The following is a 111,320-nucleotide window of genomic DNA, read 5'->3' on the forward strand; positions in this document are numbered from 1 at the left end:
CGCCGATGGTACTGCAACCGAGAGGTTGTGGGAGAGTAGGACGCCGCCGGACAATTCTTCACAACGGGCCGACCCTTCTGGGTCGGCCCGTTGTTGTTTTGTCTGACCCTAGTGCGAGGGTAGGGCCATGGTTCGAGGTCACGCATGAGCGCCCCTACAGAGTTCGCGTTCGCTGCGCCGCGCCCTGTCGGGGCGCGGCCCGTCCTTGACGAGTTCCAGCAGCAGGTCGTCGACCATCCTGGTGGTCCGCTACTCGTGCTGGCCGGCCCCGGCACGGGAAAGACCACCACGCTGGTCGAGGCGATCGCGCACCGGATCGAGTCTGAGGGCGTCGACCCCGACTCGATCCTGGTCCTCACGTTCTCGCGGAAGGCTGCCCAGGAGCTCCGTGACCGGCTCAGCGCGCGCCTGGCCCGGACCACCGGCGCGGCGCTCTGTGCAACGTTCCACTCCTTCGCCTATGGGTTGATCCGGCAGTACCAGCCCGCCGAGCTCTTCGCGGAGCCGTTGCGACTGCTGACGGCCGCGGAGCAGGAGGTGGTGATCGCCGAGCTCCTCGCGGACACGCCTGAGGCCATCGCCTGGCCGGAGAATCTTCGTCTCGCCCGCGAGACCCGCGGATTCGCGCGCGAGGTTGGCGACCTCATCTCGCGCGCCCGCGAGAAGGGACTCGACGGTCTGCAGCTCGCGGAGCTCGGTGACGCCGAGGGTGTCGGTGCCTTCAGCGCTGGTGGTCGTTTCCTCGAGCAGTATCTCGAGATTCTGGACGCCGATGGCGCTATCGACTACTCCGATCTGCTGCGCCGTGCCACTCTCGTGGCCAGCCATCATCAGATTGAGCTCCGGAGCCGGTACCGCTACGTCTTCGTCGACGAATACCAGGACACCGACCCCGGACAGGTCGAGTTGTTGCAGACGCTGGCCGGTCAGGGTGGCAACCTGACGGCGGTAGGTGATCCGCATCAGTCCATCTATGCCTTCCGCGGTGCCGAGCTGCGCGGCATCCTCGATTTCCCTGACGAATTCCGGACCCTGACTGGTGAGCCGGCTGCCGTGGTGTCTCTGCGGCAGACGCGACGCTTCGGTTCGCGGCTGTTGCGCGCATCGCGGCGGCTTGCCGACAGGCTGAGCCTGGCCGGCAGCATTCCGGCCGCAGCCCGTGACGCCTTCCTGAACCCGATCGCAGCGGGTTCCGGCGGCCCCGGCAGAGTCGAGGCGTTCACCTTCGAGACCGAGCGGTCCGAAGCCGAGCATCTGGCCGACCTGCTCCGGCGCGCCCACCTCGAGGACGGTATCGGGTGGTCGGAGATGGCGATCCTGGTCCGGTCGGGTAGCGCCTCCATCCCACCGCTTCGGCGGGCGTTGGCCGGGCACGGCGTGCCGGTCGAGGTCGCCGCGGACGACACCCCACTGGTACGTGACCCTGCTGTGCGTCCACTGCTCAGCGCTCTGGACGCCGCGCTCCATCTGGACGTCACGGATCCCGAGTCTGTCGGCTACGTCGATGCGCAGCGCTTCGAGGCGTTGTTGGCGAGCCCGTTGAGTGGTCTCGACGTCTCTGATCTCCGTACCCTCTCCCGCACGCTGCGGAGCCGGGAGAAGGAGCAGGCCGCCGAACAGGGGCGCGCGGCGCGCTCCTCGCCCGAGTTGTTGCGGGCGTGTCTGGCGGAGCCGGACCTCCTCGATGGGGTGGGTCACCCGGCGGTGCAGCGCGTCCAGCACCTGGTGGCTCTCCTGCACCGGATCGCCGCTGCCGACCAGGGCCGTGCCAGCGCGCACGATCTGCTGTGGCAGCTCTGGGAAGGCACGAGCTGGCCGGAGCGGCTTCGCTATCAAGCGACCCAAGGGGGACCAGCGGCGCGGATGGCGCACCGCGACCTCGACGCGATCTGTGCGCTCTTCGAGACCGCCCAGACGATGGAGAGCAAGCGCAGCTACACCTCGGCCACCAACTTCCTCCGTACCCTCGGCGGGCAGCAGATCCCGGCGGACACGCTTGCGGAGCACGGCGTCCGCGGTGACGCGGTCCGGCTGTTGACCGCACACCGTTCCAAGGGGCTCGAGTGGCGGCTCGTCGTTGTCGCGCATGTCCAGGAAGGGGGCTGGCCCGATCTGCGGCGTCGCAGCGCCCTCCTCCACGCCGACCGGATCGGTCGCCAAGGCCTGGTGCCTGAGGTGACCACTCGTGATCTGATCGCCGAGGAGCGCCGACTCTTCTATGTGGCCTGTACCCGGGCACGGGACCGCTTGGTGGTGACGGCGGTCCAGTCGCCTGACGACGAGGGCGATCAGCCGTCGCGGTTCATCAGCGAGCTGACTGACGACGTCCGGCACCTCAGTGGCCGTCCGCGGCGCCCGCTCTCTCTGGCAGGCCTGGTAGCGGAGCTTCGCCGTACCGTCTCCGATCCCTCCTCTCCGGCTGCGCTCCGAGCCGCTGCAGCCCGGCGGCTGGCCGACCTTGCCGGCCGCTCTCAGGGGCGCCAGCAGCTGGCTCCGTCGGCTGATCCGGCGAATTGGTGGGGCACGCGGGCCCTCAGCTCGCCGTCCGAGCCGCTCCGCCCGGCAGGGGAGCCGGTGGTCCTGTCAGCGAGTGCGGTCAGCGCACTGCTGCAGTGCCCGGCCCGCTGGTTCTGGGAACGGGAGGCCGGTGGCGCTGCTGCGGCATCCTCGTCGCAAGGGTTCGGTCTCGTCGTCCACACCATTGCTGAACGGATCGGGCGTGGCGAGCTCACCGCTGATCCGGGCCAGGTCGACCAACTCATGGAGGTTGTCGACTCGGTCTGGGGGCAGATGCAGTTCCGCACGCCCTGGACAGCGGAGCGGGAGCGCGCCGAGGTGCGTGCCGCACTCGCCCGGTTCGTGGGCTGGCACTCGGCACCGGGCGCCCGGACCCTGGTCGCCACCGAGCAGGAACTCCGGGTGCAGGTCAGCCTCCCTGACGGCGAGCGGGTCAGCATCGTCGGCTTCGTCGACCGGCTCGAGATCGACGACCAGGGCCAGTTGGTGATCGTCGACCTCAAGACCGGCAAGTACAAGCCGACCGCGGAGGAGGTGCGCCAGCATCCGCAGCTCGCGCTCTACCAGTACGCAGCCGGCGAGGGTGGATTCGACCGCCCGGTCGCGGCCGGCGGGCACGCGGCCGAGGGAGTCGGCGGAGCCGAACTGGTGCATCTTCGTCTGGAGACCCGCGGCAAGCTGGCCGTCCAACGCCAGGAGCCCGCACTCGCCGACGACAACGGTGTGGTGCCCGTCGAACACCAGTTGATGGGAGCAGCCAGCGCGATCCGCGACGAGGTCTTCCCGGCCGTCAAGGGCAGCCACTGCGACGTCTGTACCTTTCATGCGATCTGTCCGGCACAACGTTCAGGGACGGTGTTGTCATGACCATCTCCAACCCCGCCGAGCTCCGCGAGGTGATGCAGGCGGAGTTCACCGTCAGCGACCAGCAGTGGCAGGCGATCAGCGCCCCGCTGGCCCCCGCCGTGGTGATAGCCGGCGCCGGTTCCGGCAAGACGGCGGTGATGGCGGCCCGGGTGGTCTACCTGGTGGTCAACCGCCTGGTCACTCCGGACCAGGTGCTCGGCCTGACCTTCACCACCAAGGCGGCCAGCGAGCTGTCCCAGCGGATCCGGGGCGCGCTCGAGAACGCCGGGGTGATGACTGCCATCGGTGCCGGACCAGCCGCCGACGACGCGGAGCTGGTCGAGCCGACCGTGGCCACCTACAACGCCTACGCCGCCTCGCTGCTCACCGACCACGGCCTGCTGATCGGGCATGAACCGGACACACGTGTGATGGCGGACGCATCGCGCTATCAACTGGCGGTCCGAGCGATCCAGCGTCACACCAAGCCGGTCCATGTGCTCAGCGACCACCCGGAGACGGTGGTCGCCAACATCCTGGCGTTGGAAGGCGCGATGAGCGAGCACCTGGTCGAGCTCTCCGAGCTCCGGGCGTTGCAGGCTCGCGAGCATGTCCAGTTCAGCGCCGCTTTGGCCGATGCCAAGGCGAAGGCCGACATCGAGAAGGCACTGCATGCGCTGCGTCGTCGCGACGACCTGATCGAGCTGGTGCTGAGCTATCGGCGGCTCAAGAGCGAACTCGGGCTGATGGACTTCTCCGACCAGATCGCGCTGGCAGCACGGTTGGCGGTCAGTCAACCCGAGGTGGGGCGCAGCGAGCGCGAGAAGTTCCGGATCGTGCTCCTCGACGAGTATCAGGACACGTCCGTCGCGCAGGCGATGATGCTCAGTCGGCTCTTCTCCGGGCCGGACGGCGAGGACGGCCGTGGCCATGCCGTGACGGCGGTGGGTGACCCGAACCAGGCCATCTACGGCTGGCGGGGCGCCTCGGTCTCCAACATCCTCGGCTTCGGCCACGATTTCCCGACCGCGGACGGCGACCCCGAGGTGCCGGTCTATCCGCTGACGGTGAACCGGCGATCCGACCGACGCATTCTTGAGGTCGCCAACCGGTTGGCGGCCCCGTTGCTGCGCCAGTTCGGCCAGGTCCGGCCGCTGGAGTCGCCGGCCGGCTCCCCGGAAGGAACAGTCCGGGTCGCCGTACACCCCACCTACGCCGACGAGCTGCAGTGGCTGGCGGAGCAGGTCCACGCGGCGCATCGGGTACTCGCCGCCGACCATCCTGCTCCGTGGCGAGAGATCGGTGTGCTGGTCCGCGACAACTCGCACGCTGCCGACGTCTTCGACGCGCTCTCGGCGGCCGAGATCCCGGTCGAGATCGTCGGCCTCTCCGGGCTGCTCCGGCTGCCCGAGGTCGCCGAGGTCGTGGCCACGCTGACGTTGCTCCACGATCTGACCGCCAACGACGCCCTGCTGACCCTGCTCACCGGTCCGCGGTGGGCGATCGGGCCGCGCGACCTGGCGCTGCTCGGCAAGCGTGCCAGGGAGATCGCCGGCGAGACCGCCCCGCGGCAGGGGGCGCAGAGCCTCGCCGAACAGTTGGACGAAGCGGTCAGCGGAGCCGACCCGAGCGAGGTCCGCTCGCTCTGCGACGCGCTCGACGACCCGGGGGAGCTGGCCTATTCGGATGCGGCTCGGGAGCGCTTCCGCCTGCTCTCGGATGAGCTACGGCGGCTGCGGTCGCACGCCGGCGAGCCGTTGCTGGACCTGGTCCGGCGGATCATCGACGTCACCGGAATCGACGTCGAGCTGGCCTCCTCGGTGAGCCCGGCGGCCGAGGCCCGCCGCGACAATCTCGACCTCTTCGTCAAGGCGGTCGCGGACTTCCGTGCCATCGACGGCGAGGTCAGTCTGACGGCGTTGCTCGCCTACCTGGAGGCTGAGGACGAGCTCGGCAACGGACTCGACGTCGCCACCCCCACCGAGGCGAACTCGGTGAAGCTGCTGACCGTGCACCGGGCCAAGGGGCTGGAGTGGGACGTCGCGTTCTGCGTCGGCGTCTGTGAGGAGAAGTTCCCCAACACCCGGAGCCGGAGCCTGTGGACCACAGCGCCGGCCGTACTCCCGACCCCGCTACGCGGCGATGCCCGGGACCTGCCCGTCCTGCGGGGGCACACCAAGGACGATCTTGTCGCCCTGCGCGACGAGTCCCGGGCCCATGAGAGCGCGGAGGAGCTCCGCTTGGGCTACGTCGCCTTCACCCGGGCACGGCACGAGCTGGTGGTCTCCTCCTACCTGTGGACCGAGGGGCGGAAGAAGCCGCTCGGGCCGTCGCCGTTCCAGCGTCAGGTCGCCGACCTGATGGGGGAATGGGGGGAGAAGCCTGAGAGCTGGCTGGAACGCCCAGAGGCGGACGAGGTCAACCCGCTGCAGTCGCTGAGCACCGCCGTCCCGTGGCCGGTCACCGAACACACCGCCGAGGCGCTGCGGCGGCTGGAGGCGGCGGAGTTGGTCCGTCAGGCGCAACAGGACCCGGGCTCCCTGCCGAGCGACGACGAGCTCGACATGGTCGAGGCCGCGCAGGTGATGGAGTGGGACACCGAGCTGGAGCAGTTGCTCCGCGAGGCGCAGCAGGAGAGCGCCGACCGGATCGAGGTACCGCTGCCCTCCAGCCTCTCGGCGACCGCGCTCACCCGTCTCCGCGACGACCCGACCGGCTTGGCGCGCGACCTGGCTCGACCGATGCCGCGGCCGCCGTCGCACGCCGCCTCCTTCGGTACCCGCTTCCACGCCTGGATCGAGACCAGGGTCGGCCAACAGGACCTCCTGGAGCCCGGCGACCTGCCCGGTCAGGGCGACGTCGGGATCGATGACGACGCCGACCTGGCCACGGTGATCGCAGCGTTCGAGGAAGGGCCCTTCGCGGACCGCGCGCCCACCGTGGTGGAGCAGCCGTTCGCGATGGTCCTGGCCGGTCAGGTGATCCGGGGCCGTGTCGATGCCGTCTACCCCGATGGCGACGGGTGGCTGGTTGTCGACTGGAAGACCAGCCGCCGTGAGGATGCCGACCCGTTGCAATTGGCGATCTACCGCGTCGCCTGGGCTGAGCTGATGGGCGTCGAGCCGAGCAGGGTCAGGGGAGCGTTCCACTACGTGCGCTCCGGACGCACGGTGATCCACGACGAGTTGCCCGGGCGCGCGGAGCTGGAGCAGCTGATCCTGGCAGCGCCCGGGAAGCGCGGAGCAGCGGAAGGAGCGGAGCCGCGGTGACGACCGGGCCGGCCGGTGGGGCGGGTCGGTAGCCTTCGACTGTGACCTCTGAGTTGATGCCCCTTGACCTTCCTGAAGCCGACTGGAGTTCCTGGTTGGCCGAGCGCACCGACGGTGCCCTGCAACGGGCCGCAGCGTTGCGCGACGAGTTGGCGGAGAGCACACCCGAGCAGGCGTTGGAGCTCTGGAACCGGGTCAACACCGAGCTGGCCGGCGTCTTCGCCGTCGCCTCGTTGCTGGCCCAGGTGCACCCGGAGCCGGCGTTGCGGGAGCAGGCCGAGGCGATCGAGGTGGCGGCGAACAAGTTCCGGTCCGAACTGATGCTGGACGCGCGCGCCCAAGCGGCCCTGGCTGCGGTCGATCCGGCGACCCCTGACGCCGGAGGCCGCCGTGTGCTGGCCCACGCTCTCCGTGACTTCCGGCGAGCCGGCGTCGACCGGGACGAGGCGACCCGGGAGCGGCTCCGCGAATTGGACGAGAAGCTGGTCGAACTGGGCCAGAGGTTCTCCCGGGGCATCCGGGAGGGCACCCGGACGATCGAGGTTCCGGAGTCGGCGGTGGCGGGCCTCCCCGCGGACTGGATCAGCGCGCATCCGGCCACGGACGGCAAGGTCGCGGTCAGCACCGAGTATCCGGACACGGTGCCGTTCCTCTCCTTCGCCCACGACGCCGACGCGCGGCGGGCGGTGACCGAGTCGTTCCTCAACGTGGGGTGGCCCGAGAACGACGCCGTGCTCGGCGAACTTCTGCAGGTTCGTCACGAGTATGCGCAGCTGCTGGGGTACGCCGACTGGCCCGCCTACGACGCCGAGGTCAAGATGATCGGCAGCGGTCCGGCGATCGGCGACTTCATCAACGACATCGCCGAGGCCGCCACGGTCGCCGGGGAACGAGACCTGGCCACCCTGTTGGCGCGGGCGCGCCGTGACGAGCCGGAACTGGCCGCGATCGACGTCTCGAACTGGCGGTACTGGACCGAGGTGGTGCGGCGCGAGGGGTTCGACGTCGACGCCCAACAGGTGCGCACCTACTTCGACTTCACCAAGGTCCGCCGGGGGCTTCTCGAGGTCACCGGTCGGCTCTTCGGTCTCACCTGGTCGCCGATCGAGGGCGCCACCACCTGGCACCCGGAGGTGACGGGTTACGACGTCCACCTCGGGTCCGAGTACCTGGGCCGGATCTACCTGGATCTGCATCCGCGCGACGGCAAGTACAACCACGCCGCACAGTTCGTCCTGGTGCCGGGGCTCGCCGGGGTCCAGCTCGCCGAAGGCGTGCTGGTCTGCAACTTCCCGCGCGGCCTCATGGAGCACGATGACGTGGTGACGCTCTTCCACGAGTTCGGGCACCTGATCCACCACATGCTCGCCGGGCGCCATGAGTGGATCGAGTTCTCCGGCGTCGCAACCGAGTGGGACTTCGTGGAGGCGCCGAGCCAGATGCTGGAGGAGTGGGCCTGGGACGCCGAGGTACTGGCGAGTTTCGCCACCGACGCCGACGGCACCCCGATTCCGGCAGACCTGGTGGCCCGGATGCGCGCCGCCGAGGGGTTCGGTAAGGGGTTCCTGGCTCGGACCCAGACCTTCTATGCCGCCGTTTCGTACCTCTTCCACCGCGAGCGGCCCGAAGATCTGACCGCTCGGCTGGCCGAGCTCTATGACGCCTATAGCCTGATCAAGCCGGTGCCGGGTACCCACTTCCATGCCGGGTTCGGGCACCTCGAGGGGTACAGCTCCGCGTACTACACCTACAAGTGGAGCCTGGTGATCGCGAAGGACCTCTTCTCCGCCTTCGATCCTGCGGACCTCTTCGCCCCCGAGGTGGCTCACCGCTACCGCGACCTGGTGCTGACCCCGGGCGGTAGCCGGGACGCCGCCGACCTGGTCACCGAGTTCCTCGGCCGGCCTTACACGAGCGGTGCGTTCCAGGCCTGGCTGGAGACCCCTGCGGAGCCCGTCCGATGAGCCGCTCGCTGCCGCACGTCGCGCTTTCGGCGCACCCGCACGACCGGCACGGCCTGCATCGCACCGACGACAGCTGGTTGGACCGGGTCTGGGCGGACGCCGCGACCCGGGTCCTCGTCGTTGCCGGTACCCGGGTCCGTCCCGTCGACGGCGCCCTGCGCTGGGTCGCACCCAGTGAGGCGCCGTCCGGCGTCCGGCTGCTGCTCGGCGAACGCGACGGCGTCACCTACTTCGCCCTCCTCGCTGCGCCGCCGGCCGACGAGGAGCGTGCTGAGTGGCTGCCGCTACGTGGCGTGTTGGGCCTGGTCCAGGAGAGCGACGCCGGCCCCCTGGTCCTGCATGCGATCGGACTCGCCGAGTGGCATTGGGCGACGCGGTTCTGCCCCCGTTGCGGGGGAGCATTGGAGTCCCGCCAGGAGGGGCACGTGCTCGCCTGCACGGCCTGCGGCAAGGAACAGTTCCCACGGACAGACGCCGCGGTGATCATGGTGGTCACCGACGGTGAACCGGGCACCGAGAGCGAGCGATGCCTGCTGGGGCGGAGCCCGCAGTGGCCCGAAGGCAGGTTCTCCACCCTGGCCGGCTTCGTGGAGCCGGGGGAGACCATCGAGGACGCCGTTCGCCGCGAGGTCTTCGAGGAGACCGGCGTCAAAGTCGGTGAGGTGACCTACTTCGACAGCCAGCCGTGGCCGCTGCCGGCCAGTCTGATGCTCGGCTTCACCGGGCGGGCGATCAGCACCGAGATCGACGTCGACGAGTCAGAGATCGCCGAAGCGCGGTGGTACACCCGCGCTCAGATGCGGGCGGAGGCGGAGGCGGGCACGCTGATGTTGCCCTCCGGTGTCTCGATCTCGCGTTCGCTGATCGAGACCTGGTACGGGGAGCCGCTGCCCGGCCAGTGGTGAGGCCGGGCAGTCTCGGCACCGGTTCGCTCAGACGAGGCTGGCGAGCTTCTCCTTGACGGCGGCCAGGCTCGGGTTGGTCTGCGCGGTGCCGTCGGAGTAGACCAGGGTCGGCACCGTCTGGTTGCCGTTGTTGGCCTGCTCGACGATCAGCGCTGCCTCGGGCACCTGCTCGATGTCGACCACCTCGTAGCTGATCCCCTCGCGGTCCATCTGCGACTTCAGTCGGTGGCAGTAGCCACACCAGGGGGTCGAGTACATGGTCACGGCGGCGGTCATCGGTGCCTCTTTCAGTCATCGCGCGACCCGTTGGTCGGGTCGTGTTGCGCTGATGACAACGCTAACCGGCGCCGCCAGATTCCCGAGGACCAGCGTGGTCAGTCGGGGGTCTCGACAGGCCCGACCTCCGGGGTGAGCGGTCAGCGACGGACCTTCTTGGCCGCGCTGGTCGCGGTGACGGTCGGCCAGCCGGTGCGTTTGGCGACGACGCGGACGGTGATCGCCTTGCCACGGTCCTTGGCGCGGAGCTTGTAGGTCCAGCTCGGCCCGGCGCTGATCGCCTTGCCGTTGCGGTACCAGAGCGCGGTGTAGGCGTACCGGTAGCCGGACCAGGAACCCTTGCCGGCGCGGAGCTTCCGGCCCACCTTCGGGGTGCCGCTGAGCTTCGGCTCGGCGGTGTTGATCGCGGGGATCCGGCGGGCCGTCGAGACTCCGTCGACGCTCTGATAGCCCGGGGTGCTGAAGCTCGCCCGCACCGTGACCGAGCGGCCGGCGTCGGCGGTACTGAGGCGATAGCCGGCAGTGGTAGCTCCGGGGATCGCGACGCCGTCGCGGAGCCACTGGTAGCCGACCGACGAGGCGGGCGTCGTCGCGCCGGTGGTGGCGCTGAGGGTTCCCGAGACCCGGACGGTGCCGGTGACCAGAGGCGCGGTGACCGCGCCGAGGGTGCCGGGGGAGACAGTTCCGAGCTCACTCTGCACCGAGGCGCCGACCAGGTTCGGGCCGGAACCGGTGACGAGCAGAATGAGTTGCTCCCCGGCCAGTTCGGCGCTGGGGGTGAAGCTCGGGGCGGTGGCGAGCAGGTTCGCCGCTCCGACCGATCCGCGGTACCACTGGGTGCTGACCGAGGCGCTGTTCGGCACCCATCCCGCGCTGCCGCTGATCAGCTCGACGCCGACGGCAGGCTGGGCGGCGGGCGTGATCGAGGAGGTGGCGACCACCGGTTGGTCGTTGAGCGGCACCAAAGTGCCCGAGTAGGAGCCGGCGACGTTGCTGAGCTGGACGAAGGTGTTCCGCCCCGCGCCCCACACCTCGCCCGATGACTGGCGGACGGTGAAGGTGGATTCGCTGCCGCCGAGCTCGACGGCGGCATCGGTCGCCGTGGTGGCGATCACGGTGAAGCTGGGGTTGGTGTCGGCGTAGCCCGACGGTTGCCGCCCGGCGACCTGGACGGTGCCGCTGGAGATGGCGATGGTGCAGTCACAGGTGCTGCCGGCGAGCGCCGTCCAAGTTCCGGGCGCGGCCACCGGGGTCGCGCTCGAACTGTCGCCCGGCCCGTCGCCGAACTGGCCGACGGCGTCGCTGCCGATGGAGTAGATGGTTCCCGAGAGGCTGAGCCAGGCGGTGTGGTTGGCACCGGCGATCGCGGTGCTGACGTCGGCAGTGGCGTCCAGCCGGTTCCAGACCCCGGCGGTGCCGTTCCCGATCCGGGCGTCAACGTTCGTGCTCAGTCCGTAGAGCCGGTGCGTGGCGGTGATGACCAGCACCAGGTTGGTGCCGACCACGACCTGGGCAGGCTTGCCGGAGCCGGCCGGGAGTTGGATCCCGAACGGCTGGAGCGCGGCGACCGTCGGGCCGCCCGGCAGCGGCGAGACGCCGGTGTAGAAGAGCGTGCCGTCCTGGCCGATCGCGTAGGTGGTCGGTGAGGGCCCCACGGTGGAGGTGCCGACATCCACCACCGTCTGTGGGGTCACCCCGGCCGCCCAGCTGAAGACGCCGAGCGCTGACCGGTCCCCTGCTCCGGTCAGCTGCCCGGCGTCGTTCTTCCCGGTGCCGTACACCTGGCCGTCGTTGCCGAGCACGACGGTGGTGTTGTCCCCGACATCGATCTTGGTGGCGGTGATGCCGGCTGGCAGCGGTGCCGGGACCGGTTCCAGCGCCGCACCCGAGGTGGCGCCGTCGCCGAGGGCGCCGTTCGACTGGCTGCCGCGTGCCCAGACCTTGCCGTTCGCGTCGAGGAAGGCGGCGTGGGTGAAGTCGACGTCGGTGGTCTGCGGTGCGACCCGGGGCACGGTGACGTCGATCGCCTGTGCGGGCGGCAGCGCGGCGGTCAACCCGAGGACCAGGACCGAGGCAGCGGGCAGGACCAGGCGCGACGCGTTCATGGGAACACGATCTGCCACCGCACCGGTGGCGCGGGTGGTCTCCGCGGTGGTTACTCCGCATCCCTACCGCGGGAACGCGAGTGCTGGAAAGGTCCCGAGGAACCCCTGTGCGCGGACTACTCTCGGACCATGGCTGGACCCGACGCGGCGCTCGCTCGCCTGATGTTGGAGCGCAGCGCCCGGGCCGTGCAGGTCACCGATGCGGCCTCCCCGGCCTGGGGGCACACCGTCACCGCGCTCGGCCACTTCTGGGTGGGTGACTTCCCGGCCTGTGCGGAGTTCGCCGAATGTGCGCGGGCCGTGGCTCGTGAACCGGTCGAGACGGTGCTGGCGATCGGCGCTATGGGGCTCGCCGAGGCGGGGGAGCGAGACGCCTGGGGCCGTGCCGACTGGGCGACGGGGTTGCAGCTGATCGCGGACCATGCCGACCAGGGCAGGCGCTGGGCATTCGCCCGGTATCTGCTGGCCGAGGCGGCGTTGGACAGCGCCCGTCTCGACGTCGCGGCCGCGGTGCTGACCGGGGGCGACTGGCACATCCCGTGGGTAGGTCACCCCTTCGAGGTGATGCAGCGAGCCACGCAGGTCCGGGTCGCGGCGTTCAACGGCCGGATCGACGAGGCGTTGACCCGCCTGGACGGCGTGGAGATGGCGGCGGCCCAGCACGGCGTCGCAGACGTGGTCGGGGCACTCAGGGTGCTTTTGACCGGCAACGCGGACCGTCCCGAGGAGACCCAGGACCAGATCGATGCGTTGATCGCGAGCGGCACCGAGCCGGCAGACTTCCTGGGCCGAGGCGTCTACCTGTTGGCCTCCTACGGCGCGGTCTCGCTCGGCGACATCGGGCAAGCGGCGGCGCTCTTCCTCCGGGCCGGTGACGCCGCCGGCCTGGACCGGTTGCCGATCATCGACCGGGCGATCGGGTTGGAGTTGCTCACCAACGCCGCGCTCGCCGCCGGTGACCTCGACGCCGCCCGCTCCTGGCACGAGGCGTCGATCCCGTTGCACGACCACCCGATCGGAGGTCCGCCCTGCGACCGGTTGCGGAGTCGGTTGGCGCTCGCCGAGGGAGAGCCGCAGGCAGCGATCCTGCACGCGGAGCGGGCGGTCTCGGCGGCCCGTGAGCAGGGCCGGGCGATCGAGGTCGCCGAGGGCACGATCGTGTTGGCACGTGCCAGGATCGCTGCCCAAGAGGTGGCCGAGGCCTCGCGGGAGCTGCGTCGGACGGTGGCGGAGTCCGACCTGACCGGGCACTTCGCGATGCGGCGCTCCGCGCGTCAGGTGTTACGGACGGCGGGCCGTCGCCTCCCGCCGATGAGCTCCGGTGGGTGGGCGGTGTTGTCGGAGCGGGAACGCGAGATCGCGGACCTGGTCCTGGCCGGCCACGAGCATGTGGCGATCGCGCGGGGGCTGGTGCTGTCGCCGGCCACCGTCCGGGTCCACCTCTCGCGCGTGCTGTGTGCCTTCGGGGTGAGTAGCCGGATCGGGCTGCTGGCCGCGCTCGGCCCGCGCGGGGGTTCGGACTGGACACCGCCGCAGCCGCTCACCCCGCGCCAGGCAGCGGTGGTCGAGCGGGTGGCCAGGGGCCACGACAACGCCGAGATCGCGGCCACCCTTGAGATCAGCGTCAAGGCGGTGGAGAAGCACGTCGGGGACGCGCTGCGCCGCTGGGAGGCGGCGAGCCGGTTCGATCTGGCCCGGCTCTGGCTGCTTCAGTACCGGTCCTGAGCGGGGAAGGGAGCCGGGCTGTGCGTGCTGTCGGGGGTGGGATCTAGGCTGGCGGGACCGCAACCGTTGCTAGTGCCTGAGGTGAAGAAGAACCGATGAGAGACCTGCTCGCGGCATTGGATCCTGAGCAGCGAGCCGTCGCCGAGACGCTGCGCGGTCCGGTCCGGGTGCTGGCTGGTGCCGGCACCGGTAAGACCCGTGCGATCACTCATCGGATCGCGCACGGCGTGGCCACCGGGGTCTACGCCCCGACGGAGGTCCTGGCGGTCACCTTCACCGCCCGCGCGGCTGGTGAGATGCGGACCCGGCTCCGTGAGCTCGGCGCTCCTGGGGTCCAGGCCCGCACCTTCCACTCGGCGGCGCTGCGTCAGCTGCGTTGGTTCTGGCCCAAGATCCACAACGCCGAGCTCCCGACGTTGACCGAGTCCAAGCTGCCGATCGTGGCGATCGCGGCCCGTCGTAACCGGGTTCAGGCCGACCAGGGCATCCTGCGCGACCTCGCCTCCGAGATCGAGTGGGCGAAGGTCAGCAACATCCGCCCGGAGCAGTACGCCGAGTTGGCACCGTCTCGAGGTCGTGAGGTGAACGGCGTCGACCCGGACACCACCGCCCGGGTTCTGGCCGGCTACGAGGAGGTCAAGCGCGGCCAGGGCCGGATGGACATGGAGGACGTCCTGCTGCTCACCGCCGCGATGCTCGACGGCGACGAGCGGGTGGCGGCCGAGGTGCGTCGGCAGTATCGGTTCTTCACCGTCGATGAGTATCAGGACGTCTCGCCGCTCCAGGCGGCGCTGCTCGACCTCTGGCTCGGCGGGCGTGACGAGATCTGTGTGGTCGGTGACCCGGCTCAGACCATCTACAGCTTCGCCGGAGCCGACGCCGACTACCTGCGTGAGTTCCCGCGTAAGTACGCCGGCACGACGTCGATCGAGCTGGTCCGTAACTACCGCTCCACCCCGGAAGTGGTCTCGGCCGCCAACCAGTTGCTCGACGGCACCGTCTCGCGCGGCGTCAATCTGATCGCGCAACGGCCGACCGGACCGACGGTCGCCTGGCGCGAGCATGACGACGAGGTCGAGGAGGCCGAGGCGACAGCGGCCGAGATCCTGCGACTCCGCGACTCCGGCACTCCGTTGAGCCAGATCGCCGTGCTGTTCCGGATCAACGCCCAGTCCGAGGCCTACGAGGACGCCCTCTCCGCCCGCCAGATCGCCTATGTGGTCCGAGGCGCGGCCAGGTTCTTCGACCGTCCCGAGGTGCGTCAGGCGATCACGCTGATCCGTGGCGCGGCCCGGAGCGGCGTGGAGAGCGACGTCGTCGAGGCGGTGCGTGGCACCCTCTCCGGGATGGGGTGGAGCGCGGAGCCGCCGACCTCACGTGGGGCGACCCGGGACCGGTGGGAGTCGCTGCAGGCGTTGCTCTCCCAGGCCGAGGCGTGGGCCGGTACGGGGGCTGATTTCGGAAGTTTCGTCGACGATCTCGACCGACGTGCGGCCGAACAGCATGCGCCGGTGGCGGAGGGGGTCACCCTGGCCACCTTGCACACTGCCAAGGGACTGGAGTGGGACGCGGTCTTCGTGACCGGGGCCCAGGAGGGCTCGATGCCGATCAGCTTCGCCACCACCCCGGCAGAGGTGGAGGAGGAGCGTCGGCTGCTCTACGTCGGGATCACCCGTGCCCGGGAGAACCTGGTGGTCTCCTGGAGCCTGGCCCGCAACCCCGGTGGCCGCCGGAGCCGGAAGCCGTCACGCTTCCTCGACGGGCTGCGCCCGGACTCCGGGTCGTCGGCACCCCAGCGCAAGCAGCGGATCAAGGCCGCGATGTGCCGCACCTGTGGTCAGCCACTGGCCAGTGCCGCGGAACGGAAGGTCGGCCGGTGCGCAGGGTGTCCGGCAGCCTACGACGAGGTGCTTTTCGACCGCCTCAAGGAATGGCGCCGTGAACGCGCCACCGATGACGGCGTTCCTGCCTACGTGGTCTTCACCGACAAGACGCTGGAAGCGATCGCCGAGGTGAAGCCCACCACGGAGGCGGCGCTGCTACGGATCAGCGGCGTCGGTGCGGCGAAGATCGAGCGTTACGGGACGGACGTTCTGTCGATCATCGGCTGAGCCGAAAGATTTCTCGAAAAAACTCGAAAAACAATTTGCTGCCCCTCAACCGGGCGCGATACGTTGCTTCAACCCGAACCCGCGCGCATCAGGTCTTGGCACGACCTGCGCCAGAACAGAGATAGGAGGTGGCACCCATGAGCACCATCAAGAACCTGTGGACGAACGAGCGTCTTGTCATGCCCATTTGCGCCGCTTCCTACGCGCGCACCACGCAGGCATCCGCTGTCGCCACCACGCAGGCTCCGGCTGGACGCGTTCGCGTTGCCGCAGCCCATGCAGCAGCCGGCGCCGATTTCGGCGCCACCCCGGGTACCCACCTCTGGAGACCACCGAGTCGTTGAGACCATCAACGCTGAGGCAGCCTCCAGGCCGCGGAACCCGAAACCCGGGATCCGCGGTCTTTTTGTTTCACCCGCCGCGATCACCACACCCGATCAGGTCACGAGGAGGTGACACACATGACCACCAGCGTTCTCCTGGAGCGTCCCGAGCCGACACTCGCCGACCTCCACCAAGCCGCTGACCGAGTCGACGAAGAACGGCTGCCTTGCCGGGGCAACGACCCTGAGCTCTTCTTCGCCGAGTCGCCCACCGACGTGGAGTCCGCTAAGGCCCTGTGCGAGGAGTGCCCAGTCCTCTCACTCTGTCTTGCCGGCGCCCTCGAGCGCCGCGAACCGTGGGGCGTCTGGGGAGGGCAACTCTTTCTGCAAGGAGTTGTGATTCCCCGCAAGCGTCCTCGCGGTCGGCCACGCAAGCACGCGGCTTGAGCGCAGTAGATCAACCCGAGAGAGCACGAACATGAAGACCTACCGAAACCGGAGCAATGAAATGGAACTAATGCATGAAGAACTGGCGCGCGCACAAATGTCCGCGCGCCTGGGAGAGGCGCAGCAGAGGCGCACTGTTCGCGAGGCCACCCTGGCCCGTCGAATGAGTAAGCGTGCCGAGCAGGCCGCGCAGCAAGCGCGTCTTGCCCTGGCCCGGCTGTAAGCCTCGCCGAGATTGCAGCACCACGCTCGGGGGTCGTCCGGATGGTCCGGCGGCCCCCGAGCCCGTACAGTGAAGAAGATGGCCCTGACCTGCAGTTTCTGTGGCACCAGTAGTGATCCCGCTGGTGCCGGCACTGACGCGGGCGCGGAGTCCACGCTGCCGCTCACCTGGTCGAGCGGGGTGGAGGGCGGCGTCGTCCGCTACTTCTGTGCGGACTGCACCCGCAAGAACCTGCGGGCGATGGAGGGAAAGCTCGACTCCGCCTGGTGGTAGCAGCTAGCCGGTGCCGACGGCTTGGTGCCAGCCGCAACCACAGCCGGGGTGGCGCTGCCAGGGCGTCGTCGGGAAGGTGAGCCCCGGATCCACCTCGACGGTGTGGTCCAGGGTGATCGGTACCTCGTCGGCTGACCAGGTGGTCAGCTCACGTACCGCCATCGCCACGCCGATCCCGACCAGGTCGTGTGCGATCGGTGCCGGAAGGGCAGTCGGGGTGGCTGCCGTGCTCCGCTGCTCGATGAGCAGGGGGAACGCGGGGTCCACGTCGGCCCGGTGGGCGTCGATGCAGCGCAGGCAGGTGCTTGCGCCGGGGACCACGAAGGGGCCGAGCCGGACCCGGGCACCGTCTGCTCCGACGAGCAGGTGGGGCAGGTCCTCCTGCATCCATGCATCGAGCTGGGGCCTAGGCACCGGCCCGGCACTGATCAGCAGGGCGACGTCGGCTGCGGACGATCCGTCGTCGGCGACAGCCAGTCCGGAGGCGGCCAGCAGTGTCCGCGTATGCCGAGCCCAGGTGGGCAGGCCGGGCGCGACCAGCCGGACCCGCAGAGTGGCCCGGTGCGCCGCCCGCGTGACGGCGTCAGGGTGCTCCAGGAGGGCTGCTGCGAGCTGTTCACGCTGCCAGGGCGTCTCGGTGGCGCCCAACTGCCGCAACACCGGCTCAGAGTCCACGACGAGGCCTCGGTCGAGCAGTGCGCAGAGCAGGCTGGCGGCCACGTGCGGTAGCTCGTTCAGCGGGCCGTTCGCGGCGCCGTCGCGGAGGCGGGCCAGGAGGGCGCGTACCGCGGGGAGGTCCGGGGCCGGCAACTGACGGTCTCCGACGCCGACCTGGAGGGTGTCATGGTCGCGGCGCAGGACCTGACAGCCGGGGACCAGGATCAGGTGGCGGGGGAGAGGGACAGGAGCGGCCATGCCTGGCACCTTGGCACAACCGGGTGCCGGCGTGCGTCCGTTCTCCACAGGCGTGATCGGCGGTGGTGCGCCGTTCGCGGCGGAAAATGAGACCGAGGGTAGGTCCTCTTCGGACCCACCCTCGGTTCTCGTTCGGTGTGAACCGCTCTCAGGCCTTGCCGAGGATGCGGTTCAGGTTGGTGCCACACTCGGGGCAGACGGCCTTGGCCATCCGGGTGCCCTTCTCGTTGACCTTGACCTCACCGGTGGCCTCGCGCTTGGCCTTGCACTTCACGCAGTAGAACTCACCGCTCCAGGTCTCCGCCATGACGGCCTCCTTCTTGTCTTTTTTGGTTCTCGGTCGTCGCGACGGGGGATTCGGGGAAGCCCGCCGGGGCTGGGCGTACAACCGCTCAGCCACCGAAACCCTACGGCACAGCGTGGCGCAGGCGTGTGCACCACCCCGCGCGGCGTTTTCGGCGTGGCGCAGGCGTGACCTGAGCGTGACCTGAGCGTGGGGGCCACTGAAATGAGAAGACGAGGCCCAGGTCGCATCACCAACACTTGCCTTCCCCTTGCGAGCGTGGTGACGCCGTGCGAACACGGGACGGCCGGGGCCTCGTCTGGCGCACACGCTAGGGCACGTCGAATCGGCGGTCAACGCGGGGGTCCACAGCCTGGGCGTCCCCATTGTGGAAAACTCTGTGGAGAACTTTCCTCCCGTTGTGGATATGGTGGCGTTTTTGTGGAGGAGTGAGAGGAGCGGCGTGGCTGAGAAGTCTGCGGACCAGCGACCTGTCACGTGGCATCCGGTGGCCGCTCTGCGGCGGATCGCCTTCCTCCTGGAACGAGGACGCGAGGACACCTACAAGGTGAAGGCCTTCCGCGCAGCCGCCGCCGCGATCCTGCCGCTCGGTGACGAGGAGATCCGCCAGCGCGCCACCGCCGGAACCCTGAGCGAGCTGACCGGGGTCGGTGCCTCCTCGGCCCGGGTGATCGAACAGGCAGTCGCCGGTGTGGTCCCTGATCGCCTTGCCACGTTGGAGAAACAGCACGAAGGGCCGCTCGTTCCTGGGGGACGAGCGCTCCGCGCAGCACTCCGTGGCGACCTGCATTCGCACTCCGACTGGTCGGACGGGGGATCGCCGATCGAAGAGATGGCGTTCACCGCACTCGAACTCGGCCACGAGTACCTGGTGCTGACCGACCACTCGCCGCGGCTCAAGGTGGCCCGGGGCCTCTCGGCTGAACGCCTGGCCCGCCAGCTCGGCGTGATCGATGCCGTCAACGAGCATTTCGACGGCAGCTTCCGGCTGCTCAAGGGGATCGAGGTCGACATCCTCGACGACGGTGCCCTGGACCAGAGCGACGAGATGCTGAGCCGCCTCGAACTACGGGTCGCCAGTGTGCACTCCAAACTGGCGATGGACCGCGAGGCGATGACGCGCCGGATGGTCGCCGCGGTGCGGGACCCTCGAAGCAACGTTCTCGGACACTGCACCGGACGGCTGGTCACCGGCAGCCGGGGGACCAGGGCGCAGTCAAGTTTCGACGCCGAGGCGGTCTTCACGGCGTGTCGCGAGGAGGGCGTGGCGGTCGAGATCAACTCCCGCCCGGAGCGCCGCGACCCGCCGACGGCACTGTTGGCGCTGGCTCGCGACCTCGGCTGTCTCTTCTCGATCGACAGTGACGCGCACGCTCCCGGACAGTTGGATTTCCTCGATCATGGGTGTGCGCGAGCCGAAGAAGCAGGGATCGAACCGGAACGGATCGTCAACACCTGGCCGATTGACCGCCTGCTGGCGTGGGCGAACCGATAGCGTTCAACTGTGGATCGTCCCGACATTGAGGTGCGCCGTTCACCGCGGCGACGTCGAACTGTGTCGGCCTATCGCGACGGCGACAAGGTCGTGGTGCTGATCCCTGCCACGATGTCGAAGAAGGCCGAGTCCGAATGGGTCGAGACGATGCTGGCCCGGGTGCTCCGCCAAGAGGCACGTCAGCGACCCGGTGACGACGAACTCGAGGTCCGCGCCGCCGAGCTCTCCGACCGGTACCTGGGCGGGCTCGCCGAGGCTTCCAGCGTGCGGTGGGTCGACAACCAGAACGCACGCTGGGGATCCTGCACCCCGGCCGACCGGTCGATCCGGATCTCGTCGCGACTCAAGGGCATGCCGCTCTGGGTGCTCGACTATGTGCTCCTGCACGAGATGACTCATCTCCTGGAGCCCAACCACGACGACAACTTCTGGGCGTGGGTCAACCTCTACCCCAAGGCAGAGCGGGCCAAGGGCTTCCTGCAGGGGTGGTCCGTGGCGGCCGACCAGGAGCCGGCCGACGACCACGTCGACTAGCCCTGCGCGGAGAGTGCCGGGTCGGCACCGATGACCCGGGCGCGGGCGACCCCGATCAGTTCGTGCATCTCCTCGCCGAGCGTCTCCGGAAGGGCGTCGATCGGCCACCACCGGACGTCGAGCGACTCCTCGCTGGCGGCGTGAGCGGTTGACCGCGGCACGGTTGCGACGAACCGGACGTCGAGGTGGCGGACGGCGCCGCGCGGGTCACAGAAGTCCACCTCGTGGACGTCGAGGTGGACCGGTACCGGGTCGAAGCCGAATGACGCCAACCCTGACTCCTCACGGGCCTCACGTGCCGCGACGCCCGCCAACGTCGTGTCGCCCTCCTCGCAGTGGCCGCCGAAGGCGAACCAGAGCTGGGCCTTACCGTGCAGATTGAGCAGCACGTGCTGGGCGTCCTCGGAGAGGACGAGGGTGCCGGCAGTGATGTGGTCGGGGAAGCAGGAGCGCCACGTCCCGTCCTCGTGCTCGGCGAGATGGGTCAACAACTCGTCGCGCAGGGCGATCTGACGCGGGTCCTCGCTCTGCCAGCCGTCGAGGGTGCTGATCGCGTCGGCGCGCAGGCTCACTTGCTGTCGCCGTCGGTGGAGCCGCCCTCGCCGCCGCCGTCGAGCAGGTCGCGCAGGGCGGCGTCGAAGTCGTCCTCGGAGAGCTCGACGGGAGAGACGCCGTCCTCCCGGAAACCGAGTGGGTCGTCGAGATCTGCCGCTGACGGCAGCAGGTCGGGGTGCAGCCAGACGCTGTCGCGGGCCTCCATGCCCTGACGCGAGCGCAGCGAGCCCCAGAGCGTTGCCGCGTCTCGCAGACGACGCGGGCGGAGCTCCAGGTTGACCAGCGCGGAGAAGGTCTCCTCGGCCGGGCCGCCGGCGGCCCGGCGGCGGCGCATCGTCTCCTGCAGTGCGCCGGAGCTGGGCATCCGTTCGCTGACGGCCTGACTGACCACCTCGTCGACCCAACCCTCGACCAGAGCGAGCACGGTCTCGAGACGCTTCAGGGCGGCGTCCTGGGCGGGGGAGCGCTTGAGCTCGAAGAGGCCGCCGTCCATCAGCTGCTCCATCGCGGCGGGGTCGGCCGGGTTGATCGAGCCGAACTGTTCCTCCAGCCCGCCGAGGTCGAACTCCATGCCGCTCGCGTAGTCGATCACCGCAGACCAGAGGTAGTCGCGCAGCCACGGCACGTGGGCGAAGAGGCGCAGGTGCGCCGCCTCACGGAGTGCCAGGTAGAGCAGCAGGTCGTCGTAGGAGACCTGGAGACCCTCGGCGAAGGCGCGGATGTTGGTCGGGATCAGCGCGGCCCGGCCCTTCGGGGCCAGCGGAAGGCCGATCTCGGTGCTGGAGAGCACACCGCTCGCCAACGCGCCGATCGCCTGGCCCACCTGGCTGCCGAAGAGAGCGCCGCCGATCTGGTTGACCATCGAGCCCAACGGCCCGGCCATCGCGCGCATCTCGTCGGGCAGGGTGCGGGTCAACGCTCCGGTCACCTGTCCGGCGACCGGGTTGACGAGCTCGGTCCAGACCGGGAGCGTCTCCTCGATCCAGGCGGCACGGCTCCAGGCAGCAGCGGTGGTCACTCCGGAGGGGAACTCGGTCGCGTCGTCGAGCCAGAGATCGGCAAGGCGCATCGCGGAGGCGACGGCGGCCTCGTCCGTCCCGGACGGCGTCGGGTCCGGGTTCTCGGCGACGGAACGCCGCGCGATGTCCTGGGCCATCTTCCAGTTGACCGGGCCGTCCTGCGGCGTCATCATCGCCTGCATCTGGCTCATGATCATGGACATGTCAGGCATGTTCGCGCCGCTGAAGAACTGCTCGAAGGGGGTGCCCTTGAAAGGGTTCTCCGGTTCGTTGCCTGACTCATCAACCATGGCACCAAGTTACTCGCCCTAGAGAAACGGATAGGTTCGCACCATGAATTCCCACTCCGTGGTGCGCCTGGTCGGGTTGCGCGAGGAGCCGCTCGACGTCGTCGAGGTGCTCGACTCGCTCGACGACCCGAGCTCGGGTGGGTTGGTGCTCTTCGTGGGACGAGTCCGCAACCACGACTCGGCGCGCGGCGTCGAGGCGCTGGAGTACTCCGCGCACCCCAGCGCGCTGGCCCAACTGGAGGAGGTCTGCGCGGAGGTCGCCGCGGAGTTCTCGGTCACCGCGTTGGCGGCGGTCCATCGGGTCGGGCGGTTGGAGATCGGGGATGTCGCCGTCGTGGTGGCGACCTGCTCCGCGCACCGGGACGAGTCGTTCGTGGCCTCCCGGGCCCTGATCGACCGGCTCAAACAGCGGGTCCCGATCTGGAAGCACCAACTCTTCGCCGACGGTGAGAGCGAGTGGGTCGGCACGCCCTAGGCGTGCGTGTCCGCCATCGGTTCCTCCACCGCGGATGGCAGAGTGGAGAGGTGGAGATCTTGTGGTGGTTGGCGCCGGCGGTCGTGGTGACCGTGCTGACCATGCTCTGGGTGGGTTGGCTCGGCCGGGCCAACCGCGGCCAGGTCGACCGCGACATCGCGGTCCAGCGGCTCGGCAAGGGGCTGCGGGCACCGCACCAGGGCCTCTCCCGGCCGACCCCGGCGGGGACCCGGCCCCCGGAACGGAGCACCGGTGTAGCGGTGCGCCCCTCCCGTTCGCGCCCGAACGAGCAGCCGCGGCGCAGCGCGTAGGCTGAGAATGGGCTGGTAGCCCGCTACTCGGGACTTGCCTCACAATGAGAGGCTTTCGCCCATGAGTCGGCGTTCCCTTGCGACCGTGATCGCGGTCCCCCTGATGGTGGGGCTGTGGCTGGCCGCTGCCCTGATCCCGGTCCCCTATGTGACCTCGCGTCCGGGGCTGACCGTCGACGTGCTGGCCGAGGCCCAGGGCCGCGAGATCATCGAGGTCGAGGGGCACCGGACCTACTACGACGGCGGCGAGCTGCGGATGACCACCGTCGCCTCAGACGGGGCCGAGGACAACGTCAGCCTCTTCTCGGCGATCCGGGCCTGGCTCTCCGACGACGAGGCGGTCCAGCCGTTCGACTCGGTCTACCAGCGGGGCGAGACGAACAAGCAGAACCGCGAGCAGGCGCACCAGGACATGGTGACCTCGCAGGACGTGGCTGTCGCGGTCGCGCTCAAGGAGCTCGGGTACAAGGTCCCGATCGGGGTGAAGGTCAGTGGGCTCAGCGAGGACTCGCCGTCCGAGGGGAAGCTTCAGGTCGGCGACGAACTCATCCAGGTCGGCGAGACCAAGGTGACCGACCCCGACGTCCTGCTGGCCGCAGTGAAGAAGGCGACCGCGGGCAAGCCGCTGCCCGTCGTCGTCAAACGGGACGGCAAGCGGGTCGAGGTCGAGGTGACGCCGAAGAAGATCACCGACAGCGACGGCGAGCGGGTGGTGCTGGGGATCAGCATCGGTACCGGCTTCGTCTTCCCCTTCGACGTACAGGTGAACATCAACCCGGCGATCGGCGGGCCGAGCGCGGGGCTGATCTTCTCCCTCGCCATCTACGACACGTTGACCGAAGGCTCGATGACCGGCGGCCGGAACATCGCCGGGACCGGGGCCCTCGACGTCGACGGCACGGTCGAGCCGATCGGCGGCATCCAGCAGAAGATCGCCGGCGCCCGTGACTCCGGCTCAGAGCTCTTCCTGGTGCCGGCGGACAACTGCGACGAGGCGATCGGCGCCGACAACGGAGACATGCGTCTGGCCAAGGTGGCGACCTGGCGAGATGCGTACAACGCGATCGAGGCATTCGCCGCGAACCGTGACGCGAAGCTGCCCAGCTGTTCAGGAGCGAACAAGTGACCGACGAACCCAACCTCGACGACCTGGAGCCGGGGGAGCTGCTCGACCCGGCGCTCGCTTCGGCGGTGTTGGAGATCGAGACCCACGCAGCGCAGTCCGGCTGGGACCAGCAGGGGCGTCTTTTCGCCCTGGTCTCGACGGCGGTGTTGGTCGCCGCGGAGCCGGAACTGGCCCGTGCCATGGGGCTCGACGAAGCCAGCGCCGAGGGATCGTTCACCCCGGTCGAGCAGGAGATCCCGCCCGGCCAGTTGGTCGAGGAGGCGCTCGGCACCTTGATGTGGCCCGCAAGCGTCGCCGGGTGTGCGGCGATCGTCGAGCGGTTCGTGCTGCCGACCAGTGCCGACGCGGAGATGCCGGACGACCCCGAGGCAGCGCAGGCGTATGCCGCCGCGCACCCGGAGCGTCAAGAGGTCCGGATGGTGGCCGGCGTGACCCGGGCCGGCGCCACCTACTGCGCGCTGCGGCTGCGCTCCCACGACGATGAGCAGTCGGTGGTCGGCGGCGTCGACCTGGTGCCGGAACTGCTGGAGATGTTGCAAGCCACGTTGGAGTTCGACGATGAGGAGTCTGGTTCATGAGTGACCTGTTCGGCGACGATGAGCCGAGGCGCTCGGGAGGTGCGGCGACGCCGTCACCCCCGCGGTCGCGGGCGTTGTGGATCACTCTGGCGATCGTGGTGGTGCTCTTCATCGCCTTCACCGGTTTCGCCTCGCTGTGGACCGAGCGGTTGTGGTTCGGCTCGGTCGGTTACGAGGCGGTCTTCTCGACGCTGCTGCGCACCAAGATCGGCCTCTTCCTGATCTTCGGTCTGGTGATGGCGCTGGTCGTCGGCCTCAACCTGGCGCTGGCCTACCGCTTCCGGCCGATCTTCCGCCCCGCTTCGCCGGAGCAGATCAGCCTGGACCGTTACCGGCAGGCGATCACCCCGGTCCGGATGTGGCTGTTGATCGGCATCGCCGCCGTCTTCGGCGCGTTCGCCGGCACCACGGCGTCGGGCCGCTGGCGCGAGTATCTGCTGTGGCGCAACGGCGCTTCGTTCGACAAGAAGGACCCGTACTTCGACCGCGACATCGGGTTCTACGTCTTCGACCTGCCGTGGCTGCACTTCCTGGTGAACTTCGCGATGGCGGTGCTGATCATCTCGTTGATCGCCGCGGCGCTGGTCCACTACGTCTTCGGTGGCATCCGGTTGCAGTCCAAGCAGGACCGGTTCTCCGGTGCTGCTGCCGTCCAACTCTCGGTCCTGCTCGGCTTCTTCGTGTTGGCCAAGGCGGCCGACTACTGGCTGGACCGGTTCGACCTGCTCACCGAGTCGGGCAACCTGCACACCGGTATGGGCTACACCGACGACCACGCGGTGCTGCCGGCGAAGAACATCCTGATGTTCATCGCGATCATCTGCGCGGTGCTCTTCTTCGCCAACGTGGTCCGGCGGACATGGCTGCTGCCCAGCGTCGGGCTGAGCCTGCTGGTGCTCTCGTCGGTGCTGCTCGGGATGATCTGGCCCGCCGTGGTCCAGCAGTTCCAGGTGAACCCGTCGCAGGCGGTGAAGGAGGAGAAGTACCTCCAGAAGAACATCGATGCGACCAGAGACGCGTTCGACATCGCCGACGCGAAGGTAGAGCCCTATACCGGGCAGACCGCGCTGACGGCGGCCGAGCAGCGTGAGGAGCTCTCCAACGTGCCGGGCATCCGGCTCGTCGACCCGGCTCGGATCAAGGCCACCTTCGACCAGCAGCAGCAGGTCCAGGGGTACTACGGCGTCGCCGATGTGCTCGACGTCGACCGGTACACCATCGACGGGCAGGAGCGCGACGTCGTGATCGGCGTCCGCGAGCTGAACCAGGACGGTCTGCCCGAGGACAGCAAGAACTGGAACAACCTGCACACCGTCTACACCCACGGTTACGGCGTGATCGCGGCCTACGGCAACCAGCGCAAGGCGGACAACAAGACCGTCGTCGAGGGTGAGCCGTCGTGGGCCGAGGAGGCGTTGCCGCCGCAGGGCGCGCTGACCGACCTGACCGAGGGCGGTTACCGCGGCCAGATCTACTTCGGCGAGAAGAGCCCGGAGTACTCGATCGTCGGTAAGGCGAACAAGGATGACCGCGACGTCGAGCTCGACATCCCGAGCAACGACGAGGGCGGCAACAAGCTCAACACCTACGACGGCGCTGCCGGCGTCGAGGTGGGCAGCACCTTCCGCCAGTTGATGTACGCGTGGAAGTTCAGCGAGCCGAACATCCTGCTGTCGAGCCGGGTGAACGGGAACTCCAAGATCCTCTACGACCGCGAGCCGCGGAAGATGGTGGAGAAGGTGGCCCCGTGGCTGACCGTCGACGCCGACCCGTTCCCGGCCGTGGTGGACGGCAAGATCGTCTGGATCCTGGACGGCTACACCACCACCGACCAGTACCCGCAGGCTCAGCGGGAGTCCTTCGAGACGATGACCTCGGACTCGCTGGACAACGGCAACGAGTTCCGTACCTTGCCGACCGACGAGATCAACTACATGCGGAACGCCGTCAAGGCGGTCGTGGACGCCTACGACGGCACGGTCACCCTCTACGCCTGGGACGAGGCAGACCCGCTGCTGGCGGCCTGGCGCGACGCCTTCCCCGGCACGGTGAAGGACAAGGCGGACATTCCCGCCGACCTGCTCTCGCACATGCGTTACCCGGAGGACCTGTTCAAGGTGCAGCGCTACCAGATGGCGGCGTACCACGTGGACGACGCAAGCACCTTCTACACCGGTGAATCGCGGTGGAAGGTGCCGGAGGACCCGACGGCCACGGGCAGCCTGCAACCGCCGTACCGGCTCTCGATCAACACCCCGGACAACGGTGACCAGGTCTTCTCGCTGACCTCGGTCTTCGTACCGAACAAGCGGGACACCCTGGCCTCGTTCGTCTCCGTCGACGGTGACGCCTCGAAGGATTCGTACGGCACGATGCGGATCCTGGAGCTGCCCCGGAACACTCCGGTGCCCGGCCCGGGACAGATGGCCAACCAGTTCAACACCAACCAGGTGATCCAGGACGAACTGGCGCGGTTCACCCGCAACTCCAATGTGCGGGTGCTGAACGGCAACCTGCTCACCTTGCCGGTGGGCCAGGGACTGCTCTACGTGCAGCCGATCTACACGATCCGTCAAGGCACCAGCACCGCCAACTTCCCGGTCCTGCAGTACGTGACCGTGGCGTTCGGTGACAAGGCGGCGATCGGCACCACGGTGGCCGACGCGGTGGCGAAGGTGCTCAATCTGGACGAGGGCGAGACGGCGACGCCGGACGGCACGCCGCCCACCACCGGCGGCGACGGCTCGGGCCCGGACCTGACCGGCCCGACGGCCGACCGGATCCGCACCCTGCTGGAGCGGGCCGACGCCAAGTTCAAGGAGGCCGACAAGGCCCTGCAGCAGGAGAAGCCGGACCTGGCTGCCTACGCGACGGCGACCGGAGAGGCCGAGAAGCTGGTCGCCCAGGCGTTGACCCTGGCCCAGCAGGAGCAGTCGAAGTCCACGACGAAGGACGAGAAGAGCGAGTAAACGCGCTCTTTCGCGCAGCGGGTCGTCCGTTTCCGGGCGGCCCGCTGCTGTCTTCCTCGAAGGGCGTCGGGATATCGATTTGGGTCCCTGGCAGGCAGCAGGTAAAGTTCTGTTCACCGACGCGGGGTGGAGCAGCTCGGTAGCTCGCTGGGCTCATAACCCAGAGGTCGCAGGTTCAAATCCTGCCCCCGCTACAAGGCACAGGCCCGGAATCTACGGATTCCGGGCCTGATCGCATTTCAACCCCGTTCGGGCCACGGCCAATCCACCGTCATCGCGCCACCGACGTCGACGGCCCGCCACTGTGCGGAGAGTTCGTCCAGGCGGGTGAAGGCGTGCGCGAGGTCGGCCGCGGAGAGGTCGGTCGCCGGCGGTTCCTGGCGGACGTAGTGGCTGTCGGGCAGGTGGCCGCTGTGCCGGAGCCACCGTGGGTAGACCTGGGCTGCCAGGTCTTCGGAGCGTGCCATTTCGGTGCCGGTGGAGTTGTTGCGTCGCGCCACCTGCCGGGCCCACACCTTGGTGCGCAACTCGTCGGTCGGTACGAAGGTCCCGGCGTTGCCGCCGGCTGCGAGCTGCCCGAAGATCCCGTCCCGCAGACCTCCCTGCTCCTCGACCACGAGATGGACCAGGTCGTGGGGGATCAACTCGGAGTAGCCGGGCGCCGGATCCATCCGGAGGTCGCCGTGCATGCTGCGGAGCACCGCAACCGCGTAGCGACGCTCTCCGGTCCGTTCGAATCTCACCTGCATGTCGATCAAGGTAGCTGTGGACCGCCGAGGGAATCGACCGGTTTTCGTTCGATCGGCTGCGGATCGCGACATGTTCAGGCTCGGAATCGTTCGACTCCGAGCCTGAACGGTCTCGTTCGGCTGCTGGTACGGCTACGTCCGCGTCACTACGAAGGCGTCCATCCAGGCCTCGAAGATGGTGGTTGCCACCTTCCGGTTCGCCTCTGCTGTCTCCGCGAGTTCATCGAGGACGCGTTCGGTGGCGCCTTCTCCGTAGAGAGCCTCCAACGCGTCCCGGTAGGAGTCCACGACCGCCCACTCCTGAGCGAGCTCAGCATCGACCTCGACGTGGAACTGGACGCCGTAGGCGGAGCCGACCGCGAAGACTTGGTTGGTGTAGAGGGCGGACTCGGCGAGACGACGGGCGCCGAGGGGTAACTCAAACGTGTCGCTGTGCCATTGGAAGACCGAGAACCGGTCCGGGAGTCGACCGAAGACGGGGTCCACCGGCGCCGCCGCGGTCAGTTCGACGTCGTAGGTCCCCACCTCGGGCACCGCGCCGGTATAGACCTTGGCGCCGAGGGAGGCCGCGAGCAACTGCGCGCCCAGACAGACGCCCCAGTAGGGAACTCCCGCCGCGACGGCACGCGCGATGTAGGCACGCTCTGCTGCCAGCCACGGGTGGATCGCATCGTCCAGCGCACCCATCGGGCCGCCCATCACGATCACGGCCGCGAAGTCGGTGTGGTCAGGAAGCGCTTCACCTTCGTCCAGTTCGACACGGTGCACCTGGTACCCGTAGGCCGTCAGGATCTCCTCGTAGGTGGCCGGCGGCTCACAACGGATGTGCTGCAGCACCAGGATCGGTCTGCGCTCGGTGGGAATCATCTTCTCCTTCTCTCCATGCTGATGGTGGCGGTGGTCGTCGGTACCGGGCCCGCTCATCGCGTCGCCGCGGCAGTGGCTCCGCGCTGTTCGCGGACCAAGTGTTCGATCACGCTGGCATCGGCCAATGTCGTGGCGTCGCCGACCTCGCGCTGCTCGGCGATGTCGCGCAGTAGACGGCGCATGATCTTGCCCGAGCGGGTCTTGGGCAGCTCGGGGACGGCAAGGACCTGGCGAGGTTTGGCAATCGGCCCGATCTCCGAGGCCACGTGCTGCCGGAGCTCCTCGACGTCGGGGGCAGCAGCGCTCTCCCGCAGGATGACGAAGGCGACCACGGCCTGGCCGGTGGTCTCATCGTCGGCGCCTACGACGGCGGCCTCGGCGACCGCCGGATGAGCCACCAGCGCGGACTCGATCTCGGTCGTCGAGAGGCGATGACCCGAAACGTTCATGACGTCATCGACCCGACCGAGGACCCAGATGTCGCCGTCCTGGTCGCGCGCGGCACCGTCACCGGCGAAGTACCGTCCGCCGAAACGTTCCCAGTAGGTCTCACGGAACCTGGCGTCGTCGTTCCAGATAGTCCGGAGCATCGCCGGCCAAGGCTCGGTGATCACCAGGTAGCCGCTCTCACCGGGACCGACCGACTCGCCGGCATCGTCCACGACGTCGACGCTCACCCCGGGCACTGGGCCGTGCGCCGCACCGGGTTTCGCCTCGGTGATGCCGGGGATCGGAGTGAGCATCTGCGCGCCGGTCTCGGTCTGCCACCAGGTGTCGATGACCGGAGTGCGGTCGCCCCCGATATGCCTGCGGTACCAGCGATGGGCCTCGGGATTGATCGACTCACCGACAGACCCGAGCAGACGGAGGCTGGAAAGGTCGTACTGCTCCGGGACCTTCTCGCCCCACTTCATGAAGGTGCGGATCGCCGTGGGCGCGGTGTAGAGCTGGGTGACGCCGTACCGTTCGACGATCTCCCACCATCGACCGCGATGGGGCGTATCGGGAGTGCCTTCGTAGAGGACCTGCGTCGCCCCGTTCGCCATCGGGCCGTAGACGATGTAGGAGTGGCCAGTCACCCAGCCGACGTCGGCCGTACACCAGAGCACGTCGTCGTCGCGTAGGTCGAGCACACCCCAAGCAGTGGCAGCGGTCTGGACGAGGTAGCCACCTGAGGTGTGCAGGATCCCTTTGGGACGCCCCGTGGTGCCTGAGGTGTACATGATGAACAGAGGATGTTCGGCGTCGAACGCTTGCGGTGCATGTACCGGGGACTGGGTACCGACCAACTCGGTCCACCAGTGGTCCCGCCCGTCGACCCAGTCGACCTGCTCACCCGTGCGGCGCACGACCAGGACGTGGTCGATCTCGACCTTGGTCGCCGCCTCGTCGACGGCGGGCTTCAGCGCGGAGGCCACTCCCCGTCGATAGCCGCCGTCGGCGGTGATCACCACCCGTGCGCCGCAGTCCTCGATCCTGCTGGCCAGAGCGTCTGCGCTGAAGCCGCCGAAGACGACCGTGTGAGGGGCGCCGAGTCGGGCACAGGCGAGCATGGCGATCACGGCTTCGGGGATCATCGGCAGGTAGATGGCGACCCGATCACCAGCCTCGACGCCGAGTGCGTTCAGAGCATTGGCGGCCCGGCAGACCTCGTCCTTCAACCGGGAGTAGGTGAGGGTGCGGGTATCGCCCGGCTCGCCGACGAAGTGGAAGGCGACCTTGTCGCCTCGGCCGGCCTCGACATGTCGGTCCACACAGTTGTAGGCGACGTTGAGGGTGCCGTCGACGAACCAGCGGGCGTGCGGCGCATCGCTCCAGTCGAGGACTCGGGTATGGGGTTGCTGCCAGCTGATCCGACTTGCCTCCTGGTCCCAGTAGGCGAGTCGATCGTCTGCCGCGCGCAGTACCTCCTCGGTCTGAAGATTCGCCTCGATGGCGAAGTCGAGCGGTGGTCGTATCGGGCTGGCGGCAGCCGGTGGCGTGTACGGGGTGGGGTGGTTCACAGGTGAGCCTCGTCTCCGGTCGCGGGGACCATGGGTTGTTAGGATCCGGGCGGGTGGCTCACGAATGCTTCTACCGTTCGTGAGCCACCCGAGGTCGTTCCGGCCGCTTCTACCGGCCGGAGCGTCAGTACATGCGGAAGTACTCGCGCTGCTCCCAATCGGTGACGACGTCCTGGTCCTCGTCGATCCCGTCCGCTGCCAACGATTCGGTGTAACGACGCCATTCGTTCCGCTTGAGGCGAAGGAAGTAGTCGACGAACTCGTCGCCGAACTCCTTACGGAACAAGGCGCTCTGGTCGAGTTCGTCGGCAGCGTCCGACAGGCTTCCGGGCAGCCGCGGCAGGCTGTCGTCGTGCGGGTCGACGGTCATCGGACCAGGGTCGAGCGATTCGTCGATCCCGTTCAGACCCGCGACCAGTTGCGAGGCGATGTAGAGGTACGGGTTCGCGGCCGGCTCGCCGACCCGGTTCTCGTAGTGCGACGCCGGGTCGCCCGCCTCAGCGAGGACCCGCAGGTAGGTGCCGCGGTTGTCCGCCGACCACGTGGCTCGGTCGGGAGAGAGCGAGAACCTTTCGCTCAGACGCTTGTACCCGTTGACGGTCGGCGCCCCGAAGATGGTGGTGGCTGGGGCGTGGGCCAGCAGTCCACCTGCGTAGTGCCGGGCCAACTCGGAGAGCGGGGACTCCTCGTCGGTCGACATGAAGGCGTTGGTCGCCGTAGCCACATCGAAGAGGGACTGGTGCAGGTGCCAGCCGCTTGCGTCGAACCCGTCCAACTTGGGTGCGCACATGAAAGTGGCATGCAGGCCCTGACGGGCGCTGATCTGTTTGGCGGCAGTCCGGAAGAGCACCATCGCGTCCGCTGCGGCGAGAGCGTCGAGCGGCGCGAAGGTGAACTCCATCTGGCCCGGCCCGGACTCGTGCTCAGTGGTCCGCAGCGGCATCCCGAAGCCGGTGATGGCCCGGCGCAGGTCGCGGATGTGCTCCTCGGCCTCGTCACACAGATTCTCGCTCATGAACTGGTAGCCGAGGTTGAGCGGGGTGACCACCGGAGGGTCGCCCGGGCGTCCGAAGCCGCCGATCGAATCGACCTGGTACTTCTGGTCGACGAGGTGGGTCAGGTACCACTCGACCTCGAGCCCGACCACCATCTGCAGGCCCCGATCGGCCAGTTTGGCAAGCGCCTGCTTGAGCAGCAGCCGCGACGAGTAGGGGAGCGGCTTCGCCGACTTGAGGTACTCGTCGGCGAGGATCCAGCCGGTCGCCTCGCACCAGGGCAGGATCTGGAAGGTGTCGGGGTCTGGAACCAGCAGGAAGTCGGCCGCTCCGGTCATGCCTTCGTTGCCGAGGCCGCCGCCCTCCTCGAAGGGGTTGAACACCAGGTCCAGGCCGGTATCGAAGATGACGCCGCCAGGGCTGGTGTCGATGCCGTTACGCATGGTGGCGCGGAAAGCCGAGGGGGTCAGGGACTTACTCCGGGTCAGACCGTGTGGGTCCACATAGACCACGCGCACCATCTCAAGGTCGTGCTCGTCGATCGCGGCCAGCACCTGGTCCGCCTTGCGCTGCTGCGCCTCGGTCCAGAGTCCGTGGTCCGCGATGAACCCCACTCGGCCGGTGGCCAGATCTTCGAGGTTGGGAGCGGTTGTTTCCTTCATCAGCCTTCATCTCCTTGGGTTGGTTGATCGGTCTGTGGCTCGAGCCGGTGGTAGTCCGGTTGCCAACGACGGTTCGCTTCGTAGTCGCTCGCGGCGGCGAGGACGTCGCCGTCGCGGTAGAGGCGTCCGACGAGCTGGATACCGAGCGGGAGCCCGGCCCGGCTGAGTTTCGCGGGCACCGAGATGGCGGGTTGGCCCGTCAGGTTGAACAGGTAGGTGAACGGGGTCCACCCGAGCCCGATCACTGCTGCCCCGTCCTCGGACGGCGGGGCGTCGCGGCCCAGATCGAAGGCCGTGTCCAGCATGGTCGGGGTGAGGAGCAGGTCGACCTGCTCCAGTTCGGCCTGCATCCGTTGCCGGAGCAGGGCCCGCGCTTCGTGCGCCATCGCCAACTGCCGGGCCGACAGGGTGCGTCCGTAGCGGATCAGCGCGGCCAGCCCGGGGTCGAGGCTATCGGCGACCTCGTCGAAACGCTCGCCATGGGAGACCGACTCGTGTCCGGCCCACAACGTCATCATCGTGTCGAGCTGGTCGGGGAGATCCAGGTCGGACTCGGTCACGTGATGACCGAGTGAGCTCAGCACCTCGGCTGCCTCCTGTGTCGCCGCGACAGCCTCCGCGCTCGCGGTGGCGAAGCCGAGCGAGGTGGCCACCCGGATCCGCAACGGACGCCGCACCGCCGGTGGTCGGGCGATGCCGGTGCCGAGAACGCTGGTCGAGTCCTGTGGGTGGTAACCGGCAAGGTGGCGGACGGCGGCAACGGCGTCCGCGACCGAGCGGGTCAACGGGCCGATGTGCGACAACCCCTCCGGGGAGGGCGGGTAGTAGGGGATCAGCCCCAGGCTCGGCTTGTAGCCGACCACCCCGCAGAAGGCGGCGGGGATCCGCACGCTGCCGCCGCCGTCGGTGCCGAGCGCGATGGCGCCCATCCCCAACGCAGTGGTGACTCCCGCGCCACCACTCGACCCACCGGAGGTGCGACGGGTGTCCCAGGGGTTGGCGCTGGGACCGATCAATCGATTCCCGGCGTCGCCCTTCCAACCTCCTTCGCTGGTGTTGGTCTTGCCGACGATCACGGCCCCGGCCTGGCGGATCCGGGCCACGGACGGCGTGTCCTGATCGGGCACGAAGTCGGCGGTCAATAGGGAGCCACGGGTGGTCCGTAGGCCCTGTGTCCAGAGCAGGTCCTTCACCGTCACCGGCACCCCCAGCAGGGACGGTCGGCGCTCGTATCGGTCCTTGGCATAGAGGTCGTCGGCGGCCTGAGCCGCCCGCCGCGCGCCCGTTGCGTCGAGCGTGATGAACGGGTTGAGAGAGGCGAACCGTTCAGCCCGCTCGAGCACCTCGGCGAGCACCTCGGACGGGGAGAACTCTTTGGCACGGAAGCCGGCCAGCAACGACTCCACCGAGCGGAAGGCGAGCTCCGTCCCCAGCTGTGGCTCGGCATGGATCACCTCGTTCATGCGGGCGCCGTCTCCAGGACCTGAGCCGGGCGGCGGGCCACCGCGACGCCGATGAAGACGGCCAGCACCGCGAGATGGGTGAGCACGACCGCGGAGGTGGGGACGTCGTCCCACCGTCCGGTGAGCATCAGCGCGCCGGGGATCGTGGTTGTGGTGAAGGCTTCCAGGACAGTGAGCCAACCGGTCGCGACAGTGAGCGACTCCTTGCCGAGTGCGAGGACGAGGAAGAACGCGGCGAAGAGGACGACCCAGGCCAGCCAGATGACCCCGAACTTGGCATCGTCGAAGCGGTCGAAGTTCACCCAGGCGAGGAAGAGCGCAACGATCGCCGCCCATCCGCAATACCAGCCCAACCCTTGGCCGGGAAGATCCTTGAAGTTGTTGAAGGCGACACCGAGGTAGGTGAATCCGAAGAGGAGGAACCCGGAGCTGCCTAGGACGACGGAGAGCTCCGCCTCGCTCGACCCGGCGACCGGCAGCGCGGTCACCGCCACCGTGGCGACGAGGGTCAGACCGATGAAGAGGTTGATCGGGGCCGTGTCCTTGGGCCCGATCAGGCCGAGTAGTGCCAGTCCGTTGCAGAGAAGAACGGACCCGACGAAGAAGAGCGCGAGGCTGCTCATACGGAGACTCCTTGATGGGTGTGTTGAGGGTGGACGTAGTTGTTGAGCCAGGTGGTGAAGAGGCGCTGTGCCAAGGCGTTGCCCTGCGCGATGTGCGGAGCGGCGAGCTCGACGACGCGGTCGGCGTACCCGGGGCCGAACTCCCGCTCGAGCTCGCTCGAGAACGAGGGATGCTCGGACCAGGCGCGGATCGTCTCCGCGCCGACCTCGGCGTGGAACTGGACGCCGTAGGAGGCGCCGTACGCAAACGCTTGGTTCTCGAACCGGGCAGATCCGGCCAGTCGGCGTGCGCCTTCGGGCAGGTCGAAGGTGTCCCGGTGCCACTGGAAGAGCCAGGAGCTCTCCGGGAGCTGCGCCCCGACCGGGTCGAGGGCGGCGTCCGGTGCTCGGGTCACCAGGTGCGTGCCCAACTCGGGGTGGTCGCCTCGGTAGGCGGAGCCGCCGAGTGCGGTCGCCAGTAGTTGCGCGCCGAGGCAGACACCCCAGACCGGGACGCCCTGTTCGGTCGCTCGGGCGAGCAGGTGTCGCTCGGCGGCGAGCCAGGGCAGTCGGTCGTCCTCATAGGCGCCCATCCGGCCGCCGAGGGTGACTACGGCTCGGCACTCGTCTGGTGCGGGCAGCGACCCGCCGGCCCAGACGTCGATCTGGGCGACGTCCAAGCCGCTGTCGGCAAGCGCGGCGCCGTAGCTGCCGGGCGAGACCGCAGGGTCGTGGTGAAGCACCACCACTGGTTTCGAGAAGTCCAATTTGGATCCTCCATCTCTTCACAATTGGCCCCGAGATAGGGGTATCGTTGTCACGTGACGGGGGTCACGCAAGAGGCCAATGTGAGGCAATGGATACCGCCAGATGGATATGAGCGCAGTACTGACCGCTGAGCTACGAACCAAGTTGCAGGGTGACGGCGAGCGGCATCGGATCGTGACCGAGACGATCCTCGGGCTGATCCGCGATGGTCGGATCGGCGTCGGGCAGCGCCTGCCCGCAGAGCGACAGCTGGCTGCCGAGTTGAAGATCTCGCGGACCACGGTGGTACGCGCGTACTCCAACCTGGAGGCGATGTCGGCGCTGGATCGCCGAGTAGGCAGCGGTAGCTACGTGACCGCGCCGGCCGCGACGTCGCTGCCCCGGATGGTCGATCTGATGGACGGGCCCAGCGACCGCGAGCCGACCCACGGTCAGGGGCTGATCAATCTCTCGCTCAGCACCCCGGCGGTGCTGGGCGAGATGCCCGATGCGATCCACGGGATCGTGGAGGAGGTCATCTCGCGGGCGATGCTCTCCACCCAGCACACCGAAGGTGAGCCGGAACTGCGTGAGTGGGTTGCCGCCTGGTACTCGCGGCGAGGGTTGCCGACCGACCCGGCGCAGATCCTGATCACCGCGGGTGCCCAGCAGGCGTTGGCGATGAGCACGCAACTGCTGCGGCGCCGCGCCTCTCCGCTCGTCGTCGAAGCGCCCACCTATCTGGGCCTGCTCGACCTCGCCCGGATGCGACGAAGCCGACTGATCAGTGTTCCCGCGTTGACCGACGCCGATCGGATCGCCGCCGCTGCCGAGATCGTGGCGGACCAACCACTGCCGTTGTTCTACGCGATGGCCACCTGCCATACGGTGACCGGCCATTCGATGCCGGGTACGGACCGGGAGCTGTTCGCCGACCTGGTCCACGACAGCGGCGGTTTCGTGATCGACGACGACATCCTGGCCGACCAGCTCTTCGAACCCGAGACGACGCCGCCCTTGGCGGCCTATGTCGATGAGCGCCAGGTGATCACGGTCGGTGGGACCAGCAAGCTGTTGTGGGACGGACTCCGGGTGGGATGGCTGCGGACCCCGAAATCGTTGACGCGCAACCTGGTCAGGATGAAGAGTGCCTATGACCTGGGCACCTCGGTGATCTCCCAGTTGGTGGCCCTGGAGCTGCTCAAGCGGTCGGAAGGGATCGCGGTACGGCGCGTCGACGAGGCACGTCGCAAGCTCGCCGTGACTACCGATCTGCTGACCGAGCGGATGCCCGAGTGGGGTTGGTACCGGCCTGCCGGCGGCCGTTCGCTCTGGGTGGAGCTGCCGCCGGGCAGCGACGCCTCCCGGTTCGCCGCGCAGGCCGTCGGCAACGGAGTGGCGGTGGCGACCGGAGAGACCTTCACCAGCAACAACTCGCATCGGGACCACCTGAGGATCGGCTTCGTGCAGCCCACCAAGGCGCTGCACGAGGGGCTGAGCCGGCTCGCCGTCACCTGGGCGGGCTACGTGGACTCCGGGCCGGAACCCGGCTGAGCAGCCGATCCTCAGATCCCCAGTCCTGGTCGCTACGCCGTTGCTTGACGGGGGAGCGCGGTCCGGATCAGGTGGTCGAAGGCGGCGAGTGCTGCTTTCGCGCCGTCGCCGGCCGAGGTCACGATCTGCTTGTACGGCGCCGTCGTACAGTCGCCAGCCGCGAAGACGCCCGGCAGGTCGGTCCTTCCGTGGTGGTCCACGACGATCTCGCCGGCCCGGTTGCGGGTAAGCGACCCGTCGAGCCAGTCGGTCGCCGGGTGTAGGCCGATCTGCACGAAGACTCCGGACAGGTCGAGGTCGTGGAGGCTTTCGTCGGTGCGCGACTGGTAGCGCATGCCGGTGACCTTCTGGCCGTCGCCGACGATCGCCTGCGTCTGGGCCGAAGTGATCACACGGACGTTGTGCTGACGGGCCAGCGCCTGCTGCAGCACGCTGTCGGCGCGGAGCGCCGCGCCGAACTCCAACAAGGTCACCTGACTGGCTAGCCCGGCCAGATCGATGGCCGCCTCGACGCCCGAGTTGCCGCCGCCGACCACGGCGACCGCCTTGTCCTTGAAGAGCGGGCCGTCGCAGTGGGGGCAGAAGGTCACCCCACGATTGCGGTACTCGGCTTCGCCGGGAACGTCGAGTAGCCGCCACTGGGCGCCGGTGGCGATCACGATCGTGCGGGAGAAGAGCTCGGCGCCACTGGCCAGTTCCACGCTCAATGGAGCGTCCGGATCGTCGTGGGAGTGGAGACCCGCGGCCAGCTGACGTTCTATGACGTCGACCTCGTGCGCCCGGACCTGACTCTCCAGATCGGAGCCGAGGCGGGGTCCCTCGGTACGGGCGACCGAGGGGAAGTTCTCGATGCCTGCGGTGTCGAGGACCTGGCCACCCAGCCGCTCGGCTACCAGGGCCGTGCGAAGACCCTTGCGCGCGGCGTAGAGAGCCGCCGTCACGCCGGCCGGCCCGCCGCCGACCACGAGCATGTCGTAGGTCGGCTTCGCATCGAGGTGGGCGGCGGTGTCTGTGGTGCTGCCGAGACGTTCCACGATCTCGGTCAGTCCCATCCGTCCCTGAGCGAAGAGTTCCCCGTTGAGGAAGACCGCCGGCACGCTGAGGATGCCGCGGTCGGCGACTTCGGTAGCGAACGCCCCGCCCTCGATCGCGGTGTGCGTGATCGAGGGATTGAGGGCTGCCATGGTGTTGAGCGCCTGGACGACGTCTGGACAGTTCTGACAGGTCAGCGAGAAATACGTCTCGAAGTGCAGGGGACCGGAAAGTTGCTGGATCTGGTCGAGCAGGTCGTCGTCGAACTTGGGCGGGTGGCCGCTGACGTGGAGCAGGGCCAGGACGAGCGACGTGAACTCATGGCCCATCGGAACTCCGGCGAAGCGCGGACCGCTCTGCTCGCCTGACCGGGAGATCCGGAATGACGGCACTCGCTGGCCCGCAGTCGGCGGTGTGGTGCTGACGGCGATCTGGGTGCTGGCCGATGCGAGCTCTGCGAGCAGGCCCTGCATCTGACGTGAGGTCGGGCTGTCGTCCAGGGTGGCGACCAGGTCCACCGGGGTACGCAGGTGGGTCAGGTGGCTGGTCAGCTGCTGCCTCAGTGCGGGGGGCAGCATCAGATCTTCCCGACCAGCTCGAGTGACGGCGTCAACGTCTCGGCGCCGGTGTCCCACTTCGCCGGGCAGACCTCGCCCGGGTGCGCGGCGATGTACTGAGCTGCCTTGACCTTGCGGAGCAGTTCGCCGGCGTCGCGGCCGATGCCGCTGTCGTTCACTTCGATCGTGCGGATCACGCCCTGGGGATCGATCACGAAGGTGCCTCGCAGAGCCTGACCCTCTTCCTCGACCAGCACGTCGAAGGCCATTGATAGGCGGAGGGTCGGGTCGGCGAGCAGGGGGTACTGCACCTTGCGGACGGCGTCGGAGGTCTCGTGCCAGGCCTTGTGGGCGAAGTGACTGTCGGTGGAGACGCCGTACAGCTCGACGCCGAGTTCGCGGAACTCGTCATAGCGCTCGGCGAGGTCCTCGAGCTCGGTCGGGCAGACGAAGGTGAAGTCGCCCGGATAGAAGACCAGGACGCTCCACTGGCCGCGCAGGTCGGCGTCGGTGACCTCGAAGAAGGCGCCCTGCCGGTAGGCATGGGCGCGGAAGCTCGGGATCGTGGTGTTGATCAGGGGCATGGGGATCGCTCTCTGCTCAGTGGGCGGGGGCACTAGACAGCCAGTTCAATTGGCATAGGTCAAATCTAGCATAGACCTATGTCAAATGAACTGGCTGAATCGGCAAGGCTGGATCAATCGGCGGGGCGCAGGGGCACCCGGGGGAAGTCGACCGGTACGTCGAGCGCGATGTTGACGTAGTTGGTGAAGAGGTTCAGGGCGACCTGTCCGATGGTCTCGACGATCTGTCCATCGCTCCAGCCGTGCTGCCGTAGCGCGTCGATGTCGGCGGTTGAGACCTGGCCGCGATCCCGGACCAGCTTCACTGCGAAGGTGAGCAGGGCTTGGGTGCCCGGGTCCGCGGAGCGTCCATCCTGGGCGTCGGCGAGCTCCTCGCGCGAGAGCCCCGCCTTCTGGCCGAGGGCGGTGTGCGCAGCCAGGCAATAGTCACAGGAGTTCTGGTTGGCGACGGCGACCGCGATCTGCTCGCCGAGCGCCGGTCCGAGCGTGCCCTCGGCGAAGGCGCCGAAGGCCGCCCACATGCTGGCGAGCGCGGCGGGCGAGTTGGCGACGGCTCGGAACATCGCAGGCACGGTTCCGAAAGCGGCGTCGATCTGCTTGAGGTGCACGGCGGCGTCGTCATCGGCTGTTTCGGGGGCGACGAGGGGAACGTTCGGCATCGGGGGACTCCTTCAGTGGGTCGTCGTGAGCCCGAGTGGCTCTGGCTCTCAGTCTTGTGACGCCGAGGGGACGATGCATCTCGTATGATCCGGATTTCATGCCAATTCATCCAGAAAGCACGGTGCGCGCAGTGGTTGATCGCCTGACACCTCTGCTGGAAAGGTTCCGGGTGCGTACCCGGCTTTTCCATAGCGGGCCGCTATGTGGCGTCACCGAGTTCCCGGCCGAGATCGGGCGCGGGTTCCTGCACGTGCTGCGACGGGGAGAGCTGGAGATGACCGTCATCCACGACGTCGGCGCAGCCGAGCGGATCGAGGTCACCCGGCCCTCCTTGCTCTTCTTCCCGCGCCCGATCCGGCACACCTTCTTCAACCCGCCTGCCGACCACTCCGACTTCGCCTGCGCAACGCTCGACTTCGAGGGCGGCGCGACCCACCCGATCGTCCGCACCTTGCCACCTGTCGTAGTGATCGCGCTGGCCGACGTGCCGACCCTGGAGGTGGCGTTGGAGTTGCTGTTCGCCGAGGTCGACAGCGACCGCTGTGGGCATCCGATCGTGGTGGACCGCGTCTTCGAGGTGGTGCTGATCCAGATGCTCCGGTGGATGATCGACCACTCCGCCGAGCTGGCTCTGCCGCCTGGTCTGTTGCCGGCGCTCGCCGACGAGCGTCTGGCGCCGGCACTCGTCGCGCTGCACCACGAGCCTGGGCGGCCGTGGCGGCTAGACACGATGGCGCGGGAGGCGAACCTGTCGCGCAGTGCGTTCGCGGCGAGGTTCAAGGAGGTCGTCGGGCGCACCCCGGCCGACTACCTCACCGAATGGCGGCTCACGATCGCCCAGGCGCAGCTTCGGGCCGGCGCCTCCGTCAGCCTGGTCGCCGCTGATCTCGGCTATGCGAGCCCGTCGTCCTTCACGCGGGTCTTCACCCAACGGATCGGAGTCTCGCCGCGTGCCTGGTCGGCGTCAGCGGGGTGAGTCATCAGCGCCCCGGCGTCGGCGGGTCCTCGAGGCGTCTGCTGGTCAGCAACGCCACCAGCGGAAGGGCGATCAGCGCCGTCAGCGCGGTACGCAGACTCGTCTGGTCCGCGATCCAGCCGATCGCGGGGCCGAACAGTCCGCCGATGCTGACCGCCAGCCCGACGGTGATCCCGCTGGCGACACCGATGTTCTGCGGCAGGTAGTCCTGGCCCAGAGTGACCATGACGGCGAAAGGCAACGAGACCGCGACGCCGGCGCCGGCGATCGCCAGGACCGCGATCGTCGGCGTCGGCGCGGCGACGATGCCGGCGCACGCCAGCGCGGAGGCCGCGAACCCGACGCGTTGACTGGTCAGCCGCCCGATCCGGTCGGCCAGGAATGCGCCGAGCAGGGTGCCGATCACGCCCGCGGCCAGAAACACGCTGCTGGTGGTCGCGGCCACCGAGGTCGGCACTGTGAACCGCTCCACCAGGTACAGGGCGCCGAAAGTGGTGAGGGCGAGGAAGAGGATGGAGCGGACCACGACGCTGAGGCACAGCCGGAGGAAGGACGGCCAGTCGTTGGCCCCACTCCGCGTCGCAGAGGGTGGCGCTGATCGAGCTTCGGTGTAGCGCGGCAGACGGGCGAGCAGGACGACCGCCATCACGGCCGCCGGGAGGAGCAACAGCTTGAGTGCGACGGAGCCGAGGCAGAGGATCAGCGTGGCGGCCACCAGCGAGCCGAGTGCGAACCCGATGTTCCCGCTCAGGACGAAGAGGCCCATCGCGCCGGTGCTGTTGCCCGCCAGTCGTCGGGCGGTACGCGCGCCGGAGGGGTGGAAGGCCGCGATACCCAGTCCGCTGATCGCGAGCGCGGCCCACAGCAGTGGATAGCTGGTGGCGACGCCGCAGAGCGCGATGCCGAGGGCTGCGGTGCTGATCCCCGCCCAGATCAGCCACTCCCGGCCACCGCGGTCGGCCCACCAGCCGAACAGCGGCTGGGTGATCGCTGAGAGTGCGGTCGCGGCGAACATCAGGCCGGCGACCCGGGCGTTGCTATAGCCGTAGGCGGCGGCGAGGAACGGCAGCATCGCGGGGACGACGCCCTGATAGAAGTCGTTGACCAGGTGGGCGCTGGAGAGCAGTGCCACGCCGCGCCGATTGACCCGCTGTTCGCTCATCACGCTACGAGGCGTGCGCCGAACGTCGACCAGCTCACGTGCGCTGAGGTCCTTCGGGAATGCGAGCGAGGACCGTCCGCGCCGCCATCTCGACCGCGGCGGCGATGTCCGCGCCGTCCAGTAGTGCCAGGTTGAGCCGCGCGGCGAAGAGGTCTCCCAACCCTTTGACCCGGGTTGGCCGCACGGAGTGACGCCGGAAGGTGAAGCCGGATCGGATCACGATCAGCTCGCCGATCTCCGCACCCTGTTCCCCGGCGCGCGACGGTGCCCGGATGCCGGTCACCACCACCCACTCGGTGTGGCGGTGGAACAGGCTGCGCGCCGCAGCCTCGATCGCAGCGAGCGATCCCAGTTCGTCGAGCGAGCGCTGCGAGAGTTGGGCGAGCTCGAACAGGTTCGGGGTGATCCCGTGGGAGATCGGCAGCAGGTGGTCACGGATCGCGTCGGCCACCCCGGGTTCGGTGTAGAAGCCGAGGCCGGTGTCGCCAAGGGTGGGATCCAGGACGAACGTGGAGGTGCGCCGCGACCGAAACCGAAGCCACCAGGCAGCGATCGCTTCGGCCTGGTCTGCCGAGGCGAGGTAGCCCGAGGTGACCAGGCCGAGTTCGGAGAGGGCGCCAGCCGCCGTCAGGTCGGCCAAGGCGGTGGCGATCCACTCCGATGGCACGTCGAGCGGCCGGGCCGAGGGGTAGTGCGGCATCACCGGATACAGCACGGTGGGCACCTTCGCCGTCGGTACTCCAGCCGCGTCGAAGACCCGGTTGGTTGCGCTCAGCCCCACTGAACCGAACGCAACCAGGGAGCCGATCGCCAACAGACGGGCCGGGGTCGGGCGTAGCTCGAGATCTGCTGCGGAGTCGAGTTGAACGGCGCGGCGGCCGACCGACGCCGACGTCGCGGGTGAGCGTGGGCCGGGCGGCACCTCAATCGCCGAGAGTGGGGTAGAGCGGATGGCGCCGGACGAGCACCGCGGTCCGCTCGCGCAGCGCCTCGCGGTCGGCGTCAGGCTTCAGCGCCTCGGCAACGACGTCGGCGACCTCGATGAAGTCGTCGGTCTGGAACCCGCGGGTGGCCAGGGCCGGGGTGCCGATCCGGATGCCGGAGGTCACCCGGGGCGGCCGCGTGTCGAACGGGACAGAGTTTCGGTTCACGGTGATGCCGATGTCGTGCAACGTGCTCTCGGCGGTGATCCCGTCGATCGACGAACGACGCAGATCAGCCAGGACCAGGTGGACGTCGGTGCCGCCGGTGAGTAGGTCGAGTCCGGTTTCGCGCAGATCGGGGGCGATCAACCGGTCAGCGAGGATCCGGGCCCCTTCCAAGGTGCGGCGTTGCCGGTCGGCGAAGTAGTCGGTGCCTGCGAGCAGGAACGCCGTCGCCTTGGCTGCGATGATGTGCATGAACGGCCCGCCCTGCTGCCCGGGGAAGACGTTCTGGTCGAGCGCTTTGGCGAACTGGTCGTCTCGGCTCAGGATGAATGCGCCGCGCGGCCCGCCCAGGGTTTTGTGGGTGGTCGAGGAGACGATGTCGGCGTAGGGGACAGGGTTGGGATGCAGGCCGGCTGCGACGAGTCCGGCGAAATGGGCCATGTCGACCCAGAGCACCGCACCGGTCTCGTCGGCGATCTCCCGGAAGGCTGCGAAGTCGAGGTGGCGGGCGTAGGCGGACCATCCCGCGATCAACACCCGGGGGCGGTGCTTGCGGGCGAGGTCGCGGACCTGATCCATGTCGATCCGCGAGGTCGTCGGATCGACCTCGTAGGCGACGGTCCGGTAGAGCCGACCGGAGAAGTTCAGCGTCATCCCGTGCGTGAGATGACCACCGTGGTCCAGGCGCAGGCCCAGCAAGGTGTCCCCGGGCTCGGCGATGGCCGAGAGGACAGCGGCGTTCGCGGTGGCGCCGGCGTGGGGCTGCACGTTGGCGTACTCCGCGCCGTAGAGCGCCCGAACCCGTTCCAGTGCGAGGTTCTCGGCACGGTCGACCGGTTCACAACCGGCGTAGTAGCGCCGTCCCGGGTAGCCCTCGGCATACTTGTTCGTCAGCACGCTGCCGACTGACTCCAGAACCGAGATCGGGACGAAGTTCTCGGAGGCGATCATCTCCAGCGTCGCGCGTTCGCGGCTCAGTTCCTCGCCGAGGATCTGGTGGACCGCGGGGTCCAGGTCGGCCAACGCGGAATGGAACGGATGGCTCATCGGTGGGGCTCCTGTTGGTCGAGGGGAGTGGGGACGTCGTGGAGGGCCGGGTCTGGCCAGTACTGCAGGTCGGGGGTGGTCCGTGCTCCGAAGATCGCCTGGCCGACGCGGACGACGGTGGCGCCTTCTTCGATCGCCAGTTCGTAGTCGCCGGACATCCCCATCGACAGCTCTCCGGAGCCGATCAGGTCGGGATCGGCCTCGCGCGCCTGATTGCGCAGTGAGCGCAGGAGTGCGAAGCAGGGCCGAACCCTCGTCTCGTCGTCGCTGAAGACCGCCAGGGTCATCAGGCCGCGGACTCGCAACGATGAGTACGTGGGTAGCGCCCGCAGGAAGCCGGGTAGTTCGTCGGGGGCGAGTCCGAACTTCTGTTGTTCTGCTGAGGTGTTCACCTGAACGAAGACATCGATCGCGCGGCCGGCGGCTTGGAGGCGGCGATCGAGAGCTTCGGCGACTCGGAGACTGTCAAGGGCTTGGAACTCGTGCGCGTAGGCGGCGACGTCGCGTGCCTTGTTGGTTTGCAGATGGCCGATGATCGACCACTCGATCGGCAACTCCGCCAGGTTCCGGTGCTTGCGGGTGGCCTCCTGAACCTTGTTCTCGCCGAGGGTCCGCATTCCTGCGGCCACGGCGATCCGCACGCGCTCCTCGGGAACGGTCTTGCTGACCGGGAGGAGACGTACGGAGTCGGGGGAGCGGCCGGCGCGTCGTGCGGCCCGATCGATCCGGGATCGCACGCGCGCGAGGTTGGCGGCGAACTCCTCGACGGTCCGCGCGGTCGGGTAGCGCTGGGCACTGGTCATTGCAAACTTCTTGGCATAGGTCAAAGATATGCATAAGCTTAGGCCAAGTTCAATCTAGGAGGTGAATGTCATGGCGGCTCCTCGGCTGCGTCAAACCCGACCGATCGGCACGGCATCGCGCCTCGACGGGGTCCTCTACGACCTGCGGGGACCGGTTCATCAGCGGGCCGTGGAACTCGAACGTGACGGTCACGCGATCCTGCGGTTGAACATCGGCAATCCAGCACCGTTCGGGTTCGAAGCACCGCCTGCCGTGATCGATGCGCTTCGCGAGGCGTTGCCGACGGCCCACGGTTACTCGGAGTCGGCAGGGATCCCCACCGCCCGGGAAGCGGTCGCCGAGCACCTCATGGGCCGGACCGGGTTCGCGACTGTCGACGTCGACGACGTGATCATCGGCAACGGCGTCTCCGAACTCGTCGGGTTGGCGCTGCAGGCGTTGCTCGAGCCAGGTGACGAGATCCTGATCCCGAGCCCGGACTATCCGCTCTGGACAGCATCGGCGGTCTTCTCCGGTGCTCGCGTCGTGCATTACGCCTGCCGGGAGGACGCAGGCTGGCAGCCCGACGTGGAGGAGATGGCCGCCCTGGTCACCCCGCGCACCCGCGCGATCGTGGTGATCACCCCGAACAATCCGACGGGCGCCGTCTACTCCAGAGAGAAGCTCGCCGAGATCGCGCGGCTTGCCGATCGGCACGGACTGCTGTTGCTCTCCGACGAGATCTATGACCGGATCGTCTACGACGGTGCAGTGCACACCTCCCTCGCTCAAGTCGCCACCGAGCAGCCGGTACTCACCTTCGGCGGACTGTCGAAGACTCATCGGGTGGCCGGGTTCCGCGCTGGTTGGATCGCGGCTACGGGGTTCGAGGCTCAGGACCCCTACCTACAGGGGCTCAGTCTGTTGGCGTCGATGCGGATGTGCGCCTCCGTCCCGGCTCAGCATGCGATCGCGGCCGCACTCCGCCACGACGACACCCTCCCCGCGCTGCTCGCCCCGGGAGGCCGTCTCTACGAACAACGCAGGGCGGCGGTGCGGGCACTGAGTGCTATCCCCGGAGTAGACGCCGTAGTCCCTGACGGCGGGCTCTACCTCTTCGTCGGGCTCGACCCACAGCGCCATCCGATCGTGGACGACGAGCGCCTGGTCCTCGACCTCCTGGCGGCCGAGCACGTGCTTCTCGTCCACGGCCGAGCGTTCAACTGGCACCGGCCCGACCATCTCCGGATCGCGTTCCTACCCGATCCGGAGACACTCTCGGACGCGATCGAACGATTCGGACGCTTCCTGAACGGCTACACCCAGACCCCAACCAGCAACTCCTGAGAGGACCAGAATGATGAGCGCAGCGACGATCCGGAGGGTGGAGCCCGACGCGGGCCCCGCACTGCTCACCGAGATCCCCGGCCCGAAGAGCCGAGAGCTTCATGCCCGCCGCGCAGCCGCCGTCGCCCGTGGGGTCAACTGCCTGGTGCCGGTCTACATCGACTCTGCGATCGGACCGTGGGTGATCGACGTCGACGGCAACCGGCTCCTCGACCTGGGCTCGGGCATCGGGGTCACCACCATCGGCCACGGCAACGACCGGGTCATCGAGGCGGCCTCGGCGCAGCTGCGGCGCTTCACCCACACGCTCTTCACGGTCACCCCCTATGAGGGGTACATACGGCTGGCCGAGTTGCTGGCCGCCAAGACGCCAGGCGACTTCGTGAAGAAGACGTTCCTGGTGAACTCCGGTGCCGAGGCAGTGGAGAACGCGGTCAAGATCGCCCGCCGGCACACCGGCCGACGGGCGGTCGCCGCCCTTGACCACGCCTTCCACGGCCGCACCAGCCTGACCATGGCGATGAACCACAGCACAGTGCCTTACGGTGTCGGATTCGGCCCCTTCGCGCCGGACGTGTACCGGGTTCCGAACTCGTACCCGTACCGAGACGGACTGAGCGGTGCCGAGGCAGCCGCGCGCACGATCGCCTATCTGGAGAAGCGGATCGGGGTCGACGACCTCGCTGCGATCATCGCCGAGCCGATCCAGGGGGAGGGCGGGTTCCTGGTTCCCGCGCCCGGCTACCTTCCCGCTCTTCAAGCGTGGGCCAACGAACGTGGAGTGGTCGTCATCGCCGATGAGATCCAGACCGGACTGGCGCGGACCGGCACCTGGTTCGGGAGCGAGCACTTCGGCCTGGTGCCGGACCTGGTGCTCACCGCGAAGGCGTTGGCCGGAGGGCTTCCGCTGGCTGGCATCACCGGACGGGCAGAGATCATGGACGCGGCCGACCCGGGTGGGCTCGGCGGCACCTTCGGGGGCAACCCGGTCGCTGTCGCCGCGGGGATCGCCGTCCTCGAGGAGCTCGGGACAGGGCACTACTTCGCGGAGGCTGACCGTATCGGGCAAACGCTCAGGCGTGGACTGGACGAGTTGGCGCTGCGCTATCCGGAGATCGGGGAGATCCGTGGGCACGGGGCGATGCAGGCGATCGAGCTCAGCGAGCCCGGAAGCCGGATCCCGTTGACGGGGCTGGCGGCCGAGATCGCCGGCTATGCCGCGAAGCGTGGGGTGCTACTGATCACGGCGGGTAGTGACGGCAACGTCATCCGGTTCCTGCCGACTCTGGTCACCACCGATGCTCAGCTCGAGTTCGCGATCGAACTGATCGGTGAGGCGCTGGCGCTGCACGCCGACCGGTAGTGAAGCGACCGGGCAGAAGTCTGAGAGGGTCGGGCCCTAGGATCGACGGGACCAAGGAGGCTTGATGAGGGTGCTCATCCAGGGCAGTTCGGCAGCGGAGATCGCCTCCAGCATCCGGGCAGAGCTCGACGCCGGTGCCCTTGGTCCCGGAGACTCCCTTCCTCCTGCCCGGGAGCTCGCTCACCAGCTAGGCGTCAACCGGAACACCGTCGTCGCGGCCTACCGCCAGCTTGCCCAGGCCGGGCTCCTGGTGTCGCGGCGTGGCGCGGGGACCACGGTTGCGGCGCCGGCGGTGCTGAACGAGGAAGGGTTCCGGCCCGACACGGCGGTGGCTGATGTCGGCAGCGGCAACCCCGATCGCGGGTTGCTTCCGGACCTCTCCAACCTGACGCTTCCGCCGGGGCCGAACGTCCTCTACGGCGAGTCGATCCTCGACCCTGGGCTCGGGGAATGGGCGCGGAACTGGTTCGCCAGCGAGCTCAGTCGGCCGTTCGAGGTCACGGTGATGGGCGGTGCGGTCGACGCCGTCGAGCGGCTGCTGGCGATGGCGCTGGCACCGGGGGACCTGGTCGCGCTGGAGGACCCGTGCTTCCTGAGCAGCGTCAACGTGGTGCGACGCTCCGGTTTCCGACCGGTTCCGATTCCCGTCGACAGACAGGGGATGACGCCGGACGGACTGCGACTGGCGCTGGAGTCGGGGGCCCGCGTGGTGATCTGCACGCCTCGCGCGCATAACCCGACCGGCGCCAGCCTCACCGCCCGCCGGGCGCAGGAGCTTCGCGCGGTGATCGCGAAACACCCGCAGGTCCTGGTGATCGAGGACGACCACTTCTCTCTGTTGGCGACCAAACCGTTCCACAGTGTCTGCCCCAATGGACACCGGCACTGGGCACTGATCCGTTCGCTCTCCAAGTTCTTGGGGCCGGATCTCCGCGTGGCCCTGGTCGCCACCGATCCCGGTACCGCTCGGCGGCTCGGCGCGCAGGTCAGTGCCGGTACGAACTGGGTCAGCCATCTCCTGCAACGGACCGCGCACGGCCTGCTGGGCGACCCCGGGTTCGCGGAGCGTAACGAGGCGGCCCGCGACCACTACCACTCCCGCAATGCGCGTTTCGTCGAACTCCTTGCTGAGCAAGGGGTCGCGGCGTCGGCGACGGACGGGCTCAACGTCTGGGTGGATGTGAGGGGCGATGCTCATCTCGTCTCCGCCGAGTTGATCCGGCGCGGCTGGGCGGCGCGACCCGGTGACGAGTTCGCGCTCACCCCTGAGGCGGGTGCCCACTACCTGCGGTTTACGGTGCACGACCTCGATGACGAGCAGCTGCGGTCGCTCGCCGAGGCGACCGCGGCTGCGATCGCGGCTGCGCAGACGTCCCGATTCAAGTAGGCCGGGAGTTCTTCAGCGCAACGAGATACTGACGATCGCGTCGGTCAGTTCGTCAGGAGCGTCAAGGGCGAGAAGGGTGCGGGCGCCGTCGACGGGGATGAACTCCGCACCCGCGAACGCGGCATGCAGTCGGCGGCCGAGTGCGGGCCGAAAGCTGCGGTCCGCCATGCCCCAGATCACGGTCACCGGGAGGGTCACTTCGGCGAGCCGGGTCGAGGTGTCGAGTAGGTCGGCTGGGTCGATCCGACGCAGCAGGGCGACCAGGTCCCGCCGGATCGCTGGGTCGGTGCGGGCAGGCTCGATCCAGGCTCGGGTGAACCCCCGTGGCAGGTTCTTGGCCAGGAGCCCGAAGCCGAACCACGAGTTGCGGAGTGCACCGAGCCTGAGCTGGTTGAGGAGGGCCTTCGCCCGCCACTCGTGGCGCAGCAGCGGGAACAACAGGTTGAAGGGTGCGGGTGGGAATTGCTCGAACGCATCACAGTTCGCCAGCACCAGGCGGGCGACCCGCGAGGAGTCGGTGCCCAGCTCCGGGTCGATCAGGAACTGACAGATCGCCCCGCCGGTGTCGTTGCCGACCAGGGTGACGTCGGTGAGCTCGAGCTCGGCGAGGAAGGCGAGGACCAACCGGGCGACACCGTGTGGTGACGGGTCGCCGTCCTCAGGGAGTGGAATCCGGTGCGCTCCCAGTGGCCAATCGGGGGCGAAGCTGCGGACCCCTTGCGCAGCAAGGCGTTCGGCGACCGGCTCCCAGAGAGATCCGTCGCTGAGCACGGGGTGGATGAAAACCACGGTCGGCGCGGGTGATCCGGCCGGGCCGGCGACCCGGTAGTTGAGGGTCCCGCCAGGCAGAGTGATGGTGGGCATGGGCTTCTCCTGGTTCATTTTCGGGGTGGTCGCCGGGCGGCGCTGGACGCCTGGGCGAATGAACGTCACTACAATCAATGCGTGAGCTCAGCGACAGAAGGACCATCCGGGGGTGCGCCTGCGTCGTCGCGGGTCTCGCGGAAGAAGGCGCGTACCGCCGCCGCGATCCTGGATGCTGCCGAGGTGTTGTTCCGGGACCGCGGGTTTCAGGCCACCACGATCGATGACGTCGCCGAGCAGGCCGACGTCTCGGTGGGGTCGGTCTATGTGCACTTCAAGAACAAGTCCGGGCTCTATCTGGCGTTGGTCGAGCGCGCCCTCGACCTGAACGAGGCCGCGATGGCGGGCGTGGCCGAGCAACGCCTGGAGAGTCCGATGGCTCGGGTGTTGGCGGCGGCGGACTCCTATCTCCGTTTCCATCTCGAAGAGCCGGGTGCGTTCCAGATGATCGCGCTCCGGGTCCTGGAGCCGACCTCCGGTCAGGTCGACCCCGAGGTCGAGGCGCGGATCGCCGATCGCGTGCAGGCACTGGTCGGAGCCGTCTACGAGGACCTCGCCGAGGCCGCTCGGATCGGTGAGATCCGGTCGGACCTGGACCTGGCCCGGGTGATGCGCTTCTTCTGGGGCGCCTGGAACGGCGTGATCGCGCTGACCCTGCGTCAGGATGGGCTCCGCATCGACGACGCGGAGCTCACCGAGACGCTGAAGATCGGTCAGCGCCTGCTCACCGAAGCGCTGCGCGCCGACTCCTGAGCGCGGCGCCGGCGTAGCCGACGAAGCCGACCGTGGTGGTGACGAACGATCCGATCGCCACCGCACGATAGGTCTTCGCGCCTTCCCACTCCGGGCGGAACGCGAGCGGCAGGAACATCATGGCGTTGCTCCACGCGCCGACGGCCAGGGTCGCCTGCAGCGGCTTCGGCGCATCCGGGACGGCGGCCCCGATCGCTACCGTCGCGGTGCCGAGTGCGGCGAGATCGAGGTGCCACTGCCGGATCCGGCCACCGCTGACGATGCCGAGCCGCCGTGCCTTCTCCTTGTCGGCGATGACCAGGGCGTAGAGCCAGCCCGACATCGCGCTGGCGGCGATCTCGACCAGGCCCGAAGTGACCAGTGCGGACGGCGTTCGCGTCGCCGCGCTCATCGGGCGTCCTGCTTGATCCGGGCCTGGTGGGTGCGTTCATAGAAACGACGGCCGACCCGGTTGTGGTAGTGCCAAGCAGCCGTGGCGACCCAGCCGCGACGTTGGAGCCAGAACCGGTCGCTGGCATAGGTGGCCGGACGCCGGGTCAGGGGGAGGTCGGCGACGACGAAGCCGGCGCCCTCGTCGCGGGCCCGGAAGGCGAGCACCTGACCGTCGGCGTCACAGATCTGTGCACCGCCTTCGAGCCGACCGCGGTAGCGCAGCGGTGTGCCGAGGAAGTCGCAGTCGATCCGGCCGGCGTGCGCGGCGTGGATCACCGGAGCGCCGAGGTGCCGCGCGAAGGTGGCCGGGGCGGCGTTGGCACGCGCCAGGTTGCGTCGTTCGGCACCGTCCAGCAGGGGCCACTCCGGCAGACTCCACCAGCCGGAACCGCCGACCACCAGGTCGACCTCGCCGCCGAGTCGGGCCACGGTCTGCGAGCGCATCAACTCCCAGCAGAGCGCGACGCCGACGGAGAGGCCGTCGACCTGGAGGCGGCCCGGGTCGGAGCCGCCCACGTAGAGCGCGTTCTCCCACATGGTGGGGAGGTCCTTGTCGTGCCGGCCGGCGAGGCCGTCGGGCCCGAAGAGGAAGAAGCCGTTGCGGACATGGTCATCGGCGTCGCGGACCAGTGCCGAGCCGCCGACCTGGACGCCGTGCTGGGCCGCCAGCCGGGCCAGCAGTGCGGTCGGTGCGCCGTCCGCCCCGGGGGCGGAGGCGGAGATCCTCGGGTCGAAGCCCATTCCGGTGGAGAAGAACTCCGGCAGGATCACCCACTCCGCGCCGTCCTTGATCGCGGCCAGCACGAGACGTTCGCTGTCGGCGAGGAACTGGTCCGTGTCGCCCAAGGGGGCATCGAGCTGGATCGCCGCAGCCCGGATAGTTTTTGTAGTTGCGTTCATTCTTGAACGATACTGCAATTCTGGGCAATCGGGGAGGCTTTGAACCCGAGCCCGGAGTCGGATTGGTGGAGTTCGGGCGCGATGGCCTACCGCTACCGGCTGAGCTACGGGATCGTGTCGCGGTGGCCCGCGTCGTCGGTCTCAGCAGCCGACCTGTTTGAAGCCGCGGTGCAGGTAGAACCTCGCGGCCGAGGCGTTCTGCTCGACGACGTAGACCCTCGGTGACGCGGTCCAGGTTGATCACGCGGTCGAGCAGGGCGGTGCCGACCCGGTGCTGCGGTCGGCGTCACGGTTCGGCTAACCCGTGTGGCGGGGTTGATAGTCCGCGCTACCCGTTGCTACTTGGTCCAGCCTGCCGAGACCAAGGTCGATGCAGACTTCTGCTCTGTGGTTCAGAAGCCGCGCTCAAGCGTGGCGACGAGAAGAGAGGGGTTAGCGTCGGTGGTGAGCAGATCGCTGACCGCGCTGGGGATTGCCCGATCGCCGCCTACGTGATCGTGTTCGGTTGGCGGGCCGTGACCCGGCGGCATGCCTGCGAGCAAGACTCGGCGAGTTGCGACTAGGCACATCGATCTGAGCGTTGGTCAAAGTCGACGGGGACGACGGGAGTGGTGAGGATTGTTGCGTCAAAGAACTGTTCATGCTTGCATTTTTCTCATGACCTCGCCGTCGACCACCGAAGATCCGCAAGAGCCGACGATCCGGTCCGTGATCTCCACCGGGCATGGATGCGGGCCCAGCGTGGCTTCTTGAACAGTCCGCTCTGGCCGTTGCAGACCTCGATCAAGGGTCTCGTCATCGACTGGAACTCCTATGAGTTCTTGCGGGAACTCAGCCACAAGGGGCCGCACCGACTCAAGGATCTTGCTGCGGCGGCCAACGTCACGGTGCCGCAGGCGAGCCGGCTCGTCGAGACGATGGTGAAGCAGAAGCTGCTGGTGCAGTCCACGCCGGACGACGATCGCCGGGTCACGATCATCGATCTGACCCGTCGCGGGAGGTCCGTCTTCGAGGAGATCGAGGACCTGTTCAGCGGCCTCATGCGGGACCGAGTGGGTTGCATGACCGACGATGAAGTTCGGGTGTTTGCTCGCCTCTACGAGAAGTTCGCCGATGAGGTCACCCGGTGGTCCGACAGCTTCGACGGAAGCTGACTCTTCGCGTTCCGGGCCTGGCGCCAGCGATTCCAGTGGCTGGAATCACACCTTCTTGTCGGTGAGGCCGCCTACCTAGCTTGTCGCTCGTCCGATGTGCAGACGAGAGGTACGGAATGCCGAACGATCGTGTCGTCCGCAGCCGGAGGGGCCGAATCGCCCTGACCTGCGCGACCTTGATGGCTTCGTTGTTGATAGTGACTGCCTGTGCGGGCGTAGAGCCGGACACTGCGTCCCGAGTGGGTGGGCGATTGCCTGCGGGTGAGAACCGCGAGCGACTGTTCGACATCGTCGAGGTGCTCGTAGATATTGCAGCCGAGCGGTCGGTCACTCCCGGGCAGGTCGCGCTGAACTGGGTTCTGCAGCGCCCCGCCGTCTCCTGTGTGCTCGTCGGGGCTCGCGATGAGCGTCAACTGGACGAGAACCTGGCTGCCGCGACGTGGTCCCTCTCTGCCGAAGAAATGAATCGCCTGGATGCAGTGAGCGAGACCCCCTGGCCCTACCCGTACAACGCCTACGCCGACTACGCGGGTTCACGAAATCCTTAGTACACCCGTGGCCGCTCGGTCTCGCCGATCGTGCCAGGGCCCTGGGACCACGGAGCTCGTGACTGACCCTCAGCGCAGGATGCCCAGCTCCCGGGCAGCAGCTACGGCTGCGGTGCGGGAGGAGACGTCGAGCTTGGCGTAGATGTGCACCAGGTGCGACTTCACGGTGGCATCGCTGATGTGCAGCCTTGCCGCGATGTCGCCGTTCGTGTCGCCTGCGGCGACCAGCCGCAGGACTTCGGTCTCTCGGGTGCTGAGGCTCGGCTGCGGCGACCGCATCCGGGCCAACAGCCGTCCGGCGATCGCTGGGGCCAGGGCGGTCTCCCCGGCGGACGCGGCCCGGATCGCGGCGATCAGTTCATCCGGCGGGGCGTCCTTGAGCAGGTAGCCGCTGGCACCGGCCTCGACGGCGCCGAGGATGTCGCCGTCGGAGTCGTAGTTGGTGAGGACCAGAACGGCGGGAGCGTCGGTGAGGGCCCGGATCCTCCGAGTGGCGTCGGCTCCGTTCGTCTCGGTACCGAACTGCAGATCCATCAGCACGATGTCGGGGGAGAGTTCGGCGGCGAGCCGGACGGCGTCGTCGGGGTTCTCAGCCTCGCCGACCACCTCGAGGTCGGCGTCCCCGGCGAGCATGGCGCGCAACCCGGTGCGGACGACGGGATGGTCGTCGGCGAGCACGATCCGGATCATCACCCCTCACTTTCCACGGTCGGGACCGGAAGGACCGCCGTGATGGTGGTGCCTTGGCCGGGAGCTGAACCGATCTCCAGCGTGCCATCGAGTTGGGCGACGCGTTCCTGGATCGCCCGCAGACCGAAGGAGTCGGCTTGGTGCGGATCGGCGACCGCAGTGCTCACCTCGAAGCCACGACCGTCGTCGCTGACGATCAGCGCGACCTCGCCGTCGCCGTCGCGGAGTTCGACGGTGATGTGTGCGGCGTTCGCGTGCCGGACGGCGTTGGAGAGGGCGCCCTGGGCGACGCGTAGCAGAGCGGTCTGGAGCTCCATCGGTAGCCGCACTTCGGCGGCGGTGACGTCGATCGGTATCGCGGCCCGACGGGCCTGTTCCTCGCCGAGACGGCGCAGGGCCGCGGCGAGCCCTTGGTCCAGCCGGGCCGGGGTGAGTTCGCGGATGATCTGACGGGTCTCGGCGAGGCTGTCGGCAGCGGTCTCGCGGGCCAATTTCAGGTAGCCGGCGCCGGGTTCGGGAGTGTCGCGTTCAGCGGCTCGCAACAGCATCTGGATGGAGGAGAGCCCCTGTGCCACGGTGTCGTGGATCTCCCGGGCCAGGCGGGCCCGTTCGGTCAGGGCGCCCTGCTCGCGTTCGGTCGCGGCCAACTGCTGTCGGGTCCGGAGCAGTTCGGCGAGCAACTGCTCCCGTTCCGCTGCCTCCCGGGTCAGGGCACGGTAGGTCAGTCCGATCAGCAGCGCGACGACGGCCCCGACCAGCGGCCCGATCACGCCCCCGACGCTGAAGCCCAGGTGCAGGCCGAGCGCCAGGATCGCGAACCCGGTGGTGACGATCACCGCCGCGATCCCCGCGGCCCGGGGCAGAACATGCAGGTAGAGGAAGAAGAGCGGGAAGACGATGTAGGCACCCTCGGGGCTCAACCAGACCAAGAAGGCCCACAGCAGGGTGAGGCCAGCCAGCCAGGCGAGCGCCAACCCGCGTGCAGACGGCGCACCTGCGTTCCGTCGCGCCACCGCAGCGCCGGCGAGGTAGACCGCGGTGAACGCGACACCGAGGACCAGGGTCCAGCCGGCCGCAGGCGCGGAGACCACATAGGCGCGCACCACGGCGAACGCCGCGAGCCCGAGCAGCAAGGAGTGCAAGCCGAACCGGAGTCCGGTGAAGACCGGAGCGAGGGTCGAGTGCGACATGACGCCTCCAGCCTAGGCGAGCGGCCCGGCTGGGCCATCAACCGAAAGTTGGAGACCAGATCCGATGGAAAGACCGATGTTCGGAGCCGGGCTCGGCGAGAGGGTTGAGGTGATGCTCGCGCAGGGTGCGTGAGCGGGGAGGCAGAACGTTGTTCGTCGCGTGGAGAGAGCTGCGTTTCGCTCGTGGCCGGTTTCTGTTGATGGGCGCGGTGGTAGCCCTGATCACCTTGTTGGTGGGGTTCCTTGCCGGGCTCACCGGTGGGCTGGCAGCACAGAACGTCTCGGCGGTGTTGGAGCTGCCCGCGGATCGGTTGGTGTTGCAGCAGCCGGACAACGGGAGCCCCAGCTTCGCCTCCTCGACCCTGGACCGGCAGACCGTTCAAGCCTGGGCGCGAGCAGACGGTGTCGAGGCGGTGACGCCGATCGGCATCGTCCAGTCGCGGGCCACCAGCAGCGCCGTCTCGGAGGCCACCGGCGTCGCGCTCTTCGGGCTGCCTGAATCTGCTGGGTCAGGCTCCGATCCGCTGGCGGCGTTGATTCCTGGCTCCGACGGCGAGGTCGGACTCTCCGCCGGGGCGGCCGAGGCGCTCGACGCCGCCGTCGGAGACACGATCACTGTCTCCGGCACCGTGTTCACGGTCGCCTCGGTCGGTGACGACCTCTGGTACAGCCACACTCCGGTGGTCGCGATGACGCCGCAGGCCTGGTCGGCGGCGAGCAAGCAGGTCGGGGGTACCGGCGAGGCGACCGTGCTCGCCGTCACCGGCTCGCCGGACTGGACGGCGGTCGCCGATGAGACCGGAACGGTGGCGCAGACGCCGCTGGCGAGCCTGACGGCGTTGGAGGCGTTCACCTCCGAGATCGGGTCGCTGGGACTGATGATCGCCATGCTCTTCGGCATCTCCGCCCTGGTGGTCGGCGCCTTCTTCACCGTCTGGACGATGCAACGGGCCAGCGACATCGCGGTTCTCAAGGCGCTCGGCGCCACCACCGGTTCACTGGTCCGTGACGCTCTGGGCCAAGCACTGGTCGTGCTGGTCAGTGGGATCGCGGTCGGGCTGCTTGCCGTGGTCGGGCTCGGTGCCGTTGCTGGACAGGCGTTGCCCTTCATCCTCAGCCCGCTGACCACTCTGGCCCCGGCCGCCGTGATGACCCTTCTGGGGCTCGCCGGCGCGGCGTTCGCCCTGCGCTCGGTGACCAAGGCCGACCCTCTGACCGCACTCGGGAGCAACCGATGATCGAACTCCGCAACATCACCCTCACCTTCCCTGATGGCGAGAGCCGGATCACCGCCGTCGACGACGTCACCCTGGTCGGGAGGAACGGCACGGTCACCGGGATCACCGGCCCGTCGGGGTCGGGCAAATCCAGCATCCTGGCGGTCGCCGCGACGCTGATCCGCCCGGACCAGGGCGCCGTCCTGATCGGCGACGGCGATGACATCGTCGACGCGACCCGCCTCACCAGGGCCGAAGCCACCGAGCTGCGGCGCGACCGGATCGGCATCGTCTTCCAACAGTCCAATCTGCTTCCCGCCCTGACCGCGCGGGAACAGTTGGAGGTGATGGCGCACCTCGGCTCGCGGAACCCACGCTCCCGGGCCAAGGAGATCGGCGCGCGGATCGACGGGTTACTCGCCGCGGTGGGCCTCGCGGAGCATGCCGAGAAGCGGCCCCATCAGCTCTCCGGCGGGCAACGTCAGCGGGTCGCGATCGCCCGCGCTCTCGTCCACGAACCCGAGGTGCTGCTGGTCGACGAACCCACCAGTGCCCTGGACCAGGAACGCGGCGCGGAGATCATGCAGTTGATCGCCCGGCTCACCCACGAGCGGGCCACCGCCACGCTGCTGGTCACCCATGACCTGATCCATCGCGACGCTCTCGACGACCTCGTCACGGTCACCGACGGACGGATCTCCGTTCACCCTCAGGCGGCTACCGCGGTGAGGTAGAGGTCCCCGAGGTAGCCGGCGCCGAGGATCGCGGTCCAGGCACCGAGGACCAGGAACGGGCCGAACGGCACGGCGCTGCGGCGTCCGGCGCGGTGCGAGGCGATGAGCAGGACGCCGACCACCGCGCCGAAGACGAACGAGAGCAGGGCTCCGGCGAGCAGCGTGCCCCACGAGAGCCAGGCTGTCATCGCGCCGACCACACCGGCGAGCTTCACGTCCCCGAACCCCATCGAGCCGGGGGCAGCGAGCGCGATTATCAGGAAGATGCCGAAGAGCATCAGCCCGCCGACCAGCGCGCGGAACCCGGCATGAGGTGCCGCTGCGACCACCAGCAGCGCAGCCAGGATCGGATAGGCCGGAACCACCAGAGCGTTGGGCAGCCGACGCACGTCCAGGTCGATCAGGCTCAACGCGATCCCCAGTGCGGCGAAGGCCCAGTAGGCAGGGAGCGCCGCCGGGGTTTCGGCGAACCGCAAGCCGACCAGCACGAAGACCAGTCCGGTCCCGGCTTCGACGAGCGGATAGCGAGCGCTGATCGGGCTGCGGCAGTCGTAGCAACGGCCGCGCAGCATCAGCCAGCCGAGGACCGGAACGTTGTGTCGGTTGCGGACCGGGGATTGGCAGTTCGGGCAGTGCGACCCCGGCGCCACCACCGAGAGCCCGAGCGGCACCCGATGCACCACCACGTTGAGGAACGAACCGATGGCGAGGCCGAGGAGCCCGCCGAGTACGGCGATGGTGAGCCGGACCAGCTCCACGTCGGTCATCGCCGGTGGTTCCAGTTCAGGACCGAGATCTGGCGGTTCGGCGGCCCTGGCGTCCCGCCGTTGTCGAAGAGCTTCACCCGCGCCCGCAGTTCGGGTTGACCACTCGGCGCGCAGCCGCTGGTCACACCGGGGCACAGATAGACCTCCAGGCGGACCAGGGTGGTCTCGAACCCGAACCCGGGGGAGTTGTCGGGGAGCTCGATCACCGCGCCGGGGTAGGCGAACGAGCCGGTCTCGAAGACGTCGAGGGCCCGGGCGATCACGCCGAACCGGAAGACCGACTCGTTGATGTTGTTCAGCTCCAACGAGATCGAGGCGAGCGGCAGGTAGGTGGTGCCCTGGATGTAGAAGGAGGTCGAGTTGCCCATCGCCTGCACAGCCGGGGTTCCGGCGACGGCGGCGACCGTGTTGCCACTGATCGCGGTGCTGGTCTGCCCGCGCAGGGTCGGCAGGTAGTAGGTCAGCTCGAGGCGGACCGCGTCGAGCTGGGAGGTCTGGTTACGGGCCAGCGAGGCGTCGAACTTCACCGACGCGCCGGTGAAGCCGCTGTCGTGGACGACCTTCTGGAAGGTGCCCCATCCGGTCCGCGCCGCGAGGTCCACGGTCTCCGTGCCCAAGGTGGTGCGGGCGGGAAGGGCGTAGGTGATCGGCGCGGTACCGACGGCCGGGGTCAGCGTGACGCTGTTCGCGTTGCCGGTGGACCGGTGGGTGACCTTCAACTTGGCGCCGGTCAGTACCGCGCCGGGCGGCAGCGCTGTGCTGGGGCTGAACCCGGTCATCGTGATCGAGTTGGTCTGCGCGCTGTTCGGGCCGGAGCCGTCCCGGGCCCAGACGGCCAGGTTCGCGTTGGTGGTCTGGTTCCCATCGGCCTGCTGAAGGTTCGCCACGGTGGCTTGGGTGAAGGTGCCCGCGGCACCGGCGGGCGTCACGGTGGGCGGAGCCGTGGTGGTGAGCTCGTTGGCCCCGGTGATCACGGTCTGGGTGGCGGCTCCGGTCTTCTGGCCGTAGATCGCGATCGGCGGGCGGTCCGGGTGGTAGCTGGCGCAGATCTCCACCGCGCTGGCCTGGCCGTTCGCGTTCACCTGCATCCGGCTGTCGCCGCCGAAGATGAACTGCACGCCTTGAGCGTTGACATCATCGATCGGGTTCACGCACCGGCCCGGCACCGTGGCGCCGCCGCTCAGGGTGCCGGCGACCAGCGTCTTGCGGCCGCCGATCCGCCACAGGTTGCCGCCGCCGGTTGCGATGTCGGTGTCGTAGAGGACGTCGGCGGAGTTGTTGTGGAAGTCGAAGTAGTAGGCGCCGGGCTCGAAGTGCAGGAAGCAGGTCTGGTTGGTGTCGGTCAGCGCGTTCAGCTTGCTGACGTCGTCGTAGTAGCCGGCCTGCAGGGTGACGCTGCCCCCGTTGCAGTTGGCCGGGGGTGTCCGCAGCGTGGGGACACCGAGGCCGGCGAGGTCGAGATCGCTGCGGTAGTTGGGATCCGCGGCACCGCCGGCGTTGCAGTTCACCACCGGCGCCGACATCGCCGCCACCGGGGAGCACCCGGTCCGGGCCCGGATCGACTCGGTCGACTCCAGCACGCCGTTGTTGTCCCGGACGATGTCGGAGTTCGACCAGATCCCGCCGCGAACCCGGAAGGCCGCGCCGGCGCCGTTGGTCTTGAACCTGAAGCCGGTCTCGCCGCCGGTCCCCAGCGTCAGGATCGCGTTGCCGGGTTTGTTGGCGTTGTTGATCGGGACCGCCGAACCCTGTTGCCCGGAGGCGTCCTCCGGCGTGCACTTGACCGCGGCGCTCATCGCGCTCTGGGTGTCGCCCGCCACCTTCGGCAGCAGATTGTTGAGGGTCAGGACGTTCTTGACGGCGCCGCTGGTGTCGTAGCCGAAGCAACCGGTCCCGGTGGCGTTGGTGTAGTACCAGGGGGACGGCTCACCGTTGCCGATGTTGTGGCCGGTCCGCAGGTCGTTGATCGCGACCTCGGCGGCTGCGTCGGCGGCGTAACTGGTGTTGGCGACGTCGCGCAGGGCGACCGTGGCACGGATGCTGCCCTGCCCGCGCCCCAGGACCGCGGTGGTGACCAGCGCGACCGTGGTGACCACGACCAGCGCGATGATCAGCACCGCACCGCCGTCGTCGCGCATCGCCCGCAACCGACGAGCAAGGAATGAGCTCATGATTGTCTCCGTTCGCCAGACAGCGTGGCGGTGAACGCGGCGTTGTCGGTGCGGCCCCGCTCGTAGGCAGAGATCCGCAGGTCGATGAAGGTGGGCACGTTGCTGCCGGTCCCGGAACAGGCGACGTTGCAGGTGATCGTGGGCTGCGAGTCCAGGCTGCGCGCGACCACGGTGGTGGTGTCGACGTTGGCTCCGGTGCAGCGGACCCGGACCAGTTCGCGGGCGCCGTCGGTCGGCCGGGTCAGATAGCTGACCGTGACCACGGTGGCCGGCGCGGTGGAGTCGAGGTTGCCCGGTGCGTACTGACTCCACGCCAGCGTGGTGACCACGGTTCCGCTGGGCAGGCTGCAGGCCGGCGTCACGTTCACAGACTGCTGCAGGGGAAAGGTCTTGGTCGCGGAGTCGTAGCTGCGCACGCCGATGCTTGCCACGTCACGTTGCCAGTAGGCGGCGGCGAACTGCACGGCCTGGGACTCGGTCATCCGGGCCTGGGTGTCGACGGTGGTCCGGAAGTAACTCATCACCACGCCGACCAGGCCGACGGTGACGATGCCGACCATGGCGACCGTCATCACCAGTTCGATCAGGGTGAACCCGTCGTCGTGACGGCGTTCGGCGCGGTGGCCGCGGTCGGCTAGCTGCATGACGATCCCGCCCCACAGGGCCGGCGCAGCACGATGGTCAGCGACTCGGCCGCACGCCCGTCGGCGCTGCTGACGGTGAGCAGCAGCCGCTGCACGCCCTTGTCCTGACAGCCTGCCCCGGCGGCCGGTGCGCCGTTCCCGTCAAGAGGAACCGCGGCGCTGTGCCGCAGGGTGAACCCGGCGGGCAGGGTGCTCACCTTGTTGGTGACGGCGGCGACGTTATAGGCGTTGCTGCCCGCGCAGGCTTGGTAGTTGCCATTGCCGACGTAGCTCTCGATCGCCTCGGCGTAGCTGCGCGCGTAGGCGCCGCCGGTGGACTGTTTGCGGTGGATGTCGGAGGCTTGCACGCTCAGCTGGAGGCCGGCCAGGATGGCGACCGCCGCGATCGCCAGGATGGAGAGGGCGACCAGGACTTCGACGAGTGACTCGCCGCTCTCGTCTCGGAGCCCGCGCTTCATCAGATCTCCACTTGGTTGAAGATGCCGTACATGGCCGAGACCAGGGCGACCGCTACGAAGCCGACGATCAGGCCCATCACCACGATCACTGCGGGTTCGAAGAGCGCGGTGACCTTCTTGATCTTGTAGTCGAGTTCGACCTCGTAGTACTGAGCGGTCACCTCGAGTTGGGTGTCCAAGGTGCCGGTCTCCTCGCCGACCCGGAGCATCTGGGTGGCGGTGCCGGGGAAGAGTTGGGTGCGAGCCAGCGGGTCGGCCATCCCTTGGCCTTCGAGCATCTGCTCGGTGACGCCGTTGAGCCTCTTGATGAAGACCCGGTTCCGCATCGAGCCGGTCGCGACCGCCATCGCGTCCGGGAGGTTCACCCCGGCGCTGACCATCGAGGCGAGCACCCGGCAGAAGCGCTCCACCAGCATGTACTGGATCGTCTCGCCGAGCACCGGTAGCCGCAGTAGGAAGGCGTCGCGGGCGTACTTGACCGGATAGAACCGGAGCAGCAGCCAGCCGATGAGCAGCAGTGCGGCGAAGCCGGCGAGCAACGCCCACCACCATTGACCGATGAAGTTGGTGAAAGCCAACAGGATCCGGGTCGGCAGGGGGAGCTTGGCGTCGAAGGTGGCGAAGAAGTCCTCGAACTTCGGCAACACGTAGATCGACAGGACCAGGACGGTCACCACCGACATCGCGGCGATCACCGTCGGATAGATCAGCGCCGACTTGATCTTGCGACGCGACTCCAGGTCGCGTTCCAGGTAGATCGCCAACCGGCCGAGGGCGGTGTCCAGTTCGCCGGTGAGTTCGGCGGAGCGGACGATGCCCCGGTAGTACTCGGGGAAGACCTTGGGGAACTTGTCCAACGCATCGGAGAAGCGCTCGCCGGTGCGCAGTCCGTCCTCGATCTCGTTCATCATCCGGCGGACCGAGGAGTTCTCACTCTCGGTGCCGATCGAGTGGACGGCGTCGATGATCGGCAGCCCGGCCCGGAGGAACGCGGCGATCTGCCGGGACAGGTGCATCACGTGCTCCCGCTTGATCCGGGGGCCCGAGATCTCGTACCGGAGCAGGCTCTTCTTCTCGGTCACCCGCAGGTTGCGGAGTTCGCGTTCATAGAGCGCGATCTCGGCATCGCTGCGGCTGTTGGCCCGTTCGGTCCCTTTGACCTGGACGCCGGCAAGGGTGGTGCCGACAAACGCGTACCGGTGCATCTTCAGACTCCCGTGACATAGATGGAACGCATCACTTCGGCGGCAGTCGTGGTGCCGTCCTGGACGAGGCGTGCGGCCTGCTCCCACAAGGTCCGCATGCCTTGGCTCTGCGCCAATTTGCGCATCTCGTCGTGCGGGGCCCGATCGATGATCAACTCGCGCACCTGGTCGGTGACGGTCAACAGTTCGTAGACGCCGATCCGCTCGAGGAACCCGGTGTGCGCGCAGAAGTGGCACCCGGTGCCGCGTCGGTAACCGCCCACGGGTTCGGCTCCCTCGAACATCCGCAGGAAGCCGAGCTCCTCAGGGGTCGGTTCATACGGCGCCAGACAGGAGGTGCAACTGCGCCGCACCAACCGTTGGGCGACGACCGCGGTCACCGACGAGGCGATCAGGAACCCTTCGATGCCCATGTCGAGCATCCGGTAGAGGGCCGCCACCGCCTCGGTAGCGTGCAGGGAGGAGAGCACCAGGTGACCGGTCAACGCCGACTGGACGGCGATCCGCGCGGTGTCGCGGTCACGGATCTCGCCGACCAGGATGATGTCGGGGTCCTGACGCAGGATCGACTTCAGTCCGGTGGCGAAGCTGATCCCCGCCTGTTCGTTGATCTGGATCTGGTTGATCGAGTCGAAGGTGTACTCGACCGGGTCCTCGATCGTCATGATGTTCTTGTCGGGCTGGTTGAGTTCGCCCAACGAGGCATAGAGAGTGGTCGTCTTGCCGCCGCCCGTGGGGCCGGCGCAGATCACCATGCCGTAAGGCGATCGGATCAACCGGCTGTACTGGTCGGCGGTGTCACTCGGCATGCCGAGTTGGGCGAGTTGGAAGAGGGGCCGGCTCTTGTCCAGCAACCGCATGACCACTTTCTCCCCACCGACCACCGCCGTGGTGGCGACCCGGATGTCGACGTCGCGGCCCTCGACCGACATGCTGATCTGGCCGTCCTGCGGCCGGCGCCGCTCGACGATGTTCATCTGGGCCATGATCTTGACCCGGCTGACCAACGCCGGCCCGATCGATCCGGGCAGGTCGAGCACGTCGGTCAGGGCGCCGTCGATGCGGTACCGGATCCGGACCCGATCGCCGCACGGCTCCACGTGGACGTCGGAGGCCCGGTCGCGAAGTGCCTGGGTCAGGATCATCTGCACGACCCGGACGACCGGTGCGTCCTCATTGACGTTGGCGGTCTCGAGCTGCGCTGCCTCACGACGGAGTTGGTCGCGGGCTTCGTACTCACGGACCTGACCGCCGACCTCGCGGGTTGCCGGGTAGGCGGAGTCGAGGGCACGGTCGAGGTCGCGTTGGGTGGCGACCAACACCGTGACCGGACGGTCGAGACACCGCGAGATCGCTTCGATCCGCGCTGGTGCCGGGTCGAGCACCGCGACGGTGACCGTGTCGTCGTTGACCGCGAGCGGCAACGCCACCAAGGCACGTGCCTGGTCCCGGTCGAGGAGAGCGATGGCGTCGGGGTCGGGCGTGGTCTCGCGGAAGTCGACCAACGCGTGTCCGTAGTGGTCAGCCAGGGTGCGAGCCAACGTCGCTGCGTCGATGGTGTCGGTGGCGATCAGCTTGGCGGCCAGGGGTTCGTCGCCGGAGACGGCCCGGACGGCGTCGACCTGGTAGGGCTGGAGACGGCCGGCGCTGACCAATACCTGGGCCAGGGTCTCGTCCGCGTCGGCGGCCGAGGGGATCAGCGGCTCCGGATCCATCCGGTGGCGGGCGAGGGTGAACTTCATGGCCGGTACCTACGCCCTCAGGCTGCTGGTGAGGTGCGGACGGGTCTCGATGTCCTTGGGGTGCAGGCTGCGGGCCGCGGCCTCCGCCAAGGTGACGGTGCCGTCCGCGATCAGCTGGGACAGTGACTGTTCGAGGCTGACCATCCCATCGCGGTGACCGGTGACCACCGAGTTGCGGAGCTGATGGGTCTTGCCTTCCTTGATCAGGTTCCGCACGGCTGGCGTTGCCACCAGGACTTCGTAGGCCGCGACCATGCCCCCGCCGATCCGAGGGATCAGTCGCTGGTAGACGACGCAGCTCAGGGCTGCGGCCAGCTGGACCCGGATCTGGGCCTGCTGTTCCGCAGGGAAGACGTCGATCATCCGGCCGAGAGACTGGGCGGTGTCGTTGGTGTGCAGGGTCGCGAAGACCAGGTGGCCGGTCTCAGCGACGGTGAGGGCGAAGCCGATCGACTCCAGGTCGCGCATCTCGCCGACCAGCAGGACGTCGGGGTCCTCACGGAGGACGGACCGGAGTGCGTCGCTGAAGGCGTGGGTGTCGGTACCGACCTCGCGTTGGTTGACCGCGGCGCGCTTGTGGTCGTGGACGTACTCGATCGGGTCCTCGACGGTGATGATGTGGCAGCCACGGTTGGTGTTGATCAGGTCGACCAACGAGGCCAAGGTGGTGGACTTTCCGGATCCGGTGGGCCCGGTCATCAGGATCAGGCCCTGGTGGCTCAACGCGAGTTCGCGCAGCACCGCGGGGAGCCCGAGGTCGTCAGGCGTGGGGATCTCGCGCGGGATCATCCGCAGCGCGACAGCGGTCAATCCCCTTTGGGTGAAGGCGTTTCCGCGGATCCGGGCCCGATTCCGCCAGGAGAACGAGAAGTCGAACTCGTGGCGGCTCTCCCATGCCGCGTGTTGGTCGGTGGTGAGTACCTCCGCGAGGAGGGCGTCGACGTCAGTCGCTTCCAGGGTCGGCTCGCCGTCGACCTTGGCCAAGGTCCCGTCGATCCGGACCATGGGCGGGAGTCCGACCGTGAGCAACAGGTCGGTGCCCTGGGCCTCCCAGAGACCGCCGAGCAGGCGGTCGATCCGGAGACCGATCTGGTGAACAGTGGTGTCCATGGTGTCCCCTCGTTGGTTCTGACCGGGGGAGGGCCGCCGCACCAGGCGGCCCTCCCACTGGTGGTGCGGGCGCCGTAGCTCAGTCGCAGTCGGTGCCCGGCGTGAGGGTGTAGCCGGTTCCGCCACCGGTCTGGGTGTAGGTGACCGCCACGTTGGCGTCGCCGTCGCTGGGGTCCTCGGTCAGGAAGTTCGGCATCAGGGCGGCAGTGCTCGCCGGGTAGGCGCCGTTGTCGTCGTTGGCGTAGAACGCCTCGATCGCCGTCTGCGTGGTCTTGTAGTTCGACTTGCACGCGGCCTCTTCGCCGGTGTTGGTGATGCCGCGCACCGAGAAGACCACGATCGCGGCGAGGACGCCGAGGATCACGATCACGATGAGCAGTTCGATGAGGGTGAAGCCCTCGTCACTGCGGCGGTTGTTGCGGGCATGGTTGATTGCACGTTGGATCATTGGTCCGTTCCCTTTTCGTGAGTGTGAAGGGAGACTCCCGAGCGCCCCGATTGGATGCCGTCGACCTATGCGGCGCTTGCCCCCCAGACAGACGTCCATTGGCGTGATCCGCAATCGACTGAAGCACTCTGAACGTAAAACCACCTCCGGACCGATGGCGCCACAGGAGCCGGTAGTTGATCAAAAATGGGTAGAGCCCCCGATTCCTCACCGCGTAAGGGGATCGAAGTGTCTAGACAGCCTGCGCCGCACTGATCCCGATTGGGCCTTTTGATCCCACTGGCGTAACGTGGTCTTCACCGACGCGGGGTGGAGCAGCTCGGTAGCTCGCTGGGCTCATAACCCAGAGGTCGTAGGTTCAAATCCTGCCCCCGCTACCAAAAGATCGAGGCCAGACATCGTCTGGCCTCGATCTGTTTCTGTAGGTCGCCATGTCATCCGCGAAGCGCGGAGCGAAAAGCGATGGCTCTGCGGTGAGCGTTGTGGCTAGCGTTTCGCCATGAGTGGAACCAGGGTCATCTCCGGTGAGCGCACGTTGCCTGCGGGCTTTGCCCATCCGCACGCGTCCGAAGAGGCGCGTGCGATCGCGGAAGCTGGGCTGATCCTGCGAGTTCAGGTGGGCTCTGGTGTTCATGGCACATCGGTCAGTGGTCAGGACGATCGGGACGAGATGGGAATCTGCCTCGAGCCGCGTGAGTTCGTGACGGGGCTCGCCCGGGTCCAGCGGGGGACCGACGGTGAATCCGAGGTTGAGTTCGAGCAGTATCAGCGCCACACCGTCTGGGACAAACCTGGCGGGCTCGGGAACCGAAGCGGAGCTGGCGACCTCGACGTCGTCATCTACTCGGCGCGGAAATGGTGCCGCCTCGCGTTGGCCGGCAATCCGACCGTCCTCCTTGCACTGTTCGTACCGGACCACGAGGTCGTCTTCCGCGCCGAGGTTGGCGCGGAGCTGGTCGACAACGCGCATCGGTTCGTCTCCAAGCTCGCGGCTGCCCGGTTCCTGGGTTACCTCCAGAGTCAGAAGGCAGCGATGCTCGGCGAATCAGGGGCGCACACCAACCGGCCTGAGCTCGTTGCTGTTCACGGCTACGACACGAAGTTTGCGATGCACGCGCTGCGATTGGGCGTGCAAGGAGTCGAGCTTCTGCGCACGGGCCGGATCACCCTGCCCGTGCCCGAGCCCGACCTTTCCTTCCTGCGGTCCGTGCGGCGCGGGGAGGTCGCGCTACCTGAAGTGCTGAAGGCCCTCGACGACGCCGAGGCCGCGTTGGTCGCGCCGGGTGCGGATTCGACCGTGCCCGACGAGCCGGATCGGCAGTGGGTCAACGACTGGCTCCATCGGTCGCACCTTGCGTACTGGGAGCACGCGTAGGGAGCCCGTACCTGCTCGTTCGGCCGATCCGCTCCGCAACGCAGGCGCTTGAACCAGAATGCGCGGTGTGACTCGACACCCTCAGCGCTGGTGGCGCCAGCGAACGGCTGCGGCCGGCCTGTGCGCTGCGCTCGTCGTATGTGCGCTCGCTGGTGCAGCACCTGGCGCGACCGCCGGCGACGATGATGGGTCGCAGCCGCGACTTCCGACAGTCGTGAACGCGCCGGGTACCTGGTCCAGCGAGGTGAATCGGTCCGGGCCCGTCGCGGCGATCGGCCTCGCCATGCGAACCATCCCTGAAGGGATCACCGGCGAGCGTCAGCAGTTCGCCGGCTTCGCGACCTCTGCGCTCGATGGGCGTTCGTCGTGGCTCGAGCTGCCCGGATTCTCTCGACGAGGCTCGGGGTGGACCGAGGGCGTCGCGGTATCGCCCGACGGGCGATGGCTCGGATGGGTCCGGTCCTCCCCTCGTCGAGTGAAGGGCTGGGCGATCAAGGACACCAGGACCGGTGCGGTCCGTCACCTCGACGTCGACGGACACCCTCGGATCTTTCTCGACATGTCGGGACTCACCTTCTCGGGCGACTCGCGCTACCTGCTGACCACCTTCGAGACCGCCGTCAAGGCGAAGGGACGCCGTGGCCGCCAGGGGCGCTTCGTCGCATGGCGCGTTGAGGACGGTACGGCGATCGACGTGGAGGCGCCGGGGACGCGCGGGCCGGGAGCGTTCGGGTCCGCGGGCACTGGAGTCGTCTGGTCGCGAGGGAGTCAGGTCTTCCGCTCCGATCTGACGACGGGGCGCCGCAGCGTGGTCACCCTGCCGCGCATCGTACAGATCGCCTCCTGGGCGCCCGGCGACGCCGCCTTCGCCTACGTCGGGCGCCCGGTGCGGAAGAAGGGGCAACCGCCGCCGGATGAGCGGCTCTACGTCGGCGCCTCCCCGGGCACTGCCCACAGAGCGGTGAAACTGCCGTTGACCAGCCCGATCGGTGAGCTGCTCACCTGGCGCGACGCGACCCATGTCGTCGTGGGCAACTATCGGGGAGGGGCCCATGTCATCGACATCACCGACGGTAGCTACCAGACGCTGGACCTGACCGGAGCGGGCGAACTGCTCAACCCGGCGCAGTTGGCGTCCGGGTTGTGGGCACAACCTCTACGGGAGCCGGAGGCGCCGATCGGAACCAGTGATCCGAGGCGACCCTGGCGGTGGGTCGGCCTCTTCGCCTTCGCTGCCCTCCTGGCCGGTGGCGCAGCCGTTCTGCGCCGCGCCGACCGGGCTGCGCGGCGCCGTGCGCCACACCTTCAGGTCAACGAGGGGGAGCAGTCATGAGTCAGGTGGAGACCGCACAGCCGGTCGGCGCGCTTCCGAGGGCCGCTTGGGTGATGGCGTGGCTGTTCCTCATCGGGCAGGTCGCGGGGCTGATGGTGCAGGGCCTGACCCGCTCCGATCCGGTGGGGGTGCTGATCTCGGTAGTGCTGACGGCGTTGCTCACCTGGTGGTTCGCGAGTGGCGTGCTCGCGGCGCGGACAGTCCGGCTGGTGATCGTGTGGATCCTTCTTAGCGCCGCGGTCGCGTTGGGTTTCGTCTGGATAGCGATCGGCGGGGACGAGGTAACAACCGCCGACGTCGTCACGTTCGCCTTCGCGGTCGCACAGCTCGTCGCCCTCGGTTCTTTCTGTTCCACGGACTACTTCAAGGAGCGCCGGGCGGGCCGTCCTGCTTCTCGCGCCGCGGTGGAACCGCTGCTTCTGATGGCCGTCCTCACCGGCATCCTTGGTGGCTTGACGGCGCCCACGTACTCGGCACAGGACCCGTCGCCGACGCACTTCCAGATCAGGCTGTAGCGGCGGCGTCACGCCGTCCGGTTCGCGCGCCAGATCGACCTTGCCGGGACCAGCGCGGTGGTGTCGGAACCCACGTCTAGGGTCGGACGGAACCGGACTGCGAGCTGGAGCTGTCGGCCCACGTGGGTCATGGACCCGACCGCTTCACTCCATTGACGATTCCTTTAGATGGGAGATATCTTCCAGTTATGCGTAGCGATGGGCCGGCGCTCATGCCGATCTTCCGTTCACAGCATCAGGCTGAGCTGCTGATGTGGCTCTTGCTGCACCCAGAGCAGGAGTATGGCGTCAGCGAGCTGGCCAAGCGTCTTGGGGTTCCGCTCACGACGCTGCACCGGGAGATTGTTCGACTGGATGACGCGGCATTGGTCTCGAGTCGCAGCCAGGGACGCAATCGGCTGATCCGGGCGAATCCGGGACATCCTGCTGCCGGGGCGCTTACGCAACTGCTGGAGATCACTTTTGGTCCCCGTGCGGTGATTGCCGAAGAGTTCGCCGCTCCGGGTGTGAGCCAGGTGGCGATCTTCGGTTCGTGGGCCGCCCGCTACGAAGGCGAGACTGGTCCGCCCCCGCGAGACATCGACGTGCTCGTGGTTGGCGCGGCCGATCGCGCTGACATCTACGACGCAGCCGACCGCGCGAGCGCCCGACTCGGCATCGAGGTCAACCCGGTCCTGAGGAGCGAAAGACAGTGGATTGAGCCAGCCGATGCTCTCGTTATGCAGATCAAGGATTCCGCGCACGTCGTCGTGCTTGACGCCCGCGATGAGGGAGCGGGTTGATGGGCCGCTGGGCGCGAGGCGAAACCGAAATCGCTGCCTTGCTCACTTCTGGTGAACTCCAGAAGTTGATCGGAGGCGCGGCCAACGGTGAACGCCTCCTGCAGAAGGCCGCTACCACGCTCGCCACGGCACGCATGGTCTCTGAGAGCGACCCCGATTCAGCGCTTGTCCTCGCCTACGACGCTGCCCGGCACGCCCTGACCGCACTCCTTGCGCAGCAAGGACTGCGGTCAACGAGCAGGGGTGGCCACTACGCCGTGGAGCGGGCGGTGCGTGCCCAGTTCGGACCTGGTTTCCGGCAATTCGGTGCCCTGCGTCGCCGCCGCAACGAACTGGAGTACCCCGAACGGCCGGGTGACGACGCTACCCAGGTCGAAGCAATCCAAGCGGTTGCCCACGCGCAGGGGATCATCGCCTCGGCTGAAGGGCTCCTTGGCCAGCTTGGACTTTTCTAGCCGCTCCATCCGAGCGGGGCTGAGTACCGAGCCGGGAGCGTCACGCCGCCCGTACGCAGGAGCATTGAGCTGCCGCCAGCGTGCCCTGAGCGGCTTCAGCTTCGGCAGCCGTTCGGGCCAGGACGGTTCCGCTCGGTGCCGGTGCGGGCGCCGGTGCCGGTGTAGCGGTGGTCGGCTGGGCCGCTTCGTGAGCGGGCCAGAGAGACCGCGCGGCGAGCGCGGCGACGCCGGCGATCACCGCGAGGGTGGTCCAGGTGGGGGCGAAGCCGGCGTTCGTCGCCATCCAGCCGGCGATCGGGTAGGTCGCCAGCCAGGCCAGGTGGGAGAGCGAGAACTGGGCGGCGAAGACCTCGGGGATCCGGTGCGGTTCCACCGAGCTGCGGAGCACCCGTCCGGTCGGCGTGACGATCAGCGCCATGCCGCCACCGACCGCGAACCAGAGGGGCGCGGTGATCGCCCACGATGAGAGCTCAGCGGTTGCGGTGAGTGCTGCGATGGTGGTGGCCGCGACAAGGACGAGGGCGCCGGTCAGCATGACGGAGCGCTCGGCGATCCGATCGAGGACCCGCGGCAGCGCCAGCGCGACCAGGAGCGTGCCACTCCCTGATGCGGCGAGCATCCACGCGACGTCGGACTGGTCGCCGCCGAGGACGTCGCGCACGTAGTTGACGGTGTTGACGATGACGATCGCGCCTGCCGCAGCCACCACCAGGTTGAGCGCCAAGATGCCGCGCAGCCGGGGGGACGCGGTGAAGGTGCGGACCCCCGAGGCGACCCGGTCCCAGGGATTGGTGTGGCCACTGGGGCGGGCGTCGGGCACGCGGGTGGCGAGGACCAGGAAGGCCGAGACCGCGAAGCCGATGGTGGTGCCTACGAAGAGCCAGTTGAAGGTCATGAAGCTGAGCGCGACGGCGGCGAGCACCGGGCTGAGCAGACTCTCCATCGTGTAGGCGACCTGGGAGGCGGACAGCGCTCGGGTGTAGTCGGCCTCAGCGGTCACGATGTCGGGGATGACCGCCTGGAAGGTAGGTGTGAACGCTGCCGAGGCTGCCTGGAGAGCGCCGATCAGCACGTAGATCTGCCAGACCTCGGTGACGAAGGGGAGAGCGACTACCACCGCCGCGCGCACCACGTCGAGAGTGACCAGGAACGCGCGGCGGGGGAGCCGGTCGACGTACGCCGCAGCGAGCGGCGCGATGACGACGTAGAGCACCATCTTGATGGTCAGGGCAGTGCTCAGGACGACGCCCGCGCGCGGCCCGGCGAGGTCGTAGGCGAGCAAGCCGAGGGCGACGGTTGCCAGACCGGTCCCGAAGAGTGCGATCACCTGGGCGGTGAACAGGTACCGGAACTCGCGGATCGCGAACAGGTTCATCTCAGAGGTCCTTGCTGGGTGGTTTCGGTCAGTGCCTGACGTGAAACCGCCTACCCCTGGGGGCAGTCGTCAGGACTTGATGAGCCGGGTGATCGCGTTGGTGACTTCTTGGAGCTTCGCCTCGGCGGCTTCGTCGTCACCCGAGCGGGCAGCGTTGACCACACAGTGCTTGATGTGGTCGTTGGTCAGGCCGACGGCGACCGCCTGGAGTGCACGGGTCAGCGCGCTGACCTGGGTGAGGATGTCGATGCAGTAGGCGTCCTCTTCGACCATTCGGGTGATCCCGCGGGCCTGGCCCTCGATCCGCTTGAGGCGGTTGAGGTAGCGAACCTTCTCTGCGCTGTAGCCGTGCTGGGTGTCGCCGTGCTTGTCGGCCATGGCAGTACTCCTTCTGTCTCGGTGGCGAGAAGTCTAGGTACTGCCGACGCCGAGGCGGCTCAGTGCCGGTCGGCGGGTCATGCCGCTGCGGCGTACTTCTCCGGGTCTGCGTCGAAGAGTGGGCCGCAGGCCGGGCAGCAGAACCAGTACCGGGTGCCGTTGTAGTCACGGAAGAGCCCGGCTGCTTCGGCATTCGCCTTGACGACGGGGGTGCCGGCCATCACCGGGCAGGTGGCCTGTTCCGCGGGAGCGGTCGTGACGGCGGCGGCGTCGTGGGAGCAGCAACTGCTCGCTGCGGCCGGAGCTTCGGGGGCGGGCGTCGTGGTCGCGGATCCGTTGCACATGGGTGTGTTCCTCTTCGTTGTGGGTGGTGATCTGACTTCCTTCGCAATACCCCCTATGGGTATCGCGACATTCGGAACCGTATACCCCCACTGGGTATTCCGCAACCGACGTTGACGCGTTCGTGCAGTCGGAAAGGTGGTGAAGTGGATCACGACTGTTGCGTACCCCCAGGGGGTATTGCTATGTTCGGCACATACCCCAGTGGGGTATACCGGAGAATGAGTAAGGAATAGGAGAACGTCATGAATCAGTCCGAGGCCGCCGTCATCCCTGGAGGGCTCCAGGTGTCGCAGGGCGGGTACACCCTTGCCCTCGCGGCCGCCGACTATGTCGACGGTGTGCAGGGTGTCGACTTCCGGATCATCGGCCCCGACGGCACGCCGGTGACGGCGTACGAGAAGGAACATGAGAAGGAGCTGCACCTGATCGCGGTGCGCCGCGACTTCGCCGGGTTCCAGCACGTCCACCCGACCCTCGACCGTGCGACCGGAGTGTGGTCCGTCGACCTCGACCTTGAGCCCGGAGCGTGGCGGATCTTCGCCGACTTCGTCCCAGCAGGAGGCGGCGCGGGCCTGACGCTCGGCGTCGACCTTCTGGTGGATGGCGAGGTGCGGTGGCAGCTGCCGTCCGAGGAGGTCCGCGCTGCCGTGGCTGGCGACTACGAGGTCACGGTGGCTGGCGACCTGGCTGCGGGCGCGCACACCATGCTCGACTTCGCGATCGCCAAGGACGGCGAACCGTTCACTGCCCTGGAGCCCTACCTCGGCGCCTACGGCCACCTCGTGGCACTGCGCGAAGGCGACCTGGCGTACCTGCACGTCCACCCGGGCGGGGAGCCGGGAGACGGCGTGACCGAGCCCGGTCCGTCCGTCGTCTTCGGGACCGAGGTGCCCAGCGCCGGCCGCTATCACCTCTTCCTCGACTTCCAAGCCGACGGCGTCGTCCACACTGCCCAGTTCGCGCTCGAGGCGCGGGCCGGGGCTCATCGAGCAGCTTATGGAGGCAGCCACGCGCACCATGGCCACCACCACTAAGCCGTCGACGGCGAGAAGGGGGCTGACCTGATGCGCGGGATCTCTACGAGCGCGACGACGGCGCTCGCCTACCGGGTAACGTCGTGGGCATGGGCTTGCCTAGCGCGTTGTGCGGTGGATGCTGCCTTGGCACGCAGTCAGCGAGAAGGTGAGCGATGACCGCCGGTGAAGAGCGGGCCGCCGCGGCGCTGACTGCCGCTGGTGTCGACCACACCATCGTGCGGCACGGGCCAGTGACCTCCCTGGAGGAGGCGGCGCGCGCCCGCGGCGTCACGCCCGACCGGGTGATCAAGACCCTCGTCGTGCGCCGCGGGCCCGACGACTATCTTTTCGTACTGGTGCCTGGTGATCGGCAGATCTCCTGGCCCAAACTGCGCACCCTGCTCGGCGTGAACCGTCTCTCGATGCCCGACGCAGGCACAGCCCGCGACGTCACCGGCTACGAGCGTGGCACCATCACGCCTTTCGGCTCGCTGCGCCTGTGGCCGGTGGTGGCCGATCTCCGGGTCGACGGAACGATCTCGATCGGTGCCGGTGCCCACGGCGTCTCGGCCACGGTCTCGGCCGGGCACGTGGTTCACGCCCTGGGAGCTGCCGTCGCCGACGTCACCGATCCGATGATGTAGAGCCTCGGCGCTCAACCACGTGGATAGTAGGCCGGAAGCTGGGCATCGACGTTGATCCAAATGGCCTTGGGGGAGGAGTACTCCCGCATCGCCTCGAAACCCATCTCGCGGCCGTACCCGGACACTCCGACTCCACCAAAGGGTGATCCCGGGTTGACCCGCTTATAGGAGTTCACCCAGACCATCCCGGCCCGCAGATCGCGGGCGATCCGGTGGGCCCGCGAGAGGTCGCTCGTCCACAGACCGCCGCCCAGGCCATAGGCGACATCGTTGGCGATGGCTAGCGCCTCGTCCTCGGTGGTGAAGGTATGCACGGTCATGAACGGACCGAACACCTCTTCCTGTGCGACCCGGGCGCCTGGGTCGACCTCCACGATCGTGGGCTCGACGTAATAGCCGGCTGCCAAGGCGCGATCCTGAGGCACCCCGCCACCGGCCAGGACCTTTCCGCCATCTTGCTGGGTGAGGGCCAGGTGGGTCAGCACGCGGTCTCGGTGCATGGCGGAGGTGAGCGGGCCCATCTCCGTTGCCGAGTCTTTGGGGTCGCCTACCTTGATCGACCGGGTGAGGGTGACCAGTCGCTCCATGAATTCGTCCTTCACCTTCGCGTGGACGATCAAGCGGCTCGCAGCGATGCATGCTTGGCCCTGATTGTGAAAGATCCCGAACGCGGTGCCGTTGACCGCGGCAGAGATGTCCGCGTCGTCGAAGACGATATTGGCGCCCTTGCCGCCCAGCTCCAGATGGACCTGTTTGAGCGTCTCGGCCGCGCTCCGGGCGATGCCCTTCCCTACCGCTGTACTACCGGTGAAGGAGACCTTGGCGATGCCCGGGTGATCCACGATCCGGGCCCCGGCCGACGCCCCGAATCCAGGCACCATGTTGATGACGCCCGGCGGGAACCCGACCGCGGCGGCCAACTCGGCCACGCGCAGGGCTGAGAGCGGGCTGATCTCGGAAGGCTTCATCACCACGCAGTTGCCAGCCGCCAGCGCAGGCCCCAGCTTCCAGCTGGTGAACATCACTGGGAAGTTCCACGGCACGATCTGCCCCACGACTCCGAGCGGTTCCGGCAGGACGTAGTCGAGGAAGCCCTGCTCGACCGGGATCACGCTGCCCTGGAACTTGTCCGCCATGCCGCCGAAGTAGCGGAAGGTGGCGGCCGTGCGCGGGACGTCGAGGCCACGGGTGTCGCGGATCGGATGACCGGTGTCGCGGGTCTCCAGCAGGGCAAGGTTCTCGACGTCGTCATCGATGGCGTCAGCCAGACGGAGCAGGAGCCGACCCCGCTCGGCAGCGGCCATCCTGCTCCACGCCGGGAAGGCGGACGTCGCCGCGGCAGTCGCGCGGTCGACGTCCTGCGCTCGGGCCTCGGCGATCTCGGCAAGTACCGAGCCGTCATGGGGATCGAGGGTCTCGAAGGTGGCGCCTTCCACAGCGTCCACGAACTTGCCGTCGATGAAGAGCTTGTGCTGCACGTCAGAACTCGATCGGATAGGTCGGCGCCTGGCCCGAAGCGATTGCTTCAGGGATCTTCTCGGAGTTGTTCTCCCAGACCAGCAACATCGAACGCTTCGGCGAATATCCCTGGTGCCGAATATCTGCGGGCATCGCTGAGACGTCCCCTGCCCGCATGGTCACTCTGGCCCGAACCGCGCCGGTGTCGCGATCCTCTACCTCCCAGGTGATCTGGTCACTGAGCTGGACGAACCACTCCACGCGGTCGTTGCCGTGGATGATCGGAAGGAGGTACTCCTCGGTCGTCGGGCAGGCCAGCGAATCCTTACAGACGCTGACCACCGACGGGTTCCAGGTGACGTTCGACCTGGAAAGGTAGGCAAAGAGGCTGAACGCCGCTACCTCACTCTCAAAGCCCGGCTCCGCCTCGACCACCGGTTCGCTCTGGTCCACGTCGGCGAACATCCGGTTGATCGGATAGCCCGATGCATCGTCCCGCACTTGCTCGTCCCCGGGCACGCCGACCATCCGAGCGGCGGCAACTCGCTGACGGGTCACGGCCGCCGTGTTGTTCCCGTTCTTAAGGCCGAATGCGGAACCGGTCTCATGGGGAGAAGCGAAGGGATCGAACGATTCATTCGTCCAGTCGTCGAGGATCGCCTCGAATGTCGCGCGGATTTGCGGGGTCTCCATCGTCTCGCTGTAGTCCAGCTCTGCCTTGCGGTAGGACTCGTTGAAGCGACCCGCGAAGATATCGACGGTTCCGTAGTGGTTCAACGTGCCGAAGACGCCGTCGAAGTTGACGATGCCATAGAAGAAGTCCCAGGCCACGTCACGCTGGAGGGCGCGGAGGAAGGCATCGGCGCTCATCATGTGTTCGCCGGTGGGCCAGCCGATGTAGACGAAGAACTCGTCGCGCCGGAAGGTGAACTCACCGAGGGCGAATTCGCGATAGCCGTCGGAGTTGACCTCGGCGGACTGCTGAACATGGTGGGTCTGAGTGGTGGTCATCGAGTTCCCTTTCCGGGTGGCGTAGGTCAGACGGTCTGGCAGATTTCGGACCAGCGGTATTGGGTGAGCTCCCCGCCGATGGTCTGGATCAGAAGCACTCCTGCGTCGCCCTTCTTAACGAAGCGGTACGCGGAGCCTTGGGGGAGAAGTGCCTGGTGGCCACGCTTGAGCAGAATGCGCCCCATCGCGCGACCAACCGGTTCGTGCTCGAGGAGAACGGCGCCCTCGGTGCCAGCAGGCGCGACAGCGGAATCAGGCTTGACCAACTCCACGACGATCTCGGTACCGCCGTCGTCCATGCAGATAGCGAACTCGTCGTGGGTCGAGGCATACCAGGGGGACGTTCCTTCCGCCCGGACGGTCTCCAGCACGTACTCCCAGTTCTTCGCTACCGCCACGCGGTCCCAGGCAGGCATCGTGGAGGCAACGTCGAAGATGTTGGAGAACGCGTAGTGACGGGCGTCGTCCGCGATCAGGTCGACCCCGCCCTTCTGGTGGTCGCGCAGGGATCCGAAGGTCGTCGTGTAGTTCGCACGCTGCAGCGCCCCGCCTTGGGCTGCCTTGGTGTTGGTCATAGGTCCGCTCCTCATTGGTGAAGCGCTCGTTGGCGCTGATGCACGGGTCTCTGCCCCATCGTTGGGGGCCGCTGACGCAGGGGCCAGGAGTCAGCGCGGAGATGGCGGATTTGAGGAGTTCGGGGTGCCGTAGAAAACGGTTCGTGGCGGTGCCACCGCCCTCTGCAAGGGACGGTCCACGAGCAAAGGCGTCGCCCCCACGACGAGTGCCTTCACCTGGGCGAGAACGTCGGCGACGTCACGGGAGAGCGGGAGATCGAGGACAAGCCCATCAGCGCCAGCTCGGGCGAGGGCGAGGACTTGCCCCTGCGCCTGTTCGAAGGTCCCGAAGAGACCGAGATCGCGCGGATGGCCGAGCTCGAAGCGGGGGTCGAGGTCTGCTCTGGCGCTCGCCTCGCTCATCGTCCGTCCTATGGACGCCGGGATGGCCACCAACAAGGGACCAGGTAGTCCCTCGGCTTCCAGTTGGCTTCGCACCTGCGCGACCACCGTGGGGTCGTTGATACGCACCACGTTCGGGGTTTCCGCAGAGAGTGCGGGGAGAATCTGCGCCGGCCGGGCAGCTGCCGCCAACCGTGCCCGGGTCTGTTGGTCGCCGCTCCCTGCAAGATGGACGGCGGAGAGGCCCAACCGACCTGCCATCGTGACGATGGTCAACGCCGTCGCTGCCGGTACTGTCGTCGGCAGGGTGATGGCCAGGGTCAGCAGCTGTCGCTTCATCGGTCCTCCGGTCAGGCGATCTGAGTGACGGCGTCCGTCAATTGGCGAATCGTCGAGACCTCGAACGCATCGGTGCAGCAGGCGGCATACTCCGACGCACGGGAGTCCGCGGTGTCCCACTCGATCCTGGGTTCGGGATTGAGCCAGTAGAGGCGTCGGGCGCGATGCTCGATCTCCGCGACCATGGCGGTCGCGGGCTCGTGGTGATGGGAACGTGCGTCCCCGGCGATGATCACGGTCGTTTTCGCCGTCACTGCTGAACCCCAGCTCAGCAGGAAGTTGGCCAGCGCACGGGCGTAGTCGCTGCGGCCGTCCTTGGCCACCAAACCCCGCTGGGACAGGAGATGGTGTGGATCGACCAGGCCAGAGCCGGTGGCAAGCAACTCGGTGACCTCTACGACGCCATCGATGAAGACGAAGGAACGCACGTGGCGGAACTCCGCCTGAATCGCGTGCAGCAGAGTCAGGGTGAACGGAGCGAACGTCGCCGTTGAACCGGACACGTCGCACAGCACGACCAAGTCCGGCCGACTCGGCCGCCGCCTCCGAAGCACGGGCTGAACGGGCACTCCGCCGGCGCCCATCGACGCTCGGATGGTCCGCCGCATGTCGAGCCCCGATCCTCCGCGACGGCGTTGCGCCCCGAGGCGGGTCGCCAACTGGAGGGCGATCGGCCGGATGGTCCGCCGCATCGCCGCGAGCTCGTCAGCACCGGCCCGTAGCAACGGGCGATCCTCCAGATCCTCGAGCTGTTGGGTGATCGCACCTTCGCCATCTCGAACTCGCCCCGAGAGCAGATCAGTGAGCCGGCGGCTCAGCTGTGCGAGTGCGGTTCGTGCCTCGACGGCGTCAGCTGCGGTCCCTTCGGCGTCCGCTTCCAGATACCGGCGATAGAGGTCGGCCACATCCATTCGGCGCAACAGCCGCTGGGCGTGATGACCGGCGGAGCGGCCGTCGTCGGTGTTGTGGGCGAACCGATCGATCGCCCTATCGAGGGCGTGGTCGATCTCGGCCTCCTCGCCGTTGCGCAGAGCTTTCGCCACCGAGTCGAGTACAGCGGAGTCATCGGCGTCAGATACGGGCTCTGAGCGGGTGCCGCAGGGAGCAGAGCCGGGGCTGGGACGGCCCCTGACGAAGACCGCCTCGAAGGCGCGACCGAACAGCACGTGATGCGAAGCGTCCTTGACCAGCGTCGAGCGAAGCGCCGTCCGAACTGCAGACCGAGAGGCAGTGTCCACATGGGTCAACGAGACCACCGCATCGAGGACCTCGCTGGTCGAGACCGGCACGCTGCCGCCTCGCAGCCGGGCGACGAGGGCCAGGATGAGGAGCGTCGTCGGGGTGGTGTCATCCTCACGGCGGCTGGTCGAGTTCACGACTGACCGGACGGGGTCGTCGCGGCGAAGCGCAACTGCTCGCGAACCTTCGTCCTATCGGCGTCGTTCTTCAGGACGACGCCGAGGGTTTGATCAGCAACAGAGGCGCTGAGTTCGGAGCTGCCCAGCTTGCCCAGCGCGCTGGCCCAGTCGATGGTTTCGGCAACGCTGGGCGCTTTCCGTAGGTCGAGCGCGCGCATCGCGCGGACGGCCTTGACCACCTGGCCGGCCAGGAGGTCGGTCGCCTCTGGCACCCGACGGCGCACGATCGCCCGCTCCCGGTCGGCACTGGGGTAGTGGACATGCGCGTGCAGGCAGCGGCGCTTCAACGCCTCCGACAGCTCCCTGGTCGCGTTCGACGTGAGGACCACGAACGGCCGTCTGACCGCAGTGACCGTGCCCAGCTCGGGGATGGTGATTTGGAAGTCGCTGAGCAACTCCAACAACAGCCCTTCGACTTCAACGTCGGCCTTGTCGGTTTCGTCGATGAGGAGGACCACGGGATCGGGGCACCGCAGGGCGGCGAGCAGCGGACGTTCCAGCAGGAACTCCTCGCTGAAGATGTCTTCCTGCACGGCGTCCCAGGAGTCGGTCTCGGCGTCGCCCTCGGAACGCCCCGGGGTGGCCTGGATCCGCAAGAGTTGCTTGCGATAGTTCCACTCGTACAGAGCCCGAGCCTCGTCGAGCCCCTCGTAGCATTGGAGCCGGACGAGATTCGCGCCGGTACCGGCGGCTACCGCTTTCGCAAGTTCGGTCTTGCCGGTTCCGGCCGCGCCTTCGAGCAGCAGCGGTTTGCCCATCGCGTCGGCGAGGAACACGACCATGGCAAGTTCATCATCGACGAGGTACCCGGTCCGGGCCAATGTCGCGCGGACGTCGTCGAGCGAGGTGAAGAGCGTCATGAACCTCGGACCTCCGATGGGCCGAGGACAATGTCGAAACGGACCTTTGTCCACGGCACGTCGACAGTTGATCCGTCAGGTATCGGGGTGCTGGCCGGCTGCCGCTCGAACTCTCGGACCAGCGACTCCTTCACACCGAAAACCGTGTCGGCCTCCAGGAGTGCGTCGCCCTGCACGAAGATATGGGTGACCAGCGTTCGACACTCATCCGCCGTGACCATGAAATGCAAGTGCGCAGCACGCATCGGCGAACGACCAGTTGCTGCGAGCATCGCACCGACGGGGCCGTCATGGGGAATCGGATACGGGGTCGGGGTGATGGCCCAGAGCCGGTAGTTGCCGTCATGGTCGGTGAAGAGATGCCCTCGTGCGGCGACCCGACCGTCGTTGTACTGCAGGTCGTAGAGCCCGTCGTCGTCGGCCTCCCACACTTCGATCCGGGCGTTCGGCACGGGCTCTCCGGCTGTGTTCGTGACACGGCCCTCGACCAAGCAGGGTTCGCCTTGAGCGCCGGAGGCGATGCTGCCGCCTTGCCCGACGTGCGGTGAGCCTTCGAGGAAGAACGGGCCGAATACGGTTGCCTCCGTGGCGTCGCCCACCGCCCGATTGTTGACACCGATGGTCTGCATCGATGCCCCGAGAACGTCGGAGAGCAGGATGAACTCCTGCCGCCGATCGTCGCTGACCCGACCGACTTCGGTGAGAAAGCGGATCCCTGCTGCCCACTCCTCCTCGGTCAGCCTGACGTCGCGGATCAACCCGTGCAGATGGCTAACGACGGCGCGCATCAACTCCCTCAACCGCGGGTCGGCGCATGTGTCGAAAGAGCGGAGCACGCGTTGAGTCAGGTCAAGCTCTCGGGCTTGCTGCTCGTCGTGGCTCATGCGGAGGTCAGTCATTGCGGTTCGCTTCCTTCCCAGGCGGCATACAGCAGGGCGTTCAGCCCGTCGCGGGTGACGGGTGTGGGGTTCGACGGTGGGACGACGGGAAGGATCGCGTCCACTGCTGCTGGGAGTTGACTCTCCTCCAAGCCGTAGTCGCGCAGCGCCCGGGGCGCATCGATCCGAGCTCTGAGGCACTGGAGTCCGGCCAGCGCGGTGGGTGCATCGAACGCGAGCGCGAGCCGCCGCTCGGAGTCGGCGGCCACGGGGGCGTTCAGCGCTAGTACATGAGGAAGCACGACCGCGTGGGTTTGGGCATGGGGGAGGTTGTACTTCCCGCCGAGCACATGACAGATCTTGTGATGCAGGCCGGACCCGGCGGAACCGAACGCCACCGCAGCGAGGTAGGCGCCATAGAGGGTCTGCTCGCGGCCGACGAGACTGGTCGGGTCAGTGGCGATCTGCGGCAATCCGGAGTTCAGGGCACGGACTCCCTCGACGGCGAGCGCGGAGTTGATCGGGTCGACCTGAGGGGCCCAGAGCGAATCGATGCAATGCGCGAGGGCATTGAGCCCGCTTGCCATCGACATCTCTACTGGCAGGGTCAGCATCAGGGAGGCGTCGTAGACCACCGAGCGCGGCAACACGATCGGATCGATGCCGGTCTTCTTCTGATTGCCGTGGGTCATTCCCCAAACAGCGGTCGCTTCGCTTCCTGCGTACGTCGTAGGGACGGCGACGATCGGCAGACCCGTGGTGAGTGCGACCGCTTTCGCAAGTCCGGTAGTGGAGCCGCCGCCGACACAGACGATGGCGTCCGCTGCGGCTTCTTCGGCAGCCGTTCGCGCTCGCTCGGCGACGTCAGCAGGTACATGCATCGCCACCTCGTCGTAGCGCAGCGCGACCGGGAGGGTGGAGGTGATCCGGTCGGCGATCACCGCCTCTTCCGGGGCCGCGATCACCATCACCCGACGGGCATCGAGGAGCTCAAGCTCGGCGGCGAGTGCGGTAGCTGCCCGTGTCGATCCGAACAGCACCCTTTGCGGCAGGGACTCATGTGTGAACTGCATGTCGACCTCCTGGGTCTCTTCCGGCTCTGACGGGGGTTCGGCTCTGATGTAGTACTTGGCTGGCAGTGACGCCGAACCGCTTCCGGAACGATTCGGCGAAGTAGGCCTGCGAGATGAACCCGCAACGTGCTGCCGTATCCACGGTTCGCTCGCCGATTCCCTGGGACAAGAACGCGTAGGCAAGATCCAGTCGGCGCGCCAGGATCTGCCGAGGCACGCTGGTGTTGGCTTGCGAGAAGAGCCGGGACAACTGCCGCTCGGAGAGCCCGGCACCGCGGGCCACCTCGCCTGCTGACAGGTTCGGGTCGGTGAGGTGATCGTCGATGTACAGGCGTGCTGTGGCGAGATGCGCTGTGCGCGCCGCGGTTCTCCCCTCCGTGGCCAGCATGGCGACCAGACCCAACGCGGCATCCTCGTCGACCGGGAGGGGGACCGATGCGTTGACGGCGCGGCCCACCAACCGAATGAGAGCCCGGGCAAAGGGATCCTGCTCGGAGTCGACGATCACGGGATCGGCAAGGTCCTCGACTCCGGACACGGCGGCGAAACTGCTACGCGGCACTTTCACCGCCAACTCCAACAGTCCGTGCCCGAAGCCGCGGAGGAACGGCCGGTCGACGTCGCAGATGACCACGTGCCCTGGGCGAATGATCTGGCGCTTCCCGTTGCACTCCAAGAGGGCCTCGCCGCGCAGCGCCGCGTACGCGGCGATCGCAGCTCCTGGACGTTCCGCGATCATCTTCTCGTCGCGAGCGACGGTGTGTGCTGTCCCGTTGACGCGAGCGAGCCGCAGTTGGTCGAGCTCCACGTTGAGCTCGCGGGCACGGAACGGACGCCCGTCGGGAACCGTGCAGGCCAACTCGATGAGTGCCGTCGAGTTGTGCCGCTCCCATGCGTCGACGGACTCTGCGTCGTCGATCTCGGTAGTGGTGAAGGTCTGCCTTCGAGGAATCAGCACGAGATCATTCCTCCGTCTCTCTCCATCGTCCGACACCGCTTCGTGGGTCAGGCCCGGGTATAGCCGTGGGGATCGATCACGTACTTCGTTGCCGCACCGGCGTCGAAGTCGGCATAGCCGGCGGGAGCGTCCTCGAGGCCGATGACAGTGGCGTTGACAGCCTGGGCGATCTGTACCTTCTCGTGCAGGATCGCCATCATCAGTTGACGGTTGTAGGTCATCACGGGGCACTGCCCGGTCGTGAAGGAGAGGGACTTCGCCCACCCGGTACCGAGTCCCAGCGAGAGCGTGCCGACCCTGGCGGCGTCGTCCACTGCTCCCGGATCGCCGGTGACGTAGAGCCCGGGAATGCCGATCGATCCACCGGCGGCAGTGACTCCCATAAGGGAGTTCAGCACTGCTGCTGGTGCCTCGGTCGCACCCGCGCCGTGACCCTCGCGACGTGCCTCGAAACCCACTGCATCGATCGCGGAGTCGACTTCGGGCACCCCCAACAGTTGGTCCAGCTGATCCGCCACAGCACCGTGCGCGACATTGATCGTCTCGCACCCGAAACTCCGCGCCTGGGCTAGCCGATCGGCATTGAGATCCCCGACCACGACCACGGCGGCACCCAGCAGTTGTGCAGAGGCGGCGGCGGCCAGCCCGACGGGGCCGGCGCCGGCGACGTAGACCGTGGAGCCGACGCCGACGCCGGCTGTGATTGCGCCGTGGAAGCCAGTCGGGAAGATGTCAGAGAGCATCGTCAGATCGAGGATCTTTGCCAGAGCCTGATCGCGGTCGGGGAAGACGAGGAGATTCCAGTCTGCGTACGGCACTAGGACGTATTCGGCCTGGCCGCCGACCCAACCGCCCATGTCCACATAGCCATAGGCGCTACCGGGCCGGTCGGGATTGACGTTGAGGCAGATGCCGGTCTTGCCGGTCTTGCAGTTCCGGCAACGACCGCAGGCGATGTTGAAGGGGACCGACACGATGTCGCCGACCTTGACGAATTCGACGTCGGGGCCCACCTCCACCACCTCGCCGGTGATCTCGTGGCCGAGCACCAACCCTGCTGGCGCGGTGGTTCTGCCGCGCACCATGTGCTGGTCCGACCCGCAGATGTTGGTAGTCACCGTCTTGAGGATCACGCCGTGCGGAACCTTGCGTCCTACGTTCGCAGGGTTGACGCCTGGGCCGTCCTTCAACTTGAAGGTGGGGTAGTCGGTGTCGACGACGTGCACGACGCCGGGGGCCTGATAGGACACTGCGCGGTTGCTGGTCATGGCATGCCTCTCACGGGGTAGGGATGTGGATAGGTCCTGTGTGGGGAGGTGGTCAGTCCTGGTGGCGAACGAACTTGGTGTAGCGACCACCGATGACCCACTCGGCTACGAAGAGTTCGCCGCGTGAGTTGACTGCCGCGGCGTGCGGCGAGTTCAGGACGCCCGGCCGCAGAGCGTCGGGAACGCGTGCCGCGCCAATGCCGTTGTGGGCATTCGGCCAGCCGACGCGGTCGGTGGCCTCCGGGTCCTCTCCTAGGCGACCTACAAGGTGGTCGTTCAGGTCCAGGAGAGTCAGGCGGGCGAAGAGCTCGACCACGACCAGCAGGTCCCCCCATCGCGCGAAGCCGCTGGGGGAGGTGAGGAATCCATCTCCGATGGCCCGCCGAAATGTGCCGTCGAGGCCGTAGACCGCCACTCGGGCGTTGCCCCGATCGGCGACGTACACCTCGGGGTCGCGCCCCTCCACCCGGTGGATGAAGACGGCGTGGGGGCAGTCGAAGCGGCCGGCCCCTTCGGTGCCAGTCAAGCTCTGCAGATGAGCGCCGGAAGAGCTGTAGCGGTGGACGGCGTTGCTGCCGTAGCCATCGGCGACCCAGATGTCGCCGGTCCCGCCGAGCCCTACTTCATCGACGGCGACACTCGTGGGGGCGTAGGGCGCGAACGGGCCGGGCGAGTCATCGGGCGACGGTGGCGTCGGGAGTTCCAGGGTGATCTCGCCGTCGAGAGAGAGTTTGACGACCCGTCCGGGACGAACCTCCAGATCGAGGCCGGTGCCGAACGTTGGGGGGAGCTTGCCGTCTCCCGTTCCCGTACCGCAGTCGATCGCGAAGCCAGGATCGGCGACCCACACCATGTCGTCTCCGTCTTCGGAGACAACCGTGATGCCGTGACCCTCGGTGAGGCCGGGCCGTGATACCCGGAGGAGGTCACCGGACGGGGCGAAGGTGACGAGTTGCCCGGCATGGAAAGCAAGTACCTCATCTGTTGAGGTGATCGCTAGACCGTGATGGGCGAAGCCGCGGGCGGCTCCTTCGACCTTGCCCTGCTGCGCCCAGTCGTTGACGACCAGAACCGCGGGTGTTGTGGTGTGCAAAGGAAAGTTCCCTTCAATGACGAGTTAGTGATCGGAGCGGTAGCACGGTGTCGGGACGGCGGCACTGGCCGAACCGATCAGACCGAGGAGAGAAAGCGCTTCAGGTCGAATCCCGGTGCGCGGGCAGATTCGGGGCTGGGCCGGCGCGGACCAGCCAGGACCCGACGAGCGGCCAGATGATCCGCCGGTCTGTTGACAGAGTCGACAGCGACCAGTCGGTCGCCTTCGAAGCGCAGTACGGAGAACCTGCCTGTGGGCGGAGAGCCCACGACGACCCGGGTCTCTTCCCGGAGTGAGATGCCGGTGCTCTGGATCTTCAAGGCGCCCTGGTCCGTCCAGAACCACGGCACGTTGTTGTATGCCGTATCTGGGCCATCCGTGAGCCGTGCTGCGACGTGACGGGCCTGATCGACAGCGTTCTGGACCGATTCGAGCCGGATCGGGCCTCCGGCGAACTGGCTGGGGAACGTGGCGCAGTCACCGATCGCGCTGACCCTGGGATCGTCGGTCCCTAGCCGCTCGTCGACCACGATGCCGCCGGTGATCGGGCAGATCTCGAGCCCGGACGCCGCAGCGAGCTCGGCGTTGGGTACCCCGCCGACGCCCACGACGACGAGATCGGCAGGGATCCTCTCTCCGGTTGTGAGCTCGACAGACTGAACCCCGTGGGTATCCCCGACGAAAGCTGTGACAGCGCTACCCAACTCGACTCGACATCCACGCTCCGTGTGCGACCGCAGAACGTGGTGGGAGACCTCGGCCGCAACGGACCGAGCGAGCAACCGCTCTGTCCCCTCCACGATCACCACCTGATGACCGGTGCTCGAGACTGCTGCTGCAATCTCGAGGCCGATGTAACCGCCACCGACGACCACCACGCGCTGCGAACCTCGCGACAGCAGCGAGCGGAGAGCCATCGCATCGCTCAGCGTGCGTACCTGAACCACCCCTGGGAGTTCCGCGCCGGGCACGGAGAGGTTGCGCGCTCGAGAACCGGTTGCGAGCACGAGGTGGTCGTACGGCACGGGGTCGCCCTCGTCCAGTTCGACCAACCTCCGTCCTCGATCGACGCGCGCCGCCCGGGCCTGTCGGAGGACGGTGATGTCGCGAGCGGCATAGGAGGCCTCGGCGCGAAGTAGCGTCGGCTCCGCCGGGGCGGAGGTATCGAGCATCGACTTCGACAACGGCGGCCGGTGGTAGGGCAACTCGGACTCGTCCCCAAGCAGAACGACGGGTCCGTGATGCTGGTTCTCTCGCAGGGAGTGGGCGAGTTGGACGCCCGCGTGCCCAGCCCCGACGATGACCACCCGATCTGCCCCGCTGGGACATCGTCCGGTCACAGTTGTTCCTCGGCAATGCGGAGAACCAATCCGTCCAACTCCGGGACCATCGGAATCTGGCAGGAAAGACGGCTGTTGGTCCGCCGTGGGGCGGCTGTGCAGTCCAACATCTCGTCCTCCGCCTCAGAGGTCGGTGGCAGCGCGGAGTGTGGACCTTCTTCGACGAAGACATGACACGTGGCGCACATGGCGTTGCCGCCGCACTCGCCGAAGATCCCCTCGATGCTGTTGGCAACTGCTGCCGCCATCAGACTGGTGCCGGCGTCGACGTCGACGATGGTGCTGTCGTCACCGGAGAGATACGTGACCTTGGACATGGATCCTCCTAGACATGCAGGGTTACGTCGAGGCTGGTGAACCCGCGCAGGATGTTGTGGACAGGGCGGCGCGCCTCGTGGAGTTCAAATCGCCGTACCCGGGTAGCGAGGGCGGTCAGAACAGCGCGCATCTCCAATTTGGCGAGGTTCATTCCTGCGCATGCGTGGGGACCAGCGCCGAAGCCGAGGTGGTCGGTGGGATTGCGTCGGACGTCGAATCGGTCCGGCTCTGGGTAATGCCGCTCGTCCCGGTTGGCAGCGCCGTAGTAAGTGATCACCCGGGAACCGGCGGGAAGGACGACCCCATCAATCTCATGGTCCTCGGCGACCGATCGTGAGAAGTCCTGGATCGGCGACTCGAGTCGAAGAATCTCGTTGACGGCGGAGGGGATCAGCGACGGTTCCTGGCGGATCTGATCCCACTGGCTCGGATTCTCGGCAAACAACCAGACCGCACTGCCAATCGCGGAGATGGTTGTGTCGAGGCTGGGCCCCATGTAATCGATCATCATGACCGGGCACTGCTCCGGCGACACCTCGCCGCGATCCGCGGCATCGAGGATCGCCTCGGCCCAACTGCCGGGACGGAGCTTTCCACGGACCGCCTGGTTCGTGGCGTACTCCATCATTTCGGCAAGGACCGGGAATGATCGTTCGGCGCGAGGTCCCATCGGCCCGAAGCAGTTGAACATCTCTGAAGCCCAGGTGAGCATCTGCTCACGTCCCTCTTCCGGAAGCCCAACCAACTCGGAGACGACGGTGACGGGCAGATGCGCGGCGAGTTCGTCGATCGCATCGATACGCCTGCGCTGCACCAACCGACTGACCAGCGCATCGGCCTCGCGTTGGATCTGATCCTGAAGCGGCTTCAGCGCTTTAGGCGTCAGTGGCTTGACGATGATGCTGCGTGAGACGTCGTGAGCGGGACCGTCACTGCACAACGTGTTGCCGCGAAGGACCTGGTTCATCTGGTCGTTCATCATCACGCCCTCGCCGGACGGGAAGACTTCCGGCGTTCGCAGGATGTGCGCAACAGTGGCGTAGCGCGTCGCGGCGTACATGTTGTACTTCGTCAGGAACACGACGGGTCCAGCATCGCGCATCATCCGATAGCCGGGCCACGGATCAGTCAGCGCGGCATCGGAGTAGGCGTCATAATCGCTGCGCGGACCGACGATGACCTCGGGCGCTGTGATGCTCATGGCCGGTCCTGCGGCTGCGGGTTCTCGGTCGGGTCCCACTCGATCAGGACATGCTCCGGACCGCGGAACGACGTGTTCGGGGAGTATTCGAACCGCTGGTCTGGGACGAGGCGAGCGTGGGGGAGTCGCCGGGTCAGCTCCTCGAGAATGATGCGCATCTCGAGTCGAGCGAGGGATGCGCCCATGCACATGTGGGTCCCGAACCCGAAGGAGAGGTGCTTGTAGGCGTTGTCGCGGTGGATATCGAAGGTGTCCGCATCGTCGAACACCGCCTCGTCATGATTCCCAGAGCCGAGCACCAACAGCACATTGCCGCCCGCCGGCACGGTCACGTCGCCAATCGTGGTCTCCTCCTTCGCGCGTCGGCGCCAGGCGATGACGGACGATTGATGACGGAGGATCTCCTCGACCGCGTTCGGGATCAGTGACGGATCGGCACACAGTTGGCCCCAGGCAGTGCGGTCCTCCAGGAGCGTGCGGAAGGCGTTCCCGGAAGCGTTGGTCGTCGTCTCGTGACCGGCGAACAAGAAGTTGAGCATCGTGTTGTACAGGTAGACGTCGTCGAATAGTTCGGGATCTTCCTCGGCTGCTCGGATCACGTCGCTCATGAAGTCATCGCCAGGGTTCTGCTTGAGGCGGGTCACGTGTTGCACGCAGTACTTCCAGTAGGTGCCCACCTCCTCGACGAGCTGATTCTGCTCGGCTTCGGTGGGGCGGCCCCACGTGAAGAGGGTGCGGCGAGCAGCGAACTGCTTGACCAGCGAAGCCTCCTCGTCAGGAACGCCCATGAACATGAAGATCACCAGTGCCGGGATCTCCCACACGTAGTCATCGACCAAGTCGGCGTGCCCGCGCTGGACGAACCGGTCGAGATAGTCGGTGACGATCTTCCGGATCCGGGGCTCGAGTTCGGCGACCCGGTGCCCGTCGAATCGGGCACCGATCCGCTTGCGTCGCTGCATGTGAATCGGCTCGTCCTCGTTCACCAGCACCGGTCCGGGGATGTAGCCCGCCTCGATCACCTTCTCGATGGAGGATTGCCACAAGGGGGTCAGCGGCTCGAGAGCGATCTCTGCCGAGAACGCCCGGGTGTTCCGGAATACCGTGCGAATGTCATCGAACTTGGTCACGACGTAGTACTCGATCTCGGGGCTGTAGAAGACCGGTTCTTCGGAGCGGGCCTTGGCAAGGAATTCATACGGCTGGCCCAGGTAGGGGTCGACGAAGGGGTTGAACTCCGTGGCCACCTTCGAGTAGGGGCACTGCTCAGCGTCGGTCGATGTGGGTGCTTGCGAGTTCATGTTGTCTCCTTGACGCGATCGAACTGGGACGACTGGGATAAAGGGATGAGCGGGTAGCCGCAGATCAGCGGGCGCTCACCATGGGCGGGTCCGGGACAAGGCCCAAGGCACTGCCGCCGCCGGAGTACTCCTCGTTGTCGAACAGAGCCTGAGCGGCATCGCGGAATTCGATAAAGGCGTCAGGCATTCGACGGTCCGGAACGATCGCTTCGGTGGGGCAGACGGGGTCGCAGGCGCCGCAGTCGATGCATTCGCGTGGATGGATGTACATCATTCGGGCGCCTTCGTAGATGGCGTCCACTGGGCATTCCTCAACGCAGGATCGGTCCATCACGTCGATGCACGGCGCTCCAATGACGAAGGTCATCGGTGTCCCCTTCCAATCGTTTTCCTATGACGTGGATCACGACACTAGGGAGGCGATCGACTCCTGCCGATCCATCAAGCGCGGTGCTCTATCCGCCTGGCGCAGAGGTCGCTGACAGGCGCCGATCAGGGTCTTCTCGCCGCCGAGTCGATCCGCTCGACGCGGCGTTCTATCCACGTGACGCGGAGTTCGTCGAGCGCCAGGCATTGCTCTTGACAAGCCCCTAGGGACGGTCAGAATGGTGGCCCGCGCCCAATGTGACGGAGGCCACGTGCCTCCCCCGTAGTCCTCCACCTCGGGCGCGAAGCGAGGAGCAACGATGGCTGAGCTGGTGTCCTTCTCCACGGACGTCGTGGTCAAGGCTGTCTCGGTCGTGGTCAATGACCCAGGCACTGCAGAGAATCTGGGGAGTCGCTACTTCTATCCGCAGCAGCTCGACGTCCTTGGTGCTGATCGAAGCTTCGGGATGTCCCTTGAGTACGCCTCGCTCCCTGAATTGTTCCTGGCGGATCTCACCTACGACCAAGCGGTGAGCATCAACTGTGGGGAGTTGGAGACGAGCTATCACGTGAACGTGCCGCTCTCGGGTGTGCTGACCTCGAGCCATGCGGGGCGTGAATCCGTGGTCGCCCCCGGCCGCGCGACTATCTATGGTCCCCAGGGCGAGACGGTGCTTTCGCGCTGGGAAGCCGGGTGCCGACAACTCTGCGTCAAGCTCGGGAGGTCGGTGGTCGAACAGACGCTCGTCACGCTGATAGGTCGCGATGGGGGAGACGTTCTGGAGTTCGATCCGATCCTTGATGTGCGCAGCGGACCGGGACGTAGTTGGGTGGAGTTCGCACTCTTCTTGAACAGTCAGGTACGGCTCGGCGGTTCGCCGATGGCCTCCCCGATGGTGGCTGTGCCGATGGTTGAGGCCTTGGCGCGAGCATTACTCACCTCAGCAGGCCATAAGCACCGGCCGCAACTAGAACTACCGGTGCCTACGGCTTCCTCTCGTGCGGTTCGGGTTGCCATCGATTTCCTCGAAGAGCGCGCGGCAGATCCCATCACCATCAATGATCTGGCAACACATTGCTGTGTGAGCGTTCGGACGATTCAGGAAGCATTCGCCCGGCACGTCGGGATACCGCCTCTCCAATACCTGCGGGAGATTCGGCTGAAACGGGCGCACGCCGACTTGCAGGCGAGCGATCCTGCGCGGATCACGGTCGCCACGATCGCCCATCGTTGGGGCTTTGCCCATCTTGGCCGTTTTGCTGCGGCGCACACCAAGGAGTTTGGTGAGCCGCCGTCGGTCACTTTGCGGGGCGGCGCCTGAGCGCGCGTACTGGGCTGATCGATGGGCTCGTCCCCAGTCCGCGCCTCCGGTCGATTCGAATCAGGGGCGCCCGGCAGGGTGCGGCATGTCGGTCGAATGTCCAGGGAACAGCCCGACGTCGGGGTTGATGAAGACCGCTGCATTGTTCACTGCCGTGGCCACCTCGCCGAAGCCGACGGCGATCAGCCGGACCTTGCCGTCATAGTCGGTGATGTCGCCAGCGGAGAAGATGCCGGGCACCGAGGTCCGCATCGCTGAGTCGACGACCACATGACGCCGCCCCGCCAGTTCGATCCCCCAATCGTGGATCGGCCCCAGGTTCGCAACGAAGCCGAGTGCGGCGATCAGGCGATCACAGGGGAGGTTGGCATCTGCGTCGTTGATCGAAGGGCCGCTGAGAGTGAGGCTGGTCATCGCGTCAGCGCCGTGGACGTCGACGACCTCGGCCCCCGTGACGATGCGTACTGATGATGCTCGGATGGCGGCGACTGTGGACTCATGCGCGCGGAACCGATCACGACGGTGGACGAGCGTCACCGAGCGGGCGATGGGCTCCAGCAACAGGGCCCAGTCGAGAGCGCTGTCGCCCCCTCCGACGATGACGACATCCTGCTCGGAGCAGGAGGAGGGATCCCGAACGAAGTACGTCAGGCCTCGCCCTTCGAACTCCGCGCCGACGCCGAGCGACCGTGGTGTGAATGCCCCAATCCCCGCGGTGATGATGACGGCTCGCCCCGTCACTCTGCGGCCGCTGGCGCACAAGATGTCGAACGTCGGTTCACCCTGCGGCGTGGTCCCCGGCTCCAGTTTCTCCGCGCGCTCGCCGCAGACATAAGTTGGCTGGAACTGACCTGCCTGTTGGGTCAGGGACGAGATGAGCTCCCGTCCTTTGATCGCCGGGAAGCCGGCGATGTCGAAGATCTCCTTCTCGGGGTACATCGCGCTGACCTGCCCGCCGACCTCATCGAGCGCGTCGATGATGGCCACGCTGAGCCCGCGGCATCCCGCGTAGTAAGCGCCGAAGAGGCCGACAGGGCCGGCGCCGATGATGATCAGATCTGCTGCGACGTCCCCAGGGCCCTGATGGTCCATGTCAATCGATGTGTTCACTGTGTTCCTCTCGTCTTCGATCGACGCTAGGCAGCGCGCAGGTGCGGCGGCGAGCCTTCAGACGCAGTCAACGGGCCATCGAGCGCGAAATGTGAACATGCGAACACAGGAGCTGGACTGCTTGCGCGTTGTGCCGCGCACCACACCTAGGATGGAGCGATGAGGATCCAACCGTTGGCCGACAGTCACGGACGGGTCGCGACCGATCTTCGGGTCTCGTTGACGGATCGCTGCAACCTGCGGTGTACCTACTGCATGCCCGCCGAAGGCCTCGACTGGTTGCCGCACGAGGAGGCGCTGACCGACGACGAGGTGGTCCGGCTCGTGGGGATCGGCGTCGAACAGCTGGGAATCACCGAGGTCCGGTTGACCGGCGGTGAGCCGTTGTTGCGCCGTGGCCTGCCGGGAATCGTGGCTCGGCTCAAGCAGCTGGACCCGGCCCCCGAGCTCTCCTTGACCACCAACGGTCTTGGCCTTGCCAGGGTCGCCACCGCGCTTCACGAGGCGGGCCTGGACCGGGTCAACGTCAGCCTGGACACCGCGCGGCGTGAGGACTTCAAGCGGATCACTCTGCGCGACCGGTGGGACGACGTCGTCGCCGGGCTCGACGCAGCGCTCGCCGCTGGCCTGGAGCCGGTGAAGGTCAACGCCGTCCTACAACGCGGCATCAACGCCGACCAGGCCCCTGAGTTGTTGACCTGGTGCCTGGACCGCGGGCTGCGGTTGCGGTTCATCGAGCAGATGCCGCTTGACGCCCAGCACGCCTGGCAGCGGGAGGCGATGGTGACCGCGGACGAGATCCTGGCCTCCCTCGGCACCCGGTTCACGCTGACGCCGACCGGCACCGCGCGGGGGAGCGCCCCGGCCGAGGAGTTCCTGATCGACGGCGGACCGGAGACGGTCGGCGTGATCGCCTCGGTGACCCGCCCCTTCTGCGGCGACTGCGACCGGGTCCGGCTCACCGCCGACGGCCAGATCGTGAACTGTCTCTTCTCCCGCGACGAGTCCGACCTGCGCACCCCGTTGCGGGCCGGCGCCGACGACGTCGAACTCGCCGAGCTGTGGGTGAAGGCAATGGCCGCCAAGTTGCCCGGCCACGGCATCGACGACCCGACCTTCCTGCAACCGACCCGACCGATGTCCGCGATCGGTGGCTGAACCCGGAGTGGACGCCGACGCGCGTGCGATCGGGCGGGTCGCGGGGATCGTGCTCGCTGCGGGAGCCGGTCGGAGGATGGGTACCCCGAAGGCGTTGGTCCGTGACCCGATCAGCTCAGAGCCCTGGCTGCACGGCACGATCGGCGCGCTCCGCCAGGCCGGCTGTGTACCGATCCACGTCGTCGCCGGGTGCCGCGCCGAGGAGGTCGCCGACCTGGCTGCGCGGAGCGGCGAGGAGGTCACCGTGGTCACCACCGACGACTGGGCCGAGGGGATGGGCCGTTCGCTCGCCGTCGGCCTGGAGTCGCTCGACCCGTTGGTCAGCGACGTCGCGGTGGTGATGCTGGTCGACCTGCCGGACGTGCGGGCCGCCGTCATCGAGCGGGTCGTTGCCGCAGCCGACCTCGGGCCGGACTGTCTGGCGCGCGCCACCTTCAACGGGGTCCCCGGCCACCCGGTCCTGTTGGGGAGCCAGCATTGGGCTGGCGTGATCGAGGCTGCCGTCGGGGATCGCGGCGCTCGCGACTACCTGCGTCGCGCCACGGTGCAGCTCGTGGAGTGCGGCGATCTGGCCTCGGGCGTCGATCAGGACCGGCCGGTCCCGGAGGCCTGAGGCCGATTCAGCCGCGGAGCTTGTCGCCGAGGACGACGCCAAGCCTGCTGGTCAGACCGGTCAAGGCCGACTCGAGGTCGTCGGCGACCACCACGTCGTCGAGCAGTTCGCGGCGGATGAACCCTGCCGTCACCAGGTTCTCCAAGGCGGCCAGGAGTGGGGTCCAGATCCCGGAGATGTTGAGGAAGCCGACCGGGTCGTCGTTGAAGCCCAGTTGGCGCCAGCTCCAGACCTCGATGATCTCCTCCAGCGTGCCCAGCCCGCCGGGCAGACAGAGGAAGGCGTCGGCCAACGCGGCCATCAGTGCCTTGCGTTCGTGCATGGTGTCGACGATGTGCAGTCGGGTCAGGTCGTTGCGGCCCCACTCGCGCTCCATCATCGACCGCGGGATCACCCCGACCACCTCGCCGCCGGCGTCCAACGCTCCCTGGGCGACGTCGTGCATCAACCCGAAGCCGCCGCCCCCGTAGACCAGCCCGATCCCGCGCTCGGCCAGGCCCCGCCCCACGGCGTAGGCCGCCTCGCCGTAAGCCGGGTCGGTGCCCGGGCTGGATCCGCAGAAGACAGCCATACGGTGGATGGAACGGCTCATAGTCGCGAGCATAAACAGTGCGGGCCGGTCAGCAGAAGCAGAAAGCTCAGTGTCGCGCCTTGATATCGCTGGGGTGGGTAGCCAGCGGCGTCACGGTGATCTTCATGTAGGGGAAGAGCGGGAGCCCGGAGAGCAGTTCGTGCAGGGCGTCGTTGGATTCGACGTCGAAGATCGAGATGTTGGCGTACTCGCCGACGATCCGCCAGAGCTCGGGCCAACGCCCAGAAGCCTGTACCTGTTGGGCATACGCCTTCTCCCGGGCCACCAGGTCGGCCTTGAACTTGGGCTCCATCTCGTGCGGGATCTCGACATCCATCCGGACGTGGAACAACATCGCGTGGCCTCGTTTCAGTTCTGGCGGTAGTGGGCGAGCTTGTCGGGATCGAGTTCGGCGCCTAGGCCGGGGCCGGAGCGGGCGACGAGTTCGCCGCCGTGGATCTCCAACGGCTCGGCGAGCAGGTCGTCGCTCATGTCGAGGAAGTTCGAGAGTTCACCCGGACGACGTGAGGTGAGCTCGAAGGCGGCACCGAAGGCGACCGAGCAGAGCGAGCCGAGCTGACCGTCGATCTGGTTGCCCATCACGACTTCGATGCCCAACCCTTCGGCGAGGTGGTGGACCCGGCGGCTGGTGGTGAAGCCGGTGCGCGCGGTCTTGATGCTGACCGCGGTGGCCGAACCGCCGAGCAGTTCGCGGGTCACCTCGGCCGGGGTGGCGACCGACTCGTCGGCGACGAAGGGGACGTCGAGTTGTTGGACCAACCAGCGTCGACCCAGGACGTCGTCGGCGGGGCAGAGCTCTTCGGCGAGGGTGAGGCCGAGGTCGGACATCTCGCGCATCGCACGTGCCGACTCCGAGGCGGACCAGCCGCGGTTTCCGTCGACGTAGAGCTCGATGGTGGAGCCGAAGTGTTCGCGCAGCGCACGCACTCCGGCGGTGTCCAAGGTGAACGGGTGCCGCCCGACCTTCACCTTGAACGTCGAGATCCCGTACTGGTCGCGCATCCGCTCGGCCTCGGCGACCATCACCGCGGGTTCGTCGAAGCCCAGCATGTGGGTGACTCGCATCCGGTCGGTGTAGCCGCCGAGCAGTTCGGTGACGCTGTAGCCCAACGACTGGCCCAGGGCGTCCCAGATCGCCATGTCGATGGCGGACTTGGCGGTCGGATTGCCGACGGTGCGGGCCAGCCGACCGTGGATCTGCTCGCGTTCCATCAGGTCCAGGCCCTGCAGTTGCGGGGCGAAGATGCCGTCGATCACCGAGATGATGCCGCCTTGGGTCTCGCCGTAGGTGAAGGGCCGGGGCGGCGCTTCGGCGACCCCCACCACGCCGTCGTCGGTGGTGACCCGGACCAGGACGTGCTCGGCCACATGGACCTCGCCGCTGGCGAAGCGCAACGGCTTGCGATAGGGGATGGCGAACGGGATCGCTTCGACGTGGGTGATCTTCATCGTGGTTCCCTCTCAGGGTGGTGGGAAGCGAACAGGTCGGCGGCGTCGAGTACCTGGAGTACGGAGAGCACCGCGGGGTTGGTCTCGTCGGCCCGCCAGGCGAGCGCGAGCTCGACCGTGCCGGCGTCGGAGACCGGTTTGAAGACGACGCCGTCCAGCGGAGCGGCCATCACCGAGGCGGGGACCAGAGCGACACCGAGGCCGGCCGCCACCAGCGGTAGCTGGACCGCGTTGCCGACCGCCTCGTGGGCCCGGCGTGGCTCGAACCCGGCGTCGCGGCAGCTGCGCAGCACCGCCTCGTTGACGACGGAGTGGGGGTTGGCGAAGAGCACGAAGGCCTCGTCGTGCAGCTCCTTCATCGCCACCTCGCTCCGCTCGGCCAACGGATGGTCGGCGCGGACGGCGAGGACCAGCGGTTCGGACTCGATGGTACGGAGCCGGATGCCGTCACCGGAGATCGGGCCGCGCAGCACCCCGAGGTCGAGGCTGCCCTCGCGGAGGCCGTCGGCCTGGGCCGGCGTCAACAGGTCGGCGTGGATCTTCAGGGCGAGTCCGGGCAGTGCGCTCTGGACGGCGCGGGCGATCCGGGGGAGTTGGGTGTGCGCCGCACTGCCGGTGAAGCCGATCCGGATCAGCCCCTGGTGCCCGGCGGCGATCCGCTGGACCCCGGCCGCGCTCTCCTCGACGGCGGCCAGGATCCGGAGGGCTTCGCCCTGGAGGAACTCGCCGGCGGCGGTCAGGGTGACGTTCCGGGTGGTCCGGGTGAAGAGCGGCGTGCCGAGCTCGGCCTCAAGCTGCCGGATCGCCTGGGAGAGCGCGGGTTGGGCCATGTGCAGGTGGTCCGCAGCACGACCGAAATGCTTGGTCTCGGCGACGGCTGCGAAGTAGCGCAGATGGCGCAGTTCCATGAACGGCTCCGCTCTCGGATGGTCTCTACGTCCACCGTAGAGCGGAGCATTGAGCTACAACAAGGACTCATATCGAGGCTATTGATAGGCCATAGAGATGAATCAGGGCCGGCCCGGAACGCAGGTCGGAGTCAGGCGTGCAGCGAGACCCGGACCGGGGCGCCGGTCGCCGCAACCACGTCGTCGGTGGTGACGCCGGGAGCCACTTCGATCAGCTCGAAACCGTCGCCGAGGACGTCGAGGACCCCGAGATCGGTGATCACCCGCGAGACCACGCCCCGCCCTGTCAACGGTAGGTCGCAACGCTCGACCAGCTTGGGTGCCCCGGACTTGGTGCTGTGCTCCATCAGCACGATCACCCGGCGCGCGCCGCTGACCAGGTCCATCGCGCCGCCCATGCCCTTGACCATCGAACCGGGCACCATCCAGTTGGCCAGGTCGCCGTTGGCGGCGACCTGCATCCCGCCCAGCACGGCGCTGTGGATGTGCCGTCCGCGGATCATCGCGAAGCTCACCGAGGAGTCGAAGTAGGAGGCTCCGGGCAGTACCGTCACGGTCTGCTTGCCGGCGTTGATCAGGTCTGGGTCGATCTCGTCCTCGTAAGGGAATGGGCCGACGCCCAAGATCCCGTTCTCGGCATGCAACGTCACCGTCGAGTCGGCCGGCAGATGCCCAGGGATCAACGTGGGCAGGCCGATCCCGAGGTTCACGTACTCGCCGTCGCGGAGCTCCAGGGCCGCCCGGGCCGCCATCTGGTCACGGGTCCAGCTCATCGCAGGTTCTCCTCACGCTCGCGGGTGGTCCGCTTCTCGATCTCCTTGTGGGCTGCCTGTTCCGGCGTCAGCGCCACCACTCGCTGCACGAAGACGCCGGGCAGATGGACCTCGTCGGGGCCGATCTCGCCGACCTCGACGATCTGCTCGGCCTCCACGATGGTGAGCTCGCCGGCCATCGCCGCGGGGATGTTGAAGTTCCGCGCCGAGGCATGGAAGCGGCAGTTGCCGGCCCGGTCGACGACGGCGGCGCGGACCAGCGCCACGTCGGTCACGATCGACTCCTCCAAGATCATCTCGCGGCCGCCGAAGACCCGGCTCTCCTTCGGCGGGGAGGCCAACGCCACGGTGCCGTCCGGGTGGTAGCGCCAGGGCAGGCCGCCCTCGGCGACCATCGTGCCGACGCCGGTCGGGGTGAAGAAGGCGCCGATCCCGGCACCGCCTGCGCGCATCCGCTCGGCGAGGGTGCCCTGCGGGGTGAGCTCCACGGTCAGCTCGCCGGCCAGGTACTGGCGGGCGAACTCCTTGTTCTCACCGACGTAGGAGGCGATCACCCGGCTGATCCGGTGCTCCTCCAGCAGCAGGCCCAGGCCGGCGCCGTCGACACCGCAGTTGTTCGAGACGACCCGGAGGTCGGTGGCGCCCTGTGCCAGCAGGGCTTCGATCAGGAACCAGGGGATCCCGGCGAGGCCGAAGCCACCGACGGCGAGGCTGCTGCCGTCGGCGATGTCGGCGACAGCTTCCGCGGCGCTGCCCACCACCTTGTCGAGGCTCATCGGGCTGCTCCTGTCAGGTGTTCGAGGATCGCGGGAGTGATCGTGGCGGGCTGTTCGGCGTTGGCGAGATGGGCGGAGTCGGCAACCACCAGCAGTCGGCCATCATCGACGGCGTCGGCGATCGCGGCTAGGAACGGTGGGGGAGTCGCCGGGTCGTCGGCACCCGCGATCGCCAGGGTGGGTGCGGTGATGGTGGCAAGCTCATCGCGTAGATCCATCTCCGCGATCACTTCGCAGCACGACGCGTACCCCTCGCTCGGGGTGGCGGCGACCATCGCCTCCGCGGCGGCGCGCCGTTCGGCGTCGGCCGTCAGGTAGGGCTCGGTGAACCAGCGCTGGACCACGGTAGCGGCGACGGCCGCGGTGCCGTCGGCACGGACCGTGGCGGCGCGTTCGTGCCAGGCGCTCGACGGGGTCAGGTGCGCGCCGGTACAGAGCACGACCAGGCGGTCCACCCGCTCCGGGTTGCGCGCGGCCAGGTGCATCCCGGTCATCCCACCGAGGGAGAGACCGACGAAGTGGGCCCGCTCGACGCCGAGCCGGTCGAGCAGCGCGACGACGTCGTCGGCGAGGTCGTCGATGTCGTAGGGCCCTGCCGGGACAGGGGATCCGCCGTGTCCGCGGGTGTCGTAGCGGACCACGCGGAACTGCTCGCTCAACGCCTCGAGCTGGGCGTCCCACATGGCGTGGGTGGAGCCGAGCGAGTTCGACAGCACGACGACGGGCGCCTCGGCGGGGCCGGTCACGACATGGTGGACGGCGACGGCGTTCATCAGTTGATCCTCTCGAAGACGGCGCTCAACCCTTGGCCGCCGCCGATGCACATGGTCTCCAGCCCGAACCGGGCTTCGCGGCGCTCCATCTCGTGGCCTAGGGTGGCCAGGATCCGGGCACCGGTGGCGCCGACCGGGTGGCCCAAGGAGATGCCCGAACCGTTGGGGTTGAGCCGTTCGTCGGCTGCGTCGATCCTCCACTCCCTCAGGCAGGCGAGGACCTGGGCCGCGAACGCCTCGTTCAACTCGATCACGTCCAGGTCGGCCAGGGTGAGTCCGGCGCGTTGCAGCGCGGCGGCCGTCGACGGCACCGGGCCGATCCCCATCACCTCGGGTCCGACCCCGGCAACGGCCCAGGAGCGCAGGGCTAGGAGCGGACGGCGGCCGCGGCGTTCGGCCTCGGCGCGGGTGGTCACCACGCAGAGGGCCGCGCCGTCGTTCTGGCCGCTGGCGTTGCCGGCGGTCACGGTGGCCTCCGGGTCGCTGCGCAGCAGCGCCGGGCGGAGTGCGGCGAGCCCGGCCAACGTGGTGTCGGGGCGGGGGTGTTCGTCGCGATCGACCACGACGTCGGGCTTTCCGCGGCGTCCGGGCACGGTCACCGGCACCAGTTCCGCGTCGAAGTGCCCGGCGCTCTGGGCGGCCCCTGCCCGCTGCTGCGACTGCAGCGCGTAGGCGTCCTGCTCCTCGCGGCTGATGCCGTAGTCGCGGCGCAGATTCTCTGCCGTCTCCAGCATCCCGCCCGGCACCGGGTGGTCGCGCCCACCGGCGGTCTCCCGGGCCCGGACCAGACGGTCCATCAGCTCGACGCCGCCACTGCGGACGCCGGTACGCAGGCCGAGTGCGTAGTGCTCGACGTTCGACATCGACTCCGCGCCGCCGGCGACGACGAGGTTCGCTGCCCCGGTCGCGACCTGGGCGGCGGCGTAGAGGACGGCCTGCAGACCGGAGCCGCAGCGGCGGTCGATCTGCAGTCCGGGGACGCCGATGCCGAGCCCCGCGTTGACGGCGGCGATCCGGCCGATCGCGGGGTTCTCGCCGCTGGGGTAGCAGTTGCCCAGGATGACGTCGTCGACATCGCCTTCGCCGAGCCCCGTCCGGCCGATCAGCGCGGTGAGGGCCTGGGTGGCCAGATCGACCGCGGAGAGCGGCGCCAGGGCGCCGCCGAAGCCGCCGACGGGGGTCCGGATCGGTTCGCAGATGACGATGTCGCTCATAGAAGCGACGGTAGGACGGTGACTAGGTAGAGTGAAGTACCTATTTCCCTCGCTTTGAGATCCCAGAAGTCTTAAAGCTGAGCGGCGACTCCGCTCGGCCTGTCAGGATGGTCCTGTGGAGCTTCGTCATCTGCGTTACTTCCAGGCCGTGGCCGAGGAGCGTCACTTCGGGCGCGCCGCCGATCGGCTGCACATGGCCCAGCCGCCGCTCTCCCAGCAGATCCGCCAACTGGAGGCGGAGCTCGGGGTCACCCTGTTCGAGCGGACCACCCGCCGGGTGGATCTGACCCCGGCCGGCGAGGCCTACCTGGTCCGGGTCCGGGCCATCTTGCGCGCCGTCGATGCGGCGAGCGAGGAGGCGCAACGGATCGGCGCCGGGCTTGAGGGCCGCCTGGAGCTCGGCTGCGTGGGGTCGGCGACCTACTCGCTGTTGCCCGCGTTGGCCCGTTCGCTGCGGGAGCAGTTGCCGGGCGTCGAGGTCGCCTTCCAGGGCGAGATGCTGACCGGCGACCAGGTGGCTGCGCTCCGGGCCGGGACGATCGACCTGGCGTTGATGCGCCCGCCCGGGGAGAGCGCCGACTTCGCGGATCTGGCGATCAGCACGCTGCGTCAGGAGCGCTTCCTGGTGGTGCTGCCGGCCGCCCACCGGCTGGCCGCCGCGGCGGAGGTCTCCCTCGGCGACCTCCGCGACGAGGACCTGATCGTCCATGCCGGCCACGGCCGTTCGGCGATGTACAGCGCGGTGCTGGGGCTCTGTCGGTCGGCCGGTTTCGAGCCGAGGGTCGGTCATGAGGTGGCCGAGACCTCGACCCTGGTCACCTTCGTGGCCGGCGGTTTGGGGGTCGCCATCGTTCCGGAGCCGGTCGCGGCGCTGGTCGTCGAGGGGACCGTCTATCGGCCGTTGGCGGGTGAGGCCAGGATCGATCTGGTGCTGGCGACCAGGGCCGACGACGATTCCGCCGCGTTGCGCCGCGCCGTCGAGGTGCTCCGCAGCCAGGTCGCCCAGTAGCGGCGGACCGCCGGGAGGTGGCTCAGAAGAACCCGTCGCGAGCCCGGACCCGGAGTTGCCGGGTGCGCTCGGGCAGTCCGGCGAGGTCCTTGCTGATCTCGGCAGCCGACTCGAGCATGATCGGCACCACGCTCTCGGCAAGGTCGGCGGCGTTGTGCCGTCCGCGCGCCGTCGAGTAGGCGAGCGCAGCGACGACGTCCCCGCTGGCGTCGCGGACCGGTACGGCGGCGGAGAGGAAGCCGTCCTCCAGTTCGCTGTCCACCACCGCGTAGCCGGCCCGCCGGGTCTCGTGGAGCCGGTCGCGGAACTCGACCGGGTCGGTGACCGTCCACGGGGTCAGGGGTGGCATCCCGGCATCGATGATGGTGGCCACCGCGTCCGCGTCCGCATGGGCGGCCAGGACCCGGCCCATCGAGGTCGCGTAGGCCGGAACCCGGCTGCCGACGTCGACGTTGAGGCTCAGCACCCGGCGCACCTGGACCCGGGCCACGTAGATCACGTCGGCGCCGTCGAGCTGGGCCAGCGAGGCCGACTCGCCGGTCCGCTCGGCGAGCCGGGTCAGGTGTGGTTGGGCGACCTCGACGATGCCGTGGCTGGCGGCGTAGTGCTGGCCGATGGTCAGTACGCGCGGGGTGAGGCTCCAGCGGCTGCCGGTGGCGGCGACGTAGCCCAGCTTCTGCAGCGTGATCAGGATCCGGCGCACGGCGGGGCGGGAGAGCTCGGTCCGCGCGGCGAGTTCGGCCAGGGTCGGCGTGGGCAACTCGGCGTCGAAGGCGAGCAGGACCGCGAAGCCTCGTTCGATGCTCTGGATGACGTCGCGGTCCTTGGCTGAGGCGTCGTCCGGGTCACTCATAGCTAGAACCTTTCGATCGGGTGCATCTGGGTATCGGTGGGATGGCCGCTACCTGTTGACGTAGCCCTGTGACGCCGGACACAGTCAGGTGAACGCAAAGCGTGCAGATCGTACGCAGAGCGTACACCCGGAGGTGAGAAGGATGGACCAGCGAGAGCTGCGGAACGCGTTCGGCCAGTTCGCTACCGGCGTCACGGTGGTGACCTGCACCAACGCCGAGGGCGAGCCCCACGGCGCCACGGTGAACGCCTTCACCGCCGTCTCCTTGGACCCGCCGCTGGCCCAGGTCACCCTGGCCCGCAACTCCAAGGCTTGTGACTTCCTCAAGGAGAAGCCGTTCGCGATCAACGTGCTCGCAGCCGACCAGCTCGACGTCGCCTGGCACTTCGCCGGCCGTCCCGCTGAGGTGCCGCCGGCCTGGCTGGAAGGTCCCACCGCGCCGGTGCTCGACCAGACCGCCACCACCATCTCCTGCCTTCCCTGGCGCACCTACCACGGCGGCGACCACCTGATCGTCATCGGCGAGGTCCGCGAGGTCCAGATCCCGGGCCGCGACCCGCTGCTCTTCCACGGTGGCGCCTTCCGCCATCTCAGCCCGCTCGAGACCGGCATCCACTGGGACGGCTCGATCGACAACCCCGACCACGGCTGGTTCGACGCGACCGCCACCTTCACCCCGCTCGCCAAGTCGGCCGCCGTGCCGGCCTCGGCCTGAGACCACCCCCACCCACCGAAGGACATACCGATGACCGCCACGCAGGACCGCAAGCTCAGCACCGTCACCGAAGGCGCCAACGATGTGCGGCCGATGACCGGCCAGGAGTACATCGACTCGATCCGCGACGACCGCGAGATCTGGATCTACGGTGAGCGGGTCAAGGACGTCACCGAGCACCCGGCCTTCCGCAACCCGGTGCGGATGACCGCCCGCCTCTACGACGCACTGCACGAGGACGCCGTCTCCGGCGCTGGCGTGCTGGCCGTTCCCACCGACACCGGTAACGGCGGCTTCACCCACCCCTTCTTCCGGGCCCCGCACAGCTCCGCCGACCTGGTCCAGGACAAGGCCGCGATCGAGGCCTGGGCCCGGCAGACCTGGGGCTGGATGGGCCGCAGCCCCGACTACAAGGCGAGCTTCCTGGGCACCCTGGGCGGCAACACCGAGTTCTACGCGCCGTTCGAGGAGAACGCGAAGCGTTGGTACAAGGAGAGCCAGGAGCGGGTCCTGTACTGGAACCACGCGATCATCAACCCGCCGGTCGACCGCGACCTGCCGCCGGACGAGGCGGGCGAGGTCTTCATGCGGGTGGAGAAGGAGACCGACGCCGGTGTCATCGTCTCCGGCGCCAAGGTGGTCGCCACCGGCTCCGCGATCACCAACTACAACTTCATCGCCCACTACGGTCTGCCGATCCGCAAGAAGGAGTACGCGATCGTCTGCACCGTGCCGATGGACGCACCCGGCGTGAAGCTGATCTGCCGCCCGTCCTACACGATGCAGGCCGACGTGATGGGCAGCCCGTTCGACTACCCGCTGTCGAGCCGGATGGACGAGAACGACACCATCTTCGTCTTCGACAAGGTGCTGGTGCCGTGGGAGAACATCTTCGTCTACGGCGACGTCGAGAAGATCAACGGATTCTTCCCGCAGTCCGGCTTCATCCCGCGGTTCACCTTCCACGGCTGCATCCGGCTCTCGGTCAAGCTCGACTTCATCGCCGGCCTGCTGCTCAAGGCGCTGGAAGCCACCGGCAGCAAGGACTTCCGCGGTGTGCAGACCCGGGTCGGTGAGGTGATCGGTTACCGCAACGCGTTCCGTGCCCTGGCCGACGCGATGGCGCTGAACCCCGACGAGGGGCCGAACGGCACCGTGCTGCCCAAGCTGGACTACGGCCTGGTCTACCGCCAACTGATGATCGAGGCGTACCCGCGGGTCAAGGAGATCATCCAGCAGGACGTCGCCTCCGGCCTGATCTACCTGAACTCCAACGCAATCGACTTCAAGACCCCTGAGGTCCGGCCCTACCTGGACAAGTTCGTCCGCGGCTCCAACGGCTACGACGCCGTCGACCGGGTCAAGGTGATGAAGGCGCTCTGGGACGCCGTGGGCTCCGAGTTCGGTGGCCGCCACGAGCTGTACGAACGCAACTACTCCGGCAACCACGAGAACGTGAAGGCCGAGATCCTCTTCGCCGCCGAGGCGCAGGGGGAGACCGACGCGATGAAGGGCTTCGCCGAATCGATGATGGCCGAGTACGACCTCGACGGCTGGACCGTCCCCGACCTTGTCAACCCGACGGATGTCAGCCGCATCCTGAACCGGAAGTGAGGAACCACCCGATGAGCACCACCCAGCAGTCACCCACCGCAGCCGGTTCGGGCGCCAACGCCAGCGAGAACTTCAAGGCCGCCGCGGCTACCAACGACGTCGCCGACACTCCGCCGGAGCGGGTCGCCGCGATCGTCACCTCCGTCCTCCAGGGCGTACACGACGCGATCAAGACCCACGACGTCAGCTACCCCGAGTTCCAGGCCGCGAAGGCCTGGCTGATGGCGGTCGGTGAGGGCGGCGAATGGCCGCTGTTCATGGACGTCTTCGTCGAGCACGCCGTCGAGGAGCAGGTCGCCACCTCCCAGCGCGGCACCAAGGGCTCGATCCTCGGGCCCTACTACCTGCCCGGCCAGGTCCGACTGCCCTCGGTCTGCGAGTTCCCCCGCCGAGACGACGAGCGTGGCCTCCCGCTGGTCTTCGAGGGTCAGGTCCGCGACATCGACGGGACGCCGCTGGCCGGTGCCGAGGTCGACCTCTGGCACGCCGACGCCGACGGCTACTACTCCGGCTTCGCTCCGCATCTGCCCGAGGGCAACCTGCGTGGCGTGATCGTCACCGACGACGAGGGCCGCTTCCAGATCACCACCGTCCAGCCGGCGCCGTACCAGATCCCCACCGACGGCCCGACCGGTCAGATGATCGAAGCCGCCGGCTGGCACCCGTGGCGCCCGGCCCACCTGCACCTCCAGGTGCGGGCCGAGGGTCATCGCCCGATCACCACCCAGATCTACTTCGCCGGTGGCGAGTGGCTCGACTCCGACGTCGCCGAGGCGACCAAGCCGGAGCTGGTGATCGACCCCCGCGAGGACGCTGACGGCGTCCGCCGGAGCACCTACGACTTCGAGCTGGAACCCCAGTCCGAAGCCTGATCGCTATTCGTCCGGTGGTCGGCGTTCCCCCTGCGTCGGCCACCGGATCTCCACCCAGGAGCTCGTCATGACCACCCTTCTCGCCCCCGATGTCCGCAGCGACGCTCAGGTCCACCTCGGCTGGCCGGCACCCGGTGCCTTCGCCGCCGGGTCGGTGGTCACGGCGGGTGTCTTCGACGGTTTCCACCGCGGGCACGAGGCGCTTGTCGCCCGCGCTGTCGGCCACGGCGAGCGGCTCGGACTGCCCACGGTGCTGGTCACCTTCAGCCCGCATCCCTTGGCGGTGCTGGCCCCGGGTGCCGCGCCGCGGCAGTTGATGTCGCTCAACGATCGGGTCCGCCACGCCTTCTCCTTGGGTGTCGACTCGGTCGTGGTGGTGCCGTTCACGGCGAGCGTCGCGCACCAGTCCGCCGCCGACTTCGTGGCCTCAGGTCTGGTCGATGCGCTCGGCATCCGGCTCTTGGTGGTGGGGGAGAACTTCCGCTGCGGACGCGGTGGTCTGGGTGACCTGGACCGGCTCCAGGAGCTCGGTCGGACCCACGGCTTCGGCCTCGACGCGGTCGACCTGGTGGCGGCGGCCGGGGAACGGTGCTCGTCGACCGAGGTGCGCCGTCTCCTGGCTCGCGGAGACATCGACGGCGCGCGGCACCTTCTCGGCCGTGACGACCATCGGGTATTGGTAGTGCAGTGAGCACCTCCGATACCGAACGGGTCGTCTTCGACACCGCGGATCCCGACGTCCGGGCCTACCCGCTGCTGACCGCCAGCGTGGTGCCCCGGCCGATCGCCTGGGTGACCAGCCGGTCCGCCGACGGCGTCGGCAACCTGGCCCCGCACTCCTTCTACACGGTGGCCTGCGCCAACCCGCCGATCGTGCAGTTCACCTCGGTCGGCGCCAAGGACACCTTGCGCAATGTGCGGGAGACCGGCGAGTTCGTGATCAACCTGGCCGGTGCGGCGATGGTGGAGGCGATCAACGGTTCCAGCGCCCGCTACGACGCCGAGGTGGACGAGGCCCAGGCACTCGACGTCCGGCTCGAGCCCAGCGCCCTCGTCTCGATCCCACGGGTCGCCGACTCGCCGGTCTCCATCGAGTGTCGTCTGCACTCGACGATCGAGCTGGGCGACTCCACCCTGGTCCTGGGTGACGTCGTCGCGGTGACGGTCCGCCGCGAGGTGCTGGCCGACGACGGCCTGCCCGACTTCGCCGCCCTGCAACCGCTCTCGCGGCTCGGGCGCAATGAGTGGGGTGGACCGCCGCCGCTCTTCGCCCTGGACCGACCACACCGAGCGCCCTGAGACTGCGCCGCGGGACGGATTTGCGCGCCGCCTAAACTTGCGACGCAAGCGGTCGCAGTTGAGGAAGCGTAGGTCGATGGAGAAGCCCTGGACGAAGCACTATGGGGCTGGTGTCCCGGCTGAGATCGCCATCCCCGACGAGCCGGTCACCGCAGGACTGATCCGCGCCGCCGCCCAGTGGCCGGACCGGATCGCCACCGACTTCCTCGGCGCCACCGCCACCTTCGCCGAGACCGAGCAGAAGATCCGGCGCGCGATGGGGGCGCTGCACGAGCTCGGTGTCGGCATGGGCAAGCGGATCGCGCTGGTCCTCCCGAACTGCCCGAGCCACCTGATCGCTTACCACGCAGCACTGCGGCTCGGCGCCGTCGTGGTCGAGGTCAACCCGACCTACACCACCGAGGAATTGGCGCACCTGCTGCGTGACTCCCAGGCCACCCACGCGATCGTCTGGCACAAGGCTGTCGAGCGGGTGCTCGCGGCTCGCCCCGGCACCGCGCTGGAACAGATCATCAGCGCCGATATCGTCCGCGACCTGCCGAAGCTCTCCCAACTCCTGCTGCGGCTGCCCGTCAACGCGGCGCGGGAGAAGAACGAGGCACTCCGTGGCACCGTGCCGCCCGGCTTCCCGGACTGGCATCGGCTGATCGCCGACGTGCCCGACCTTGAGCTGCCCGAGGTCGAGATCCGCGGCGAGCACCTGGCGCTGCTCCAGTACACCGGAGGCACCACCGGTACGCCGAAGGCGGCGATGCTGACCCACCGCAACCTGGTCGCCAACATGGTCCACGGTGACGCCTGGGTGAGGTTCCAGCCGGGCGGCGAGACCGTCTACGGCGTGCTGCCCTTCTTCCATGCCTTCGGCCTCACCTTCTGTCTGAACCTGCCCGGCTACCTCGGCGCCACCCTGGTGATGTTCCCGAACTTCGATCCGCCCACCGTGGTCGCGGCGCTGCGTCGTCGCCCCGGCACCTTCATGGGGGGTGTGGCACCGATGTTCGACCGGATCGCCACGGCGGTGGAGAGCGCGAAGAAGCCCCCGTTGGCCGAGATCCGTCAGATGCGGTTGGGCTTCGCCGGCGCGATGCCGATCCCGGAGCGGACCGTCGAACGGTGGGAGGCGCTGACCGGTGGCCTGTTGATCGAGGGCTACGGGATGACCGAGTGCGCCCCGATCGCCCTCGGCAACCCGGCCTCGGAGGCGCGCCGACCCGGCACCCTCGGTGTCCCGTTCCCTAACACCGAGATCCGGATCGTCGACATCGATGACCCGACACTCGAGGTGACGCCGGGCGACGACGGCTCGTTGCGCGGCGAGTTGCTGGTGCGTGGGCCCCAGGTCTTCAACGGCTACTGGAACCTGCCCGACGAGACGGCGGGCCAACTTTTGGCCGGCGGCTGGCTGCGGACCGGCGACGTCGTCGCGGTCGACCCGACCGGTTGGATCACTCTGGTCGACCGGGTCAAGGAGATGATCATCGTCGGCGGCTTCAAGGTCTACCCGACGCAGGTCGAGGACCACCTGCGGACCATGCCCGGCGTCGTCGACGTCGCCGTGGTCGGGGTACCGACCCGCAACGGTGACGACGAGATCCTGGCCGCCTTCGTCCTCGCCGACGGCGCCGAAGCACCGACCCTCGATGGCGTGCGGGCCTTCGCCGAGCAGCATGTGGCCCGGTACGCGTTGCCGCGCCGGGTCGAGGTGCTCGACGACCTGCCGCGTTCCCAGATCGGGAAGGTGATGCGCCGCCAGGTGCTGGAACAGGTCACCGAACGCCGCGTGCAGCGCCAGGAGAAGCAGGCGTAGCCGACCAGCGACCGGGTACCGATCATGCTCAGGAGGAACCATGAGCGCGATCGTTCATTACGTGCAGACCCATCTGGCCGGCGCCGGGGCGGGTATCGATCTGTTCGGCCACGCCGCAGGTTCGGTGCGGGACCACGCGGTGCGTGTGGAGTTGCGCAGGATCCACGAGGAGCTGCTCGACGAACGGCGCCGCCTGCGCCGGATGCTCGACGACCTCGGCGGCTCGGAGTCGACGCTTCTCACGACGGGAACTCGGGTCGCTGGGGCCCTGAGCAGGGTGAAGCCGACGATCACCCGGCGCACCGCCACCACCGACCTGATTCAACTGGAGGCGATGCGCGATGCGGTCGCCGGCAAGATCGCCGGCTGGCAGGCATTGCTGGCCGTCGTCGCCGACTACCCGTCGCTCGACCGTGTCGAGTTGGCGATGTTGCTGGCCCAGGGGGAGGAACAGCACAGCTTCCTGCGCGACGCCCACGGCGGGGTGGCGCACCGGGTCCTGCGACGTCGGCAGTGATCTGCCGCTACGGTGTCGCTCGATCCGCAACCGCGCACTGAGGAGCTCCGATGTCGTCCGAGGCCCGTATCGAGACCACCTTCGCCGACGGCGTAGCCACGCTGCGGCTGGTCAACCCGGAGTTCAAGAACGCGATCACCCAGCAGATGGCTGCTGACATGGTCGCCTTCTGTGCCCAGGTCGCGGCCGACCCGACGATCGGCGCGGTCGTGCTGGAGGCCGACGGCGGCTACTTCTGCAGCGGTGCCGACACCCGGGACCTGGCCGCGATCGCCGCCGACCCGGCGTCGCCGGACTCGGTGGCGCGGCTCAGCGCGGTCTACCAGGCGTTCGTCAGCATCGGCACCCTCCCGGTGCCCACCATCGCGATGGTGGAGGGCGGCGCGGTCGGGGCCGGGCTGAACCTGGTGCTCGCCGTCGACGTCGTCGTGCTGACCCCCGACGCCGTCCTGGACAGTGGCTTCCTGGCGCGCCGGATCCACCCCGGCGGCGGCCACTTCACCCTGTTGGGTCGCTCGCTGGGCTACCAGCAGGCGATGGCGATGGGTGTCCTCGGTGAGCGGGTCAGCGGGACCGAGGCGGTGGCGCTCGGGCTCGCTTGGCGGACCGCCGAGGCGAGCGAGTTCGCCGAGACCGCGCGGGCGCTCACGGCGCGGGCCGCCAAGGACCCGGAGCTGACCCGGCGGACCAAGGAGTCGGCGACCCTGGAACTGAACAACCCGGGGCTGAGCTGGGCCGCCGCGATCGAGGTCGAACGCGGCGCCCAGATGTGGTCGTTGGGCCGCAAGGGGACGGCGGCCTGGGCGACGAAGCCCAGCAACTGACGGCCCTCAGCTCCTAGGCCGAGCGGAGCGCGGCGGTCGTCTTCTTCTCCAGGTACATCCGGGCGTCGGCGGCGAGCAGCGCGTCCGGTAGGAAGTCGAGGTGCGCGACCTCGGCGGTACCGACGCTGGCCAACGTGCCGAGTGCCGCGGTGAGCCGCAGCCGCAGGTCGTCCGGGTTCAGACCGAGGCAGAAGACGGCGAACTCGTCGCCACCGACCCGGGCCACCAGATCGGTCTCGCGGACCGAGGAGACGAGCCTGAGCGCAGCCTCGCGGATGAGTTCGTCGCCGGCGTCGTGGCCGGAGAAGTCGTTGACCTGCTTCAGACCGTTGAGGTCGATGAAGGCGACCGAGGCGCTCACGTGCGGCGCGGCGCCCCAACTCGCGCGGCACTCGTCGTGGAAGCCACGGCGGTTCAGCACGCCGGTCAGCTCGTCGGTCCCCGAACGGCGGTCGGCCAAGGCACGCAACTCGACGGCCTGATCGAGTTGGCGGTGCACGTCGACTTTGTCGAGCGCGATCGAGGCGGCGTTGGCCAGCCCCTGCAGGAGGTTGAGCTCCTCGGGCGTGGCGGTGTGCTCGGTGGCCCAGTAGGCGCCGATCGCCGCGATCGGGTCCAAAGATCGGACCGGGAGCATCGCCAGACTCTGCACGAAGGTGGGCCGGTAGGCGTCGTGCGGGATCCGGTCGTCGACATAGATGTCGGGGATCACCGCGGGGGTCCGGTTGTGCATCACCCAGCCGCTGATGCAGGCCGACATCGGGAACCGGCTGCCCTTCCAGAGCGGGGAGATCGC

108 protein-coding genes and 2 tRNA genes (1 of these 110 running past the window's edge) are annotated in these 111,320 nt (G+C 68.1%); 47 read left to right on the forward strand and 63 right to left on the reverse strand.

Going from position 1 to position 111,320, the window contains the following annotated elements; translation table 11 throughout:
- Nucleotides 1-144 precede the first annotated feature (144 nt).
- From ACLM5J_RS08865 to nudC, 4 genes are read left to right on the forward strand one after another with little or no spacing between them, the layout of a single operon-like run.
- Nucleotides 145-3,384, forward strand: a complete 3,240-nt coding sequence (locus tag ACLM5J_RS08865) for an ATP-dependent helicase (RefSeq protein ID WP_413655977.1) — start codon at nt 145-147, stop codon at nt 3,382-3,384.
- Nucleotides 3,381-6,632 carry a UvrD-helicase domain-containing protein gene (locus ACLM5J_RS08870; RefSeq protein WP_413655978.1) on the forward strand — a complete coding sequence of 1,084 codons (3,252 nt, stop codon included), beginning with the start codon at nt 3,381-3,383 and terminating at the stop codon, nt 6,630-6,632. The genes ACLM5J_RS08865 and ACLM5J_RS08870 overlap by 4 nt, the downstream gene beginning before the upstream one ends.
- Before the next feature lie 41 nt (nt 6,633-6,673).
- Nucleotides 6,674-8,596 (forward strand): M3 family metallopeptidase, encoded by a 1,923-nt coding sequence (locus ACLM5J_RS08875; protein ID WP_413655979.1) that lies wholly within the window; start codon nt 6,674-6,676, stop codon nt 8,594-8,596.
- On the forward strand, nt 8,593-9,501 hold the full coding sequence (nudC, locus tag ACLM5J_RS08880; protein ID WP_413655980.1) for an NAD(+) diphosphatase: 909 nt from the start codon (nt 8,593-8,595) through the stop codon (nt 9,499-9,501). The genes ACLM5J_RS08875 and nudC overlap by 4 nt, the downstream gene beginning before the upstream one ends.
- Nucleotides 9,502-9,528: 27 nt before the next feature.
- Here the strand turns inward: nudC and ACLM5J_RS08885 are convergent, their stop codons facing one another.
- Together ACLM5J_RS08885 and ACLM5J_RS08890 are read right to left on the reverse strand one after the other, a co-directional pair.
- Nucleotides 9,529-9,777, reverse strand: a complete 249-nt coding sequence (locus tag ACLM5J_RS08885; RefSeq protein ID WP_413655982.1) for a mycoredoxin — start codon at nt 9,775-9,777, stop codon at nt 9,529-9,531.
- A 140-nt stretch (nt 9,778-9,917) separates the two neighbouring features.
- The gene (locus ACLM5J_RS08890; protein WP_413655984.1) at nt 9,918-11,882 is read right to left on the reverse strand and encodes a hypothetical protein; all 1,965 of its coding nucleotides are present in this window, start codon (nt 11,880-11,882) and stop codon (nt 9,918-9,920) included.
- Nucleotides 11,883-12,011: 129 nt separating this feature from the next.
- Here ACLM5J_RS08890 and ACLM5J_RS08895 point away from each other — a divergent pair, with 129 nt between their 5' ends.
- From ACLM5J_RS08895 to ACLM5J_RS08915, 5 genes are all read left to right on the forward strand, one after another.
- The gene (locus tag ACLM5J_RS08895; protein WP_413655985.1) at nt 12,012-13,607 is read left to right on the forward strand and encodes a LuxR C-terminal-related transcriptional regulator; all 1,596 of its coding nucleotides are present in this window, start codon (nt 12,012-12,014) and stop codon (nt 13,605-13,607) included.
- Nucleotides 13,608-13,702: 95 nt separating this feature from the next.
- Entirely contained in the window at nt 13,703-15,718 is a 2,016-nt protein-coding gene (locus tag ACLM5J_RS08900) for an ATP-dependent DNA helicase UvrD2 (RefSeq protein ID WP_413655987.1), read from the forward strand.
- A 137-nt stretch (nt 15,719-15,855) separates the two neighbouring features.
- Nucleotides 15,856-16,062, forward strand: coding sequence for a hypothetical protein (locus tag ACLM5J_RS08905; RefSeq protein WP_413655989.1), 207 nt, complete (start codon nt 15,856-15,858; stop codon nt 16,060-16,062).
- A 117-nt stretch (nt 16,063-16,179) separates the two neighbouring features.
- Complete coding sequence (locus ACLM5J_RS08910) at nt 16,180-16,488, forward strand: WhiB family transcriptional regulator (RefSeq protein WP_413655991.1); 309 nt, start codon at nt 16,180-16,182, stop codon at nt 16,486-16,488.
- Between the two features lie 301 nt (nt 16,489-16,789).
- Nucleotides 16,790-16,984, forward strand: a complete 195-nt coding sequence (locus ACLM5J_RS08915) for a hypothetical protein (RefSeq protein WP_413655993.1) — start codon at nt 16,790-16,792, stop codon at nt 16,982-16,984.
- Between the two features lie 3 nt (nt 16,985-16,987).
- Here ACLM5J_RS08915 and ACLM5J_RS08920 read toward each other — a convergent pair whose 3' ends face one another.
- Both ACLM5J_RS08920 and ACLM5J_RS08925 read right to left on the reverse strand, forming a co-directional pair.
- Nucleotides 16,988-17,899 (reverse strand): hypothetical protein, encoded by a 912-nt coding sequence (locus ACLM5J_RS08920; RefSeq protein WP_413655994.1) that lies wholly within the window; start codon nt 17,897-17,899, stop codon nt 16,988-16,990.
- A 148-nt stretch (nt 17,900-18,047) separates the two neighbouring features.
- On the reverse strand, nt 18,048-18,206 hold the full coding sequence (locus tag ACLM5J_RS08925) for a DUF5679 domain-containing protein (RefSeq protein ID WP_164483670.1): 159 nt from the start codon (nt 18,204-18,206) through the stop codon (nt 18,048-18,050).
- A 439-nt stretch (nt 18,207-18,645) separates the two neighbouring features.
- Here ACLM5J_RS08925 and ACLM5J_RS08930 point away from each other — a divergent pair, with 439 nt between their 5' ends.
- Nucleotides 18,646-19,698, forward strand: a complete 1,053-nt coding sequence (locus ACLM5J_RS08930) for a PHP domain-containing protein (RefSeq protein ID WP_413655996.1) — start codon at nt 18,646-18,648, stop codon at nt 19,696-19,698.
- Nucleotides 19,699-19,707: 9 nt separating this feature from the next.
- The gene (locus ACLM5J_RS08935) at nt 19,708-20,232 is read left to right on the forward strand and encodes a YgjP-like metallopeptidase domain-containing protein (protein ID WP_413655998.1); all 525 of its coding nucleotides are present in this window, start codon (nt 19,708-19,710) and stop codon (nt 20,230-20,232) included.
- Here ACLM5J_RS08935 and ACLM5J_RS08940 read toward each other — a convergent pair.
- Together ACLM5J_RS08940 and ACLM5J_RS08945 are read right to left on the reverse strand one after the other, a co-directional pair.
- Nucleotides 20,229-20,804: an NUDIX hydrolase gene (locus ACLM5J_RS08940; protein ID WP_413656000.1), complete on the reverse strand. Its 576-nt coding sequence runs from the start codon at nt 20,802-20,804 to the stop codon at nt 20,229-20,231. The genes ACLM5J_RS08935 and ACLM5J_RS08940 overlap by 4 nt on opposite strands.
- Nucleotides 20,801-22,096 carry a zinc-dependent metalloprotease gene (locus ACLM5J_RS08945; protein ID WP_413656001.1) on the reverse strand — a complete coding sequence of 432 codons (1,296 nt, stop codon included), beginning with the start codon at nt 22,094-22,096 and terminating at the stop codon, nt 20,801-20,803. The genes ACLM5J_RS08940 and ACLM5J_RS08945 overlap by 4 nt, the downstream gene beginning before the upstream one ends.
- 43 nt (nt 22,097-22,139) lie before the next feature.
- Here ACLM5J_RS08945 and ACLM5J_RS08950 point away from each other — a divergent pair, with 43 nt between their 5' ends.
- From ACLM5J_RS08950 to ACLM5J_RS08975, 6 genes are all read left to right on the forward strand, one after another.
- Nucleotides 22,140-22,571: a molybdenum cofactor biosynthesis protein MoaE gene (locus ACLM5J_RS08950; RefSeq protein WP_413656002.1), complete on the forward strand. Its 432-nt coding sequence runs from the start codon at nt 22,140-22,142 to the stop codon at nt 22,569-22,571.
- Nucleotides 22,572-22,621: 50 nt separating this feature from the next.
- The gene (locus tag ACLM5J_RS08955; protein ID WP_413656004.1) at nt 22,622-22,882 is read left to right on the forward strand and encodes a hypothetical protein; all 261 of its coding nucleotides are present in this window, start codon (nt 22,622-22,624) and stop codon (nt 22,880-22,882) included.
- A gap of 61 nt (nt 22,883-22,943) precedes the next feature.
- Nucleotides 22,944-24,008, forward strand: a complete 1,065-nt coding sequence (locus ACLM5J_RS08960; RefSeq protein WP_413656005.1) for a PDZ domain-containing protein — start codon at nt 22,944-22,946, stop codon at nt 24,006-24,008.
- On the forward strand, nt 24,005-24,586 hold the full coding sequence (locus ACLM5J_RS08965; RefSeq protein ID WP_413656006.1) for a PPA1309 family protein: 582 nt from the start codon (nt 24,005-24,007) through the stop codon (nt 24,584-24,586). The genes ACLM5J_RS08960 and ACLM5J_RS08965 overlap by 4 nt, the downstream gene beginning before the upstream one ends.
- A complete protein-coding gene (locus ACLM5J_RS08970) occupies nt 24,583-27,555 on the forward strand; it encodes a UPF0182 family protein (protein ID WP_413656008.1) in 2,973 nt (990 codons plus the stop codon). Before ACLM5J_RS08965 ends, ACLM5J_RS08970 begins: the two co-directional genes overlap by 4 nt.
- A 120-nt stretch (nt 27,556-27,675) precedes the next feature.
- A tRNA-Met gene (locus ACLM5J_RS08975) sits at nt 27,676-27,749 on the forward strand.
- A 45-nt stretch (nt 27,750-27,794) separates the two neighbouring features.
- Here ACLM5J_RS08975 and ACLM5J_RS08980 read toward each other — a convergent pair.
- From ACLM5J_RS08980 to ACLM5J_RS09010, 7 genes are all read right to left on the reverse strand, one after another.
- Complete coding sequence (locus ACLM5J_RS08980) at nt 27,795-28,304, reverse strand: hypothetical protein (protein ID WP_413656010.1); 510 nt, start codon at nt 28,302-28,304, stop codon at nt 27,795-27,797.
- Between the two features lie 132 nt (nt 28,305-28,436).
- Entirely contained in the window at nt 28,437-29,171 is a 735-nt protein-coding gene (locus ACLM5J_RS08985) for a type 1 glutamine amidotransferase (protein WP_413656011.1), read from the reverse strand.
- A gap of 53 nt (nt 29,172-29,224) precedes the next feature.
- Nucleotides 29,225-31,174, reverse strand: coding sequence for an acetate--CoA ligase (gene acs / locus ACLM5J_RS08990; protein WP_413656013.1), 1,950 nt, complete (start codon nt 31,172-31,174; stop codon nt 29,225-29,227).
- A gap of 124 nt (nt 31,175-31,298) precedes the next feature.
- A complete protein-coding gene (locus ACLM5J_RS08995) occupies nt 31,299-32,831 on the reverse strand; it encodes a glutamine synthetase family protein (RefSeq protein ID WP_413656015.1) in 1,533 nt (510 codons plus the stop codon).
- Nucleotides 32,831-34,294, reverse strand: a complete 1,464-nt coding sequence (locus tag ACLM5J_RS09000; protein ID WP_413656017.1) for an amidase — start codon at nt 34,292-34,294, stop codon at nt 32,831-32,833. Before ACLM5J_RS09000 ends, ACLM5J_RS08995 begins: the two co-directional genes overlap by 1 nt.
- Entirely contained in the window at nt 34,291-34,917 is a 627-nt protein-coding gene (locus ACLM5J_RS09005) for an AmiS/UreI family transporter (RefSeq protein ID WP_413656019.1), read from the reverse strand. Before ACLM5J_RS09005 ends, ACLM5J_RS09000 begins: the two co-directional genes overlap by 4 nt.
- A complete protein-coding gene (locus ACLM5J_RS09010; protein WP_413656020.1) occupies nt 34,914-35,663 on the reverse strand; it encodes a type 1 glutamine amidotransferase in 750 nt (249 codons plus the stop codon). Before ACLM5J_RS09010 ends, ACLM5J_RS09005 begins: the two co-directional genes overlap by 4 nt.
- A gap of 103 nt (nt 35,664-35,766) precedes the next feature.
- On the opposite strand from ACLM5J_RS09010, the gene ACLM5J_RS09015 reads away from it, so the two are divergent.
- Nucleotides 35,767-37,197 (forward strand): PLP-dependent aminotransferase family protein, encoded by a 1,431-nt coding sequence (locus tag ACLM5J_RS09015; RefSeq protein ID WP_413656022.1) that lies wholly within the window; start codon nt 35,767-35,769, stop codon nt 37,195-37,197.
- A 32-nt stretch (nt 37,198-37,229) separates the two neighbouring features.
- Here the strand turns inward: ACLM5J_RS09015 and ahpF are convergent, their stop codons facing one another.
- The 3 genes from ahpF to ACLM5J_RS09030 form a co-directional block, all read right to left on the reverse strand.
- Nucleotides 37,230-38,807 (reverse strand): alkyl hydroperoxide reductase subunit F, encoded by a 1,578-nt coding sequence (ahpF, locus tag ACLM5J_RS09020; protein ID WP_413656024.1) that lies wholly within the window; start codon nt 38,805-38,807, stop codon nt 37,230-37,232.
- A complete protein-coding gene (gene ahpC, locus ACLM5J_RS09025; RefSeq protein WP_413656025.1) occupies nt 38,807-39,370 on the reverse strand; it encodes an alkyl hydroperoxide reductase subunit C in 564 nt (187 codons plus the stop codon). Before ahpC ends, ahpF begins: the two co-directional genes overlap by 1 nt.
- A 113-nt stretch (nt 39,371-39,483) precedes the next feature.
- Nucleotides 39,484-40,029, reverse strand: a complete 546-nt coding sequence (locus tag ACLM5J_RS09030; RefSeq protein ID WP_413656026.1) for a carboxymuconolactone decarboxylase family protein — start codon at nt 40,027-40,029, stop codon at nt 39,484-39,486.
- Between the two features lie 98 nt (nt 40,030-40,127).
- Between ACLM5J_RS09030 and ACLM5J_RS09035 the strand changes: the two genes are divergently transcribed.
- Nucleotides 40,128-41,006 carry an AraC family transcriptional regulator gene (locus tag ACLM5J_RS09035; RefSeq protein WP_413656027.1) on the forward strand — a complete coding sequence of 293 codons (879 nt, stop codon included), beginning with the start codon at nt 40,128-40,130 and terminating at the stop codon, nt 41,004-41,006.
- A gap of 4 nt (nt 41,007-41,010) precedes the next feature.
- Here ACLM5J_RS09035 and ACLM5J_RS09040 read toward each other — a convergent pair whose 3' ends face one another.
- The 4 genes from ACLM5J_RS09040 to ACLM5J_RS09055 are packed head-to-tail and all read right to left on the reverse strand — an operon-like array spanning nt 41,011 to nt 45,166.
- A complete protein-coding gene (locus ACLM5J_RS09040) occupies nt 41,011-42,168 on the reverse strand; it encodes an MFS transporter (RefSeq protein ID WP_413656029.1) in 1,158 nt (385 codons plus the stop codon).
- A gap of 34 nt (nt 42,169-42,202) precedes the next feature.
- The gene (locus ACLM5J_RS09045; RefSeq protein ID WP_413656030.1) at nt 42,203-43,090 is read right to left on the reverse strand and encodes a bifunctional hydroxymethylpyrimidine kinase/phosphomethylpyrimidine kinase; all 888 of its coding nucleotides are present in this window, start codon (nt 43,088-43,090) and stop codon (nt 42,203-42,205) included.
- A gap of 1 nt (nt 43,091) precedes the next feature.
- Nucleotides 43,092-44,363 carry a serine hydroxymethyltransferase gene (gene glyA / locus ACLM5J_RS09050; RefSeq protein WP_413656032.1) on the reverse strand — a complete coding sequence of 424 codons (1,272 nt, stop codon included), beginning with the start codon at nt 44,361-44,363 and terminating at the stop codon, nt 43,092-43,094.
- Nucleotides 44,360-45,166 (reverse strand): YggS family pyridoxal phosphate-dependent enzyme, encoded by an 807-nt coding sequence (locus ACLM5J_RS09055; RefSeq protein WP_413656034.1) that lies wholly within the window; start codon nt 45,164-45,166, stop codon nt 44,360-44,362. Before ACLM5J_RS09055 ends, glyA begins: the two co-directional genes overlap by 4 nt.
- A 70-nt stretch (nt 45,167-45,236) precedes the next feature.
- Between ACLM5J_RS09055 and ACLM5J_RS09060 the strand changes: the two genes are divergently transcribed.
- The 3 genes from ACLM5J_RS09060 to ACLM5J_RS09070 all read left to right on the forward strand — a co-directional run bounded on the left by ACLM5J_RS09060 (nt 45,237) and on the right by ACLM5J_RS09070 (nt 49,243).
- Entirely contained in the window at nt 45,237-46,493 is a 1,257-nt protein-coding gene (locus ACLM5J_RS09060) for a pyridoxal phosphate-dependent aminotransferase (protein WP_413656036.1), read from the forward strand.
- Nucleotides 46,494-46,506: 13 nt separating this feature from the next.
- Complete coding sequence (locus ACLM5J_RS09065) at nt 46,507-47,856, forward strand: aminotransferase class III-fold pyridoxal phosphate-dependent enzyme (protein WP_413656038.1); 1,350 nt, start codon at nt 46,507-46,509, stop codon at nt 47,854-47,856.
- 64 nt (nt 47,857-47,920) lie between these two features.
- Nucleotides 47,921-49,243 carry an aminotransferase class I/II-fold pyridoxal phosphate-dependent enzyme gene (locus tag ACLM5J_RS09070; protein ID WP_413656040.1) on the forward strand — a complete coding sequence of 441 codons (1,323 nt, stop codon included), beginning with the start codon at nt 47,921-47,923 and terminating at the stop codon, nt 49,241-49,243.
- 12 nt (nt 49,244-49,255) lie between these two features.
- On the opposite strand, the gene ACLM5J_RS09075 is transcribed toward ACLM5J_RS09070, so the two are convergent.
- Nucleotides 49,256-50,107 carry an alpha/beta fold hydrolase gene (locus ACLM5J_RS09075; protein ID WP_413656042.1) on the reverse strand — a complete coding sequence of 284 codons (852 nt, stop codon included), beginning with the start codon at nt 50,105-50,107 and terminating at the stop codon, nt 49,256-49,258.
- Between the two features lie 81 nt (nt 50,108-50,188).
- Here ACLM5J_RS09075 and ACLM5J_RS09080 point away from each other — a divergent pair, with 81 nt between their 5' ends.
- A complete protein-coding gene (locus ACLM5J_RS09080; RefSeq protein WP_413656044.1) occupies nt 50,189-50,860 on the forward strand; it encodes a TetR/AcrR family transcriptional regulator in 672 nt (223 codons plus the stop codon).
- On the opposite strand, the gene ACLM5J_RS09085 is transcribed toward ACLM5J_RS09080, so the two are convergent.
- Nucleotides 50,832-51,251: a hypothetical protein gene (locus tag ACLM5J_RS09085; protein ID WP_413656046.1), complete on the reverse strand. Its 420-nt coding sequence runs from the start codon at nt 51,249-51,251 to the stop codon at nt 50,832-50,834. The genes ACLM5J_RS09080 and ACLM5J_RS09085 overlap by 29 nt on opposite strands.
- Nucleotides 51,248-52,192, reverse strand: coding sequence for a carbon-nitrogen hydrolase family protein (locus ACLM5J_RS09090; RefSeq protein WP_413656048.1), 945 nt, complete (start codon nt 52,190-52,192; stop codon nt 51,248-51,250). The genes ACLM5J_RS09085 and ACLM5J_RS09090 overlap by 4 nt, the downstream gene beginning before the upstream one ends.
- A gap of 749 nt (nt 52,193-52,941) precedes the next feature.
- Between ACLM5J_RS09090 and ACLM5J_RS09095 the strand changes: the two genes are divergently transcribed.
- Together ACLM5J_RS09095 and ACLM5J_RS09100 are read left to right on the forward strand one after the other, a co-directional pair.
- The gene (locus ACLM5J_RS09095; protein ID WP_413656049.1) at nt 52,942-53,346 is read left to right on the forward strand and encodes a MarR family winged helix-turn-helix transcriptional regulator; all 405 of its coding nucleotides are present in this window, start codon (nt 52,942-52,944) and stop codon (nt 53,344-53,346) included.
- Between the two features lie 116 nt (nt 53,347-53,462).
- The gene (locus ACLM5J_RS09100; protein WP_413656051.1) at nt 53,463-53,894 is read left to right on the forward strand and encodes an aldo/keto reductase; all 432 of its coding nucleotides are present in this window, start codon (nt 53,463-53,465) and stop codon (nt 53,892-53,894) included.
- A gap of 69 nt (nt 53,895-53,963) precedes the next feature.
- Here ACLM5J_RS09100 and ACLM5J_RS09105 read toward each other — a convergent pair whose 3' ends face one another.
- Both ACLM5J_RS09105 and ACLM5J_RS09110 read right to left on the reverse strand, forming a co-directional pair.
- On the reverse strand, nt 53,964-54,587 hold the full coding sequence (locus ACLM5J_RS09105) for a response regulator (RefSeq protein ID WP_413656053.1): 624 nt from the start codon (nt 54,585-54,587) through the stop codon (nt 53,964-53,966).
- On the reverse strand, nt 54,584-55,774 hold the full coding sequence (locus ACLM5J_RS09110; protein WP_413656054.1) for a sensor histidine kinase: 1,191 nt from the start codon (nt 55,772-55,774) through the stop codon (nt 54,584-54,586). The genes ACLM5J_RS09105 and ACLM5J_RS09110 overlap by 4 nt, the downstream gene beginning before the upstream one ends.
- 200 nt (nt 55,775-55,974) lie before the next feature.
- Here ACLM5J_RS09110 and ACLM5J_RS09115 point away from each other — a divergent pair, with 200 nt between their 5' ends.
- Both ACLM5J_RS09115 and ACLM5J_RS09120 read left to right on the forward strand, forming a co-directional pair.
- Nucleotides 55,975-57,012 (forward strand): ABC transporter permease, encoded by a 1,038-nt coding sequence (locus tag ACLM5J_RS09115; protein ID WP_413656056.1) that lies wholly within the window; start codon nt 55,975-55,977, stop codon nt 57,010-57,012.
- Nucleotides 57,009-57,725 carry an ABC transporter ATP-binding protein gene (locus ACLM5J_RS09120; protein ID WP_413656058.1) on the forward strand — a complete coding sequence of 239 codons (717 nt, stop codon included), beginning with the start codon at nt 57,009-57,011 and terminating at the stop codon, nt 57,723-57,725. Before ACLM5J_RS09115 ends, ACLM5J_RS09120 begins: the two co-directional genes overlap by 4 nt.
- Here the strand turns inward: ACLM5J_RS09120 and ACLM5J_RS09125 are convergent.
- From ACLM5J_RS09125 to ACLM5J_RS09160, 8 genes are all read right to left on the reverse strand, one after another.
- Entirely contained in the window at nt 57,701-58,492 is a 792-nt protein-coding gene (locus tag ACLM5J_RS09125) for a prepilin peptidase (protein ID WP_413656060.1), read from the reverse strand. The genes ACLM5J_RS09120 and ACLM5J_RS09125 overlap by 25 nt on opposite strands.
- Complete coding sequence (locus ACLM5J_RS09130) at nt 58,489-60,663, reverse strand: hypothetical protein (RefSeq protein WP_413656062.1); 2,175 nt, start codon at nt 60,661-60,663, stop codon at nt 58,489-58,491. Before ACLM5J_RS09130 ends, ACLM5J_RS09125 begins: the two co-directional genes overlap by 4 nt.
- The gene (locus tag ACLM5J_RS09135; protein WP_413656063.1) at nt 60,660-61,307 is read right to left on the reverse strand and encodes a type II secretion system protein J; all 648 of its coding nucleotides are present in this window, start codon (nt 61,305-61,307) and stop codon (nt 60,660-60,662) included. The genes ACLM5J_RS09130 and ACLM5J_RS09135 overlap by 4 nt, the downstream gene beginning before the upstream one ends.
- A complete protein-coding gene (locus ACLM5J_RS09140) occupies nt 61,298-61,765 on the reverse strand; it encodes a prepilin-type N-terminal cleavage/methylation domain-containing protein (RefSeq protein ID WP_413656065.1) in 468 nt (155 codons plus the stop codon). Before ACLM5J_RS09140 ends, ACLM5J_RS09135 begins: the two co-directional genes overlap by 10 nt.
- On the reverse strand, nt 61,765-62,970 hold the full coding sequence (locus ACLM5J_RS09145; protein ID WP_413656067.1) for a type II secretion system F family protein: 1,206 nt from the start codon (nt 62,968-62,970) through the stop codon (nt 61,765-61,767). The genes ACLM5J_RS09140 and ACLM5J_RS09145 overlap by 1 nt, the downstream gene beginning before the upstream one ends.
- A gap of 2 nt (nt 62,971-62,972) precedes the next feature.
- Nucleotides 62,973-64,712, reverse strand: coding sequence for a GspE/PulE family protein (locus tag ACLM5J_RS09150; protein WP_413656069.1), 1,740 nt, complete (start codon nt 64,710-64,712; stop codon nt 62,973-62,975).
- Between the two features lie 9 nt (nt 64,713-64,721).
- A complete protein-coding gene (locus ACLM5J_RS09155) occupies nt 64,722-65,822 on the reverse strand; it encodes a type IV pilus twitching motility protein PilT (protein WP_413656070.1) in 1,101 nt (366 codons plus the stop codon).
- Nucleotides 65,823-65,901: 79 nt separating this feature from the next.
- The gene (locus tag ACLM5J_RS09160) at nt 65,902-66,270 is read right to left on the reverse strand and encodes a type II secretion system protein (protein ID WP_413656072.1); all 369 of its coding nucleotides are present in this window, start codon (nt 66,268-66,270) and stop codon (nt 65,902-65,904) included.
- 303 nt (nt 66,271-66,573) lie between these two features.
- Here ACLM5J_RS09160 and ACLM5J_RS09165 point away from each other — a divergent pair.
- The 6 genes from ACLM5J_RS09165 to ACLM5J_RS09190 all read left to right on the forward strand — a co-directional run bounded on the left by ACLM5J_RS09165 (nt 66,574) and on the right by ACLM5J_RS09190 (nt 70,730).
- Nucleotides 66,574-66,650, forward strand: a tRNA-Met gene (locus ACLM5J_RS09165).
- A gap of 119 nt (nt 66,651-66,769) precedes the next feature.
- Nucleotides 66,770-67,645, forward strand: coding sequence for a DNA polymerase beta superfamily protein (locus tag ACLM5J_RS09170; protein WP_413656073.1), 876 nt, complete (start codon nt 66,770-66,772; stop codon nt 67,643-67,645).
- A 283-nt stretch (nt 67,646-67,928) separates the two neighbouring features.
- Nucleotides 67,929-68,978: a hypothetical protein gene (locus ACLM5J_RS09175; protein WP_413656074.1), complete on the forward strand. Its 1,050-nt coding sequence runs from the start codon at nt 67,929-67,931 to the stop codon at nt 68,976-68,978.
- A 5-nt stretch (nt 68,979-68,983) separates the two neighbouring features.
- Nucleotides 68,984-69,493, forward strand: coding sequence for a hypothetical protein (locus ACLM5J_RS09180; protein WP_413656075.1), 510 nt, complete (start codon nt 68,984-68,986; stop codon nt 69,491-69,493).
- A gap of 188 nt (nt 69,494-69,681) precedes the next feature.
- On the forward strand, nt 69,682-70,275 hold the full coding sequence (locus tag ACLM5J_RS09185) for an ArsR family transcriptional regulator (protein ID WP_413656076.1): 594 nt from the start codon (nt 69,682-69,684) through the stop codon (nt 70,273-70,275).
- On the forward strand, nt 70,275-70,730 hold the full coding sequence (locus ACLM5J_RS09190; RefSeq protein ID WP_413656077.1) for a HEPN domain-containing protein: 456 nt from the start codon (nt 70,275-70,277) through the stop codon (nt 70,728-70,730). Before ACLM5J_RS09185 ends, ACLM5J_RS09190 begins: the two co-directional genes overlap by 1 nt.
- Nucleotides 70,731-70,770: 40 nt before the next feature.
- Here ACLM5J_RS09190 and ACLM5J_RS09195 read toward each other — a convergent pair whose 3' ends face one another.
- The 3 genes from ACLM5J_RS09195 to ACLM5J_RS09205 form a co-directional block, all read right to left on the reverse strand.
- Nucleotides 70,771-72,105, reverse strand: a complete 1,335-nt coding sequence (locus ACLM5J_RS09195; protein WP_413656079.1) for an MFS transporter — start codon at nt 72,103-72,105, stop codon at nt 70,771-70,773.
- Between the two features lie 69 nt (nt 72,106-72,174).
- Entirely contained in the window at nt 72,175-72,483 is a 309-nt protein-coding gene (locus ACLM5J_RS09200) for a metal-sensitive transcriptional regulator (RefSeq protein ID WP_413656080.1), read from the reverse strand.
- Between the two features lie 77 nt (nt 72,484-72,560).
- On the reverse strand, nt 72,561-72,827 hold the full coding sequence (locus tag ACLM5J_RS09205) for a YHS domain-containing protein (RefSeq protein ID WP_413656081.1): 267 nt from the start codon (nt 72,825-72,827) through the stop codon (nt 72,561-72,563).
- Nucleotides 72,828-73,070: 243 nt separating this feature from the next.
- On the opposite strand from ACLM5J_RS09205, the gene ACLM5J_RS09210 reads away from it, so the two are divergent.
- Nucleotides 73,071-73,862, forward strand: a complete 792-nt coding sequence (locus ACLM5J_RS09210; RefSeq protein ID WP_413656082.1) for a hypothetical protein — start codon at nt 73,071-73,073, stop codon at nt 73,860-73,862.
- Nucleotides 73,863-74,017: 155 nt separating this feature from the next.
- Nucleotides 74,018-74,488 (forward strand): aminoacyl-tRNA deacylase, encoded by a 471-nt coding sequence (locus ACLM5J_RS09215; protein WP_413656084.1) that lies wholly within the window; start codon nt 74,018-74,020, stop codon nt 74,486-74,488.
- Nucleotides 74,489-74,499: 11 nt separating this feature from the next.
- Here ACLM5J_RS09215 and ACLM5J_RS09220 read toward each other — a convergent pair whose 3' ends face one another.
- From ACLM5J_RS09220 to fdxA, 16 genes are all read right to left on the reverse strand, one after another.
- Complete coding sequence (locus ACLM5J_RS09220; protein ID WP_413656085.1) at nt 74,500-75,966, reverse strand: aldehyde dehydrogenase family protein; 1,467 nt, start codon at nt 75,964-75,966, stop codon at nt 74,500-74,502.
- Nucleotide 75,967: 1 nt separating this feature from the next.
- Entirely contained in the window at nt 75,968-76,957 is a 990-nt protein-coding gene (locus ACLM5J_RS09225; RefSeq protein ID WP_413656086.1) for a hypothetical protein, read from the reverse strand.
- A gap of 26 nt (nt 76,958-76,983) precedes the next feature.
- Nucleotides 76,984-77,532 (reverse strand): hypothetical protein, encoded by a 549-nt coding sequence (locus ACLM5J_RS09230; protein WP_413656088.1) that lies wholly within the window; start codon nt 77,530-77,532, stop codon nt 76,984-76,986.
- A 90-nt stretch (nt 77,533-77,622) separates the two neighbouring features.
- Nucleotides 77,623-78,252 carry a hypothetical protein gene (locus ACLM5J_RS09235; RefSeq protein WP_413656089.1) on the reverse strand — a complete coding sequence of 210 codons (630 nt, stop codon included), beginning with the start codon at nt 78,250-78,252 and terminating at the stop codon, nt 77,623-77,625.
- Nucleotides 78,253-78,263: 11 nt separating this feature from the next.
- Entirely contained in the window at nt 78,264-79,628 is a 1,365-nt protein-coding gene (locus ACLM5J_RS09240; protein ID WP_413656090.1) for a VWA domain-containing protein, read from the reverse strand.
- Entirely contained in the window at nt 79,625-80,530 is a 906-nt protein-coding gene (locus ACLM5J_RS09245) for an AAA family ATPase (protein ID WP_413656091.1), read from the reverse strand. The genes ACLM5J_RS09240 and ACLM5J_RS09245 overlap by 4 nt, the downstream gene beginning before the upstream one ends.
- Nucleotides 80,527-81,429, reverse strand: a complete 903-nt coding sequence (locus ACLM5J_RS09250) for a dioxygenase (RefSeq protein ID WP_413656092.1) — start codon at nt 81,427-81,429, stop codon at nt 80,527-80,529. Before ACLM5J_RS09250 ends, ACLM5J_RS09245 begins: the two co-directional genes overlap by 4 nt.
- Nucleotides 81,426-82,481, reverse strand: a complete 1,056-nt coding sequence (locus ACLM5J_RS09255) for a maleylacetate reductase (protein WP_413656094.1) — start codon at nt 82,479-82,481, stop codon at nt 81,426-81,428. The genes ACLM5J_RS09250 and ACLM5J_RS09255 overlap by 4 nt, the downstream gene beginning before the upstream one ends.
- Nucleotides 82,465-83,439 carry an AraC family transcriptional regulator gene (locus ACLM5J_RS09260; protein ID WP_413656096.1) on the reverse strand — a complete coding sequence of 325 codons (975 nt, stop codon included), beginning with the start codon at nt 83,437-83,439 and terminating at the stop codon, nt 82,465-82,467. The genes ACLM5J_RS09255 and ACLM5J_RS09260 overlap by 17 nt, the downstream gene beginning before the upstream one ends.
- 47 nt (nt 83,440-83,486) lie before the next feature.
- The gene (fdhA, locus tag ACLM5J_RS09265; RefSeq protein WP_413656098.1) at nt 83,487-84,707 is read right to left on the reverse strand and encodes a formaldehyde dehydrogenase, glutathione-independent; all 1,221 of its coding nucleotides are present in this window, start codon (nt 84,705-84,707) and stop codon (nt 83,487-83,489) included.
- Between the two features lie 52 nt (nt 84,708-84,759).
- Entirely contained in the window at nt 84,760-85,800 is a 1,041-nt protein-coding gene (locus ACLM5J_RS09270; protein ID WP_413656099.1) for a hypothetical protein, read from the reverse strand.
- 77 nt (nt 85,801-85,877) lie between these two features.
- A complete protein-coding gene (locus ACLM5J_RS09275) occupies nt 85,878-87,140 on the reverse strand; it encodes an NAD(P)/FAD-dependent oxidoreductase (RefSeq protein WP_413656100.1) in 1,263 nt (420 codons plus the stop codon).
- Nucleotides 87,137-87,457, reverse strand: coding sequence for a 2Fe-2S iron-sulfur cluster-binding protein (locus ACLM5J_RS09280; protein WP_413656101.1), 321 nt, complete (start codon nt 87,455-87,457; stop codon nt 87,137-87,139). Before ACLM5J_RS09280 ends, ACLM5J_RS09275 begins: the two co-directional genes overlap by 4 nt.
- A gap of 8 nt (nt 87,458-87,465) precedes the next feature.
- A complete protein-coding gene (locus ACLM5J_RS09285; RefSeq protein WP_413656102.1) occupies nt 87,466-88,659 on the reverse strand; it encodes a cytochrome P450 in 1,194 nt (397 codons plus the stop codon).
- The gene (locus ACLM5J_RS09290; RefSeq protein ID WP_413656104.1) at nt 88,656-89,960 is read right to left on the reverse strand and encodes a cytochrome P450; all 1,305 of its coding nucleotides are present in this window, start codon (nt 89,958-89,960) and stop codon (nt 88,656-88,658) included. Before ACLM5J_RS09290 ends, ACLM5J_RS09285 begins: the two co-directional genes overlap by 4 nt.
- 64 nt (nt 89,961-90,024) lie before the next feature.
- Complete coding sequence (fdxA, locus tag ACLM5J_RS09295; protein WP_413656106.1) at nt 90,025-90,327, reverse strand: ferredoxin; 303 nt, start codon at nt 90,325-90,327, stop codon at nt 90,025-90,027.
- A 319-nt stretch (nt 90,328-90,646) separates the two neighbouring features.
- Here fdxA and ACLM5J_RS09300 point away from each other — a divergent pair, with 319 nt between their 5' ends.
- Nucleotides 90,647-91,648, forward strand: a complete 1,002-nt coding sequence (locus ACLM5J_RS09300; protein WP_413656107.1) for an AraC family transcriptional regulator — start codon at nt 90,647-90,649, stop codon at nt 91,646-91,648.
- 60 nt (nt 91,649-91,708) lie between these two features.
- Here ACLM5J_RS09300 and ACLM5J_RS09305 read toward each other — a convergent pair whose 3' ends face one another.
- Nucleotides 91,709-92,740 carry an NAD(P)/FAD-dependent oxidoreductase gene (locus ACLM5J_RS09305; protein WP_413656248.1) on the reverse strand — a complete coding sequence of 344 codons (1,032 nt, stop codon included), beginning with the start codon at nt 92,738-92,740 and terminating at the stop codon, nt 91,709-91,711.
- Between the two features lie 177 nt (nt 92,741-92,917).
- Here ACLM5J_RS09305 and moaA point away from each other — a divergent pair, with 177 nt between their 5' ends.
- Nucleotides 92,918-93,916, forward strand: a complete 999-nt coding sequence (moaA, locus tag ACLM5J_RS09310; RefSeq protein ID WP_413656109.1) for a GTP 3',8-cyclase MoaA — start codon at nt 92,918-92,920, stop codon at nt 93,914-93,916.
- The gene (locus ACLM5J_RS09315; RefSeq protein WP_413656111.1) at nt 93,909-94,529 is read left to right on the forward strand and encodes a nucleotidyltransferase family protein; all 621 of its coding nucleotides are present in this window, start codon (nt 93,909-93,911) and stop codon (nt 94,527-94,529) included. Before moaA ends, ACLM5J_RS09315 begins: the two co-directional genes overlap by 8 nt.
- A 7-nt stretch (nt 94,530-94,536) precedes the next feature.
- Here ACLM5J_RS09315 and ACLM5J_RS09320 read toward each other — a convergent pair whose 3' ends face one another.
- The 8 genes from ACLM5J_RS09320 to ACLM5J_RS09355 all read right to left on the reverse strand — a co-directional run bounded on the left by ACLM5J_RS09320 (nt 94,537) and on the right by ACLM5J_RS09355 (nt 101,014).
- On the reverse strand, nt 94,537-95,121 hold the full coding sequence (locus ACLM5J_RS09320) for a TIGR00730 family Rossman fold protein (RefSeq protein ID WP_413656113.1): 585 nt from the start codon (nt 95,119-95,121) through the stop codon (nt 94,537-94,539).
- Nucleotides 95,122-95,167: 46 nt separating this feature from the next.
- On the reverse strand, nt 95,168-95,455 hold the full coding sequence (gene catC, locus ACLM5J_RS09325; RefSeq protein ID WP_413656115.1) for a muconolactone Delta-isomerase: 288 nt from the start codon (nt 95,453-95,455) through the stop codon (nt 95,168-95,170).
- A 14-nt stretch (nt 95,456-95,469) separates the two neighbouring features.
- On the reverse strand, nt 95,470-96,570 hold the full coding sequence (locus ACLM5J_RS09330) for a mandelate racemase/muconate lactonizing enzyme family protein (protein ID WP_413656116.1): 1,101 nt from the start codon (nt 96,568-96,570) through the stop codon (nt 95,470-95,472).
- Complete coding sequence (locus tag ACLM5J_RS09335; protein WP_413656117.1) at nt 96,567-97,478, reverse strand: LysR substrate-binding domain-containing protein; 912 nt, start codon at nt 97,476-97,478, stop codon at nt 96,567-96,569. The genes ACLM5J_RS09330 and ACLM5J_RS09335 overlap by 4 nt, the downstream gene beginning before the upstream one ends.
- 131 nt (nt 97,479-97,609) lie before the next feature.
- The gene (locus ACLM5J_RS09340) at nt 97,610-98,251 is read right to left on the reverse strand and encodes a 3-oxoacid CoA-transferase subunit B (protein ID WP_413656119.1); all 642 of its coding nucleotides are present in this window, start codon (nt 98,249-98,251) and stop codon (nt 97,610-97,612) included.
- On the reverse strand, nt 98,248-99,027 hold the full coding sequence (locus ACLM5J_RS09345; RefSeq protein ID WP_413656120.1) for a CoA transferase subunit A: 780 nt from the start codon (nt 99,025-99,027) through the stop codon (nt 98,248-98,250). The genes ACLM5J_RS09340 and ACLM5J_RS09345 overlap by 4 nt, the downstream gene beginning before the upstream one ends.
- Nucleotides 99,024-99,800: a 3-oxoadipate enol-lactonase gene (pcaD, locus tag ACLM5J_RS09350; protein ID WP_413656121.1), complete on the reverse strand. Its 777-nt coding sequence runs from the start codon at nt 99,798-99,800 to the stop codon at nt 99,024-99,026. The genes ACLM5J_RS09345 and pcaD overlap by 4 nt, the downstream gene beginning before the upstream one ends.
- Nucleotides 99,800-101,014, reverse strand: coding sequence for an acetyl-CoA C-acetyltransferase (locus ACLM5J_RS09355; protein ID WP_413656122.1), 1,215 nt, complete (start codon nt 101,012-101,014; stop codon nt 99,800-99,802). The genes pcaD and ACLM5J_RS09355 overlap by 1 nt, the downstream gene beginning before the upstream one ends.
- A 115-nt stretch (nt 101,015-101,129) precedes the next feature.
- Between ACLM5J_RS09355 and ACLM5J_RS09360 the strand changes: the two genes are divergently transcribed.
- On the forward strand, nt 101,130-102,023 hold the full coding sequence (locus ACLM5J_RS09360) for a LysR substrate-binding domain-containing protein (RefSeq protein ID WP_413656123.1): 894 nt from the start codon (nt 101,130-101,132) through the stop codon (nt 102,021-102,023).
- 22 nt (nt 102,024-102,045) lie between these two features.
- On the opposite strand, the gene ACLM5J_RS09365 is transcribed toward ACLM5J_RS09360, so the two are convergent.
- Entirely contained in the window at nt 102,046-102,876 is an 831-nt protein-coding gene (locus ACLM5J_RS09365; RefSeq protein WP_413656124.1) for an IclR family transcriptional regulator C-terminal domain-containing protein, read from the reverse strand.
- A 142-nt stretch (nt 102,877-103,018) separates the two neighbouring features.
- On the opposite strand from ACLM5J_RS09365, the gene ACLM5J_RS09370 reads away from it, so the two are divergent.
- The 8 genes from ACLM5J_RS09370 to ACLM5J_RS09405 all read left to right on the forward strand — a co-directional run bounded on the left by ACLM5J_RS09370 (nt 103,019) and on the right by ACLM5J_RS09405 (nt 110,524).
- Nucleotides 103,019-103,591, forward strand: a complete 573-nt coding sequence (locus ACLM5J_RS09370) for a flavin reductase family protein (RefSeq protein ID WP_413656126.1) — start codon at nt 103,019-103,021, stop codon at nt 103,589-103,591.
- A 30-nt stretch (nt 103,592-103,621) separates the two neighbouring features.
- A complete protein-coding gene (locus ACLM5J_RS09375) occupies nt 103,622-105,205 on the forward strand; it encodes a 4-hydroxyphenylacetate 3-hydroxylase family protein (RefSeq protein ID WP_413656128.1) in 1,584 nt (527 codons plus the stop codon).
- Nucleotides 105,206-105,216: 11 nt separating this feature from the next.
- A complete protein-coding gene (gene catA / locus ACLM5J_RS09380) occupies nt 105,217-106,077 on the forward strand; it encodes a catechol 1,2-dioxygenase (protein WP_413656130.1) in 861 nt (286 codons plus the stop codon).
- Between the two features lie 67 nt (nt 106,078-106,144).
- Nucleotides 106,145-106,768 carry a hypothetical protein gene (locus ACLM5J_RS09385; RefSeq protein WP_413656132.1) on the forward strand — a complete coding sequence of 208 codons (624 nt, stop codon included), beginning with the start codon at nt 106,145-106,147 and terminating at the stop codon, nt 106,766-106,768.
- On the forward strand, nt 106,765-107,376 hold the full coding sequence (locus tag ACLM5J_RS09390; protein ID WP_413656134.1) for a flavin reductase family protein: 612 nt from the start codon (nt 106,765-106,767) through the stop codon (nt 107,374-107,376). The genes ACLM5J_RS09385 and ACLM5J_RS09390 overlap by 4 nt, the downstream gene beginning before the upstream one ends.
- A 76-nt stretch (nt 107,377-107,452) precedes the next feature.
- The gene (locus ACLM5J_RS09395) at nt 107,453-109,183 is read left to right on the forward strand and encodes an AMP-binding protein (protein ID WP_413656136.1); all 1,731 of its coding nucleotides are present in this window, start codon (nt 107,453-107,455) and stop codon (nt 109,181-109,183) included.
- A 40-nt stretch (nt 109,184-109,223) separates the two neighbouring features.
- Nucleotides 109,224-109,700 carry a hypothetical protein gene (locus ACLM5J_RS09400; protein WP_413656138.1) on the forward strand — a complete coding sequence of 159 codons (477 nt, stop codon included), beginning with the start codon at nt 109,224-109,226 and terminating at the stop codon, nt 109,698-109,700.
- Between the two features lie 50 nt (nt 109,701-109,750).
- Nucleotides 109,751-110,524 carry an enoyl-CoA hydratase-related protein gene (locus ACLM5J_RS09405; protein ID WP_413656139.1) on the forward strand — a complete coding sequence of 258 codons (774 nt, stop codon included), beginning with the start codon at nt 109,751-109,753 and terminating at the stop codon, nt 110,522-110,524.
- A 13-nt stretch (nt 110,525-110,537) separates the two neighbouring features.
- Here the strand turns inward: ACLM5J_RS09405 and ACLM5J_RS09410 are convergent, their stop codons facing one another.
- On the reverse strand, nt 110,538-111,320 hold the 3' portion of the coding sequence (locus ACLM5J_RS09410) for a diguanylate cyclase domain-containing protein (RefSeq protein WP_413656140.1). Its footprint extends 183 nt past the window's final position; the window shows 783 of its 966 coding nt (coding positions 184-966); its start codon lies off the right edge, out of view — the gene reads right to left on this strand; it ends in the stop codon at nt 110,538-110,540.

This window comes from Nocardioides sp. Bht2 (genome assembly GCF_047308515.1).
Taxonomy (GTDB): domain Bacteria; phylum Actinomycetota; class Actinomycetes; order Propionibacteriales; family Nocardioidaceae; genus Nocardioides.

Excerpts from the sequence above, each read along its gene's own strand:
- ACLM5J_RS08960 (WP_413656005.1), top strand. The coding sequence starts at position 22,944 with ATGAGTCGGCGTTCCCTTGCGACCGTGATCGCGGTCCCCCTGATGGTG.
- ACLM5J_RS09110 (WP_413656054.1), bottom strand. The coding sequence starts at position 55,774 with ATGTCGCACTCGACCCTCGCTCCGGTCTTCACCGGACTCCGGTTCGGC.
- ACLM5J_RS09170 (WP_413656073.1), top strand. The coding sequence starts at position 66,770 with ATGAGTGGAACCAGGGTCATCTCCGGTGAGCGCACGTTGCCTGCGGGC.
- ACLM5J_RS09100 (WP_413656051.1), top strand. The coding sequence starts at position 53,463 with ATGCCGAACGATCGTGTCGTCCGCAGCCGGAGGGGCCGAATCGCCCTG.
- ACLM5J_RS09290 (WP_413656104.1), bottom strand. The coding sequence starts at position 89,960 with ATGAACTCGCAAGCACCCACATCGACCGACGCTGAGCAGTGCCCCTAC.
- ACLM5J_RS09155 (WP_413656070.1), bottom strand. The coding sequence starts at position 65,822 with ATGGACACCACTGTTCACCAGATCGGTCTCCGGATCGACCGCCTGCTC.
- ACLM5J_RS09215 (WP_413656084.1), top strand. The coding sequence starts at position 74,018 with ATGACCGCCGGTGAAGAGCGGGCCGCCGCGGCGCTGACTGCCGCTGGT.
- ACLM5J_RS09145 (WP_413656067.1), bottom strand. The coding sequence starts at position 62,970 with ATGCACCGGTACGCGTTTGTCGGCACCACCCTTGCCGGCGTCCAGGTC.
- ACLM5J_RS09375 (WP_413656128.1), top strand. The coding sequence starts at position 103,622 with ATGACCGCCACGCAGGACCGCAAGCTCAGCACCGTCACCGAAGGCGCC.
- catA (WP_413656130.1), top strand. The coding sequence starts at position 105,217 with ATGAGCACCACCCAGCAGTCACCCACCGCAGCCGGTTCGGGCGCCAAC.
- ACLM5J_RS09040 (WP_413656029.1), bottom strand. The coding sequence starts at position 42,168 with ATGAGCGAACAGCGGGTCAATCGGCGCGGCGTGGCACTGCTCTCCAGC.
- ACLM5J_RS08885 (WP_413655982.1), bottom strand. The coding sequence starts at position 9,777 with ATGACCGCCGCCGTGACCATGTACTCGACCCCCTGGTGTGGCTACTGC.
- ACLM5J_RS09305 (WP_413656248.1), bottom strand. The coding sequence starts at position 92,740 with ATGGACCATCAGGGCCCTGGGGACGTCGCAGCAGATCTGATCATCATC.
- ACLM5J_RS08970 (WP_413656008.1), top strand. The coding sequence starts at position 24,583 with ATGAGTGACCTGTTCGGCGACGATGAGCCGAGGCGCTCGGGAGGTGCG.
- ACLM5J_RS09400 (WP_413656138.1), top strand. The coding sequence starts at position 109,224 with ATGAGCGCGATCGTTCATTACGTGCAGACCCATCTGGCCGGCGCCGGG.
- ACLM5J_RS09005 (WP_413656019.1), bottom strand. The coding sequence starts at position 34,917 with ATGAGCAGCCTCGCGCTCTTCTTCGTCGGGTCCGTTCTTCTCTGCAAC.
- ACLM5J_RS09135 (WP_413656063.1), bottom strand. The coding sequence starts at position 61,307 with ATGCAGCTAGCCGACCGCGGCCACCGCGCCGAACGCCGTCACGACGAC.
- ACLM5J_RS09090 (WP_413656048.1), bottom strand. The coding sequence starts at position 52,192 with ATGAACGCAACTACAAAAACTATCCGGGCTGCGGCGATCCAGCTCGAT.
- ACLM5J_RS08910 (WP_413655991.1), top strand. The coding sequence starts at position 16,180 with ATGACCACCAGCGTTCTCCTGGAGCGTCCCGAGCCGACACTCGCCGAC.
- ACLM5J_RS09060 (WP_413656036.1), top strand. The coding sequence starts at position 45,237 with ATGGCGGCTCCTCGGCTGCGTCAAACCCGACCGATCGGCACGGCATCG.
- ACLM5J_RS08995 (WP_413656015.1), bottom strand. The coding sequence starts at position 32,831 with ATGAAGGAAACAACCGCTCCCAACCTCGAAGATCTGGCCACCGGCCGA.
- ACLM5J_RS09085 (WP_413656046.1), bottom strand. The coding sequence starts at position 51,251 with ATGAGCGCGGCGACGCGAACGCCGTCCGCACTGGTCACTTCGGGCCTG.
- ACLM5J_RS09235 (WP_413656089.1), bottom strand. The coding sequence starts at position 78,252 with ATGAAGCGACAGCTGCTGACCCTGGCCATCACCCTGCCGACGACAGTA.
- ACLM5J_RS09160 (WP_413656072.1), bottom strand. The coding sequence starts at position 66,270 with ATGATCCAACGTGCAATCAACCATGCCCGCAACAACCGCCGCAGTGAC.
- fdhA (WP_413656098.1), bottom strand. The coding sequence starts at position 84,707 with ATGACCAGCAACCGCGCAGTGTCCTATCAGGCCCCCGGCGTCGTGCAC.
- ACLM5J_RS09055 (WP_413656034.1), bottom strand. The coding sequence starts at position 45,166 with ATGACCAGTGCCCAGCGCTACCCGACCGCGCGGACCGTCGAGGAGTTC.
- ACLM5J_RS09395 (WP_413656136.1), top strand. The coding sequence starts at position 107,453 with ATGGAGAAGCCCTGGACGAAGCACTATGGGGCTGGTGTCCCGGCTGAG.
- ACLM5J_RS09195 (WP_413656079.1), bottom strand. The coding sequence starts at position 72,105 with ATGAACCTGTTCGCGATCCGCGAGTTCCGGTACCTGTTCACCGCCCAG.
- ACLM5J_RS09355 (WP_413656122.1), bottom strand. The coding sequence starts at position 101,014 with ATGAGCGACATCGTCATCTGCGAACCGATCCGGACCCCCGTCGGCGGC.
- ACLM5J_RS08865 (WP_413655977.1), top strand. The coding sequence starts at position 145 with ATGAGCGCCCCTACAGAGTTCGCGTTCGCTGCGCCGCGCCCTGTCGGG.
- ACLM5J_RS08920 (WP_413655994.1), bottom strand. The coding sequence starts at position 17,899 with ATGGCCGCTCCTGTCCCTCTCCCCCGCCACCTGATCCTGGTCCCCGGC.
- ACLM5J_RS09115 (WP_413656056.1), top strand. The coding sequence starts at position 55,975 with ATGGGCGCGGTGGTAGCCCTGATCACCTTGTTGGTGGGGTTCCTTGCC.
- ACLM5J_RS09370 (WP_413656126.1), top strand. The coding sequence starts at position 103,019 with ATGGACCAGCGAGAGCTGCGGAACGCGTTCGGCCAGTTCGCTACCGGC.
- ACLM5J_RS09070 (WP_413656040.1), top strand. The coding sequence starts at position 47,921 with ATGAGGGTGCTCATCCAGGGCAGTTCGGCAGCGGAGATCGCCTCCAGC.
- ACLM5J_RS09255 (WP_413656094.1), bottom strand. The coding sequence starts at position 82,481 with ATGCAGTTCACACATGAGTCCCTGCCGCAAAGGGTGCTGTTCGGATCG.
- ACLM5J_RS09245 (WP_413656091.1), bottom strand. The coding sequence starts at position 80,530 with ATGACGCTCTTCACCTCGCTCGACGACGTCCGCGCGACATTGGCCCGG.
- ahpF (WP_413656024.1), bottom strand. The coding sequence starts at position 38,807 with ATGCTGCCCCCCGCACTGAGGCAGCAGCTGACCAGCCACCTGACCCAC.
- ACLM5J_RS08980 (WP_413656010.1), bottom strand. The coding sequence starts at position 28,304 with ATGCAGGTGAGATTCGAACGGACCGGAGAGCGTCGCTACGCGGTTGCG.
- ACLM5J_RS09340 (WP_413656119.1), bottom strand. The coding sequence starts at position 98,251 with ATGAGCTGGACCCGTGACCAGATGGCGGCCCGGGCGGCCCTGGAGCTC.
- pcaD (WP_413656121.1), bottom strand. The coding sequence starts at position 99,800 with ATGAACGCCGTCGCCGTCCACCATGTCGTGACCGGCCCCGCCGAGGCG.
- nudC (WP_413655980.1), top strand. The coding sequence starts at position 8,593 with ATGAGCCGCTCGCTGCCGCACGTCGCGCTTTCGGCGCACCCGCACGAC.
- ACLM5J_RS08950 (WP_413656002.1), top strand. The coding sequence starts at position 22,140 with ATGAATTCCCACTCCGTGGTGCGCCTGGTCGGGTTGCGCGAGGAGCCG.
- ACLM5J_RS09280 (WP_413656101.1), bottom strand. The coding sequence starts at position 87,457 with ATGTCCAAGGTCACGTATCTCTCCGGTGACGACAGCACCATCGTCGAC.
- ACLM5J_RS09075 (WP_413656042.1), bottom strand. The coding sequence starts at position 50,107 with ATGCCCACCATCACTCTGCCTGGCGGGACCCTCAACTACCGGGTCGCC.
- ACLM5J_RS08905 (WP_413655989.1), top strand. The coding sequence starts at position 15,856 with ATGAGCACCATCAAGAACCTGTGGACGAACGAGCGTCTTGTCATGCCC.
- ACLM5J_RS09250 (WP_413656092.1), bottom strand. The coding sequence starts at position 81,429 with ATGACTGACCTCCGCATGAGCCACGACGAGCAGCAAGCCCGAGAGCTT.
- ACLM5J_RS09335 (WP_413656117.1), bottom strand. The coding sequence starts at position 97,478 with ATGGAACTGCGCCATCTGCGCTACTTCGCAGCCGTCGCCGAGACCAAG.
- ACLM5J_RS09385 (WP_413656132.1), top strand. The coding sequence starts at position 106,145 with ATGACCACCCTTCTCGCCCCCGATGTCCGCAGCGACGCTCAGGTCCAC.
- fdxA (WP_413656106.1), bottom strand. The coding sequence starts at position 90,327 with ATGACCTTCGTCATTGGAGCGCCGTGCATCGACGTGATGGACCGATCC.
- ACLM5J_RS09365 (WP_413656124.1), bottom strand. The coding sequence starts at position 102,876 with ATGAGTGACCCGGACGACGCCTCAGCCAAGGACCGCGACGTCATCCAG.
- catC (WP_413656115.1), bottom strand. The coding sequence starts at position 95,455 with ATGTTGTTCCACGTCCGGATGGATGTCGAGATCCCGCACGAGATGGAG.
- ACLM5J_RS09405 (WP_413656139.1), top strand. The coding sequence starts at position 109,751 with ATGTCGTCCGAGGCCCGTATCGAGACCACCTTCGCCGACGGCGTAGCC.
- ACLM5J_RS08915 (WP_413655993.1), top strand. The coding sequence starts at position 16,790 with ATGGCCCTGACCTGCAGTTTCTGTGGCACCAGTAGTGATCCCGCTGGT.
- ACLM5J_RS09285 (WP_413656102.1), bottom strand. The coding sequence starts at position 88,659 with ATGAGCATCACAGCGCCCGAGGTCATCGTCGGTCCGCGCAGCGATTAT.
- ACLM5J_RS08890 (WP_413655984.1), bottom strand. The coding sequence starts at position 11,882 with ATGAACGCGTCGCGCCTGGTCCTGCCCGCTGCCTCGGTCCTGGTCCTC.
- ACLM5J_RS09345 (WP_413656120.1), bottom strand. The coding sequence starts at position 99,027 with ATGAGCCTCGACAAGGTGGTGGGCAGCGCCGCGGAAGCTGTCGCCGAC.
- ACLM5J_RS09120 (WP_413656058.1), top strand. The coding sequence starts at position 57,009 with ATGATCGAACTCCGCAACATCACCCTCACCTTCCCTGATGGCGAGAGC.
- ACLM5J_RS09200 (WP_413656080.1), bottom strand. The coding sequence starts at position 72,483 with ATGGCCGACAAGCACGGCGACACCCAGCACGGCTACAGCGCAGAGAAG.
- ACLM5J_RS09065 (WP_413656038.1), top strand. The coding sequence starts at position 46,507 with ATGAGCGCAGCGACGATCCGGAGGGTGGAGCCCGACGCGGGCCCCGCA.
- ACLM5J_RS08900 (WP_413655987.1), top strand. The coding sequence starts at position 13,703 with ATGAGAGACCTGCTCGCGGCATTGGATCCTGAGCAGCGAGCCGTCGCC.
- ACLM5J_RS09000 (WP_413656017.1), bottom strand. The coding sequence starts at position 34,294 with ATGAACGAGGTGATCCATGCCGAGCCACAGCTGGGGACGGAGCTCGCC.
- moaA (WP_413656109.1), top strand. The coding sequence starts at position 92,918 with ATGAGGATCCAACCGTTGGCCGACAGTCACGGACGGGTCGCGACCGAT.
- ahpC (WP_413656025.1), bottom strand. The coding sequence starts at position 39,370 with ATGCCCCTGATCAACACCACGATCCCGAGCTTCCGCGCCCATGCCTAC.
- ACLM5J_RS09225 (WP_413656086.1), bottom strand. The coding sequence starts at position 76,957 with ATGACCACCACTCAGACCCACCATGTTCAGCAGTCCGCCGAGGTCAAC.
- glyA (WP_413656032.1), bottom strand. The coding sequence starts at position 44,363 with ATGAGCCATCCGTTCCATTCCGCGTTGGCCGACCTGGACCCCGCGGTC.
- ACLM5J_RS09125 (WP_413656060.1), bottom strand. The coding sequence starts at position 58,492 with ATGACCGACGTGGAGCTGGTCCGGCTCACCATCGCCGTACTCGGCGGG.
- ACLM5J_RS09035 (WP_413656027.1), top strand. The coding sequence starts at position 40,128 with ATGCCAATTCATCCAGAAAGCACGGTGCGCGCAGTGGTTGATCGCCTG.
- ACLM5J_RS09175 (WP_413656074.1), top strand. The coding sequence starts at position 67,929 with ATGCGAACCATCCCTGAAGGGATCACCGGCGAGCGTCAGCAGTTCGCC.
- ACLM5J_RS09300 (WP_413656107.1), top strand. The coding sequence starts at position 90,647 with ATGGCTGAGCTGGTGTCCTTCTCCACGGACGTCGTGGTCAAGGCTGTC.
- ACLM5J_RS09150 (WP_413656069.1), bottom strand. The coding sequence starts at position 64,712 with ATGAAGTTCACCCTCGCCCGCCACCGGATGGATCCGGAGCCGCTGATC.
- ACLM5J_RS09330 (WP_413656116.1), bottom strand. The coding sequence starts at position 96,570 with ATGAAGATCACCCACGTCGAAGCGATCCCGTTCGCCATCCCCTATCGC.
- ACLM5J_RS09230 (WP_413656088.1), bottom strand. The coding sequence starts at position 77,532 with ATGACCAACACCAAGGCAGCCCAAGGCGGGGCGCTGCAGCGTGCGAAC.
- ACLM5J_RS09130 (WP_413656062.1), bottom strand. The coding sequence starts at position 60,663 with ATGAGCTCATTCCTTGCTCGTCGGTTGCGGGCGATGCGCGACGACGGC.
- ACLM5J_RS09140 (WP_413656065.1), bottom strand. The coding sequence starts at position 61,765 with ATGAAGCGCGGGCTCCGAGACGAGAGCGGCGAGTCACTCGTCGAAGTC.
- ACLM5J_RS08945 (WP_413656001.1), bottom strand. The coding sequence starts at position 22,096 with ATGGTTGATGAGTCAGGCAACGAACCGGAGAACCCTTTCAAGGGCACC.
- ACLM5J_RS09190 (WP_413656077.1), top strand. The coding sequence starts at position 70,275 with ATGGGCCGCTGGGCGCGAGGCGAAACCGAAATCGCTGCCTTGCTCACT.
- ACLM5J_RS08895 (WP_413655985.1), top strand. The coding sequence starts at position 12,012 with ATGGCTGGACCCGACGCGGCGCTCGCTCGCCTGATGTTGGAGCGCAGC.
- ACLM5J_RS09320 (WP_413656113.1), bottom strand. The coding sequence starts at position 95,121 with ATGAGCCGTTCCATCCACCGTATGGCTGTCTTCTGCGGATCCAGCCCG.
- ACLM5J_RS09185 (WP_413656076.1), top strand. The coding sequence starts at position 69,682 with ATGCGTAGCGATGGGCCGGCGCTCATGCCGATCTTCCGTTCACAGCAT.
- ACLM5J_RS08985 (WP_413656011.1), bottom strand. The coding sequence starts at position 29,171 with ATGATTCCCACCGAGCGCAGACCGATCCTGGTGCTGCAGCACATCCGT.
- ACLM5J_RS09015 (WP_413656022.1), top strand. The coding sequence starts at position 35,767 with ATGGATATGAGCGCAGTACTGACCGCTGAGCTACGAACCAAGTTGCAG.
- ACLM5J_RS09205 (WP_413656081.1), bottom strand. The coding sequence starts at position 72,827 with ATGTGCAACGGATCCGCGACCACGACGCCCGCCCCCGAAGCTCCGGCC.
- ACLM5J_RS08925 (WP_164483670.1), bottom strand. The coding sequence starts at position 18,206 with ATGGCGGAGACCTGGAGCGGTGAGTTCTACTGCGTGAAGTGCAAGGCC.
- ACLM5J_RS09210 (WP_413656082.1), top strand. The coding sequence starts at position 73,071 with ATGAATCAGTCCGAGGCCGCCGTCATCCCTGGAGGGCTCCAGGTGTCG.
- ACLM5J_RS08870 (WP_413655978.1), top strand. The coding sequence starts at position 3,381 with ATGACCATCTCCAACCCCGCCGAGCTCCGCGAGGTGATGCAGGCGGAG.
- ACLM5J_RS09030 (WP_413656026.1), bottom strand. The coding sequence starts at position 40,029 with ATGCCGAACGTTCCCCTCGTCGCCCCCGAAACAGCCGATGACGACGCC.